This is a genomic window from Hyphomicrobium sp., assembly GCF_035572195.1.
Lineage (GTDB): Bacteria > Pseudomonadota > Alphaproteobacteria > Rhizobiales > Hyphomicrobiaceae > Hyphomicrobium_B.
Window position 1 is genome coordinate 1 of record NZ_DATNBA010000133.1, and the last position, 80,932, is coordinate 80,932.

The following is an 80,932-nucleotide window of genomic DNA, read 5'->3' on the forward strand; positions in this document are numbered from 1 at the left end:
GGACGAGCGCGCCGCGAATCGTAACCCCAGGAATGACCTTGCGCGCCACGGCGCCTGCCGCGACCCGTGATGCGGTTTCGCGCGCCGAGGATCGCCCGCCACCGCGATAATCGCGGATGCCGTACTTGGCGTCGTAGGTGAAATCGGCGTGCCCAGGCCGATACTTGTCTTTGATGTCGCCGTAGTCCTTCGAACGCTGGTCGGTGTTCTGAATTTCGAGTGCGATCGGCGTGCCGGTCGTCACGCGCTTGCCCGAAGCGTCGGCAAAGACGCCGGAGAGGATCGTCACCGCGTCGGCTTCCTGGCGCTGGGTCGTGAAGCGGGATTGGCCCGGCTTCCGCTTGTCGAGGTAGCCTTGGATGTCCGCCTCATCGAGGGCGATGCCGGGCGGGCAACCGTCGACGATGGCGCCGATCGCTGGGCCGTGGCTTTCGCCCCAGGTTGTCACGCGGAAAAGATGGCCGAAGGTGTTGTGGGACATCGCCTGGCTGATCGTTTGAGAGGGCTGCCCGTCGAAATCGTATGGGTGGTGGTGCAACGAATGTGTTGCCGGGCTGCGTCACCATCCTTCTTAGGTGCGGCGGTAAAAGGCGGCAAGCCCGCTCGGCGGGCAAAGCGCGTGACAAGTCGCGGCGACGCAGATTTACTCGGCTGCAGTTTGCGTACGTCGATGGTTCCGTCAGACTTGCGGACAGATACGACGACAGCATCGTAACCGTATCCGTATTTGACCGGCAACTCGGCCGAGCACGCGATTGCTGCCTGAACGCAGCCCGCGTCGCATCGAAGGATCGCATGTACCGGACAAGGTCGGAATCGGTCCTCTTCCGCAAGGATTGAGGAGTGCTGTTTTCAAGGGCTGTGCAAAGGCTGACGGCAGAAAAGCCGTCGACCAGCCAAAAGACTGTTCCGCCGGGATTTGAGCGTCCGCGGTCGAATGGTCTTTCATTATGCACCCAATGGGTGACGAAGAGCCGGGGAGCCGCTTCCCCGGCTCTTTTGATTCTTTGGATTGCTGTCAACGGCTAAGGTTAAAACCGGGCCAGTCGATCAGAGCCACGACATCGTCGCGTCGCGAAGCTTCAAGACCTTGTCCTGGGGCACGTCCAGGAAGGGCACCAGTGCATCCTCGATGCCCAAAATCGCCCCGCGCGCCACCCGGCTGACGCCACCGTGGGTGACGGCTACGGTATCCCTCTCGAGCGTGGTGAGCCACGCCGAAACGCGCTGTTGTAAATCGCGATAGCTCTCGCCATGCGATGGGCGCCACCCGAAAGGATCGGACGCTTTTTGCGCAAGGCCCGCAGGGTCTGTCTGGGGCAGCTCGGCCGCGAGCCGGCCCTCCCAATGGCCATAGCTCAGCTCAACAATTTGCGGATCGGTGCGGAAGTGTTCTGCATCGAGTCCGAGCGCGGTACGGATCAGCCGCATCGTCTCGACGGCGCGCCCAAGCGGGCTCGACACGAAATCGAAATCGGCGAGAGCCGGCATCAGAGGCATCAACACGTCGCCGTGGCGCTGCGCCTGGGCACGGCCTGTTGCGTTGAGAGGAACATCGCGCTGGCCCTGGTAGCGGGCGTCCCGGTTCCAGTCTGTTTCGCCGTGACGGATAAGATACAGCGTGATCCCGGGCTTCAAAAGCGTCGGGCGCACAGGCTCGCTTTTCAACTGTCGTCGCTTTTCACAACCGAAATGTCGGGAGCATCTTCGTTCTTCATACCTTGGACGTGATAGCCGCTATCAACGTGATGGATCTCTCCGGTCACGCCGCGAGAAAGTTCGGACAGCAGATAAAGGCCCGCCCCGCCGACATCATCGATCGTCACGTTGCGGCGCAGCGCAGAGTTGTACTCGTTCCAACGCAGGATGTAGCGGAAGTCAGCGATGCCTGCCGCTGCGAGCGTCTTGATCGGGCCGGCCGAAATCGCGTTGACGCGAATGCCGTTTTTGCCGAGGTCGGCAGCGAGATAACGGACGCTCGCTTCCAATGCCGCCTTGGCGATGCCCATGACGTTGTAATGTGGCATGACCTTTTCGGCGCCGTAGTAGGTGAGGGTCAGAAGTGCGCCACCATCGGTCATCAGCTTTTCGGCGCGTTTGGCGAGCGCCGTAAACGAATAGCAGGAGATGAGCATGCTCTGCGTGAAGTTCTTTTCCGTCGTATCGACGTAACGGCCGTCGAGCTCGTTCTTGTCGGAAAATGCGATTGCGTGGACGACGAAGTCGAGGCGCCCCCATGTCTTGGCGAGTGTGTCGAACACGGCATCCATCGACGCCGCATCGGTCACATCGCAGGGGAGAACGACCGTTGTGCCGAGTTCGGCGGCCAACGGCTCGACCCGCTTTTTCAGGGCGTCGCCCTGATAGGTAAGCGCAATCTCCGCGCCCTGTGCCGCGCACGCCTTGGCGATACCCCAGGCAATCGATCGATTGTTGGCGACTCCCATAATCAGCCCGCGTTTGCCGGCCATCAATGAACCGGTGATAACGGACGAGTTCGCCTCAGACCCGGGCATGGGCTCGAATTCCTTGCTTATTCCGATTTGTGATTTTTGATTAGTAAGTTGCCGCATCCTACACAAATGGGTTTGGCGGTCCAGATAGCCTCAGGATTCGGATGCGCGGCCCATTGCCCGGTGCTGATGCTTAAGGCCATCCGGGCAGAATACGATTCAGTAAGGTGAAGATCAGGGTAGCCAGCATCCCTACTGGGCCGGAACCTGCATTTCGGCGGCGGTCTCCAATTTCGGCCGTTCCGAGCCTGCGATCCGGCCGTCATCGATCGTGATGATGCGGTCGGCAAATTGCAACGTACGGTGATCATGGGTAACGGCGAGGACCGCGCGCCTGGTGTCCTGCGCAACCTTGGCCAAGAGTTCCATCACGGCCATGCCGTTTTTGGCATCGAGCGCCGCCGTCGGCTCGTCTGCCAGAATGACGGACGGCGAGCCTGCAAGAGCCCGCGCAATGGAGACGCGTTGCTTTTCGCCGCCCGACATCTTCGACGGCATGGCGTTGATGCGATGGCCGAGTCCCACTGCTTCGAGCGCGTCGGCGGCGTTATCGTAGGCGTCGGGTCCGCTCAAGTCTCTGAGGTCCAACGCCAGCATGACGTTCTCTACCGCCGTCAATGTCGGCACGAGGTTGTAGGACTGGAACACGAAGCCGACGTGTTGGCGCCGCAGGTTGGCCAATTGCTCCTTGCTCATGTTTTGCGTCCGAAACCCCGCGAGCGACAGCTTGCCTTCCGTCGGTGTCAGGATGCAACCGAGAATTGAGAGTAGGGTCGTCTTGCCGGAGCCCGACGGGCCCATCAGCAGGGTCAGCTCGCCGGTATGCAGTTGCAGGTCGATACCCTTCAGCACCTTGACCTCGTTCGGTGCCGTGCCGAGCACCTTCACGATGCCTTCGGCTTCTAGGATGACTTTGCTGTTCGTTGGCTCGGACATTGTGGTCTCCAGAATTCCGCTAGCGACTGAACACGACGGCCGGATCAATCCGAACCACTTTGATGATGGCGCTGATCGCCGCGAATATGCACATTCCGATGGTGACCGCGAATAACCCGCCTGCGAGCTGCGGCGTCATCAATATCGTAAGCTTGGTATCCTGCGCGGCTTGGATTGCGAGCGTCGATAAGGCCATGCCGAGCACGTAGCCGATGAGACCGGAAAGGACGGCCTGCATCAGAATGACTTTAACGATGTAGCCAGCGCCCGCCCCCAGGGCACGAAGGGTCGCGAACTCATTGATGTGATCCTTCGTGCTCGAATAGAGGGTCTGCGCGACAATCACGATGCCGACAATGAGGCCAAGAAGCGCGCCCGCAATGAGCGCCGCACCGGCGCCCGTCTGGAACAGCCAATAGTGTTGGCTGCGCTTGCGGAATTCGTCTTGCGTCAGGATGTCGGTATCCGGCAGGCGCCGCTCGAGTTCGGCTCGCACCGTCTCGAGATCGGCGTTCGGCATAAGCGTCACGCGCTGATAGGAAGCCTGGTTTTGCTCGGCGCCCGACAGCCTGCGCGCCTCCTCGATCGACGTGAACACGAAGGGAAGCGTCGTGAACGAGCGAATGCGTTTGGTAATCGCAGCGAGCCTGACCGAGACGCCGTTCATCTCGCCTTGATCGCCAATGTGCGACACGCCCAAATCCGCAAAATAGCTCTGGTCAATGGCGACGCTGTCGGGCGCCTCGAGCGCTTGGCGGCTGCCCTCGACGATGTTCCATGGAAGCGCCTTCGGGCTATCGCCCGCGGTGCCGATTAGGAGGACCGTGTTGGTTCCGCCCTCGGGCTTGCGCCAGCGTGCGAAGGAAACGACCATGTCCTCGGAGTCCTGCACGCCCGGAGCCGAAAGGGCCATGTACCGCTCACGGCCCGACAGGAACGACGGATCGTCGTAGCTCTTGGTTCCGAGCGGCACGATCCAGAGGTCGGCGGGCGCCGCATCGATGATGGCAGCGATTTTCTTTTCCGAGCCGAGATAGATTCCTGATTGAACCGCGACGAGGACAACCGAGAACACGATGCCGACGATCGTGACGAAGAAGCTCAGACGGTCATGGAAAAGGTTGCGGTAGGCGAGTTTCGCTACCATCGGGATGTTGCGCCTCGGCGACCTCGGCCGCTTCGTGTGCGCGATTTGAGATTTGACCCCGACCGGAGCTTTGACTGCGAGTTCCATGACCTTTCCCCCTCCTCGAGGCGTTGGCCGGCTTCACGGACGATAACTGTTCGGCGAAACGTTTCCCAGGGCAGACGCTGCAGTCTGCCTTGGGGTTAACCTGTTGACCTTACTGGCAGGGCACGTCGACCAGGCCGGCGATGGCAGCCGAGAACCGGCGGCATACGCGCTTGGCGGCAGGTACCGAGATCGTCTTCTGTTCGGCCTTTCCGCTCGTCTCGGTCTTCTCGACCGTGGCGACCTTCTCGACCTTGGGTGCTTCGAGCTTCGCCATCGCCGGCGTTGTCGTGGTGGCGGCTTTGTCAGTTTCCTTGTCGAGCACTGCAGTGGTCGTCGTGCTTGTGCTCGCTGTCGACTGCGTTCCGCTGACATCCGCAGCCGGCGTTTTCGCGATCTCGGTCGTCGTCTCGTCGTTCGTAATCAGTTTGTCCTCGAGCTTTGCTGTCTGCACTTCGGGCTTGCTGACCTTGTAAGCGACGGCAGCCTTCGGAGCGCGCTTGATCTTGCGAACTGGAGCAGCGGCGGCCTCGTACTGGCGGCGAGCTGCGTAGCGCGGCTTATGGCAATTGCGGCCGCTGCCGTAGCCTTCGCCTGAATAACTCTGGTTCGAGTGGGCAATGAACGAGCCGAGCGGGAAGCCAAATCCGACCCGGACGCCCCCGGCATTCGCGGCGCTCGTCAGCGTGGTGCCGGCCAGCAGTGCAGCGGCGAGTGCGAGAGTGGTTTTGGTCATTGGAGCCTCCTCGGGCTTTCTGTTGCGGTCTTGTTTCAATCTCGGCGCCGGTTCTCTCCGGCTATGACTGGACAATGCCGCAACCGTCGTTGGCCCGCTGTTCCGGCCGGAACACACGATTCATTTCAGCGGCGTTTAATTTTAATTATGTTTATCAGCATGTTATGGCGTGCATCACGCTGCTGAATTCCGGAACGGAAGGCGATCTGCAGCAGCATCGCTGGCAATATTTGCAATGAAATTTTCGACGAACGCATCGATCGCCTCGACGACGAGGTGGCGCTGCCGATCGACGGTCACGATGTGGTAGCAGTCATCGAGCACGGTCAGTTGGACAGGGCCTCTCAGGTTGTCGCGCAGATACGTCGCGTTGTTCATGGCCGCGTAGTCGTCGTCGATTGGATGCACGATCAGCGTCGGCTGGCGCACGTAGGGCACCAGCTTTTGCATCGCCTTCACCAAATGGCGGTGCTCGAAAGCGGCACCACCCGGCGTTACGGGATGTCCGGCCTGCGAGGCGCCCCTGGACATTCGAGCCCTCTGGATGAATTCGCGAATTCGTTCGTCCTTGATGCCGTGCGGATCACGATGCGGAAACCTGAACAGGTTCGCGACCCACTTGGTGCGGATGAGTTTGAAGACCCGCGCGTACCAAGGGATCATCCAACCGTTGAGCCAAAGCGTCGGCGCAAGCAACGCGGTGGCGTTTACCTTGGCCGGGTTCCTGGCGGCGAGCATCACGGCCAGCACTGCCCCTGCCGAAAGCCCGCCGGCAATGACGACGTCACAATCCTTCTTGATGTCGTCGAGAGCCAGGCTGGCACCGCGGTACCAGTCGGTCCATGTGGAGGCCCGAAGCGCGTCTTCGCTGCCGCAGTGTCCGGCCAACATCGGGCAATGAACGGTATAGCCCTTGCTTGCGAGCCCGGTCGCAACGAAGCGCATTTCGACTGGCGTTCCACATAGCCGGTGCAGCAGCAGAATGCCGACCTTGCCGCGCCTGATCTTGAAGCCCACATCCCTCGTCATGTCATTCTTCCAAACAAAGAAATTTATCGCCCGATCAGAGGCTTAAAAGGTGCTTCTGAGCTGGGATGCTGCTGCGATCTAGGCAGCGATTTTGAGGGGAAGCGGCTCGGCGGCCGGCGAGGCGGTGGCTGCATCGAGAGCCGTCAACAACCTCTGTGCGTTGAAGCCGAAGCGCGTATTGAGTGGCTGGCGCGAAGCTTCGCGGATCGCTGCCGCGATCAGCCTGAAGCCGCGTTCGAGGAGCAAACCCTTGAGGCGGCGTGACGCGAAGACGTCGAGCAGCGCCCGAAAACGTAGAGCCACTGCGAGCCGGGCTTCGTCGGAACCTTCGAAGCCCGTCCAAATCTCGTTCTCGAGATCGCGGATCTCCCGCTCGGTGAGGCCCTTCAGGAGGGCAAGACCCTGACCTTTTCCGATCAGCAGCCGCATCGGTATATCGAGTTCGGCGGCGTCGACCCTCGGCACATCGGCCAGGTTCAATATTACGGTCATGGCATCGCTCCGAAATTCAGATCAAAGACCGATGCCGCCGAACGCCGCCCATGGCGATCCGGCTAGAACGATGATGTCGCGAGCCTTGAGGCCGCCGAGTTCGAAATGAACTTCGTGGCCCTCGAGATCTTCGCGGCGATTGCGGATTGCCGTTTGCTCGAAACGGTAGGCGCGGCCGTCCTCGGCGTAGATCACGCCGACTCCGAGATCGCGGCGGAATTTTTTGATTTCTCCGTACATGGGTCTCTCCTGAAGCAGCGGGTTGAGGACGTTTCCGTGTTCGATCGCTGCATCATGCTCGGAGGTGCGCGGAGCCGCTGTTCCGATGGGCACAGGAGATTGTGTGAGGAATGGAAAGTGCGCTGCGATGCCGGTTGAGGTTCGCGCAACGCCTCTGAAACGGCAGCGGGGAGGAGCGTGGAACGGAGCCGCATGTCCGCATCCGCGCATCCTCCCCGCACCAGGACCGGTGGCGGCTCGGCTAAGGAGGAAGCTCGCCGCCACTGGCCCATTGGGGCTCCGCTGGAAATTGCGCCTCCCGCATCAGCCGAGGGCACGCTCCGAGCAGAGTATTGCTGTCCGCGTTACTTGAAAAAGGCGTCGGCCCTCATTCCAGGCAGCAACGGCGGATTGCCTTCGAGATCGACCGTCACCTCGAGAACCTCGACGTCGGTCGGACGGCGCGCGCCGCGCAGAGCGAAGTGCGGCGATGACAATGTCGGCGCGAGTTCCGCTACGGTACCGGTGAACTCCTGGCCCGGATAAGCATTGCTCTTGACGACCACTTTGCCGCCGACCTTGATTTTCGAAACGTCGATCTCGTCGACTTCGGCTTTGAGACGCACGACCGACATATCGCCGAGAACGACAAGGGCTTGCTCGGGCGAAGGGGCGATCATCTCGCCGGCCTTCGCAGGAAGCTGCAGCACGGTGCCGTCGACGGGAGCGCGAATGCGGGTTTTTTCGAGCAGCGCTTCGGCGACCGATATGTCCGAGCGAGCCGCCTGAAGCGCCGATTCCAACCGATTTGGCGCCGGGACGTTACGCTTGGCCGAGGCAGTCGCATAACGGCCGCGCTCTTTCTTAAGATCTTCCTGGGCTTTTGTGACGTTACGGCGGGCGTCTGCAACGCGTTCGGCGCTGCCGGTACCCTGGCGTTTCGCTTGTAGTTCGTACTCGAGCACGAAGCGGGAATTCGTCACCGCGCGCTCGGCCGAAAACACGTTGTCCTCCGCATCACGAAGATCGTCGCGTCCTTTGTCCAGCGACTGCGCATCACGCTCACGCTTGCGCGATGCGGCTTCGGCTTCAGCCGCTTGCAAACGGGCGCGCGCCTCTTCGTCATCGAGCCGGATCAGAAGTTCGCCTTCTTCGACCTTGTCGTTCAGTTTTACGGTGACTTCGGCAATGCGCCCGAGAAGTTGTGCGCCGACGCGAACGAGGCCGGACTTCGGCTCGACGCGACCGGGCGCGGCGGCGATCCAGTCGATTCTTGGCGCTGCCGTCTCGACTTTCAAAGTTTCTTCGTCAGTGGACTTTGCGCCCACGAGATCGCTGCGCGAAATAGCGATTGCGCCGAACGCCGCCGCCCCAACGACCAGCGCGAGGAGGAGAAGTTTCGTCAAAAATCCCCTCTTAGGACGGCGGTTGCCTTCATCAGTGCTCATGTCATAATCCTCCTTAAGAATTCAATCGCGAGCCGGCGCCTTTGCGCCTTCCCACAACACGAGCGACGCTAGCGATCCTAATCCTCATTGACTGTTTCCGGTGGAACAGCTCATCGGGCCGCTGAAAAAAAGTCCGTACGCGGAGACGGCATCAGGCAAAAAAGAAAAAAGGCCTCGGGAATTTCCCGAAGCCTCAGATTTCTCGATATTCGATGAAGGGCTGAACGGCGTTTTGCAAATTCCTATTGGCACATCTCGCGGAGTGTCCAACCGACGATCTTGCAGCTCTCGCGGCCGCTGCTATTGACCGTGCACCTGCGGTCCGGCAGGCGCTGATAATCACAGAAATAATTGCCGGAATGGCCGGAATAACCGTGCATCGGCTTGGCGAATTTATAGTCTTGAACGAAGACTTCTTTGCCCCCACGAGCTTCGGCAGGCGAGCCGTTGAAAAGCGCCGCACCGGCAATCGTCGAGAAAGCAATGGCGATTGCCAACGTGTTGCTGAGAGTTGTCATTTATGGGTCCTCCTTAGGTGGGCCGGCGGCCCGGGTTTATTTCGATGGAGGCAGATTTAGCGACAGCCGTGCTTGGCCGCTGTTCCCGTTGGAACAGGGGTGTCGGTGCGGAAGAAATTGAGGTGCTTCACGGACGTCATTTCAATATATGCCGCAGCGTGAGAACCTCACATCAGTCGCCGGCCGCGGTACTTAAAAGTGGCGCGCTCAATATCGATATAGACTATGCGAAATGCGGTGGGGTGGAAATGACAAAACTCTGGGCGACGGTGGCAGGTCTTATCGCGATGTGGACGGGAGCGCCTAGTGTTGGGCCATCAAAAGTCGTGACGGGTACGGCTTACGATTTCGCGTTCTCAGGGATAGACGGTAAGCCGCTGCAGCTGGCCGACTGGCGGGGCAAGGTTCTGCTCGTCGTTAACACGGCATCGTTCTGCGGCTACACCAAGCAGTACGCCGGACTGCAAGAACTGTGGACGCGCTACGAGAAGGCCGGGCTCGTTGTGATCGGCGTGCCATCAAACGATTTTGGTGGCCAGGAACCGAAATCCGAAGGCGAAATAAAATCGTTCTGTCAGGGTGCATTCGGCGTCACCTTTCCTCTGACGTCGAAGCAGGTGGTGATTGGATCAGAGGCGCACCCCTTCTACAAATGGGCCGCCGATGCGATAGGCCCCAAGGGCCTGCCGAACTGGAATTTCCATAAGTATTTGATTGGACGCGATGGGCGATTGCTGCGGTCGCTTTCGACGCGATTAGCGCCAGCGTCGGAGGAAGTTACCAGCTGGATCGAAAAGGCGCTCGCCGAACACGCCTCGCAAGGTGCGGCTCTTCAAAATTGAACCGCAATCGCTGTCGAGCGTTTGCTTTGGGTGCGAGCACGATTCTCCGCTCAACGGTGCCAAAGCTCTCCGCTTTGACTGTCGCCTGAATTCGGCTCCGCAGACCGTGGTTTCAATTGCGTCAGCCGCGCAATTGGCCGGCGGCAGAGCAACACATGACAGGCACATCAAACATGTTTCGAAATTTCGCACCGAACCGCCGTCAGGTCTTGCGGGGTACCGGTGGGGTCGTTCTGTCTTCATGTCTTTTTGAAGCAGCCGGCGAAGCTCATGCGTTCGCGGGCGTCAGCAACGACGAACTTGGGCCGCAGGTCCCGTTTTCGTTCGATGACGTCACAAGGCAGGCCGAGGAACTTGCCAAGAAACCGTACGAGGAGCCGACCGTGCCGTCGCCCGGCGTCTTGGCCGAGATCACCTATGACGAATATCAGCGCATCCGCTATCTCGCCGATAAAAGCCTTCGCCTTGACCGTGACGGGCACTACCCGGTGCAACTCTTCCACCTTGGCAAATATGCAACCCATCCCGTTCGCATTCATGTCGTCGAGGGCACGGCCGCCCGCGAAGTGATCTACAGTCCGAAGCTATTTGACATCCCGGAGGACAGTCCGGCGCGCAAACTTTCTGCCGGAACGGGCTTCGCCGGCTTTCGCGTCATGGCGGACGACCTCAAGACGGATTGGTTCGCCGCAATGGGCGCTTCCTACTTCCGCACGTCCGGACCGTTCAATCAGTATGGCCTCTCGGCGCGCGGCATCGCAATCGATACGGCGATGCCGAAGCCCGAAGAGTTTCCCCGGTTCACTCACTACTGGCTCGAAGGTCCGCACGAGGCCCAAGGGCCTCTGACGATCTACGGACTGCTTGAGGGACCAAGTGTTACCGGCGCATATCGGATGCGTACCGAGCGGTCGACCAACGCCAAGGGCATCGCTCGCATCGTCATGGACATCGAGGCGCGGCTCTTTGCGCGCCAAGATATTGATCGCATCGGTATCGCGCCATTCTCCAGCATGTTCTGGTACGGAGAGGCGAACCGAAAGCAGGCGACGGACTGGCATCCGGAAATTCACGACAGCGACGGTCTTGCCATTCTCACGGGTACGGGCGAGCGGATTTGGCGACCGCTCAACAATCCACCGCGCGTTATGACCAGCGTTTTCGTGGACCGCGACGTCAAGGGTTTCGGACTGCTACAGCGCGATCGCGAATTCGGCCACTACTTGGATGACGGCATCTTCTACGAACGACGCCCGTCGGTGTGGGTCGAGCCGCTCGATCCGTGGGGTGAAGGCGCGGTGCAGCTGGTAGAAATTCAGACGACCGATGAGACCTTTGACAACATCGTCGCTTACTGGGCGCCGAAAGACGACTTCAAATCCGGGCAGCGGCGGACTTGGCGATATCGGCTTTCATGGCTGGACGAAATTCCGTTCCCGGAGGGGATCGCACGCTCTATAGGAACATGGACGGGTCTCGGCGGCCGCCCCGGACAAGAACGCCCGGCGGACGTTCGCAAGTTCGTCATCGATTTTGAGGGGAAGGCTTTCGAGGGCCTCGGCCGCAACGACGGTGTCGAACTCATCGTCGACGCGTCTCACGGGATCGCGTCGGGCGTCTACAACCATCCGGTTGTCGATCAGAAACAACGCTGGCGGGCCATTTTCGACATCAAAGCCATTGGCGCCGGCCCGGTCGATCTCAGGGTGTTCCTTCGCAAGGACAAGCAGGCGCTGACGGAAACTTGGATTTACCAGTATTTCCCCAACGAGACGTGACAACAGGGCCTGGCACCTAGTGCGCCGCGCCCGTCTCAACCGGCAAACCGTTGTCCTGGCCCCACTCGGCCCAACTGCCATCGTAGACGGCAGCGTTCGTCTGGCCCAGCACTGCAAGCGCCAATGCGAGCATTGAGGCGGTGACGCCCGAGCCGCACGTCGTCACGACCGACTTCGACACGTCGATGCCGACGCTCTTGAACAACGCGCTGAGTTCAGCCGGCGATTTGAACGTGCCGTCGGGATTCAACAGCTGCTGCGACGGGACGTTCTTGGCACCCGGAATATGACCCGAGCGCAGGCCCGGCCGAGGTTCGGCCTCGCGCCCCTCGAAACGGCCGGCGGGACGCGCATCGACGATTTGCGTGCCGGACTTCTTCAGAAGCGCCTTCATTTCTTCGAGGTCGCGAATGATTTCGGTGTTCTGCAACGGCGTGTAATGCCGTTCCGAGCGCTGGGCGGGACGGCCGTCTTCCAGCGGCCGGCCCTCGGCCTTCCATTTCCTTAGACCGCCATTCAATACGGCCACGTCCTGGTGCCCCATGGCGCGGAACGTCCACCACACGCGCGCTGCTGAAAAGATGCCATTGGTGTCGTAGACGACGATTCGCGCACCGTCGCCAATGCCCATTTTCTTCATGCGCGACGCGAACTTAACCGTCGACGGCAGCATATGGGGAAGCGACGATTTCTCGTCCGAAAGATCGTCGATATCGAAGAACAGGGCGCCTGGAATGTGCTCGGCGAGATATTCCTTCTTTGCGTCGCGGCCTGCTGTCGGAAGATGCCAGCTGCCGTCGAGCACGATAAGGTCGGGAGAGGATAGATGGCTCGCGAGCCAGTCCGTTTCGACGATCCAGTTCTTAGCGGTCTTTGGCAAGAGGTTCCCCACGCTCGAAGTCATTGCGGAAATTACGGCTGACAGCACATAGGCAAAACTCCCCTGCGTCGCAAGTTGGCGAAAGTGCCTTCTGACAGCGCCGATGTCGTTCTGCTGGCTGGTCCTTGAACAAAGTTTATCGTGCTCGTTCCATACGATCTGCAAGCTCCCGCGATGTCGGTTCCGCCGCGCCGATGAGGCCGCTCAGATCCACCACCGCAGCACATCTTTCGTTATTCATACATAATCGCATCCGTTGACGAGTTTCGCTTGTCGCGAGAAACTGTACCATTAGTGTATTTCACGTCGTCTCCGTTTCGCCGGGGGCGGGCCCAAAAGTGATTTTATCATGTTTTTCAAAGCCATTGCTTTGCTGATCGCCGCCATCGTCGGCTACTACTTATTCGACACCGGCTCTGAACAAGGCGCCATTTTCCTTGCGCTGCCGGTTTCGGCAATCGCGGTCGTACTGCTGCTTGGGTGGTCAAGCTGACGGTTCCGCCCGCTTTGGCCGTTTGGGCGGCCTAGGGCCGTTCCCGCGCTTGCGATTTGCGCATTGTTTTCGGAACCGCTCCCGCGTATGAAAGCGGCTCCCCAGCCTTGTGTGCCGGACGCCTCCTGATAATAGCAGGACGACTAGCGCCATTCGGTGCAGGAGTGAACGATTGCGCCGGATTTTGCCGGCCGATCGTGTTGAAGGTTAAGCGGCGGAAGGCAAAGACGGACTTCGGACGCGGGCGTGGCGGAACTGGTAGACGCACTTGGTTTAGGTCCAAGCGGCGAAAGTCGTGGGGGTTCAAATCCCTCCGCCCGCACCAGTGCGCCTTTGGGGGCCGCCGGGATAGAAGATTTGTAGACAGACAGACGACTTCCCAGACTATTGGTCGATCGATGAGACCAACGGGTCTCCAATCAGGAAACGGACGATGCAGGTTACGGAAACGGCACGAGACGGATTGAAGCGCACCCTGCAAGTGGTCGTCGCGCAGGCTGAGTTGAGCGAGCGCTTCACAGAGCGTCTCGATGAACTCAAGGACCGGGTACAAATCAAAGGCTTCCGTCGCGGCAAGGTCCCGCTGACGCATCTGAAAAAGCTCTACGGCAAATCGTTGATGCAGGAAGTGATGGAGCAGACGCTCAACGATACGAGCGCCAAGGTCATCAAGGATCGCAACGAACGTCCCGCGCAGCAGCCGAAAGTCGAGCTCGTCGAGGCTAACGAGGAAACATTCGAACGCATCGTCAATGGCGAGGCGGACCTCGCCTATAACATGTCGTTTGAGGTTTTGCCGCCGATTCCCGTCGCCGACCTCAAGACATTGAAGCTCGAGCGGCTCGTCGCCGACGTCGATGATGCGGCGATCGACAAGGCGCTGTCGGATCTTGCGGAGCGGAACACGTCATTTGAACCCGAGGACGGCCGCGCCGCAGGCGAAGGCGATCTCGTGACCATGAACTTTGTCGGCCGCGTCGATGGAGAAACGTTCGAGGGCGGCTCGGGAGAGGGCGCCAGTCTCGTCATCGGCAAAAAGCAGTTCATACCGGGCTTCGAAGAAGGCGTAACGGGCCTGAAGGCAGGAGACAAAAAGGTCGTTACGGCGACCTTCCCGGACGACTATCCGATGAAGCAGCTGGCCGGCAAGACGGCCGATTTCGACGTCGAGGTAACGGCCGTCGCCAAACCGAAAAAGCCCGAAATCGACGAAGATTTTGCCAAGGGCCTCGGCGCGGAAACCCTCGAAAAGCTTCGCGGCTTCGTTTCCGAGCAGATCAAGCGCGAGTACGACCAGGCGTCGCGCGCCAAGCTGAAGCGCGAGATTCTGGACGCGCTCGACGCCGAACACAAATTTGAGTTGCCGGCATCCCTTGTCGATTTCGAATTCAACAATATATGGACGCAACTCGAGAACAATCTCAAAGCCACGAACAAAAGCTTCGCCGACGAAGGCAAAACCGAGGATGAAGCGCGTGCCGAATATCGCGGCATCGCCGAGCGGCGGGTCCGGCTCGGGCTCGTGATCGGCGAGATCGGTGAGAAGAACAAGTTGCAGGTTTCACAGGAAGAAATGCGCCGCGCCCTCGTCGAGCAGGCCCGCCGCTATCCCGGCCACGAGAAGCAGGTTTACGAGTACTACGAAAAGACGCCGGGAGCGCTCACCGAGCTTCGCGCCCCGATTTTCGAAGACAAGGTCATCGATCACGTGATTGCACAGGCAACTCCAACGGAAAAGAAAGTATCACGAGACGAACTCTTGAAAGCAGTGGAAGAAGCGACCGAGAGCTGAGCCGGCCGGGTTCTCAAGGCCATCCCGGCGGCGCAATCTCTGCGAGCTAGAATATGCGACTCTGACCGCCGGCCGAGACGGCCGTGCGGCTGAAACGAGGAAAGACGAAGCAATGCGCGATCCTGTCAACACCGTGACGAACACGTTCTGGCCTATGGTGGTCGAACAGACGACGCGCGGCGAGCGCGGATACGACCTGCCGTCGCGCCTGCTGAAAGAGCGCATCATCTTCGTCACCGGTCCGGTCGAGGACCACATGGCGGCATCGATCTGCATGCAGCTTCTGTTTCTCGAGTCCGAGAACCCGAAGAAAGAAATTTCGATGTACATCAATACGCCGGGCGGTGTCGTCACGGCGGGCATGGCGATCTACGACACCATGCAGTTCGTGAAGCCTGCGGTTGCGACGTTGTGCATCGGTCAGGCGGCGTCGATGGGGTCGTTGCTTCTTTGCGCTGGTGAGAAGGGCATGCGCTACGCGCTGCCGAACGCCCGCGTCATGGTGCATCAGCCCTCGGGCGGTTTCTCCGGTCAGGCTTCCGATATCGAACGCCACGCCGAGGACATCATCAAGATGAAGCGGCGGCTCAACGAAGCGTACGTCAAGCACACCGGCCAGACCTACGAGATGATCGAGAAGACGCTCGATCGCGACTACTTCCTCACGGCGGAGCAGGCGTGTGACTTCGGACTCATCGATAAGGTTCTGCAAAGCCGGGATGAAACCGAAGCGGGCGTGTTCGATATCAAGGCGGCGACTTGATAGGTGCAGCAGCAACGCAATTGTCGCACCGCGGCAGATTGCAACGCTGCGCCGCCGTCGATCAATAACGAGAACAAATGCCCAACACCCGCCGCCGCCGTTTGGTGAATTTTAAGCGTGAATTGCGGTGTTGCCTGCACGTCCGCCTGACTGTGGCAATACCGCCGCTTGCGAGGTGCGGCCGGGTGCGTTCCATTAATCCAATGTTGATCTGCTGAACGGTAGCGTGCTGATGTTCGTTCGGAGTTTTCTAGTCGCCGAACGTTGGCAGTGAACAGCGGGCCAAAGCAAGAACATCGAAGAAGCGATGGATCTTGCATTGAAGGTGAGAAGAAATGGCTCAAGAGAAGAACACTCTCTACTGCTCCTTTTGCGGCAAGAGCCAGCATGAGGTCCGCAAACTGATTGCCGGTCCGACCGTATTCATCTGCGATGAATGCGTCGAGCTCTGCATGGACATCATCCGCGAGGAGAACAAGAACACCCTCGTCAAATCGCGCGATGGCGTTCCGACACCACAGGAGATTTGTGGTGTTCTCGACAGCTATGTCATCGGCCAGTATCACGCCAAGCGCGTTCTGTCGGTCGCCGTTCACAATCACTACAAGCGGCTCAATCACGCATCGAAGAACAACGACGTCGAGCTGGCGAAGTCGAACATTCTGCTCGTCGGTCCGACCGGCTCGGGTAAAACGCTGCTGGCGCAAACGCTGGCGCGAATCCTCGACGTGCCGTTCACGATGGCTGATGCAACCACGCTGACCGAAGCCGGCTACGTCGGTGAAGATGTCGAGAACATCATTCTGAAACTTTTGCAGTCGGCCGATTACAACGTCGAGCGGGCTCAGCGCGGCATCGTCTATATCGACGAAGTCGACAAGATCAGCCGCAAATCAGACAATCCATCGATCACGCGCGATGTATCGGGCGAGGGCGTGCAGCAGGCGCTCTTGAAGATCATGGAAGGCACCGTCGCGTCCGTTCCGCCGCAAGGCGGTCGCAAGCACCCGCAGCAGGAATTCCTGCAGGTCGATACGACGAACATCCTGTTCATCTGCGGCGGCGCGTTTGCGGGTCTCGAAAAGATCATTTCACGGCGCGGCAAGGGTTCCTCGATCGGATTTTCCGCCAAGGTCACCGGGCCCGATGAGCGGCGCACAGGCGAAATCCTGCGCCACGTCGAGCCGGAGGATTTGTTGAAGTTCGGCCTCATCCCCGAATTCATCGGCCGCTTGCCGGTAATCGCGACGCTCGAAGATCTCGACGAAGGTGCGCTTGTTCAAATCCTGACCGAGCCGAAGAATGCCATCGTCAAACAGTACCAGCGCCTCTTCGAAATGGAGGACGTGAAGCTGGCCATCACGCTCGACGCGTTGAAGGCTATCTCGCGTAAGGCAATCGAGCGCAAGACCGGCGCCCGTGGTCTCAGATCCATCATGGAGGGCATCCTGCTCGACACGATGTATGATCTGCCGACCCTCAAGGGCGTAGAAGAAGTTGTGATCGGTCCCGAGGTCGTCGAAGGCTCGGCGAAGCCCCTCAGGATTTATTCCGATCGAGCTGAAGAAAAGGGCTCGGCGGGCTGATGCGGGAAGCGACTGCCGGCCCTTCCGGAGGGGCCGGTCCCGACACTTGCGAAGCGGGGCGATGGTCCCCATTTGTTCGAAGGGTGGCGTTAAGCGGCCGACCGGGGATTTATTCACAGTTCCGGAATTTGGCTCTTGAGTTCCCCCACGCTCGCGCTCACGAGCACGCCAACGTCGCCACAAAAGGGGCGGGAAGCGTGGCTCCTAAAGTGGAACGATGCGTGCAATGCGTTGGTAGGCTTTGAAAAGAGTTTCAGCGCTCGGCGATAGGTATTGAAATGAGCGAAGAGAAAAAGACCAAAGAAAAGGCCAGCGGCAAGGAGCTGTTCCCAGTCCTTCCGCTTCGGGACATCGTGGTCTTCCCTTACATGGTCGTGCCCCTGTTCGTCGGCCGCGAGAAATCGATCGCGGCACTCGAAGAGGTCATGCGCGCCGATAAGCAGATCCTGCTCGCGGCCCAGAAGAACGCCGGCGACGACGATCCGGCTCCGGATGCGATCTATGAGATCGGAACGCTCGCGTCCGTATTGCAGCTTCTGAAGCTGCCGGACGGAACCGTGAAGGTCCTGGTTGAAGGCAACGCGCGCGCCAGGATCACGCGCTACACCAGCAACACCAGCTATTTCGAAGCTGAGGTCGAACGTGTCGCCGAAGTGCCCGGCGCCAAGGACGAACTCGAAGCCCTCGCGCGTTCGGTCGTGACGCAATTTGAAAGCTACGTGAAGCTCAACAAGAAGGTCTCCCCCGAGGTCTTGAGCAACGTCGGCCAGATCGAGGACTACGCCAAACTCGCCGACACGATCGCGTCGCACCTCGCCGTGAAGATTTCCGACAAGCAGGACGTGCTGGAAACCGCCAGCATTTCCGAGCGGCTCGAGCGCGTCTATACGCTGATGGAAAGCGAAATCTCGGTCCTTCAGGTCGAGCGAAAGATCCGTTCGCGCGTCAAGCGCCAGATGGAGAAGACGCAGCGCGAGTACTATCTGAATGAGCAGATGAAGGCCATTCAGAAGGAACTTGGCGACTCCGACGAGCGCGACGACATCTCCGAGTTCGAGGAGAAAATCGAGAATACGAAGCTGTCGAAAGAGGCCAAGGACAAGGCGCTGGCGGAGCTGAAGAAGCTCAAGCAGATGTCGCCGATGTCGGCCGAAGCGACGGTCGTGCGCAACTATCTCGATTGGCTGCTCTCGATCCCATGGGGCATCAAGGGCAAGATCAAGAAGGACATCGCGGAAGCGCAAGCGATCCTCGATCAGGAGCACTATGGCCTCGACAAGGTCAAGGAGCGCATCCTCGAGTACCTCGCCGTACAGGCGCGTACGAATAAGCTGAAAGGGCCCATTCTGTGCCTCGTCGGTCCTCCCGGCGTCGGCAAGACTTCGCTTGGCAAATCGATTGCCAATGCGACGGGTCGCGAATTTGTGCGCATGTCGCTGGGCGGCGTCAGGGACGAAGCGGAAATCCGCGGTCATCGCCGTACCTACATTGGCTCGATGCCCGGCAAGGTCATCCAGTCGATGAAAAAGGCAAAGCGGACGAACCCGCTTTTCCTCTTGGACGAGATCGACAAGATGGGTCAGGACTTCCGCGGCGATCCGGCGGCGGCGCTGCTCGAAGTGCTGGACCCTGAGCAGAATGCGACGTTCAACGATCACTATCTTGAGGTCGATTACGACCTCTCGAACGTGATGTTCGTGACGACGGCGAATACGCTCAACATTCCGCCCGCCTTGATGGACCGCATGGAGATCATTCGCCTTGCGGGCTACACCGAGGATGAAAAGCTCGAAATCGCCAAACGCCACTTGATGCCGGAGCAGTATTCTGCGCACGGCCTCGATGCCGGCGAGTGGACGGTTGAAGACGGCGCACTGAAGGAAGTCATTCGCCGCTACACGCGAGAAGCGGGCGTCCGTTCGCTCGAGCGTGAAATCGCGAAGCTGGCGCGTAAGGCCGTGAAGGAGATTCTGACGTCGTCGAAGACGTCGATCGTCATCACCGCCGAGAACGTCCACGACTTCCTCGGAGTGCCGAAGTACCGCTACGGCGAAGCCGAACTTGAAGATCAGGTCGGCATCGTGACTGGGCTTGCGTGGACCGAGGTAGGTGGCGAACTGTTGACGGTTGAAGGCGTCATGATGCCGGGCAAGGGCAGGATGACCGTCACCGGCAACCTGCGCGACGTGATGAAGGAGTCGATCCAGGCTGCAAACGCCTACGTGCGTTCGCACTCGATTGACTTCGGCATCCACCCTAGCCTGTTCGAGAAGCGCGACATCCACGTACACGTACCTGAAGGCGCCACGCCGAAGGATGGACCTTCTGCCGGCGTTGCGATGACGACGGCCATCATCTCGGTCCTGACCGGCATCCCGGTCCGCAAGGACGTGGCGATGACGGGCGAGATCACGCTGCGCGGTCGCGTGTTGCCGATCGGTGGCCTCAAGGAAAAGCTCCTTGCGGCGCTGCGCGGTGGCATCAAGACGGTCATCATCCCAGAGGAGAACGCCAAGGACTTGGCGGAAATTCCGACGGAAGTGCAGACGAAGATGGACATCATTCCGGTGGCGCGTGTCGAAGACGTGCTGAAGATCGCGTTGATCCGCATGCCGGAAGCCATCACGTATGATGAAGCTGCCGAAGCCGAAGCTCTCGAAGCTAAAGAAAGAGAGAAGGGCGGGTCGCGCATCACGGCGCATTAACGTTGCGCCGATCTGAAATCGGTCACCGATTGGTGAACGGAAATTGCCCCTGCGCATGCTCTGCGCAGGGGTTTTTTGTTGTGGCGATTGCGAGCATTTTGACGCGCATTTATGCGGAAATACGGGCGATTTGCGCTTGACGGACGATGCGTTTGAGCGCTTTTAGCCGGTCATGCGCGGCCGGTGTTTCCCCCGATGTGGCCGCCTCGGGCTTCGCGCCCTGAGCTGAAGCCCACTCTCCCAAATTAGAGGACCGATTCACATGAGCAAAAAAGATTTGATTGATGCCGTCGCCAGGGAGTGCGAACTCACGAAGGAAAAGGCGAGCGTTGCCGTCGACGCTGTGCTTGCGCATATTCGCGCAGCAATGAAGGACGGCCACGAAGTACGCATTCCGGATTTTGGAACATTCAAGGTCGCCGACCGCAAGGCGCGCGAGGGGCGTAACCCGGCAACCGGTATGACGATCCAGATCCCGGCGTCGCGCGTGCCGAAGTTCACCCCTGCGAAGGGCCTGAAGGACGCGCTGAACTGATTGTTCTGCTTTGATGTCTAGCCGGACGCGCGCAGCGACAAGCCGCGCGCGTCTTTGTTTTGACAGTCTGCGATTGAGCGACTAGCAGAAAGTTGCTTCGGGCGGTTAGCTCAGCGGTAGAGCGCCTCGTTTACACCGAGGATGTCGGGGGTTCGATCCCCTCACCGCCCACCATCTCTGATTGGCGCTGGCGACTCCCCTGCGGGGAGCCGGCCGCCAGTGCCGAAGAATCGCGGTGGCCGCTCCGCTCGGCGCGGATATCCGCATCGCGTACGGTACCTAGCCGTCTCACCGACCGTCATCGCTCCACACATCATTCCGAGGGAAATAAAGACCATGGCCGTCTCGATGTATGCTATCGCCGTACCGACGTTTCAGAAGCAACTGACCGCGCTCGACGCGATTCTCGACAAGGCGACGGAATACGCCGCCGCGAAAAAGATCGATATCTCGGTGCTGCTCGCGGCCCGGCTTTACCCGGATATGTTCAATCTCACCCGTCAGGTGCAGTTGGCGACGGACTTTGCTAAGGCCGCTCCGGCGCGACTTGCCGGAACTCCGGTTCCGAGCTTCCCGGACACCGAGACGACAATGCCCGAGATCAAACAGCGTATCGCCAAGACACTCGCACTTCTTGCGGATGTGAAGCCGGAACAGCTGAATGGATCGGAGACGAAACAGCTGACGGTAAATGTCGGAGGCAAGGAGGTGACGCTTACCGGGCAGGACTATCTGCTGCACGTGTCGTTCCCGAATTTTTATTTCCATTGCGCAACCGCTTACGACATCCTGCGGCACAACGGCCTTGAGATTGGCAAGCGCGACTTCGTTCGCGGGTAAAGCAGATAGGCTGGGCGTTCGCGCCTCAGCGGCCGATCTGCAGCTTGACGGACGGGCGGGCATCACGTATTCCGACGCCTGTGACAACGGGCGCTCCAAGTGGCGCCCGTCGCTTTCTGGATTGCGGGAGTAGCTCAGTTGGTTAGAGCGCCGCCCTGTCACGGCGGAGGCCGCGGGTTCAAGTCCCGTCTCTCGCGCCATTTTCCTCAGACAAAGTCAATCTGGCAGGAATTTGCTGCGTTCCCTCGCTTCCGGAAAGACGGCCGGCAGGGCTAGGGAAGCAAACGCGCGAACCGCGAAACCCTCACAAGGGTCCGCGACGCCACGCCGGCGGAGAAACAAGGAAAACGGTATACCGCTGCGCTGCGGCCGGCTCTCAGGCGGTCGTCGCAATGGAGCGTATGCTTGGGAAAGCCGAGGGCGAATTCATCCAGCTGGTGATGCTCGCGAAATCCAATTCCGTGCTCGCAAGGCGGCGCACGATCGTCTCGGCCACGATATAGCTCGGAAGCCAGCCCGGCATCGCGAACATCCGTTATCGCGTGGTCGTCTGCTTTCAATTGTTGAGAATATTCCGGCCACCTTTGGTGCCCGGCCCCACTGGTGAACGAGGTGATCGCCGGTGCGCTGACCTTGTGCGGCGATCGTTGGGCGCCGGTGTCGATGATTCGTTGGGGCATTGTTTCCCAACGGCGGAGGACAGTTCGTTTCCACTACGTGATGCTTGTCGGTCGGCCTCCTAGAGGCCGACCGTACGAGCCATCAGATATCGAGCGTGTTGTCACGCTCCCACTGCGTCAGATGCGAACAATACGCGTTCCACTCGGTCCTCTTCATCTTCAGATAGGCGTTGGAAAATTCTTCGCCGAGCATCTCCTTCAGCTCTGCATCGTTGTCGAAGTTCCGAAGGGCATCGAGCAGATTGAGCGGTAGTTTCGGCGCATCCGTCACCGTATGACCGTGCTGGTACATATCGATATCGAGCCGCTTGCCGGGGTCGGCCTTTTTATGGATGCCGCTGAGGCCAGCAGCAATGATCACGGCTTGCAGAAGGTATGGATTCGCCGCGCCGTCAGGCAGCCGAAGTTCAAAGCGACCCTTGCCCGGCACGCGTACCATGTGCGTGCGATTGTTGCCCGTCCAGGTGACGGAGTTTGGCGCCCACGTCGCGCCCGAGATTGTGCGCGGCGCATTGATCCGCTTGTAGGAGTTGACGGTGGGGTTGGTGATGGCCGAGAGCGACTCGGCGTGCCTCATGATGCCGCCGAGGAAATGGTAGCCCTGCTGCGACAGGCCCATCTCATCGCTGGGATCGTAGAACATATTTGTCTTGCCGGTCTTGTCCCAGACCGAGATGTGCGCGTGGCAACCGTTGCCGGTTAGCCCCATGAACGGCTTGGGCATAAACGTCGCGCGCAAGCCGTGCTTCTCAGCAATTGCCTTCGCCATGAATTTGAAAAACGCATGACGATCTGCGGTGATGAGGCTGTCGTCGAAGTTCCAGTTCATCTCCCACTGGCCGTTGGCGTCCTCGTGGTCGTTCTGGTAGGGGCCCCATCCGAGCTCCAGCATGCAGTCGCAAATTTCGGAGATGACGTCGAAGCGGCGCATCAGTGCCTGCTGATCGTAGCAGGACTTCGTTGCGGTATCCGCGTCGTCCGAGATCATGGTTCCGCATGGTTTCGTCAGGAAGAATTCGCACTCCACGCCGGTCTTGATATAGAGACCTTCTTTGGCCGCATCGGCCATGAGCTTCTTGAGTACGACGCGCGGCGCCTGGTCGACGTACTTATCTTCCATCATGCAGTCGGCCGCGACCCAGGCGACTTCTTTTCTCCACGGAAGCTGGATGAAGGACGAAGGATCCGGCATGCCGAATAGATCCGGATGGGCTGGTGTCAGGTCGAGCCACGTCGCAAAACCTGCGAAACCAGCGCCATCCTTCTGCATATCGGCGATGGCCACAGCCGGAACGAGCTTTGCACGCTGACTGCCGAAGAGGTCCGTGTAGGAAATCATAAAATACTTGATGCCGCGCTCTTTCGCCAGCGTAGCGAGATCCTGAGACATGGGCGTCTCCCCGGGGGTTTTGAGATTTTTCGCTTTTTCGGCTTCCTTAAAGATCGTTGCGAGGTCCTGAGTCATGAGCATTTCCCTAGTTTTTTTGGAGAATTCTTGACTTCTTATTCAAAAAAAATCGGCGATTAAAAACCGCCGTTTCCTGGAATCCATGTTGTTCCTGCCAACGGCACCCGTGCCATTGCCGCCGCTTCAAGTGTCAGGGCGACAAGATCTTCCGGCTCGAGATTGTGGACACTGTTATGTCCACACGCTCTTGCGATCGTCTGAACCTCGAGGTTCATGACTTTCAGGTAGTTTGCAAGGCGCCGACCGCCCTTGACCGCATCGAAGCGTGACATCAGTTCGGGATCCTGCGTCGTGATGCCTGCCGGATCTTTGCCCTCATGCCAGTCGTCGTAAGCGCCGGCCGTGGTGCCAAGTGCCTGGTACTCTTCCTCGTTGGCGGGATCGTTGTCGCCAAGTGCAACCAGAGCCGCGATGCCGATTGAAACTGCATCGGCGCCGAGTGCCAGTGCTTTTGCAACGTCTGCACCATTGCGGATGCCGCCCGATACAATGAGCTGCACCTTGCGATGCATGCCGAGATCCTGCAGCGCCTGCACAGCAGGTCTGATGCACGCCAGCGTCGGCAGACCGACGTTCTCGATGAACACTTCCTGCGTTGCGGCGGTGCCGCCCTGCATGCCATCGAGCACGACAACGTCCGCGCCAGCCTTAACCGCCAGTGCAGTGTCATAGTACGGGCGCGTGCCGCCGATTTTCAGGTAGATGGGCTTTTCCCAGTCGGTGATCTCGCGAAGCTCCTGGATCTTGATCTCGAGATCGTCAGGCCCCGTCCAGTCCGGATGCCGGCAAGCGGACCGCTGGTCGATGCCCTTGGGAAGATTACGCATCGCGGCGACGCGATCGGATATCTTCTGACCCAACAGCATACCGCCGCCGCCGGGCTTGGCGCCTTGACCGACGACGACTTCAATGGCGTCGGCTTTGCGCAGATCGTCAGGATTCATCCCGTAACGCGACGGCAGATATTGGTAGACGAGTGTCTTCGATTGCCCGCGCTCTTCAGGCGTCATGCCGCCGTCGCCGGTCGTCGTCGACGTTCCGGCGATCGAAGCGCCGCGGCCAAGTGCTTCCTTGGCATGGGCCGACAGAGCGCCGAAACTCATGCCCGCGATGGTGATCGGAATTTTGAGTTCGATGGGCTTCTTGGCGAACCGCGTTCCCAAGACGACATTGCTGGTGCACTTCTCGCGATACCCTTCCAGCGGATACCGCGATATCGACGCGCCAAGGAAAAGCAAATCGTCGAAGTGGGGCACCCGGCGCTTGGCGCCGGCGCCGCGGATGTCGTAGATGCCTGTCTGCGCGGCGCGCCGGATCTCCGACAGCGTGTAATCGTCAAACGTCGCAGACTTACGAGGCGTCGTCGGGGGGTTATGATATGACATCAGTAAGCATCCGCGTTGTCGATGTTGAAGTTGTAGAGTTTGCGCGCTGAGCCGTAGCGCTTGAACTCGCTCGATTTGACGTCGGTAATTCCGGCCCGCTTCAGCAGCTTCTTGATGGCGTCATGATGCTCGGGGCGCATTTCCTTCTCGATGCAATCGGCGCCGAGGCTTTTCACCTTTCCGCGCACGAACAACTTGGCTTCGTAGATGGAATCGCCGAGCGCATCGCCCGCGTCGCCGAGAACCACAAGGTGGCCGCTCTGCGCCATGAACGCCGACAAGTGGCCGATGTTGCCCTTGACGACGATGTCGATGCCCTTCATCGAAACACCGCAGCGCGACGCGGCGTTGCCTTCGATCAAAAGCATTCCGCCATGTCCCGTCGCGCCGGCGTATTGGCTGGCGTCTCCGGTTATCCGAACATTGCCCGACATCATATTTTCGGCGACGCCAGGTCCGGCCGATCCGTGCACGGTTATCGAGGCCTGCTTATTCATTCCTCCGCAGTAGTAGCCGACGCTACCCCGGATATTGATGTTGATCGGCGCGTCGACACCGGCAGCGACGGCGTGGAAGCCCATCGAATTGACGATCTCCCAGTCCGGCTCGTTCGTGCCCGCCGACTGGCGGTGTAGGTCTTGATTCAAATCGCGAAGGGGCGTCTTCGCTAGATCAATCTTGCGCATGGAGCGGTTTCCTAGATTTGTTTCAGCGTTCCCAGAAGTAGACGGTTGAAGGCTCCGGTTCCCAAACCTTGGCCTTGTCGATGTCAGGCAAATTCACCAGCGCGCGAAATTCCGAGCCGAATGCAACGTACTGATCGGTTTCCGCCATGACTGCCGGCTTGCAGGCGATCGGATCGCGCAGAACGCCGAAGCCGTTCTTTGTACCAACGACGAATGTGAAGAAGCCGTCGAGATCGTCGAGGCTTTTGGTCAGAGCTTCGCCGAGGTTCATTCCCTGCTTCATGCGCGATGTGAGATAGGCTGCGGCAACCTCGGTGTCGTTTTGGGTCTCGAAGGTCATCCCTTCGCGACGAAGTTCACGGCGCAAATTGTTGTGGTTGGAAAGCGAGCCGTTGTGCACGAGGCACTGGTCGTATCCGGTCGAGAACGGATGCGAGCCGAGCGTCGTCACCGCCGACTCCGTCGCCATACGCGTATGGCCGATGGCGTGCGTACCCTTCATACCCGAAAGATCGAAGCGCTTCGCCACATCGGTCGGAAGACCGACTTCCTTGTAGATCTCGATCGAAGCACCGGTAGCCATCACGCTCACCGAGGGGCGCAGCGCCCGGATTGCAGCCACGGCCTCGTCAGCTTTCTGCTCGGGAACCGTCAGCACGGCGTGCGTCGACTTCACCGACAAGCTGACGTTGCCGCCGATCGCTTTGGAGATCGAAGCTTCGATGTCCTTGAAGTCTGCGTCGGGATTGGGCGACTGCAATGTGATTTTCACTTTGCCGTCGGTGGGGGTTCCATAGACCGCGAACCCAGCCGAGTCCGGCCCCCGATCACACATCGTCGTCAGCATTTGATTGGTGAGAGCGCCGAGCCGCGGTTCTAACGCTTTGTCTTTTAAGAAAAGACCGACAATTCCACACATTTTGGCCTGCCCATCTGTTGCTTCCAGTTGCAGACAAACTATCGCAGGCGAAATTCACTGTCAATCATTGAGAAACAAATTTTCTTCCTGCTCAACAAAATTTTGCGCCGCAATAAGCCGTCTCGGATACGATTGCGAACGTGACGGAATGAAGACAATCGGTTCTTGCTCACGCGAGCAAGATTGCTGGGATGGCCGTCGGTGCGCGCCTAAATTCCGGACGAAGAGCGTAACCGGTCGATCGCAGAACACTGCGTAAATCAGAATTGGCACCGACTGGCGCGTCGTCGCAAAGCGCCCGGCGTTCAGCGGAACGGCGGGCGCTGTCGAAGTCGACGTCCTCGTATCTGCAATCCGCTACCTTCTTTGATAAACAATAATAGAGAGGTACGTCGCCGGAAGTTTGGTCAGCGTTTCAGGGCCGTGAAATTCGGCAGAGTCGAACAGCATGCAGTCACCCGGCTCCATGCGATAACTGTTCTCTCCGTGAAGATAGTTGACTTCGCCGGTAAGCATATAAATGAGTTCGAGACCTTCATGCCGAAACTGCGTGTAGGGCACGGCATCCTTGCTCAGGGTGATCAGGTAAGGCTCGAAGGCGATCGTTCCGCTGACAGACTGACCTAACTGTTGGTACTCATGCCCAACCTTCGTGCCCCTCCGTTTGATGATGGGCCCCTTGCCCTTCTTTACAAACGAGCATCCCCGACGGCCTTCGAAAGACGCGAGAAGCATTGTCAGCGGCAAATTCAGAGCTGCAGCCAGTTGATGCAAAACGGAAAGCGACGCCGAAATTTGCCCGTTCTCAATTTTTGACACCATCGCGGTTGAAATTTCGGCGGCTGCGCCGAGCTCGGAAACCGTCAGTCCGGCAGCCTTTCTGAAATCGCGCACCTGGGCGCCAATGGCATCCTCGAGGGTGCGCGCACCGGCCTCCGGAGCCCCCGATCCGGTTGCCAGAGATTTTTGCGACGGTTGAGTTTGAGGTTTAGCCTTCTGAACCATTCGTCGCCCATCCCGATTTTTGATTGCAACCAACGCCTTGCCCCACGCTAACGGCACCTCCCGCTTACCGCATTCGCTCAACAGCCTGAATGCAAAACTTTCAAGGCTGGGGGGCGGGGCATGAGACGTCCTTGGATAAAAAATATTTCTTGACAATGGCAGTCATCAACAGCCGGTTTGCCAACGGGCCGGCACTCCAAGTCGCCGGCGGCAAGCGGCTGCGCAAGTGACTATAACACATTGTTTATCGAGCTAAAGGTGCTTGATCAAATCGCCTTTCTTCCGCTCGCTTCTCATTCGATGGAGGATCGTCGGACACGTCAAAAACCCGGCTACTCAGCCGCAACATTTTTTCTTTAGAAGCAAATTTGTTGACTCTGACAAAATGTCGCGTATTTTCTGCGACGGTCGCGAACCTCAGTCAAGTCACTGAGCGAAGGGCTCGTATCCAATCTGATGGTGTCTGACCGCAGATGGAACAATGACCCGCCAGAAGGTCATTTCGGAACGGGGTAAAAAAACGAGGAGACGGAGGATGGCAATGCAGCAACGTCAGATTGATCCAAGAATAGCAGGCTTGTTTTCGGGCGACAGATTTTGGTCGTTGGCCGCACTCGGGCTGCTGTGGCTCCTATACGCATTCGTGTTTTATGAAGTCTATCCGTACACGTCGACCCCCGAGGTCACTTGGGCGCTGGCGATTGGCGGCGGACTGGTTCTTCTCTTCAATACGGCCTCCATTTTCGCCATGGTCGCGCATTTGAGTGAGGACCGGCATGAGATCTACGGCCTCGATTTGCACTATCTCGATCTTGCACAGAAGCAATCCAGCAAATAGCGGAGCGTCCCATGGCAGATTCACACTATGAGCCGCCGACGCAATCCGCGATCGGCCAATTCTTCGATAGTCTCTTCCTTTTGGCTTTGGTTCTAATTGCCCTCTTTGCGCCGCTCTACTTGGGTTTGGCCGGCGGCGGTAAGACGGAACTCGCCGTTGCAGACAAGACGACCTGGATAGGCCTGGGTCAGAATGCTGTGCAACAGGGTCAGTGGGAAAAGCTCGGGTTCACTCCCGAGACCGCCGCAAGCATGATCACATCGCGGTTTGATTACAGCTTCAGCGTCATTGAACTCGTCATCACAGCGCTCGTCGTTGTCGGCTACTTCGTACTCCTCTTTCGATTTTCGAAAACTGAGTACGCCGACGTCATATCTGAACGCTTCGGCAAGAAGTGAGGCACGGGAATGAACAATTTTCAAATGCTCGAATACGCCGCGTGGGGCATATCTGTGCTTCTCGGCCTCTACATGCTGATCGATTTGATCAAGACAAATCGTGCTTATTCGGAAGACGTTCTCACGTCTTCGAAAGAAGGTGAGATCGAGGAGGCGCTCGTCATCGATCCAGACCACCAGGGGGGACATCGATGAGCCAGACAACAGTCGTACACGGCGAGAAGATCTCGCTACTCCGCGTCCTTGGTCCCGCTCACATCTGGGCCCTCGGTGTCGGTATCGTTCTCGTCGGCGAATACATGGGTTGGAATTTCGCGGTCGGAAAGGGCGGTGCAATAGCGGCCCTTATTGCCTGCTGGTTCGCAGGTCTTCTCTACACGTGCGTCGCCATGATCGATTCCGAGGTCACGTCGACGGTCGCCGCGGCAGGCGGCCAATATGCCCAGGCCAAACACATCGTTGGCCCGGTCATGGCCTTCAATGTCGGTCTGTATCTTGTGTTTGCCTACACCATGCTCGAAGCGGCCAACGCCATCACGCTTGGCTACCTTGTGCAAACAGTGGGCAGCATGGCGGGCTTTGAGAATGTCCATGACAAGCCATTCATCGTGCTCACGATCATGTTCTTGGCATGGCTTAACTACCGGGGCGTCTACGCGACGTTGACGTTCAACCTCGTCCTCACGGCAATTGCATTTGTCGCCATCATAATTTTGTTCGCATGGGTGAGGCCATGGTCGACGGAAATGCTCAAGCACAGCGACCTTCTAAACGGACTGCCGTATGGCTTCATCGGCGTCATAGCCTCGCTGCACTTCGGTCTTTGGTACTACCTCGGCATAGAGGGTACGTGCCAAGCGGCCGAAGAAGTGCGGTCTCCCGCTAGGTCTCTGCCGCTCGGCACGATGTCAGGCATCATCACGCTGCTTCTGGCGGCCACAATGACTTGGTACGTTTGCACCGGGTTGATGCCGTGGGAATATCTCGGGCAGGCGATTACGCCATTGTTTGATGCCGCTCGACTGACTGACTCGAAGCTGTTGATGATCCTCCTGTTTGTCGGCACCATGTTCTCAACGATGGCGTCGGCCAACGGCTGCATCAACGATGCCTCCCGGGCATGGTTCTCGATGGGGCGCGACCGGTATCTCCCGACTTGGTTCGGTGCTGTTCATCCAAAAAACAGAACGCCGTTCCGGTCGATCGTGTTCCTTGTTCCTGTGGCGCTGATATTCGCGTACTTCGCACCACTCGATCAGGTCATCACGTTCTCGATCCTGTCGGGCCTGCTCGGCTACACGTACATGTCCTTCAATGTGATCATGTTCCGTAAGAAGTGGCCGCTTGATAGGATCAAACGCGGGTATATTCATCCGTTCCACCCGCTGCCGGCTCTCGTGCTGCTCCTTCTCTGCTCGGTCACGTACTTTGCCGTGTTCCTGGGCTACGGAACGCAGCTCGTCGCGATGATGTTGTTCTTTGCGGTCGCCTCAATATGGTTCCACTTCCATCGCTACCGCTTCGTTCGCCGTGGCGATCAGTTCTCGATGCAGTGGCCTCGCCCTGTGGGCTACTGAGTTCAAAATTCGAAGCGGCGGGACTCGCGTCCCGCCGCTTCGTTTTGTTACATTCTGTTTTTCGAAGCTAGCAGACTGAGACTCTGGCCAATCAACAATGAGCGGATAATTCCTTGCTATCGATCGCCTCGATTTTTGTAGGGGTGCTGGGCTTAGCCCTCATCGCGTTCATGGGCATGCGGGACCATGCCAAACTTCGAGAAAAGCGACGCGATCTCCTCGATCAAAGCGCCGGGTTGCTCGAACGGAGCAGCATCAATCATTGCGGCGATGGATTTCCCAACCTCGAGGGCCGTCACCTGGGCCGCTACGTTCGTGCCGAACTCATTCCGGACACGATGACGATCAAGCGGTTGCCGCAACTCTGGCTCTCCTTAAGCCGGATCGAGCCCCGGCCTGACAATTCCGAATTTGCCGTCCTTGTGCGGCCATCAGGAACGGAATTCTATTCACTGACGACGGGCTACGAACATCGGTTGGAGCCACCGGCGGGACTACCTGCTGAAATCCTGGTACGGGGTAACAGCCCGTCTGCGCAGCGACATCTCGATCGCGTCGGCCCGATCATCGGAAAAATTCTCGCCGATCCCAAAGTAAAGGAAGTCGGTGTCACGAAAAAAGGCCTGCGCCTCGTTTGGCAAGCCAGCGAAGGTCGCCGCGGCGAGCACTTGATTTTGCGCCAGTGCGTATTCGACGATGCGCGCGTGACTCGTTCGGACTTTGCGAGACTTCTCGCCTATCTCGATGAGTTGAGCCTCGCCCTCACCGGCTCGGCTGAGGCTCCTGCCGCATGAGCAACTCCAATGACCGGCCGCCGATCAATCCCTACGTCGTTCTCGTGTTGGCAATTTTGTTTCCGGGCGCTGGCCATGTTGCGGTAGGGCAGCCGCAGAGAGGCTTGGGCTTCGCATTCTTCACCCTGCTTCTTGCTCTTGTGACCTGGTATACGACCACGCCCGAGCGCTCGTTCATCGGGCGCGCTGCCGGCGGCCTGTTCGTCTGGGCATTGTCGATCCCCGATGCCTACAAGCTCGCCAGAATCCAGTACACCGCCTGGATGAGGCGCCATCCGTCCAATCGATGATGGACGCGTTCCCGAACGCGGACGGCTGCCGCGTCATTCGCCGATCGTCAATCCGCTGATACCCGTCCCGGCCATCACCTTCCTCACGGCATCTGCGAGATCGCGCGGGATGTTTCCAAGCTCCCTGTAGCGCGCCACCATCGTCAGTTTGCGATTGATCTGGGGACCCGGCAGCCGCGCAATTTGAAGGCCTTTGCTTGAAACCTGGGATTCGGCAAAGCAAACAGGTGTCGTAATCGCAAAACCAAGCCCGGCCGCGACCATCGCCGCGACTGCGTAAGGACTATCAAACTCGAACGAATTCGGAATATCGACGCCGAGCCGCCGTAAATGGCGTTCGATTTCCAGTCCTGTCTGCGACCGGCCGCTGAAGCGAATGAGCGGAACGGCATTGGCCAGTTTTTTGAGCTCCGAAACGCTGCGAACGGCGCCGTTCCGGCTGCTCATGAGCAGCACGTAGGGCTCCCTGAAGAGTTCCCATCTTTCAAGTCCCGGCAATTCTTCCAAATCGTCGACGCCGAGAAACAGATCGAGCCGGCGCGTTAGAAGCTCGCTCGCATGCGTGGCGGTCAGGCCGGAGAGGATCGAAACCTCATCGGCGCGCGAGGCAAGATACTGGGAGAGCGGCACGGTGAGGGCGCGGCTGAGAGAATCCACCAGTCCCACTCGGATCAACGGAACCTTGCCGTGCTTGGTCTCACGCAAGAGTGGCGCGATTTGTCGAGCATCGGCAATGAGCGCGCTTGCCCGCTGACGCATCAGTCCCCCAGCCAATGTCAGGGCCAGGGGGCGGACGGTCCGATCAAAAAGGCTGGTGCCGGTTTTCCGCTCTAGCTCGGCGATGGCAAGCGAGACCGCTGGTTGGGTCAGCCCCAGCTCGCGCGCCGCCGCCGCCATGGCTCCGGCCTCGCAAACCGCCAGGAAGATTTCTAGCGATCGCAGATCAAACGGCAGATTGTGGGATTTGTCGCTCATCGCCATAGTATAAGTAAGACTTATATATACTACAATCCGCCGGTCTCTAAATTCTAGGTCACAAGCTGCCGCCAAGGAGCGAATTGGATGCCGACCAATCGTTACTCTATCTTTTCAGTGCTCCGCGAGACCCTGCGCGGCCACACCGGCTGGGGTCCGGCTTGGCGGGATGCCCAACCGAAATCGGACTACGACATCGTAATCATCGGCGGCGGCGGACACGGCCTAGCGACTGCTTATTACCTTGCCAAGAATTTTGGACTGTCGCGAATTGCGGTCGTCGAGAAGGGCTGGATCGGTGGCGGCAACGTTGGCCGCAACACGACGATCGTCCGGTCGAACTACATGCTGCCCGGCAATATCCCATTCTACGAGCAGGCTTTGAAGCTCTGGGAAGGCCTCGAGCAAGACATCAATTACAACGCCATGGTCAGCCAGCGTGGCGTGCTCAATCTTTACCACTCCGACGGCCAGCGCGATGTTTTCGCCCGGCGAGGCAACGCGATGCGCATACACGGCGTTGACGCCGAACTTCTCGACGAACAAGCCGTCCGCAAGATGGTGCCGTTTCTGAACTTCGACAATGCACGCTTCCCGGTTCGCGGCGGACTGCTGCAAAGGCGGGGCGGTACGGTTCGTCATGATGCCGTGGCGTGGGGCTACGCGCGCGCTGCAGACCAGCACGGCGTTGATATCATTCAGAACTGCGAAGTGAAGGGTTTCAGGCGAGAAGGCGGCCGCGTAACCGGTATCGAGACATCCCGAGGGTTTATCGGCGCCAAGAAGATCGGAATGGCGGTCGCCGGAAACTCTTCGCGCGTCGCCGCCATGGCCGGCCTGAGATTGCCGATCGAAAGTCATGTCTTGCAGGCTTTCGTCACGGAATCGATCAAGCCGTTCATCGATGGCGTCGTGACCTTCGGCGCCGGGCATTTCTACATCAGCCAGTCCGACAAGGGCGGTTTGGTGTTTGGCGGCGATCTCGACGGCTACAACAGCTACGCGCAACGCGGCAACCTTCCGGTCGTCGAGGACGTCTGCGAAGGTGGCATGGCGCTGATGCCCCGAATTGGCCGCGTGCGTCTTCTGCGCGGATGGGGCGGCCTGATGGATATGTCGATGGACGGCAGTCCGATCATCGACCGCACGCCGATCGACGGTCTCTATTTCAATGGCGGCTGGTGCTACGGCGGCTTCAAAGCCACCCCGGCCTCCGGGTTGTGCTTTGCGCATCTGATCGCGCGTGATGAACCTCATCCCGTCGCCGTCCCATATCGCCTCGACAGGTTCGCAACCGGACACGCCATCGACGAAAAGGGCGTGGGACCGCATCCCAACCTCCACTGAACAGACTTCGACGAAAGGGCTTCGGACGATGCGAATCAACTGTCCGTGCTGCGGCGAACGCGGCCTCGATGAATTCGTTTATCACGGTGATGCCTCGGTCACGCGGCCGGACGCTCTTGCTCCCGACGCGATGAACGACTTTGTCAAATATGTTTACGAGCGGACAAACACACCGGGCCTGCACCGTGAGCTTTGGTTTCACGCGGCAGGGTGCCACGCCTGGCTCGTCGTCACTCGGGGCATCGCAACCCACGCGATCACATCGGTTGAACTCGCACGCGAGGTTGCCCGCAAACGCGATCTCGTAACAGAGGAGAACGCATGATGGCGTCGCAACAATATCGTTTGCCGTCGGGTGGTCTCGTCGACAGAAGCCGCACGATCTGGTTCGAGTTTGACGGCCAGAATTTTACCGGCCACCCCGGCGATACACTTGCCTCGGCGTTGCTCGCCAACGGCATCAGGCTGACCGGCCGCTCGTTCAAGTACCATCGGCCGCGCGGAATTTTGAGCGCAGGCTCGGAAGAGCCGAACGCATTGGTTGAGTTGCGCACTGGCGCGCGCCGGGAAGCCAACACCAAGTCGACGATGGTCGAGCTCTACGATGGCCTCGAAGCCTCGAGCCAGAACCGTTGGCCGTCGTTGAATTTCGACGTGATGGCGATCAACTCGCTGCTCTCACCCGTCTTTGTCGCGGGCTTCTACTACAAGACGTTTATGTGGCCGGCGGCTTTCTGGGAGAAACTTTACGAGCCCGCCATCCGCCGGGCCGCGGGTCTCGGCCGCGCATCCGATGCGGCCGATCCCGACACCTACGAGAAGGCGAATGCATTCTGTGACGTGTTGGTCATCGGCGGTGGCCCTGCCGGACTGGCGGCGGCCTTAAGCGCAGCCAAGTCTGGCGCCCGCGTGATTTTGGCCGACGAGAATTTCGCACTCGGCGGCCGCGCCATCGACGACAACGCCCCGATCAACGACAAGGCGCCGGCCGAATGGGTGGCTGCTGTCGAAGCCGAACTCGCCGCAATGAAAGACGTGCGCATCCTGCGCCGCACGACCGTTTTCGGTACCTACGACGGCGGCACCTATGGCGCCGTTGAGCGTGTTAGCGATCATCTTGCAACAGCGCCGTCAGGCCAGCCGCGCCAACGGCTCTGGCGCATCGTCGCCAAGCACGCGGTACTCGCTTCTGGCGCTACGGAGCGGCCGATTGTTTTCGGCGGCAATGATCGTCCGGGCGTCATGCTGGCGGGTGCGGTTCGTACCTACCTCAATCGGTATGGCGTCCTACCGGGGCAGAAAGCCGTGGTCTTCGCCAACAATGACTACGCGGCGACGACGGTCACGGAACTCGATCGCGCCGGCGTTGAAGTCGTTGCGCTGGTCGATTCTCGCCCGCAACCGTCCGAGCTGATCAGCGGAATTGCGAGCGCCGCCGAAACGCGGTTGATTTCGGGCGGCGTCGTTACGGACGCCATCGGCAAAAAACATGTAACCGGCGCCGTCATTCGTACGCGCAGCGGCGAAGAGGTGAAATTGGACTGCGATCTGATCGCGGTTTCTGGAGGCTGGAACCCAAATATCCAGCTGACGACGCATCTGGGCGGCAAGCCCGTTTGGAATGACGAACTTTCGACTTTCACGCCGGGCGTGCTCCCGGCAGGTATGTCCGTAGCTGGATCTGCCGGGGGCACATTCGGGCTGAGAAGCGCTCTTGAGTTAGGCTCGGCAGCCGGCTCCACCGCGGCCACGGCGGCTGGATTCAAGGCCGCTGCAACTTCTGTTCCGCGCGCCAAGGACGAAGGCGTCAGCATTTCGCCGCTCTGGCGCGTGCCCGCGACGCGCGGCAAGGCTTTCGTCGATCAGCAGAACGACGTCACGGCGTCCGACATCGAACTGTCGGAGCGTGAGGGCTTCCGCTCCGTCGAACACTTGAAGCGTTACACGACCCTTGGCATGGCGACCGACCAGGGCAAGACCGCCAACGTCAACGCTCTCGCGATCATGGCTGAGCTGACAAAGAAGTCGATTCCGGAAACCGGAATGACGATGGCCAGGCCGCCCTATACACCGGTTGCGCTTGGCGCCTTCGCGGGACATCACCGGGGCAAGGAATTCAAGGCGACGCGTCTGCCGCCGTCTTATGCCTGGACGAAAGAGCAGGGCGGAAACGTCGTCGAAACGGGCTTGTGGCTTCGCCCAAGCTATTTCCCGCGGCCTAGTGATGCCGATTGGCTCGCATCGGTGACGCGCGAGGTCAACACTGTGCGAAGCGCAGTCGGCATTTGCGACGTCTCGACGCTCGGAAAGATCGATGTGCAAGGGGCCGATGCCGGAGCGTTCCTTGATAAGGTCTACATGAACGGCATGAAGACGCTGGCGGTCGGCAAGGCCCGTTACGGCGGCATGCTGCGCGAGGACGGCATCTTCATGGACGACGGCACCGTCGCCCGATTTGATGAGAACCATTACTTCGTCACCACCACGACGGCGAACGCGGTGAAGGTGTTCCAGCACATGCAGTATTGCCACCAGTGGCTGTGGCCGGAACTCGACGTGCACATGATTTCGGCGACCGAGCAGTGGGCGCAATATGCCGTCGCGGGTCCGAAATCGCGCGATCTGCTGCGCAAGATCGTTGATCCCGAGTTCGATATTTCCGACGCCGGCTTCCCCTACATGAAGGTTGGGAAGATCAAGGTTTGCGGCGGCGTCAAGGCGCGTCTCTATCGGATCTCTTTCTCCGGCGAGCGCGCTTACGAGATCGGCGTTCCCGCGCGATACGGTGACTCGATGATCCGCCGGCTTATGGAAGCGGGTCAGGAATTCGGCGCATGTGCTTATGGAAGCGAAGCGCTGGGCATCATGCGCATCGAAAAGGGCCACGTCAGCGGCCCTGAGCTGAACGGCACGACGACACCGAGAGATCTGGGACTCGGCGGCATGGTCTCCACGAAGAAGGACTTCATTGGTCGCGTACTGGGAACTCGCCCAGGACTTCTCGACCCCAATCGACCATCGCTTACCGGCTTCCGCCCTGTCGATCGATCGGAACGTCTCAGATCAGGCGCTCATTTCGTCGCGCGCGACGTCGAAGTAAAGCCGAGCACCGACGACGGGCATATGACGTCCGTCGCTTACTCCCCAACGTTGGGGCACTGGGTCGGCCTTGGCTTGCTGAAGCGTGCACCGGAGCGCCTGGGCGAAATTCTTCGCGCTTATGATCCCTTGCGTGGCGAGGACACGCTTGTCGAAGTCATCTCTCCTTGCTTCGTTGATCCAGAAGGAACGAAAGTCCGTGGTTAGCCAAACACTGGCGGCACGCTCCGCCTTCACAAACTGGAAGCCGGTAAAGACGTCCGAGCTGGCCATTGATGTGCGCGAGACTCTGACGTTGGCGAGCTTCGCAGCCTTCAAAGGCAAGAAGGATCAACTGAAAGCGGCGATCCGCGAGCGGTATGGCGTCGATCTTCCCGACACCCCTCAGCGCGTTGAAGGCAAGGACATTGCGTTCGTTTGGGCCGGCCCGGATCAGTGGATGGCGATCGCCGAGCGCGGACAGAGCCGCGATATCGAAGTCGAGCTCAAGCCGTTGCTCGATGGTTTGAGTTCGGTCGTCGACCAATCTGATGCGCGCGCCGTCGTTAGAATATCCGGTCCGCGTTCCAGGGATGTGCTGGCCAAGGGCGTGCCGATAGATTTGCATCCGCGCGCTTTCAAAGGCAACGGGGTTGCGATCACGCATGCCAATCACGTCGGCATCATCCTTTGGCAGATCGACGATGCCCCGACCTATGAGATCGCAATGTTTCGCGGCTTTGCCGACAGCTTCGCGCACTGGCTGCTTGAGTCGGCGGAAGAGTTCACACATCAACGGTGACCGCTTCTCTGGGTCGCGAAGCCTGTCCAACCCAGATCAAGAAAACTTCGAAAGAAATCTCGTCATGACAACGCAACCCGTCACCAAGCTTCCCCCTACCGGTGAGCAGCCGATAACAACCGACCTCGAAGGATGGAAAGTCGTTTCCGGCAAGCCGACAATGAAGACGTGGATATTGAACACCTCATCGGACGGCCGAATGATATCTGGCGTCTGGGAAGCAACCCCTGGCACCTACCACGCCACATACGACAAGTATGAATTTGTCCACCTCATTGCCGGCAAGATTACGATTACACCCGATGGTGGCCAGCCCGTTCACGTGGCAGCCGGCGATGCATTCGCAGTGGAAGCCGGCTTCAAAGGTCAGTGGGTCATTGAAGAAAAAGTCCGGAAACACTTTGCAATACGCGTGGCCTGAGATTTCTCAGGTCCCGGCCTCGACGTCCCGCATCCTCAACCGATAACGCGGGATTCCTTCACATAACCAGCATTGGAACAGCTAGCGATGACGGCAGAAAATCAGTTGCAACGACCGGGTCGAATTGGCATTCGCGTCGGAGAGGCTCTTGTCGCCGGCGGACCGCCGGGAACCGCCGCAGAACCCGAAGTCGCAATTGGCGAGATGGACGGGCCGTTCGGTACGGCGTTCGCGAACTTGCTCGGTGATCAGACGGTAGGTCACAGCCGCGTATTGGCGCTGCTCAATACCGACGTCATGGTCCGGCCGCCGACACTCTGCGTCAGCAAAGTGACGGTCACGGACGAAAGATACACCAACATTCTGATGGGTACCGTGCAGTATGCTACGGCTATGGGCGTGCTGGATGCCGTGCGCTCCGGCGACATTCCCAGGGACAAGGCCGACGAATTGGGAATCATCGTTTCGGTCTGGCTGAACCCTTCCGTGGCAACCATCAAGGATCTCGATCACAAGATCCTGTTCGACATTCATCGCAAGGCGACGACGCTGGCCATTCATAAAGCGATGGCCTTCCAGCCGTCGATCGATTGGCTGCTGGAAAACCAGGATAAGGTCATCCACAAATACTTCGAGAAGGGTCTCAAGGGAGAAATTTGAGACGCGCGCAATCGCTCGGCGTTTGTCGGGTGATTGGGTCAACGCGTCGATGAACGAAAGAACTTCGCATGTAATCTCCGGCTCAACGATTGGGCCGGAGATGATTTTAAGCCGCGAAATGCCTGGGTTTTCCGGCAGCTAGGGGCGGTTTTGCAAGCCTGCTGCTACGGCGCGAAAATGCCTCATTAATTTCTTGCCGACATCCTTGTCCAAGCCGACGCGGTCAATGGCGATGGACATGCAATTCAACCAATCGTCGTGGGCCTTCCGGTCGATCTCTATATGCACGTGCATTTCCCGTACGTTCGTGTGGCCGTGTTTTTCGGCATACAATTTCGGACCACCGAGAAAGTCGGACAAGAAAGCGAATTGCTCGATCCTCGAATGGGCAACACCCATTCCTCTGAGATGCAGCATTTTGAGATCCGTGCCCTCGGGCTCGAACTCGATGACGTCATAAAAAGTCTCGACTAGGTTTCGAAGACCAGTTTCACCTCCAACAAGTGCATAGAGCGACGTATTCCCAGACATTTCTCATTTTCCTCCTGGCGCATGATTGGGCTTGCGGCGGTCGCGGCTGACAAGGTCAGTGCGAAACGCGCACGCCCGGGGCACGTGATCGCGGCTGGAGATGACCACGATCGGCACGCTTCGGCCCGGATGGGTCGAGCCTTCCGTCTCGCAATCGACGCGAACACTTCCCAAATGCGACGGTAGTGCCGTGTTGCTCCATTCGCCCGCGATAAAACTGTCGAAGTCGTGGCCGTTCTCGATGCCGCCCGCCATAGCAACGAGTTCGTCTACCGTCCGCCCCGCGGCGGCTTTGTAGACGCCGGGCGAGATGACGCGGCCGGCGATCGAATACAACATCGGAGCGCCGTCGACGTCGCCATCCTGGCCGCAAAAACTGTCGATCCCCATGGACAGAATTTCAGGGATCCAACGCAACAATTCGGGCCGAACGAGAAGGACCGAGGCAGGCGTTAGCGACGCCGCTTCACATCTTTGCGTTTCGCCCGCCCTTCTTTGTAGCGAGCTGCGGCACAAACTTTGGAGGAGGTGAACGTCATCGCTGTGGGTGTCCGGTGAAAATTCCGAAAAGGTGAAGCTGACATGGCGATCGAAACCGTAGGCGCTGAGTACCGTCAATTCTCGTTCGAGGCTGCACCGCAATGACGAGTACCGGTTGTTGCAATGAACAAGGATCTCCGGCGCACCAATGATCAAAGCCGTTATCAGCAGGCCCTCGAGCACCGAATGTGTATGGCGCTCGATAAGGTAAGTTTGGCTCATGACGCCCGGCGGCGCGTCGTCAACGAGCAGCAGAAGCTTGGCGACATCCCCCGTGTCGCGGAGCTCCCGCATCCGAATACCGATCGAAAGCTTCTCGCCTTCAAACGAGGCCAACGGCAATGCAGACAGCGCAGAAACGATGCTCTCGATGGAACGTCGCTTGGCGAGGCAACTCTTGAGAACGCCGTATCCGCCCGCATTCGTGTACGAGGAAAAGGTTTCTTGGCTCGAATCGGCGGCCTGTCCATCGCTATCGGCGTTCACCGTTCCGCCGTCGATGGCACCCGATATGACATCGTCGCCGATCGCCGCGACAGGCGCCATCCAGCAGCGGGCCATGCACGTTTCGCGAATGACGCGATGTCCCGATCTTGCTGAAGTGATCTCATCACAAAATGCTTCGGCGCCGGCGAGAGCGCAGGGAAGCCCGACACACACCCTGATCGGAGCAGGATTTCGTTTGTCGGCGACGTTGTCCCGATCATCCATTGAGCCGCTTTTTACGGCCGCGCAGGGTTCTTCATCGTCGGCATCGATTAATGCGGATATTTCATAGCCCGGTATGTAACCGCGCCAGCTCTGAATACTGCGCAACCATTCCGGTAGATTGTGGCACGACCTAAAGTTCAAACGCTGAGAAGCAGAAGGCACACCTTCATCATTCATCACTAGCGAAAGGTCGGGTATGCTCACCACGTCTGCTCCACTTCCATTCCTTCCTCTCGTGAATACCTTTCATCGCCGTTCGACAATTGCGAGCAAGGTCACTCAAGAGAAAAGAGGCTGGGAGCATTGCCCCCAGCCAGTTCACACACGCGGAAGATCACGTGCGCTCGGAAAGTGGATGCGTCTTTAGTCGCATCGGATCGTAAAACGGCATCTGGACTACAGTCGCTTTGAGGTCGCCGCCGTCATGAATGATGAGTTCGGTGCCGAGACGCGTCAAATCCGGATGAACCTGCGCCATCGCCAACGACTTCATCAGATGCCGGCTGAAGGTCGTGCTGGTAACGACCCCTACTTCTTTGCCGCCCGAAGTTATCTTCGACAGCGGAGTGACGGCGTCCGGATGGGCGACCTCGAGGCCGACAATGACCGACCGCTCTTTGCCCTTCTTATTGATTAACGCTTGCTTGCCGATGAAATCCGGTTTGGAAAGATCGACCGTCCAGTCGGCACGAACTTCCCAGGGCGTCGTATCTCCGTGCGTCATGTCAAACGGGAAGAACAGGAGGCCGCCTTCGACACGGACGATGTCGAGGCAGGACCACGATACGGGCATCACGCCCTTGTCCTTTCCGGCGGCAAGAATGGAATCCCAGATGTGGTGCGCATCCGTGGCCGAGCAAAACACTTCGTAGCCACGCTCAGCCGAGTATCCACCGCGGGCGATCGATACCGGCTTTCCAAAAAGAGTTGTCTTTTCATGATGGAAATAGCCAAGAGAAGCCAGGTTCATAGGCGTGTGAGGCGCCAGCGTCTCCAGTGCCAAAGGTCCCTGCAGTGAAAGAATGTGAACGTTGTTATCGCGCTCGATCTCGACCTTGAAGCGCGATTTCGCGGCGTTGGCTGCTTCTTCGAAAATGCCGCCGCCATGCGACACGCGGTATTGGTTCGGACCGTCGACGTAGACCAGCACATCATCGATCAGCGCGCCGTCGGCGTTGACGATATTGCTGATGTGAGAGTCGCCTGGCTTGGCCTTGGAAACATCGGTCGTGAGAAGATGATTCAGGAAAGCCTGGGCATCAGGCCCGCTGACCTTCACGATTTTCAGTCCCGATACGTCGATCAGGCCGGCACGATATCGAACCGCTGCCGTTTCCTCATAAGGGCACGTCGAATAGTTCTGAGGCACGGGCATGTCATTCCATGAGGATGACAGATCCGATCCCAATTTCCGATGGCGATCATTTAGCACCGATTGGCGTGAGGTAGACATGAGCGTTTCCTTTTTCTCGTTTGCGACGCGCTCTATCGAAAGGCGAGCGCGCCGTTGTGTTATTATTTGTGCAGGAAGCCCGAAGGTGTGGGCTTGCCGTCATCGTATTTCTCGAGCCATTGCAGGGTCACGTCTCGGTACCGGGTGATCCCTTTGTAGTCGATGAGCTCTGGCGGGATCGACTTGAGCACTCGCGGGAGACGGCGAGCCCAGTCCGGCTGCGTAACGAGTTCACGCATTTTTATAAGATAGGCGCGGATTGAAAAAAGCACCGCGTTGGATCGCGGGAGCCGCCACAACGCCTGCAGCTCGACACGCAAATGCACTTTATCGCCGACGTTTTCCTCGGTGACGGAGGAACGGTCGATACCCCATTTGTCGTAATTTTCGGGGCTCGTATCCAGCCGCGGATTGATCGTCATCGTCCAGTTCAGGCGGCGCACCGGTTTTCCTTGCTGAAGATTGAGCAGATACTTCAGCGCGCGCTCGAAAACGCCGGCCTGATGCGCCAGCGGCACGGGGCCATGCCATTCCATGAAATTCATGCCGACATCGAAATCGAGCGACCAATCCGCCTGCGAAGTCGCGATACCGGCATCCATCCAGAGATTGTTCTCTCTCTGATCCAGAATGGTGAAGTCGCCCTGGCACTGCCGCGTAATGTATTCCATAGGCTCGTACGGCAACGTCGACACCTCGCCGAACGTGAAGCTCTGTTCGATACCGAGAGGACGATTGATCCAATGCCACTGATTGCCATCCTGCTGCAGCGTGAAATGCTGAGGATAGTCTCGCGCCAGCGACGTCATGATCAGTTCGAGGACGTCCCACTGCGCCGTCATCATATGAGGCAGCGCTTGAACGCGACGCGGATCTGCCTTTAGGACCAGAGCCCGATCGCGCATGTCCGAGACATAGTGCTCATCTATGTCGAACGGAAATTCGTAGACCGAGCCTTTCTGTCCCGCCGTATGCGGTTCGATATTGACCGAATACATGTACTTGTCTTCCCAGAACGGGAAGGGAAACCGCTCCACTGCCGAAGGGCTGTTGGCGTACGTAAAGTCGTCGCGAAATGTTTCGTCTTTGAAGAATGTATTCATGAAGGCACTCCTTCCGTTCAATTGAGATTGAGGATCAAAGATCCAAGGTGAGGCATCCGCCATCCATGCGCGATACGCATGTTGCGATCCTGTCTCCCTCCTTCTTCTCTTCATCCGTGAGATAGTGATCGTTGTGATGCACGGCGCCGCCCTCGGTGTTCGTGATGCGCGTAATGCACTGTCCACAGGCGCCCCCGCGACAGAGGTAGGGCGCATCGACACCAGCCTGCTCGAGAGCTTCGAGAATGCTCTGATGTTCGCCGACGTGTATCTCTTTCCCGGATGTTGCGAGCTTGACGACAAACGGGTTTCCCGGCGTCGGCACGCTGAAGTGCTCGGAATGGACGTTTTCATCCGGCCAGCCTTCCAGCTTCGCCGTCTCCAATGCCCAATCGATCATTCGTTGCGGACCACACACGTAGACGTGCGTTCCGAGCCTTTGATTTTGTAGAATTGCGTTGAGCGCGATCCGCTCGCCCCGATCCGACCGGTAGAGACGGACCCCAGGCAATCCTTCTGCTTCCAGTGCTTTGAAATATGCCCCGTCTTCAGGCGACCTCACCGCATAGTGCAATTCAAAGTGCGACTTGTCGTTCCTGAATTGCGCCAGCATGGCCATGAATGGCGTGATGCCGATGCCGCCCGCTATCAAGATGTGTTTGCGCGCGGTGTGGGCGATCGGAAAAAGATTAAGCGGATCGCTTATCTCCAGCACCTCTCCCACTTCGACATTTTCATGCATATGGACGGAACCGCCGCGCGATTCCGCAACCCGAAGCACGCTTATAGAGTAGCGCCTGGGGTCCAAAGGCGAACTCATAAGCGAATAAGGGTTGCGGTAAACAGCGTCGCCTTTGCGCATCGTAACGATCACATGAGCTCCGGCCGAGAAGCAGGGCAAAGCCGCGTCGTCGATTGGCGCAAAATGAAATCGTTTGATCTGACTGGCGACGCGCTCGATGCTTTCAACACGCACGAGGCGCTGATTCCTCATGGTCATTGGAATTCTGCCTTCGTTTCTGGAATTTCTCCTGGAGCTTCTGCGTCGATGCGAACCCCCTGGAATGCTGCATACCGGCGCGAATAATGGTCCCGGACGATAAGAGTTAACCCGCAGTGGGCGCATTTCACCGGATTGGTCGTGACGTCTTCGGTCAGTCCCTTGCAGTGGACGCATTGCACGCGCCGCTTCAACGATCCTCTGTGCTCGGTGAAGACCGAATTGTGCGCGATCCCATGCTCGAGCGCCGTTCGAATGACGGAACCGATCAGCGGTTCGCTGCCGGTCGCATAAAGTCTCGTGCTCATCAGCGCCGTGTTCAGCGCGGCGTTGAGGCGCGAAGTGGCGGTCTCGATCGTCGGAAACGACCAGATATTGGCAAATCCCAACGGATTGAGAACGTCCTGCGGGTCTTTGCCGTTGCCGCCCGTCCTGCAGAGCAAAATGGTGGTTCGCGCCGGAAAGCCCTCGTCGGCGAGCTTCATCATATCGAGGACGGCTTCACAGCCGGCGGCGTCGGTCACGACGATATTCTGTTTTGCAAACAGGTCCGGTCGCAGTCCTCGATAGACCGGTCTGCTTTTGATTCCCGCTACAAGCATAGCTCAGTGCTTCTCCGCTCTTGGCAATGTGAAAGGCCGCCCTTCCGCATTTGCGGTCATGGAGGCAAATTCACTTAAAGTTGGGTCAGGGCGAATAGGGAGGCTTCTTCCGCCCTGACCGTTTCACCGCAACAATCCGCTCAGAATGGCCTTACTGAGAACGAAGGACTGCTGCGATGAACGCTTCACGTCACAGCTTCGGCTTCATGCCGGAAGCGCGAAAAACCAGTTCGCAACGAGAACCACGACAATACCGGCAGCAAGTGTGAGATAGGGAAGGATGCCGGCCTTGCGCTGTTGCAGATCGTTAGCCGTCAGGTTCAAATCCTCAAGCATGTGGGCGGGAAACTTGCCCTTGTCCTGGACGTAGTGCCGGAACAGAAACACCGGGATGATGAGGGACGCAGCGATCGCGCCGGCCCACAACGCCATCGGGTTCCAGACCTTGGCTCCAGCACCCATGAAGGCGGCGTTGACGAACGCAAACATGGTGCCCAAGACCAACAGAATGGTAGGCGCTCGCCACGGTCTCTGGATGTGCCCATTGTCGATACGATGGATCCAGCCGGAGTTCAGGTTGAGGAAGTTGAAGATGATGTAGCAGCAGTTGGAAACCGCCAGAATGAAGAAGAAGCTGGTAGCGTCCGCGGCTGCGATCGCGAGAAGGCCCAGGTTGAATACCAGGTCCGTCCACATTGCTCTCGTCGGAGCGCCGTGCTCGTTCGCATGATCAAGATACCGAGGCAGCCAGCCGTCGACGGAACCCTGATAAAGCGTGCGAGACGATCCGGCCATCGCCGTCATGATCGACAGCATCAATGCCAGGATCATCAACATCACCATGATGTTGACCACAAAGCCCGAACCGCCGACCATCGTAGCCATCGCATTTGCGACGCCGGAGCCATCGACGATAGGCGTTGCCAGCATGCCGTTGAGGCCGAGGACGCCTTGGAACGTGAATGGCACCAAGGTGTAAAGCAACACGCACAAAAGGCCCGAGAAGAAGATGGCTTTGAACGTGTCGGTCTTCGGATTCTTGAACTCGCTTGTGTAGCAAATGGCGGTTTCGAAAGCGTAGGTCGACCACGCCGCGATAAACATTCCGCCGAGAACCAGCGTCCAGCCGCCGACGTTCCACTCTCCCATCTCAGGAGCGTATGCGGCCTTCAGCGGAACCAACGGCGAATAGTTATCCCAATTGATCTGTCCAGTGAGGATGGGAACCACACCGACGATCAACATCGGTATGATGACCAGCAGTCCGATATATTTCTGTACGCTGGCCGTGCCGAGGATGCCGCGATGCTGGATGGCGAACGTGATCAGCATGAGCACCGCGCCGATAAAGAACACCCAATTCAGAGAGAAGGTGACCGGGCCGAGCGAATGCGTGAATAGAGTCCAATTGCGGAACGCCGGAGTCAGAGCTGCAACTCCGTCCTGAGCCAACAACGCGCTGACGCCTTCCGTTGCCGTATGGCCGGCGTTCGCCGCAAGCCATTCAGCAATGCGCGGACTATCGAGCGGGATCGCACTCGCATGAGCTTGCACCCACGCCAATACATCCGGAGAGTCGGCCGCAGGAATCGGGCCGAGTGCATTTAAGATGTAAGCAGCGGCAATCGAACACCCGAGAGACAAGACCGGGGACCAGGCCAGCCAGTTGCACCACACCGATAGTGGCGCAATCAATTTGGAGTAACGCACCCAAGCAGCCGCGCCATAGATTGAAGCGCCGCCCGATTTATTTGGAAAGAGGCCTGCTATCTCGGCATAGGTGAAAGATTGGATGAAGCCCATGACCATGGACACCGCCCAAACAAGAAAGGCTACCTTTCCCGTCGTACCGGCAATGCCGCCGATTGAAAACAAAACGAGGGCCGGCACACCGCTGGCCACCCAAAAAGCACCCTTCCAGTCAATTGATCGCACTAATTCGCCGGACGATGATCGTCCCGACAATATTTGTGTTTCGACCGCCATTTCGTTCCTCCGCGGATTTTATTTTTCTTATTCCCCAACCGTTCGCCTAAATTCAAAAAGCCTTTTGAAGTGAGCGCGCGGGATACAAAGGTCTGCGATTTGCTATCGACCAAAATCAACCAAACTACACAATATCCAACCATATGCAGCTTGTGCGGACAGTATTCCGACATTGCGATTTCAACGCAAGCGAAAAAATCATTCTCTGCAGGAAAATATTTATCTCGACCTTGTCCGATTGCAGCGCACAAACGCTCGCTAAATCGGCGCAAAACGGCTTGCGACAATTGAATCCATGAGTAATTTTGGACGGCGCAAATTTTTGGTGGATTTTGGTTGATTATTGTCGTTGATCGCGCTAGCTTGTTTTTATTGCAATGCAAACTTGCGGCGGCCAGATCTTGCGATGAGGCCGTCAAGTTTCCCGAGAAAGTTTCGCACCGTTATGCGGGCGTTATTTCGAGCAGCTGGGGATCGCTATTAACGCAGAGCGCTCAAACGATTGGTTGTCCTGCACATTGGCGGCATTTGCAGCCGAGCGTGAAAGGGAATTGGCGCGATCGGTTGGACTTTGGCGCCAATCCGCCGATTTCGTTTTGTCTTTCGCAGATAGCGATCCGAGGCGCGCCGCCGCCTATAGCAATGCAGGATTCGGTTGTTTGCTCGCAGGAGAACACCGCGAGGCCGAAAACTTTTTGCAAAATGCGGCCGCCCACTGGCGTCTTGCCGAGAGACGCGTCGAGGTCGCCGAAGTCCCGCTTGCCGGAGCCGGAACGGCCTTTCATTTGTCGTTGGCGTCGCGACATGGGGAAACACTCACGCGCATTCGGCGCGATAAGTACATCGGCATATGCAGGGGTGCCGCCGCCATTACGAACGCCGTGGCTCGACGTTTAGTACAGAGCCATAACATTTCGGAATTAAATGGCGCTGACGTTCAAGAGGATATCACTGCACTGGAATCTGCTTTTGGTATCGACTGCGCCGAAGCACTGCTGCTGAAGCACGAGTCCTCCGAAAGCAACGCCACGCTGCCCTCGGACGAGCTGCGTTTCCTGCACGATCGCTGGCCCGCGGTAGCTCGCCAGACGCGGTCCGAGATGCGTCCCTTTGTTGATGCCGCCTATCTGACAGCGGGTTTGCATCGGACCGATTAGTAGAAGTGGGAGCACGTCGCGCAAGCCGGCTAGCTTCCTGAATATATTGCTACTCACTGAGAACGAGACACCTGAATGAATAACTTGATCACCCCTGTAGCTCCTTGGAATAGCGACAACGCAAATCAGCCGTTCGTCAAAGAAAAGGTCAAGGCTGCCGCTCACCAGATATTCATGCAAATTGCAACGGGCCGGTACTCGTTTGGGGCGCGCCTCGATGCAGAACGAAATCTGGCGGACGAGTTAGGCATCACGCGTACAACGATCCGGCAGGCTTTCGATTTTCTCGAGCACTATGATGTCGTGAAGCGGCGGCCGAACAGCGGGACCTTCGTGGTCTACCGTAGTCCTCGGCCCGGCTCGGAAGCTTCCGCAGGCGAGAATTCCGCCGATGTGTCGTCAGCCGATGCTCTGGACGTCAAGGCGATCGTGGAAACGGCGTCGCCATTTGAGATGAGCGTCGTGTGCTCGCTCATCGAGCCCGAAATGGCCAGACTCGCTACGCTCTACATGTCCGTCCGCGATCTCGTAAATTTGCGGAAGCTGCTGGAAGAAATCGATGTGATCGTCACCGATGCCGAACAGTTCGCCCATCTCGAAAAGCGGTTTTTGATGCAAGTCGCCGAAGGCACGCACAATCGGCTGCTGATCACCATGTATCGGATCATCTGCGAGGTTCGCAAACAGCCGCATTGGTGCGCCACGCGAATCCAGACGCTCTCGCCCGTACGCATTCGCGAAAGCCAAAAGAAATTGCGGTCGATTTACGAAGCTCTCGAAAGCCGGGATATTGAAGCGGCCGTCGAGTTCATGAAGCTTCTCGTCGCGAGCAATCAGGAAGATCTGATGTACCCGCTTTAGGCGAGGAGCATCACCCGTCAGCGCCTTTCGACGAGCTTGGTTTGGCGCTGATCCCACATCAAATGCATTTCGCGCATATGCTTCAAGAGTAGGTCGCTGTGGGCCGCCCACCAGTCGAGGATTGATCCGAATTCAACGATCCGCGCCCGGCCATTCTGAATTGTGACGACCGGCCAGTAGCCGACCAAGGCGTTGTCGATTCCAAAAAGCTCGCGGCCCCACCAGGCTGCTTCTCCAAATACATGTTTTCCCGTGCCGCCGACTTTCATCATCGCCAAGACCGTTGACGGTTCAAACGTGCGCGCCCGCTCGACCGCGGTCTTCCAGAGTTCCAGTGTCGAAACATACTCCCAGGACACCGCACTCCAGGCGCCGGGATATCGCGAGCAGAATTCTTCGTAGAATGCGTTGGGATTCTCGAAATTGATCTGCGGCTCGTTCAGTCTCGGGTCATCGAAGTCGGGAAATTGGAATACGAACCCCTCCATGAAATCCATGCTCGTTTTGTCGATCAAGTCCACATAGTTGTCGCAAGTACAGGACAACAAACGTCCTTTGAAACCCAACCGGTAAGCCTCGATTGTGAGCGCATGGACGAACGGCTCGTAGGCCGTGTCCCAGCACAAAATGTCGGGCTGATGCGCCATCAGATCTCGAACGATGCCGGAGAACTCCGTGGTCTCGATGGGAAACAGCCGCTCCGCGACGACTTCAATTCCGGCAGCTTCGAAGGCCGCCCGGTATGTTGCTATGGAGGGGAGGCCGTGGGCGTCGTCTTGGGTGCACATCGCCACGGTTCTGAGCGTCGGCTCGTCACGCTTCAGCCAATCAACTCCCGTTACGTTGTAAATTGGATGGACCTCGGACGGCGCGATCAACGTCCGCGCGTCCGGCGACAGATCGCTGGGTAGTAGTGTCGTAACGAGCGTCTTCTGTTGATTGACGAAATCGCGCACTTGTTCCGAAAAATCGTTGCCGCCGACCATGACCAACAACTTGGCGCCGTCCTCGAGGATCAGCTTTCGGGCGCCTTCCAACGCTTTTCCCGGCTTGAATTCGGTATCGAACGGAATGATGTCGATCAGGAACTGCCGGTCACGAACTTGTATGCCGCCTTGGGCATTGACCCTCTCTTTCCAGATCAAGCACCCGTGATACCCGGGCTCGGCCCAAGACTTCAGTTTTCCGGAGAGCGGAGCCAGGAAGCCGACCGTAACATCTTTCTTTGTCTCGATTCTCAATCGTGGCAGTGCCAGCGAAAGCGCCGACCCTAGCGAACTGCTTGACCGTAGAGCCATTAGAAGAGTTGATCCCCCGCGTTTCGTTTACGCAAGTCTTCGTCGCGTGCTGCAGCGCGGATGCTCGGTCTATCCCACCTTGCGACAACCTCTTGTTTGAACATGGTTTACCGCATTGAAGTACTGGCGTCCCAAAGTTGGTGAGTTTGCGTGATGCCCAAAACAATTTCTCCGCCCATCGGACAAGATACGCCGAAGACGCTTTTGCCTGAACCGTTGACGCCAGATGACATTGCCGAAATGCTGACGGAAGCCGCGGAAGTTGACGCGTTTTTTCAAACGGGAATTCCGGGTCGATCGCGCGCCTATCTCCAAGGTAGCATCACCGGCAAACCTTGCCGATAACTCCACTCACGGATCTGACCGTCCGGCTTGGCCGCCGGAAGAGAGCCCTCGCTTGCAAATTTTGCGGCGGCAGAGCGACTTTCGATAAGCAAACCCATGCCGGTAGAACCGAACGGTTCAACGTCGCGAGACGCTACGTTATTAACGCTACATCGCGGCACTTTTAACTTTATCTGCAAAACCCGCGCCTGGCACGAAACCATTGTGTAGACTCGCCGGTAGTTCCGTTGATGACCGCGGTGTTCGCACCCCCTCATCATAGGTTCCAAAGAGTACCTGTCTTCACAAACCCGCTTTTGCGGACTCTCCGGTACTTGTGAGGGGCCTAGAAATACCTGGTATGCCTGGGAGCCCCGGTCCTCTAGCATATTTGAGGCCGGGGCTTTCCGCTCGACTAAGCCGGATGTTGAGACGAACCATAATGAGATCGAGGCTTGAAATGAGCCATTGTGCAAGCATGCTCACGATCCTCGTGGCTGGGTTAGCTCTGACGGCGTTCACACCGCTGGCTGACGCGACGTCACTGTACCACGCGCACCGAGGTCATATCACCGGCCACTCCAGCTATCACTCGAGCTATAACGTCCGCCTAAAAAGAGGCTATTCAAGACGGGGGCCGCCGTACGGACCAGGGTTTGGCTTTGCCACCTACGCCGGAGATCCATTCGCCTATGACGACTATTATGACGGTCACCGATGCTATTACCTGCATCGCCGCGACGTTTGCCTCGGCTTGAACAGGCCGCTCGATCCTTTTGAATAATGCGCGTCTCTCGGGCGAACCCTCTTTTTAAGCTCGCCCATGCGGTCCACCCCGGCAGGCTTTAAGCCTGCGTGCTGGAACTAAAGCAGCCAATAAAGCGTCAATGCTTGAGCGGGCCGGCGCTATACCGGTACACCGCTTTGGCCCTCGATCAAGGCGCCGTGAAGGGAGTTCCAGTCATGCCGGAAAATCCCGACTTTCAAAGCTTTGGGAGATCTCTGGGAAGTCCGCTGCGGAATTGGCTCAATAACAGCGAAAAATGGACGTCGTTCTTGATCGCACTCGCCGTCCGCCATAGCCGGAAGCGGAGAGCGCCGGACGTGCCGAAAAGCGGAACCGTGTTAAGCCCGGCTAAAGCGGACGCGGCACCTAACTATCTGGGGCGATGCTCCGAGCAAGCGCTGGACGCCTATACCGTCGAGGATGCAATCTTCTGGCATTGCGAGATTATTGGTGAACTCGCCGTGCAAATTCACGAAACACAATCGAAGCTATGGCCGGCGTCGGCAAAGGCGACCGTCATCGAGGCGCTGCGGGAACGACAGCAGGATCATGGCCGGGCCGTAGCGCGGTTGTACGGCATCGTGCGTCGCAACGAACAGCTGATTTGGCAACCCGGCGGGGTCGATTAAACGGGTCGCCGATCCTGCTACGAGCACGCCCGAAAAAAAACGCGGTTACGAGAACCGCGTTACGATCCGGGTCGGCGCCGTTGAGGTGATCCCTGCAATTTCCGGTGGACCCCATAGGCGTGGCCGGCGAGGCCAATGCCCCAGCCGATAAGCGGCCAATAAAACCATAAATGTTCAGGAGTTAGCGTGAGATTGATCACGATCAGAAGAATGTTGACCGCGGCGTACGCCATTGCGTGGATTTGAAAGCCGCGATCTTCAAAAATTTGACGCATCACTGAAAATTCCTTGGACAGCTAAGTGCCGGGCACAACGCCAACGCGGAGATACCACTCCATACCGTCTTCATCTACGGCGGCTTTGCGAACGCCCCATGCCTGGGGCGATCGCGTCTATGCCCGCCGTGGTTCTCACCTGCCTCGCCACAACCATAGCGTCAACGCGGCACCAATGATGGCGATGAGATAGAGCAGAGCTGATGGCAGCAGGCCCAGGATGATGCCGACATGGTAACCCATGAACGAGCCCGCGATGCCGATAAGGCTGTAGGTAATATCGCCAACGCCGGTGGCATCGGCCACTTGGCGACCCAGCCAGCCCCGGCCGTAACGGTTGAAGATCAGTCCGACAACGATACCGATCACGACGAGAATGATAAACGTCGACAACGCGCTTTCTGGCATAGCGTCCTCCAGCCTAGGTGTGTCCCGCTCAGCGGTATTCTACCCGACTCGCGACCGCAAAAGTCAGAATATTCGACCGGGGACTGACGATTGCCCACCCAAATCGAGCACCTTGGGGCGGGCGCGAAACCAAACGGCGATAAGCCTCCCGGGCGCCTGACCGGCGACGGGCTTGGGAACTCTTTGGCCCCGCCGTGCATCTTCTACTGTGACGAATTCCCGACGAGATATGGGACGGGATCAGCAAGGCGACGATGTCGAACTGCGCGAGTGGACCGACTCCATAGCGTCGGTTATCGCCTTTGAAGGCACTGGCAGGGCCGACGACATCCTCGTGGAAGTGGTCAACGCTGCCCGGCGCGGCGGCGCTTATATCCCATTCGCCTCCAATACCGCCTACCGCAATACCATCTCCGTCGAGGACGCGCCGAAGCATCCCGGCGATCGCGAGATCGAGCATCGCATCGTCGCGGCCATCCGCTGGAACGCGGCGGCTATCGTTCTGAAGGCCAATAAGGACTCATCCGAACTTGGCGGACACATTGCGAGCTATCAGTCCGCAGCCACGCTCTATGAGACGGGCTTCATGCATTTCTGGCATGCGCCGTCGGCGCATCATGGCGGCGACCTGATCATGATCCAGGGCCACTCGTCACCCGGCATCTACGCGCGCGCCTTCCTCGAAGGCCGATTGACCGAATCCCAGATGCTGCATTTCAGACAGGAGGTGGGCGGCCGCGGATTGTCCTCTTACCCGCATCCCTGGCTGATGCCGGACTTCTGGCAGTTCCCGACCGTCTCGATGGGGCTCGGTCCGCTAATGGCGATCTATCAGGCGCGCTTCCTAAAGTATCTTCACAATCGCGGGCTGGCAGATACCGAAGATCGCCACGTATGGGTGTTCTGCGGCGACGGCGAGATGGACGAGCCTGAAAGCCTTGGCGCGATCTCGCTCGCCGGACGCGAACGGCTCGACAATCTGATCTTCGTCATTAACTGCAATCTGCAGCGCCTCGACGGCCCGGTGCGTGGCAACGGAAAAATCATTCAGGAACTCGAACGCAACTTCCGCGGCGCTGGTTGGAACGTCATCAAGGTCGTTTGGGGCTACCAGTGGGACGAACTCTTCGCGCGCGATACGACCGGCAAGCTGGCGCAGTTGATGGAAGAATGCGTTGACGGCGAATACCAGGATTTCAAGTCGAAAGACGGCGCCTACATTCGTGAGAAATTCTTCGGCCGCTATCCCGAGACGGCTGCGCTCGTCGCCGACTGGTCGGACGAAAAGATCTGGCGGTTGACGCGCGGCGGCCATGACCCGTCGAAGGTCTATGCCGCCTACGCCGCCGCCGTCCGCCACAAAGATCAGCCGACGTGCATCCTCGCCAAGACAGTGAAGGGCTACGGCATGGGGCCGGCCGGCGAAGCGACGATGCTGGCACATCAATCGAAGAAAATGGACATCGAGGCTCTTAAGCATTTCCGCGACAAGTTTCGTGTTCCTATCGCCGATGCTGATCTCATCGACCTGCCGCTGATACGCTTTGCGCCGGATTCGCCTGAAGCAAACTATCTCCGCAAGACGCGCGAAGCCCTCGGCGGTTCATTGCCGGTTCGGCGGCGAAAAGCTGAGCCGCTCGAAGTTCCGCCGCTGTCAAGTTTTGAAACGCAATTGAAGGGCACGGAGGGCCGGGAAATCTCGACGACGATGGCGTTCGTCCGGATTTTGACGACCCTGATGCGCGACCCGACGGTCGGCAAACGCATCGTTCCGATCGTGCCTGACGAAGCGCGCACATTCGGCATGGAGGGCATGTTCCGGCAGTTCGGGATCTTCAGCTTAACGGGCCAGCTTTACCGGCCGCAGGATGCCGATCAGCTGATGTTTTATAAAGAAGACAAGACCGGCCAGATGCTGCAGGAAGGCATCAACGAAGCCGGCGCGATGGCGTCGTGGATGGCGGCGGCGACGAGTTACTCGACGTCGAATGTCGAAATGGTGCCATTCTACATCTTCTATTCGATGTTCGGCTTTCAGCGCGTCGGCGACCTTGCATGGGCGGCCGGCGACATGCGGGCGAGGGGCTTTCTTCTCGGCGGTACGTCCGGCCGCACGACGCTTAACGGCGAAGGGCTGCAACACGAAGATGGCCACAGCCACGTCCTTTCGGCGACCATTCCTAATTGCGTCTCCTACGATCCGACCTTTGCCTATGAAGTCGCGGTCCTGATCCAGCACGGCCTGAAGCGCATGCTGATCGACCAGGAAGACGTATTTTTCTATCTGACGCTTTTGAATGAAAGCTACGAACACCCGCCGATGCCGCCCGGCGTCGAGGACGGTATCGTGCGCGGCATGTATCTCTTCCGCGAAGCACCCAAAGCCGCGGGCCGCCATAAGGTTCAGCTTCTGGGCTCCGGCGCGATCCTGAGAGAAGTCATCGCCGCGGCCGAGCTGCTTGCGAACGATTGGGATGTGTCGGCCGAAATCTGGAGTGTCACCAGTTTCACGGAACTTGCCCGCGAGGCGCGCGACGTCGAACGCTGGAACATGCTGCACCCTACCGAAACACCGCGCGCGCCTTACGTTACGGAACGGCTTTCCGAATTTGGAGAGGGCCCCGTTATCGCGTCGACCGACTACATGAAGCTCTTCGCCGAACAGATCCGTTCGTACGTGCCCGGCCGCTACCGCGTCTTGGGAACGGACGGCTTTGGCCGTTCGGATTACCGAAAAGCTTTGCGATCGTTCTTCGAGGTCGATCGCCACTTCGTCACGGTTGCGGCGTTGAAAACTCTCGCCGACGAAAACAGAATTCCGTCCGTCAAGGTCGCCGAAGCGATCCGCAAATACGGCATCGACCCCGAAAAGCAAAATCCCGCGCACAGCTAATCAGGCAGCTCATCAGGCAGGGACCGGCCATGTCCGTCGTCGACGTCAAGGTGCCGAATATCGGCGACTTCAAAGATGTTCCGGTCATCGAAGTTCTCGTCGGTCCGGGCGATCAGGTCAAAGCCGACGACCCGCTCATCACGCTCGAGAGCGACAAGGCGGCAATGGAAGTTCCTGCGCCGTTTCCGGGAAGAGTATCGGCGGTCCTGATTGCAATCGGCGATAAGGTGAGCGAAGGCAGCGCCATCTTGAAGCTCGATGTTGATGGGACTCAGGAGCCTGAAAAGCAGTCGCGTAAAGTGGAAGAGCAGCGTCAACCGGAGGGCCTCGCGGAGCCTGCACCGGCCGCGCCTTCCGGCACCAGAGCCGAGGCGCCATCTTCCAGTGAACCGAGCCCGCCTGCACCCATTGAGTTCGATGGCGTCCACGCCAGCCCATCGGTACGCAGGACGGCCCGCGAGCTTGATGTCGATCTGACCAAAGTCACCGGCACCGGCGAGAAAGGCCGGATCACCAAGGACGATGTCAAGCGTTACATCGCCAAAAGTGCGCGCGGCGAGGCCGGTGTTACGACTGGCATCCCGGAAATCCCGGCGCAGGATTTTTCGAAATTCGGAACAATCGAGTCAAAACCGCTATCTCGATTGAGGAAGCTTGCCGGCCCGCATTTGCATCGCGCCTGGCTGAATATTCCGCATGTCACGAATTCGGACGAGGCGGACATCACTGATCTCGATGGATATCGCCGGAAACTGGACGAGGATGCGAGGGCGAAAGGCTATCGAGTCACGCTCGTATCGTTTCTGCTGAAGGCCAGCGTCATGGCGCTGAAGGAGCACCCCGACCTCAACGCCTCGTTGGCACCGGCAAAGGACGCGCTGATACTGAAGAAATATTACAATTTCGGCGTCGCCGTGGATACGCCAGACGGTCTCGTCGTGCCGGTGATCAAGGACGTCGATCGCAAAGGCATCCTTGAGCTTAGCCAGGAGCTTAGCTCCGTATCGGCACGAATGCGCGAAGGCCGCATTACGCCAGAGGATATCCAGGGCGGAACGTTTTCGATCTCAAGTCTCGGCGGCATCGGCGGCACGAATTTCACGCCAATCATCAATGCGCCGGAGGTGGCAATTCTCGGTGCTATGCGGGCCAGCATCAAGCCAGTGTGGGACGGCGCGACGTTCAAGCCGCGGTTGATATTGCCGCTTTGTGTTTCCTACGATCACCGCGCGGTCGATGGTGTCCTTGCCGCGCGCTTCCTTCGAACGCTGGCTGATGCGCTCGGCGATATCCGCCAGCTCGTCCTGTAGGTAACGGCGATGACAGCACAAAACGCTTTTTCGCCGATCGCAGGAACCGCGGAATTTACCGCTGATGGAGAGACTGTTCTTGCGTGCCAACTGCTGGTTCTAGGCGCAGGCCCAGGCGGCTACTCTGCGGCCTTCCGCGCCAGCGATCTCGGTATCGCGACGGTTCTCGTCGATCAAAGGCCGACGCTTGGCGGCGTGTGCCTGAACGTCGGATGCATCCCTTCCAAGGCCTTGCTTCACACGATGGCCGTTGTCGACGCCGCCAACGCTCTATCGGCCCAAGGCATTGCGTTTGGCGCGCCGCAGATCGACGCGACGAAACTCGCGGCCCATAAGGACGCCGTTGTCAAAAAGCTGACGGACGGTCTCGCTGCGATGGCCAAAGCACGCAAGGTGCGGGTCATTCAAGGAACCGGACGCTTTCGCGATCCGCATCATCTCGAGGTGGCAGCCGCCGATGGCGATGCCCCCAAAATCGTCCGCTTCGAGTCCGCCATCATCGCCGCCGGTTCCGAAGCTGCAACCTTGCCCTTTGTTCCGAGCGATCCGCGCATCGTCGATTCGACCGGCGCCCTCGAGTTGCGGGCCGTCCCGAAGAAAATGCTGGTTCTTGGTGGCGGCATCATCGGGCTTGAAATGGCGACCGTCTATTCCGTCTTGGGCGCGCGGGTTGACGTCGTCGAGATGCTCGACGGCCTGATGCCGGGCGCCGATCGCGATCTCGTCGCCGTCTGGCAAAAAATGAATGCGTCGCGTTTCGATAGGATCATGCTGAAGACGAAGGCGGTCGCAATTGATGCGAAATTGGATGGCATCCATGTAGAATTCGCAGGCGAAGCGGCGCCCGAGCAGCCGCAGCGCTACGATCTGATTTTGGTGGCCGTCGGCAGGCAGCCGAACGGCAAGCGAATCGCCGCAGAAAAGGCTGGCGTCGATATTAGCGACAAGGGCTTCATCGCCGTAGACCGGCAGATGCGCACGAACGCCCACCACATCTACGCGATCGGCGACATCGTCGGCGAGCCGATGCTCGCACACAAGGCCGTGCATCAAGGACACGTGGCCGCCGAGAACGCCGCCGGAGGAAAAAGCTTTTTCGATGCGCGCCAAATTCCGTCCGTTGCCTACACCGATCCGGAAATCGCCTGGACGGGTCTGACGGAGCAGGACGCCAAGGCCCGCAATGTCGCTTTCAAGAAAGCCGTCTTCCCGTGGGTGGCGTCGGGGCGCGCACTGGCCAACGGCCGTGCGGAAGGATTGACCAAACTTCTTTTCGATCCCGAAACGCACCGGCTGCTGGGCGGAGCCATCGTAGGGACGCATGCGGGCGATTTGATCGCCGAAATCTGCTTGGGGCTGGAACTTGGAGCAGACGCCACCGACATCGGTAGGACGATCCTGCCTCATCCGACGCTATCGGAAACGATTGGTATGTCCGCTGAAGCCTTCGAGGGGGTATGTACGGATTTGCTGCCAGCTTCGCGATAATTTGCCGGAGTGGTGCAGGATCGTCGCACAGGGAGAGTGCGCCGCTGCTACAAATTCAGCCAATTTTATGGGCTAACCCTCTTTGACTCGGCCGCTGTGACACGGAGTTGCGCTGCACAACGGTGTGGGCTAACACCGTGCCCGTATGCTGCGTATATAATGTGTCAGCGGGTCCGCTGCCGTCCGGACGAGATGCGATGAACGACCTTCTCACTACGCAATACCTGCCGATCGCGATTTTCATCGGCGTCGCGCTGTTCATCGGCGCAGCCCTGATGGTCGCGCCGTTCCTCGTCGCCGTCAGAAATCCCGATCCCGAAAAGGTTTCGGCCTACGAATGCGGCTTCAACGCCTTTGACGATGCGCGCATGAAGTTCGACGTACGCTACTATCTCGTGTCGATCCTGTTCATCATTTTCGACCTCGAGATCGCGTTTCTCTTTCCCTGGGCGGTTGCGTTCAAGGAAGTCGGCCTCTTTGGTTTCTGGTCGATGATGGCCTTCCTGGGCGTGCTCACCATCGGCTTTATCTACGAATGGAAGAAGGGCGCCCTTGAATGGGAGTGATCCGCGCTGATGAAGGATTTGGCGGTCTGGTGTTCGACCGGGCGCGCGAAGGTATGCCAGGTGGAGCTTTGCCCGCGGAGCGTAGCGCCGACGATCCATTCTTAACCGGCGTCTCCAACGAGCTTGCCGACAAGGGTTTTCTTGTCACCACGACGGACGATCTGATCAACTGGGCACGGACCGGGTCCCTCATGTGGATGACGTTCGGCCTGGCGTGCTGCGCGGTCGAAATGATGCAGGCTTCGATGCCGCGCTACGATCTAGAGAGATTCGGGTTCGCGCCGCGCGCCTCGCCCCGCCAATCTGACGTGATGATCGTCGCCGGCACGCTGACCAACAAGATGGCCCCGGCCTTGCGGAAGGTCTATGACCAGATGCCTGAGCCCCGCTACGTCATTTCGATGGGGAGCTGCGCCAACGGCGGCGGCTACTATCATTATTCCTACGCCGTCGTACGCGGATGCGACCGTATCGTGCCGGTCGATGTCTACGTGCCGGGTTGCCCGCCGACCGCAGAGGCGCTGGTTTATGGCGTGCTGCTGTTGCAGCGGAAAATCCGCAGGACGGGTACGATCGAGCGTTAGGCGAGGGTAAGCGGTCTCGAAACATCGGATACGACAACATGCCGGCTGCGCTGAACGATCTTGCTGCACACATTTCAGATCGCCTCGGGTCGAGCGTCACATCGACGTCGTGTGCGTATGATCAGCTGACACTGACGGTTGCGCGCGACAGTATCGTCGAAGTGCTGACCCTGCTGCGCGACGATCCCGGCTGCAAATTCGAAGTGCTGATCGATATCTGCGGCGTCGACTATCCCGAACGCAAAGAGCGCTTCGACGTCGTCTACCACCTCCTGTCGCCGCGCCTCAATCAGCGGGTGCGAGTCAAAATCACGACTGACGAGGCGACTCCCGTTGCGAGCGTCAACAACGTGTTTCCGGCGGCGAACTGGTATGAGCGCGAGGCCTACGACCTCTACGGAATCCGCTTCACCGGACACCCCGACCTTCGCCGCATCCTGACCGATTACGGCTTTCAGGGCTATCCGATGCGAAAGGACTTTCCGCTGACCGGCTACGTCGAGGTGCGATATGACGACGAGAAGAAACGCGTCGTCTACGAGCCGGTCAAGCTGACCCAGGAATTTCGCGAATTTGATTTCGAAAGCCCGTGGGAAGGTCCGAACTACGTGCTTCCGGGGGACGAGAAAGCTGGTCGCGCGTAATGCCAGCCGCGCGGCGCTGCTGATCGACGATCTTTTCGTGCGCGACCTGTCGAAAGCTAAAATTGAATCTTAAATCCGGGGCAGGAATGGAATTCGAAGCCGGGCTGGTGGTCTCGTTCGTGCTGATGATCGCCGCATTCGTGGTCGATTGGCCGCGAGCGCTCGCGGGTTTGGCATTCGGCGCAATCAGCCGTTACTTGCCCTATGGGACGATCGTCGTTCCGACGGGCGTGATCGTCCTGGCGGCGGCAGGAGAATTCATTTACCCGGAGATCGGGCGCACCGCGCACCCAAGCCTCTACTCGTTCGCGATTGGGCTCTTTTCGGTCGCCGCGACGGCTTCAAATATCTATATAACGATACGCAACTTTAAGGACAGGCTGTGAGGGCCTCGCCGGTGAAACCTACGCTCCGTGCAGGTGCCAGCACGCAGTTTTCGTTTCGCGTTCCCGCGACGAAGACGGTGCCGCATCTCTTTCCCGAGGCGCGCGAGTTCCAGCTGATGCCGACCGTCTTCGCGACCGGCTTCATGGTGGGACTGATGGAATGGACGTGCCTCAATCTCGTGGCGCCGCATCTCGACGAGGGCGAGGGATCTCTCGGCGTCCACATCAACGTGTCGCATATTGCCGCGACCGTTCCGGGCCAGACCGTGACGGTCGATGCCGAATGTACCAAGGTCGAAGGCCGCCGGCTCTACTTCCATGTTAAAGCGCACGATGGCATAGACCTCATCGGCGAAGGCGAGCATCAGCGCATGGTCGTCGAGTGGGACAAGTACGAACAGCGCGTCAATGAAAAGGCCAAGAAGGCGCGGCTCGCTCCAATCACACGCGGAACAGTTTAAATGGCCGAAACCGAAATTCGTAATTTCAACATCAACTTTGGGCCGCAGCATCCGGCGGCGCATGGCGTGTTGCGTCTCGTGCTCGAGCTCGATGGCGAAGTTGTCGAGCGCGTCGATCCGCATATTGGCCTGTTGCATCGCGGCACCGAAAAGCTGATCGAGCACAAGACCTATCTGCAGGCGATCGGGTATTTCGACCGGCTCGACTACGTCGCGCCGATGAACCAGGAACACGCGTTCTGCCTGGCGGCTGAAAAGCTGTTGGAACTCGACGTTCCGCGCCGTGCCCAGCTCATCCGCGTGCTCTATTCGGAAATCGGACGCATCCTGTCGCATCTTTTGAACGTTACGACGCAGGCGATGGACGTCGGTGCTCTGACCCCGCCGCTTTGGGGCTTTGAAGAGCGCGAGAAGCTGATGGTATTTTACGAGCGCGCGTCGGGCTCGCGAATGCACGCGAAATATTTCCGCATGGGCGGCGTGCACCAGGATTTGCCGCCGAAGCTCATCGACGACATTTACGCGTGGTGCGATCCGTTTCTGAAGGTCGTCGAGGACATTGACATCCTTCTGACGGAGAACCGCATTTTTAAGCAGCGCAATGTCGACATCGGCGTCGTGTCGCTCGATGACGCGTTCGCGCTGGGCTTTTCCGGCGTGATGGTGCGCGGCTCCGGTGCGGCATGGGATCTGCGCAAGGCGCAGCCCTATGAGTGCTATGCCGATCTCGACTTCGACATTCCGATCGGTAAGAACGGCGATTGCTATGATCGCTACCTGATCCGCATGCAGGAAATGCGCGAATCCACGAAGATCATGAAGCAGTGCTGCGAACGATTGAGATCCGCCGAGGGTCAGGGCCCGCATGTCACGGAAAACAAGAAGATCGTTCCGCCGAAGCGGGCCGAGATGAAGCGCTCGATGGAAGCGCTGATCCACCACTTCAAGCTCTATACCGAAGGCTTCCACGTTCCGGCAGGAGAGGTCTACGCCGCAGTCGAAGCACCGAAGGGGGAATTCGGCGTCTATCTCGTCGCTGATGGGTCAAACAAGCCCTATCGCTGCAAAATCCGCGCGCCCGGATTTCCACACCTCGCCGCAATGGACTTCATCAATCGCGGCCACATGCTGGCCGACGTCTCGGCCATTCTTGGCTCCCTCGACATCGTTTTTGGCGAAATCGACCGGTAGGGGCGCCGCGCGGGAGGCCAAAGCTATCTTCAACCGTGTCTAGCGCCCGCCACGAAGTCCTGGCAGAAGTGTGCCCTGGTCCTCCGGTTCGCTGGCTTTGGAGAGGCAACGCATGGTGCCCGGTGCTGCCCCGATGGTCGACAATTTGTTCCTGCTGGCCGTTGCGGCGCTCGGCTGGGGCCTGAGCCTCGCCACGTACCGCCTGTTTGCGCGGTCGAAAGGCTGGCCGATGGGTGCGCTTCAGACCGACTTGCCCTTCGTCCCGGTTCTGATCGGACTTGCCGGCCTCTTCTCCGGATTGCTTTTTGCGACGGCACGGGGCGCCGGCGATGGCGGCTGGATGATTATCGCGCTGGGTCTCGTCTTCGCCGCTGTCTGGACAGGGTTTCTGCGCGTCGGCTCGCAACTCGCACTGTTCCTGGCCCCCATCGCGACGTTCCTGTTGCTGCTCGGGTGGCTTGCGGGCCCCCTTGGTTTCTCCGAACGCCAGTGGGCGACCGAGCGCGCGTCGGAAGCGCCGCAGCGTCGCGGGATTATGAACCCCGAACCAACTCTCCCGTCGACTGGTGCTACGGCTGGAACCACACCATGAGTGCAATGTGAGCCGAGTGCACGAAGGTCGCGCTTTTCGTCGCACGTGACCATTGATTTCCGCCGTGGCTTGCGGCTTTCTCCGGATCACTAAAACCTTGCTCAGCTGTCATGTTCCACGTACTGGACCGTGTTGATGCCGGAGGGTTAATGTCCTGCCGCAGAGTCGATGTGGGCGTAACGGACTGACGTGGCCGCGTTATGATTCGCTGCGACACGACTGACGTTCGAGGAGCCATAGATGGCCGTTCGCCGATTGCATCCCGATCAGCCTCCGCAGTTCGCTTTCACGGCGGAAAATCTTGCGTGGGCGCATGCGACGATTGCCAAGTATCCGCCCGGCAAAGAAGCGTCCGCCGTTCTTCCGCTGATGTGGCGCGCTCAAGAGCAGTGCGGCGGCTGGCTTCCCGAGCCCGCAATCCGTGCCGTCTGCGATCTGCTCGACATGGCCTATATTCGCGGCATCGAAATCGCGACGTTCTATACGATGTTTCAACTTGCGCCGGTCGGCAGCAAGGCCCACGTGCAGGTGTGTGGCACCACGCCGTGCATGTTGCGTGGTTCGCGCGATCTGGTCGCTGTCTGCAAACGGCGCATCGGGGAGCATCAGCACGTTCCGAGCGCCGACGGCACGCTCTCTTGGGAAGAGGTCGAGTGCATCGGCGTCTGCGCCAATGCGCCGGTCGTTCAGATCGGCAGCGACACGTTTGAGGATTTGACGCCGAAACAGCTCGAGGTCGTGCTGAACGGCTTCGTATCGGGCAAGCCGCCGAAGCCAGGGTCTCAGATCGGGCGCAAGGCATCGTGCCCCGAGACAGGTCCGACGACATTGACTGACGAAACGCTCTATGACGGATCGACGATCGGCGCCTGGAAAAAGCGCTTCGAAGAAACGTCGGGAGGCGGCGACGGTGCCGCCGAAACGACGCCGCCCTCGGCGCTGGCATCTCCGGCGCACAAAGCTGCCGTCGCCGAAGGCGTATCGCCGTCGTCGCCTGGTCAAGCCGCCAAGCCGCAGCCTCATCCCGCGGCTCTTACAGCAATGGCCAACGCCGGCCTCATCAAAGACCTCGAGGCAAGAGGCACGGGCAAGCCGCTCTCGGCCGGCGAACTCGACAAGATCAAAGCCGACATGCGCCGCGGCAAGGTCGTGACTGCGCCCGGCACGCATCGTCAGCCCGAGCTGTTGAAACAGCCGCGCGGCGGCAAGGCCGACGATCTGTCGTTGATCTGGGGCGTCGCCGATAAGTTGGCCGAAAAGCTCAATACCATGGGCATCTGGCACTTCGAGCAGATCGCGAAGTGGACGCCCGAGGAGATCGCGTGGTTCGAAAGCCAAAACGATGGCTTCAAGGGCCGCGTCGCCCGCGACAAATGGATCGAGCAGGCACAGAAGCTGGCCTCGGGCTGGCGTCCGGACAGCAAAGCCGGTGAAAGGCCGAAGGGTTAGGGCGCATGCTGCACGATCGCGATCGCATCTTCCGTAATATCTACGGATTCCATGACGTGAGCCTCAAGGGCGCGCGGCAGCGCGGCGCATGGGATGGCACGAAGTTTTTCATCGACAAGGGCCACGACTACATCATCGACGAGGTCAAGAAATCGGGATTGCGGGGCCGTGGCGGCGCCGGGTTTCCGACGGGTCTCAAGTGGTCGTTCATGCCGAAGGCCGATTCTCGGCCGAGCTATGTCGTCATCAATGCCGATGAATCGGAGCCCGGTTCCTGCAAGGATCGAGAAATTCTACGCCACGATCCGCATCTGCTCATCGAAGGAGCGCTGCTCGCGTCCTTCGCGATGCGGGCGCATACAAGCTATGTCTACGTGCGCGGCGAATACATCCGCGAGCGCCAGGCGCTGCAACGCGCCATCGACGAAGCGTATGATGCAAAGCTCATCGGCAAGGACAACATCCACGGCTGGGATTTTGATCTCGTCGTGCATCACGGCGCCGGCGCCTACATCTGCGGCGAAGAAACCGCGATGCTCGAAAGCCTTGAAGGCAAGAAGGGCCAGCCGCGTCTGAAGCCGCCGTTTCCGGCGAACGTCGGTCTCTACGGTGCACCGACGACGGTCAATAACGTCGAAAGCATTGCGGTGGCCGGTGATATTCTGCGCCGCGGCTCGAGCTGGTTCGCGGCTCTCGGTCTTCCGAACAACACCGGCACGAAGCTGTTTCAGATTTCCGGCCACGTCGAGCGTCCGTGCGTCGTCGAAGAGGAAATGGGTATTCCTCTGAAAGACCTGATCGACAAGCACTGCGGCGGTATTCGCGGCGGCTGGGACAACCTGCTCGCCGTCATTCCCGGCGGCTCGTCTGTTCGTTGCATCACGGCGGAACAGGCGATGGACGTCACGATGGATTTCGACGCGCTGGGCAAGCTCGGTTCGGGCCTCGGCACCGCAGCCGTTATAGTCATGGATAAATCGACCGACATCATCGGCGCGATCCGCCGCATCGCCTATTTCTACAAGCACGAGAGCTGCGGCCAGTGCACGCCGTGCCGTGAAGGCACCGGCTGGATGTGGCGCGTGCTCGAACGGATGGAACGTGGCGAGGCCGAAAAACGCGAGATCGATTTGTTGCTCGACGTGACGAAACAGGTCGAAGGTCACACGATCTGCGCTCTCGGCGACGCGGCGGCGTGGCCGGTGCAGGGCTTGATCAAGAACTTCCGTCCGGTCATCGAAGCGCGCATCGATCAGTATCAAGCAAAGCACACGCGCGAGGCGGCAGAGTAGACATGCCAAAGCAACTCATCGTCGACGGCAAGACCATAGAGGTCGAGGATGGCACGACCCTGATGCATGCTTGCGAGATGGCGGGCGCGGTCATTCCGCGTTTCTGCTATCACGAGCGCCTGTCGATCGCCGGCAACTGCCGCATGTGCCTCGTCGAGGTCCAGGGATCGCCGAAGCCGATTGCGAGCTGCGCGATGCTCGTCAACGATCTGCCACCGAACAGGGACGGCAGCCCGAAAATCGTCAACACCACGACGCCGCTCGTCAAAAAAGCGCGCGAAGGGGTGATGGAGTTTCTGCTCATCAATCACCCGCTCGATTGCCCTATTTGCGATCAGGGCGGTGAGTGCGATCTGCAGGATCAGGCCATTGCCTTCGGCATGGGAGGCTCGCGCTACCGCGAGAACAAGCGCGCCGTCGAAGAAAAGTACATCGGTCCGCTGATCAAGACGATCATGACACGCTGCATCCATTGCACGCGCTGCGTTCGCTACATGACGGAAGTCGCAGGCGTCGAAGAGCTTGGCCTCATCGGGCGCGGCGAAGATGCCGAGATCACGACCTATCTTGATCGCGGCATTTTCTCGGAAATGAGCGCCAACGTCGTCGATCTCTGTCCCGTCGGGGCGTTGACGCATCGGCCGTGGGCCTTTGCCGCGCGCCCTTGGGAAATGGACTCGACTGAAACCATTGACGTCATGGACGCGCTCGGCTCTGCCATCCGCGTCGATACCCGCGGCAGCGCCGTCATGCGCATCCTGCCACGCAACAACGATGCGGTGAACGAGGAATGGATTTCCGACAAGACGCGCCACGTTGCTGACGGCCTCAAGATCCAAAGGCTCGATCAGCCGTACGTGCGCAACGGCGGCCGGCTGGAGCCGGCAAGCTGGGATCAGGCGCTGACCCTTGTCGCCGGGAGGCTCAAAGCCGCCAAGCCCGAAAAGATCGGTGCCATTGCAGGCGATCTTGCTGGTGCCGAGGAAATGTTCGCGGTCAAGGATTTGCTCGGCCGCTTCGGCGCCACATCGTTCGACTGCCGGCAGGCCGGTGAAAAGCTCGATCCGAAGCTCGGGCGCGCCGGCTATCTTTTCAATTCATCGATCGAAGGCATCGAGCAGGCCGACGCGATTTTGATCGTCGGCTCCAATCCTAAACTTGAAGCGCCGGTTCTCAATGCTCGCATCCGCAAGCGTTGGCGCGCTGCAGACATAAAAATCGCCCTCATCGGCGCCAAGGTCGATCTTGCCTACCCCTACGAATATTTGGGTGCCGGGCCGGATACCCTTGAACAGATCGCAAACGGCAAGCACGCGTTCGCGAATGTATTGAAGGGCGTTGCCCATCCGATGGTGATCGTGGGACAAGGCGCACACGCGCGCTCCGACGGTCTCGCCATACTGTCGCTCGCCGCGCGTCTTCTGCTCGCGGCTTCTGCGGGCAAGGAAGCGTCGTGGAACGGCTTCAACATTCTCCACACCGCGGCCGCACGGGTCGCAGGACTTGATCTCGGGTTCGTGCCGGGTAAGGGCGGCAAGGACGTCGCCGGCATTCTGGGCTCCGGCATGGATTTCGTGTATCTGCTCGGCGCCGACGAGTGCGATCTCTCGCGGCTCGGTTCTGCTTTCGTCGTCTATCAGGGAAGTAACGGCGACCGGGGCGCGGAGCGCGCCGACGTCGTCTTTCCGGCTGCCGCCTATACGGAAAAGAGCGCCACGTACGTCAACACTGAAGGGCGCGCGCAGCAGACGGTGAGGGCCGTCTATCCGCCCGGCAGCGCCAAGGAAGACTGGAAAATCCTCAGAGAATTGTCGCAGCGCGCCGGCAATACATTACCCTATGATACAATTACCGAGCTTCGAGCGGCGATGTATCGCTCCGCCCCGCAACTCGCCGCCCTCAATACCGTCGAGGCGCGCGCGGCGTCCGGATTGGAGACGCTCGCCAAACTGTCGGGCCGGCCGGGACCGGAACCTTTTGCGTCGGTCATCGCCGACTTCTATCTGACGAACCCGATCGCTCGCGCCTCCGCTGTAATGGCCGGTATGAGCGCGCTCAGAAGCTCACACGAACAGAAACTCAGCGCAGCGGAATAGAGGCAAATGGTCGAGACGCTGCAAATCTTCATGTCCACATACGGCTGGAACCTGCTGGCGCTCGTCGGCTGGTCGCTGCTCGTGATTGTCGGCCTGCTCATCGTCGTCGCCTATCTTCTGCTGATGGACCGCAAAGTCTGGGCGGCGGTGCAACTCCGCCGTGGGCCGAACGTCGTCGGACCCTTTGGCCTGTTGCAGTCGTTCGCCGATCTTTTGAAGTTCGTGTTCAAGGAACCGCTGATCCCTGCGGGCTCCGACAAGGTTGTGTTCCTGCTGGCGCCGCTGGCGACGGCAACGTGCGCTCTGGCCGCGTGGGCGGTGATTCCGATCAATGAAAACAGCTGGGGTAGGTGGGTCGTTTCCGACATGAACGTCGGAATCCTTTACCTGCTCGCGATTTCCTCGCTCGCCGTCTACGGCATCATCATGGGAGGTTGGGCCTCCAACTCGAAGTACCCGTTCATGGGCAGCCTCAGGTCGGCGGCGCAGATGGTGTCGTATGAGGTTTCAATCGGCTTCGTCATCATTAGTGTGCTGCTTTGCGTCGGGTCGCTCAACATCACCGATATCGTGAATGCGCAGAAATCGGGCATCGGTACGCGGCTAGGGCTGACGAACTCGTTGCTCGACTGGCATTGGCTGGCGCTCTTTCCGATGTTCATCGTGTTCTTTATTTCGGCGCTGGCCGAAACCAATCGCACGCCCTTCGACCTTATCGAAGCCGAATCGGAACTCGTTGCCGGTTTCATGGTCGAGTACTCGTCGACCCCGTATCTTCTCTATATGCTCGGTGAGTACGTCTCGATCACTACGATGTGCGCGCTGACGACGATCCTGTTTCTCGGCGGCTGGCTGCCGCCGCTCGATGTCTGGCCGCTGAATGCGATCCCGGGCGTCGTCTGGTTCCTGCTCAAAGTCGTTTTCGTTTTCTTGATGTTCGCGATGGCTAAGGCCGTATTACCGCGATATCGCTACGACCAGTTGATGCGACTTGGGTGGAAAGTTTTCCTGCCGCTGTCGCTTGCAATGGTGGTGCTGACGGCCGCCGTTCTTCAATTCGGAGGTTTCGTATAAATGAGCCTCGCAACTGCCGGTAAATCTCTACTTCTGACGGAAATCGTGGCGGCATTTCTCCTGTCGTTCCGCTATTTCTTTTCGCCGAAGAAAACACTGAATTATCCCTATGAAAAAGGTCCGCTGTCGCCCCGGTTCCGTGGTGAGCATGCGCTACGCCGCTACCCGAACGGCGAAGAGCGCTGCATCGCCTGCAAGCTCTGCGAAGCCATATGTCCGGCGCTGGCAATCACCATCGAGGCCGGGCCCCGTCGTAACGACGGCACGCGGCGCACGACGCGCTACGACATCGACATGACCAAATGCATTTACTGCGGGCTCTGCCAGGAGGCATGCCCGGTGGATGCCATCGTTGAAGGACCGAATTTCGAATTCGCGACCGAAACGCGGGAAGAGCTGTTTTACGACAAGGATCGGTTGCTCGCCAACGGCGACCGGTGGGAGCGCGAGATCGCCAAGAATATTGAGCTCGACGCGAAATATCGATAATTCGCACTCCGCGCGAAGGACGGGGCGGGGGATAGCAAGAAAGAACGAAGGACAATGGCGTCGGCGGGTTTCTTTTATCTTTTTGCGGTGCTCGCAGTCGCTGCGGGCGCGATGGTCGTGCTCGCGAAAAATCCCGTGCATGCCGTGCTGTTTCTGATCCTGGCGTTCTTCAATTCGGCCGGCCTCTTTGTTCTGCTCGGCGCCGAGTTCCTGGCAATGGTGCTCGTCGTCGTCTACGTCGGCGCCGTATCTGTCCTCTTCCTGTTTGTCGTGATGATGCTCGACGTTGATTTCGCGGCGCTGAAAGCCGGTTTCATCAAGAATGCCAAGGTCGGAGCACTGGTCGGTGGCATCGTGCTTGCGGAACTCGTTCTATTGTTCACGTACCGCGGGCTGACGGTCGCGCCGATGTCGAACGCCGCTTCTCCGATGCCCGCCGCCGGGTCCGCAGTGACCAACACCGAGGCTCTCGGACTGATCCTCTATACGAAGTACATCTACTTCTTCCAGGGCGCTGGTATGATCCTGCTCGTCGCGATGATCGGCGCGATCGTGCTGACCCTCAAGCATCGCGAAAACGTCAAACGGCAGTCTGTTGCGGAACAAGTTGCGCGCACTCCGAAGACGACGCTTGAGGTGATCAAGGTCCCGAGTGGCGGCTCGGTCATCCCCGTGGCCGCCAAGCGGTCAAAACGGACGGAGGCAGCGGAATGACCATCGGACTCGGGCACTATCTGACGGTGGCCGCGTGCCTCTTCACGCTCGGCATCTTCGGTATTTTCATCAATCGCAAGAACGTCATCGTCATTTTGATGTCGATCGAGCTGATTTTGCTGGCCGTCAATATCAACCTCGTCGCGTTTTCGCATTTCAACAACGACCTCGTCGGGCAGGTATTCGCGCTCTTCATTCTGACGGTTGCGGCAGCCGAGGCGGCAATCGGGCTTGCGATCATCGTCGTCTACTATCGCAATCGCGGATCGATCGCGGTCGAAGACATCAACATGATGAAGGGCTGATCGGGGCATGATCTACGCCGCCATTGTTCTCCTGCCGCTTGCGGGTGCGCTGATCGCGGGCCTGTTCGGCCGCATCATCGGCGACCGGCCGAGCGAAGTCATCACGACATCGTTGCTGATGGCTGCGGCCGTGCTGTCGTGGATCGTTTTCGTGCAAATCGCCTTCGGGCACGAGACGCAGAATGTCACTCTGATGCGCTGGATCACGTCGGGCGAGCTCGACGCATCGTGGTCGCTCAAGATCGATACACTGACGGCCGTCATGCTGGTCGTCGTGACGACGGTCTCGGCACTCGTCCATCTCTATTCCATCGGCTACATGCACGATGACGATAGCCGGCCGCGCTTTTTCGCCTATCTCTCACTCTTCACTTTCGCGATGCTGACGCTGGTGACGAGCGACAATCTCCTGCAGATGTTCTTCGGCTGGGAGGGCGTCGGGCTCGCCTCCTATCTGCTCATCGGCTTTTGGTACAAAAGACCCGCGGCCAACGCGGCGGCGATCAAGGCGTTCGTCGTCAATCGCGTCGGCGACTTCGGTTTCGCGCTCGGCATCTTCGGGCTGTTCTTCGTATTCCGCACCGTCAATTTCGATGCGATATTCGCGGCCGCGCCCGGCGTCGCCGGCAAGACGTTCATGTTTGCCGGCCATGACGTCGACATCCTGACGACGCTGTCGCTGCTCCTTTTCATGGGCGCGATGGGCAAGTCGGCGCAGTTTCTGCTGCACACATGGCTGCCGGATGCAATGGAAGGCCCTACGCCGGTTTCGGCGCTGATCCACGCTGCCACGATGGTGACGGCGGGTGTGTTCATGGTGGCGCGCCTGTCGCCGATCTTTGAACTAGCGCCGGACGCCTTGGCGTTCGTGACGCTGATCGGGGCGGTTACGGCATTCTTCGCCGCGACCGTCGCGCTCGTGCAGAACGACATCAAACGCGTCATCGCCTATTCGACATGTTCGCAGCTTGGCTACATGTTCGTCGCCTGCGGTATCGGAGCGTACGGCGCGGGAATATTCCACCTCTTCACGCATGCCTTCTTCAAGGCCCTGCTGTTCCTCGGTTCCGGCTCCGTCATCCATGCGATGCATCACGAGCAGGACATGCGGCTCATGGGCGGCCTGCGGAACAAGATACCGTTGACGTTCGCGGCAATGCTGATCGGCACGCTGTCGATTACTGGCGTCGGAATTCCGCATCTCACCGGTTTTTCCGGCTTTTATTCGAAGGACGCGATCATCGAAGCCGCCTACGCCGCCGGTACGCTGAATAATTATGCGTTCTGGCTACTTGTCGTCGGCGCCTTGATGACGGCGTTCTACTCCTGGCGCCTGATCTTCATGACCTTCTGTGGGGAAACGCACGCCGATCACAAAACCTACGAGCACGCGCACGAAAGCCCACCGACGATGCTGGTGCCGCTGGCCGTTCTGGCGTTGGGCGCGACCATCGCCGGACTGGTTTTCTCAGGCTACTTCATCGGCCATGACGAAAGCGCATTCTGGGGTGCCTCGCTATTTCGCGGCGAACACAACCACGTTCTGCACGCGATGCATGACGTGCCCGAATGGGTCAGCTACTCCTCGTTCGTTGCGATGCTGATCGGCTTTGCGATCGCCTGGCTCTACTATATCCGGGCCCCGTGGCTGCCGGCCGCCACAGCACGGGCGTTCAAGCCGCTGTACCTGTTCCTGCTGAACAAGTGGTACTTCGACGAACTTTACGACCTGATCTTCGTGCGCCCTGCATTTGCGATAGGGCGCTTTTTATGGAAGGGCGGCGATGGCGCCGTGATTGACGGAGCCATCGACGGAACGGCGGCGACCGTCGGACGCATTACCGGGCGCGTCGTCAAACTTCAGACCGGTTACGTCTACAACTACGCCTTCGCGATGCTGATCGGCGTTGCGGCGCTGCTGACCTGGCTCACCTACAACGGAATTTTCGGCGGGGTGATCCGATGAGCAACATCCTGTCGGTCACGACGTTTCTGCCTCTCGTCGGCGCACTGCTGATTGCGACGCTCAATGCTGAAGCCGTCCGCAACGCACGCTGGATCGCGCTGTGGACGACACTGATCACGTTTTTCGTGTCGCTGCTCATCTGGTGGAATTTCGATACGACGACCGCCGGTTTTCAGTTCGTCGAAGAATATGACTGGCTCGGGCCTCTGAAATACAAGATGGGCGTCGACGGCATCTCGATGCTGTTCGTCATCCTGACGACGTTCCTGATGCCTCTTTGCATCCTGGCGAGCTGGGAGGCGATCCAGGACCGCGTCAAGGAATACATGATCGCCTTTCTCGTGCTCGAAACGCTGATGCTTGGCGTCTTCTGTGCGCTCGACCTGGCGCTTTTCTATCTGTTCTTCGAGGGCGGCCTCATCCCGATGTTCCTTATCATCGGCGTCTGGGGCGGAAAAAGGCGCGTCTACGCCAGCTTCAAGTTCTTCCTCTATACGCTGCTCGGCTCCGTGCTGATGCTGCTCGCGATGATGGCGATGTACTGGCACGCCGGCACGACCGACATCCCGACGCTGCTGACGACCAAGTTCCCGGTCGAAATGCAATGGTGGCTGTGGATCGCGTTCTTCGCATCCTTCGCGGTCAAGATGCCGATGTGGCCGGTGCATACATGGCTTCCCGATGCGCACGTCGAAGCGCCGACCGCGGGGTCGGTCATCCTTGCCGGCATTCTGCTGAAGATGGGCGGCTACGGGTTCTTGCGTTTTTCGCTGCCGATGTTCCCGAATGCCTCGGCCGACTTTACCCCGTTCATATTCAGCCTGTCGATCATCGCGATCATCTACACGTCGCTGGTTGCGCTCGTGCAGGATGACATGAAGAAGCTGATCGCTTATTCGTCCGTCGCGCACATGGGCTTCGTGACGATCGGAATTTTCGCGGCATCCCAGCAGGGCGTCGACGGGGCGATCTTCCAGATGCTGTCGCATGGGCTGGTTTCGTCGGCGCTGTTCCTGTGCGTCGGCGTCATTTACGATCGCATGCACACGCGCGAAATCGCGGCCTACGGCGGTTTGGCCGACCGAATGCCGAAGTATGCCGCGGCTTTCATGGTTTTCACGATGGCCAACGTCGGGCTGCCGGGAACGAGCGGCTTCATCGGCGAATTTCTGACGCTGCTCGCCGCGTTCAAGGCCAATACCTGGGTCGCGATTCTGGCGACGACGGGCATCATTTTATCGGCCGCCTATGCGCTTTATCTCTATCGCCGCATCATCTTCGGCGCGCTTCAGAAGACAAATCTTCGCGGAATTCTCGATCTCTCGCCACGCGAAATTGCCATTATGGCGCCGCTCGTTCTGCTGACGATCTTCTACGGGTTCTATCCTGCGCCCGTACTCGACGTCACGGCGGCGTCTGTGAAAAACCTCGTGCAGACTTATCAGGCTGCGCAGCAAACGTCGGCCGCGTCGCTGGCGCCATGAGGATTTGATTGATGGATAGCGCGGTTGTGCACGTCGTATTGCCGGAACTGATCCTTGCGGTCGGCGCGATGGCGTTGTTGATGATCGGTGTCTTCACGCCGGGAGCGGAGAAGGCGGGCCGGGCCGTCTCGTGGCTGGCAATCGGCGTTCTCGTCGCCGCGACGGTAGCGGTCTTCGCGGGCACGGGAACGGCGAGCGTATTCGAGGGTGCTTTCGTCTCCGACGGCCTGACGCGGTTCCTCAAAATCCTCATTCTCGTCGCCGCGGCGCTGACGCTGCTGATGACATTCGACGATTTCGGCCGCGCCCGCCTACTGCTGTTCGAATATCCCGTGCTGATGCTGCTCGCGGCCCTCGGCATGCTGATGATGGTCTCCGCAAACGACCTCATCGCTCTCTACCTCGGCCTTGAGCTGCAAAATCTGGCTCTCTATGTCATCGCGGCCTTCAAACGCGATGACATCAAGTCGAGCGAAGCGGGCCTCAAATATTTTGTTCTGAGCGCGCTGTCGTCCGGCTTGCTGCTCTACGGCGCGTCGCTTCTCTATGGCGTTACCGGATCGACCGCCTATGCGGCGATCGCCGCCGCGGCCAAGGCACCCGATATGGCTGCGAATATAGGGCTGACGGTCGGCCTCGTGTTCGTGCTCGTCGGCATCGCCTTCAAGATTGCGGCCGTGCCGTTCCATATGTGGACGCCGGATGTCTACCAGGGCGCCCCGACGCCGGTGACGGCGTTCTTCTCGAGCGCAGCGAAAGTCGCTGCGATGGCGATGCTGCTGCGCTTTACGCAATCGGCTCTGCCGGGCGCCGCCTCGCAATGGCAGCAAATCATCATCTTCATCTCGATCGCGTCGATGGTGCTCGGAGCCTTCGCTGCGATCGGGCAGAGGAACATCAAGCGGCTGCTCGCCTATTCGTCGATCGGCCATATCGGCTTCGTGCTGATCGGGCTTGCCGCGAATAACGCCGAGGGAACGGCCGGCGTTCTGATATATCTCGCGATCTATGTCCCGATGACGCTCGGCGCCTTCGCCTGCGTTCTGTCGATGCGCCGCAAGGGCGGCAACGTCGAAGATATTTCAGAGCTTTCCGGCCTCGCCAAAACCAATCTGCCGTTCGCGTTCATCCTGGGGCTGTTGATGTTTTCGCTGGCGGGAATTCCGCCTCTCGCCGGGTTCTGGGCGAAGTGGTACGTCTTCCTGCCGGCGATCAAGGCGGGGCTCTATCCGCTCTCCGTTATCGGCGTCGTCACGAGCGTCATCGGCGCCTTCTACTATCTGAGGATCGTCAAGATCATGTTCTTCGACGAGGCGGCAGAAGCCTTCGAGCCGAACGAGGACAAGGCATTTGCCGTGATGGCGCTCTCGGCGGCGTTCGTGCTTGCATTCGTGCTGCCTTTCATCGGTGGCGCGCTGGTCGATGCCGCCACTGCCGCTGCCGCCGTACTGGCGCCCGGCGTAGCGTTGTAGCCTGGTGATGAAAGAGCCGGCTCGGATACTTCATCTCCACGAGACCGGTTCAACGAACGCCGATGCGATGCGTCTCGCTCTCAAAGGCGAGGATCTGCCACTGTGGGTTATCGCAGGCCGGCAGACCGCGGGCCGCGGCCGCGCCGGGCGGACATGGACCTCGCCTCCGGGTAACCTCTACGCCAGCTTGGCATTTTGCTGTTCGGCACCCATCGAAAAGGCCGGCCAACTGTCGTTAATAGCGGGAATTTCGCTGATCGACGCCATTCGGTCGAATACGGAGCTTGCGCCCGATACCGGACTCCGGCTCAAATGGCCAAATGACGTTTTGATCGGCCTTTCCAAGGCGGGGGGAATTTTGGTCGAGAGCACGATGGCGCGCGGAAGCCCTGGCTTTCTGGCGATAGTGGGTTTTGGGTTGAATATTGCGGCCGCGCCGGATGATCTCGGGCGCGCCGCGACAGCTGTTGCGCGGCACGGCAAGGCGCCGGAGCCTCTCGCGATGCTCCATTCGCTCGCCGAGCAGGTTTCGCTTTGGCTCGACCGCTGGAATGCGGGATCGGATTTCGGCGCCATTCGCCGCGCCTGGATCGATCGCGCCGGCCCGCTCGGGGAACCGATCACGATCAATACGGTGCAGGGGCCGGTTTCGGGTACCTATCAGGGGCTCTCCGAGACAGGAGCGCTGCGCGCCGAAGTCAACGGTAACATGCGCGAATTCAGCCACGGCGACGTGGCGCTGGGCGAGGCCCCGACGCACGACGGGGCTGCATGAGCGAGCGCGCTAGGCCACCCCGCAGGGTGGGAAACAGTAAATCCGACGAACTCGTATTCATGGCGCTCGGCGGTCTCGGCGAGATCGGCATGAACGTCTATCTCTACGGTTACGGTCCGGCGAACGCCCGGTCCTGGCTGATGGTCGACTTGGGCGTTACGTTCCCGAACGATTCCGAACCCGGTGCCGATGTCGTACTGCCGGATCTCCGGTTCATCATCGCCGACCGGAAGAATCTCGTCGGCTTGGTTTTGACGCACGCGCACGAAGACCACATCGGCGCGGTGATCGACTTGTGGCCGTCGCTCGAATGTCCGATTTTCGCGACGCCGTTCACCGCCGGCATGGTGAAGACAAAGCTCGGCGAGTACGGCCGGACGCAATCGCTGCCGATCAGGGAAGTGCCGCTCGGCGGACGCTTCCAAGTGGCCCCGTTCGACGTCGAGTTCGTCAGCTTGACCCATTCTATTCCGGAGCCAAGCGGGCTCGCGATCCGCACGCCCGCAGGTCTCGTCTTCCATACCGGCGATTGGAAGCTCGATTCGGCACCAGTCGTCGGCCGCCCGCCCGACGAGGCACGCCTCAAAGCGCTGGGCGACGAAGGCGTGCTCGCGATGGTCGGCGATTCGACGAACGCGATGCGCGAAGGGCGCTCTCCGTCCGAGGCCGATGTCGGAAAATCGCTGACCAAAATCATCGCCGGCGCGCCGCGCTGCGTGGCCGTGACGGGCTTTGCCTCGAATGTCGCGCGCCTTGCATCGATCGCTGAGGCGACCCGCGCCGCCGGCCGTACGCTCGTCGTCGCCGGACGTGCGCTACATCGCATCATCGAAGTGGCGACCGAAACCGGATACCTGCCGAAGAACTTTACGTATCTCGACCAGCAGCGGTTTTCCGACCTACCGCGCGACAAGGTCGTGGTCATGTGCACCGGCAGCCAAGGCGAGGTTCGCGCGGCCGTCGCCCGCATTGCCGCCGACGAACATCCCGACATTTCGCTCGACAAAGGCGATCTCGTAATCTTCTCATCGCGTACGATCCCTGGCAACGAGAAGCCCGTCGCCCGCGTCCAGAATGGGCTCGCCCGGCTAGGTGTCGATCTCATCACGGACGCCGAAGCGCTGGTGCATGTCACGGGGCATCCGCGGCGTGACGAGCTCAAGGACATGTATGCGTGGCTGAGGCCGAAGATTGCCGTTCCGATGCACGGCGAGGCACGCCACTTGAAGGAACACGCAAAACTGGCGCGCAGCTGCGGCGTCGACGAAACCTTCACGATCATCGACGGAGAAATTCTGAAGCTCTGGCCCGGTCCCGCAGCCATCATCGACGAAGCGCCCGTCGGCCGGCTCTATCGCGATGGCAACCTCATCGTCCCGGATGCCGAAGGTCCGGTCAAAGCCCGCCGCAAGCTGTCGTTTGCGGGCATCGCAGTCGTTTCGCTGGCTTTGTCGCGGCGCGGAGAGATCCTGGGAGAGCCGGGTGTGGCCCTCGAAGGCATCCCAGCCGCAGACCGCGACGGCGAGTCAATGTACGACATCGTGCTCGATGCGATCGACGGCACACTTCGATCGATACCGGGGAAGCGGCGCGGCGATCTTGCAATGGTGCAGGAAGCCGTCCAGCGGACGGTGCGATCCGCCATCAACGAGGCCTGGGGCAAGAAGCCCGTTGTCAAAGTGCTGCTCTCCGTGGTCGAAACTAGGGGCTGAGGCCTGCGGGCAATTTCGCGAACGGTTTGGAATCGTTCTGATTGACGGAGTGGAGTATGATCGGCCGCCTGAACCACGTGGCGATCGCGGTAAAAGACCTCGAAAAGGCGTCAGCCGTCTATAAAAACGCGCTCGGCGCCAAGGTTGGTCCGGCGCTCACCCAGCCCGAACACGGCGTAACGGTGGTTTTCATCGAGCTGCCGAACACGAAAATCGAGCTGCTCGAGCCGCTGGGGCCCGCCTCGCCAATCGCCAAATTTCTTGAGAAGTCACCTGATGGCGGTATCCATCATGTGTGCTATGAAGTCGACGACATCATCGCTGCGCGCGACCAGTTGAAGGCCCAGGGCGCGCGCGTGCTCGGCGACGGCAATCCGAAGATCGGCGCACACGGCAAGCCCGTGCTGTTCCTGCATCCGAAGGATTTCTGCGGCACCCTCGTCGAGCTGGAACAGGTTTGAAATCGAGCCGCCACCTGGCTCACGAAATTGAAGGGTAGCGCGATGCGAACGTCCGTTGCGATCGCTACATTCTTTTGCCTGTGGTTCATCACGCTGTTCGCAGTCCTGCCGTTCTTCGCGCACACTCAGGACGAAGCGGGCGAAGTGGTTCCCGGCACGCCGGAAAGCGCCCCGCATAAGATCAATCTGCTCAAGGTGTTTTTTGTGAACACCATTGTCGCGGTCGTCAGCTTCGCTGGCGTTTATACCGTGATCGCCAATATCTGATCGCCGCATTTCGTAGCGGCTGTCGCCGTCGGTGGCGATCTCACCGCGGCCGTGTTGCCTGCCATTGCCAGCCCCCGCGTTACCGGCTATTCCGCGCTGTCTTCATCGCGTCGCGGCATGCCGCGATTCCGCACTCAATAATCCGAGCCATGCCATGCGCCTCACCCGCTACTTCCTGCCGGTTCTTCGCGACACGCCCAAAGAGGCGGAGATCGTTTCACATCAGCTGATGCTTCGCGCCGGCATGATCAAGCAGACGGCTGCCGGCATTTATTCGTGGTTGCCGCTCGGGCTCAGGGTGCTTTCGAAGATAGAGAACATCGTGCGTGAGGAGCAAAACCGCGCCGGCGCCATCGAGCTGCTGATGCCGACGATCCAATCGGCCGACTTATGGCGCGAGAGCGGTCGCTACGAAGCCTACGGCAAGGAAATGCTGCGCATCGTCGACCGGCACGAGCGCGACATGCTGTTCGGACCGACGGCGGAAGAAGTCATCACCGCGATCGTTCGCGACAGCATCAAGAGCTATAAGGATCTGCCGAAAAATCTCTACAACATTCAGTGGAAATTTCGCGACGAGATCCGCCCGCGTTTCGGCGTCATGCGTGGCCGCGAGTTCCTGATGAAGGATGCTTATTCTTTCGACATGACGGCGGAGGACGCGCGCAAGGCTTACCAGCGTATGTTCGTCTGTTATCTCCGCACGTTTGCGCGCTTGGGCCTGAAATCGATTCCGATGAAGGCCGATACCGGACCGATCGGCGGCGACCTCAGCCACGAATTCATCATCCTGGCGGAGACCGGCGAAAGCCAGGTTTTCTGTCATAAAGACCTGATCGAAGGAGCCGTTCCCGGAGCGGATACGGATTTCGACGGCGATCTGACGCCGATTATCTCGGCCTGGACGTCGAAATATGCGGCGACCGAAGAAATGCACGATGCCGCACGCTTCGAAGCGGAGGTACCGGTGGATAGCCGGGTTTCGGCGCGTGGTATCGAAGTTGGCCACATTTTCTACTTCGGCACCAAGTACTCCGAGGCGATGGGTGCACGGGTACAAGGGCCAGATGGGGCGATGATCACGCTGCAGATGGGATCATATGGCGTGGGCGTGTCGCGGCTGGTCGGCGCCATCATCGAGGCGAGCCACGATGCGAACGGCATCATCTGGCCGGTTCCGGCGGCACCGTTCGAGGTGGCCCTCATCAATTTGAAGGTGGGCGACAAGGATACCGATGGCGTTAGCGCCGATTTTTACGGCAAGCTTCAGGCGGCCGGGATCGACGTGATCTACGACGACACCGACGAGCGCGCCGGCGGGAAATTCGCAACGATGGATTTGATCGGCGTACCTTATCAGGTCATCGTTGGTCCGAAAGGCGTGAAGGCGGGCGAGGCCGAACTGAAGAATCGCAAGACGGGAGCACGCGAGACGTTGTCGTTCGACACGGCGCTGGCGAAAGTCGTCGGCGCCGTCAAGTCGGAACGCGTTCTGGTGTGACGGGGCGCGGCCGTCGCGTGAAGCGGCGCGTTCGCAGGGACAGGCGGGAGACTTGGGAAATGACGGAAGCCGTCCGGGATACGAAACCGTTCTCGCCATTCGAGTGGATGATCGCCGGGCGGTATTTGCGGGCCCGGCGCAAGGAAGGCTTCATCTCCGTCATCGCAGGCTTTTCCTTTCTCGGCATCATGCTCGGCGTTGCGACGCTGATTATCGTCATGGCCGTGATGAACGGCTTCCGCCACGACTTGTTTGCGAAAATCATGGGCCTCAATGGCCACGTGATCGTGCAGAAAATCGCCGAGCCTTTCGATGATTATGCAGCGATGGCGGATAGGATCGCCAAGGTTCCGGGCGTTGAAACCGCCATGCCGGTCATCGAGGGACAGGTCATGGTTTCGTCGAGCACGCAGGCGCTCGGTGGACTCGTGCGCGGCGTCCGCGAAGGCGATCTGAAATCATTGAAGCTCGTCTCGGGCAATGTGCGCGCCGGCACGCTCGATGGCTTTGACGCGCAGACGGGCATTGCCATGGGCGTCGGGCTCGCAAACTCGCTGCACGTCGGGCTTGGCGATATGGTGACGCTGATAACACCGCGCGGCGCACCGACGCCGTTTGGTACGGCGCCGCGTTCGAAGGCCTATCAGATCACGTCGATTTTCGAGCTCGGCATGTCCGAATATGATCGCATGATGATGTTCATGCCGCTCGCGGAGGCGCAGAAATACTTCGCGAAAGGGAAAGAGGTTGACGTGATCGAGGTCGTCGTCAACCAGCCGGAAAATGTCGGCCAGTACCGCGACGTCATCAAGAATGCCGGCGGCCCGACCATTTCGGTTTCCGACTGGCGGCAGCGCAACGAAACGTTTTTCAACGTGCTCTCGGTTGAGCGCAACGTCATGTTCATTATTCTGTCTCTGATCGTTCTCGTCGCTGCTCTCAACATTATTTCCGGCTTGATGATGCTCGTCAAAGACAAGGGACGCGATATTGCTATCCTGCGTACGATGGGCGCGACGAAGGGCGCGGTGATGCGGATATTTTTAATCACTGGCGCATCGATCGGCATCGTCGGCACGCTGGCCGGCTTGGTGATCGGCGTCGTGTTTTGCTGGAATATCGACGCAATCAAGAACGCGGTTTCTTGGATTTCCGGCACGACCGTGTTCGACCCAAGCGTCTATTATCTGACGAAGCTTCCCGCCGAGATCAATCCTCATGAGACGGGCGGCATCGTCTTGATGGCACTGGCGCTGTCGGTCCTCGCAACGATCTATCCGTCATGGAAGGCGTCTCGGCTCGATCCTGTCGAAGCGCTGCGTTACGAGTGATGCAAATGGAACAGACCGTCGCCGGCAGAACGCTTGCTCCGATTTTGCAGCTCCAGGGCGTGACGCGATCCTTCCGTCAGGGTCCGCGCGAGATCGTCGTTCTTC

The 80,932-nt window shown here is 59.1% G+C and carries 80 protein-coding genes and 3 tRNA genes; 54 read left to right on the plus strand and 29 right to left on the minus strand.

The window, feature by feature from the left end; translation table 11 throughout:
• The 11 genes from VN623_RS11120 to VN623_RS11170 all read right to left on the minus strand — a co-directional run.
• Nucleotides 1-481: chorismate synthase (locus VN623_RS11120; RefSeq protein ID WP_325571051.1), on the minus strand; the 481-nt coding region annotated here is incomplete at its 3' end.
• A gap of 569 nt (nt 482-1,050) precedes the next feature.
• On the minus strand, nt 1,051-1,668 hold the full coding sequence (locus VN623_RS11125; protein ID WP_325571053.1) for a histidine phosphatase family protein: 618 nt from the start codon (nt 1,666-1,668) through the stop codon (nt 1,051-1,053).
• Nucleotides 1,665-2,516, minus strand: coding sequence for an enoyl-ACP reductase FabI (fabI, locus tag VN623_RS11130; protein WP_325571055.1), 852 nt, complete (start codon nt 2,514-2,516; stop codon nt 1,665-1,667). The genes VN623_RS11125 and fabI overlap by 4 nt, the downstream gene beginning before the upstream one ends.
• A gap of 189 nt (nt 2,517-2,705) precedes the next feature.
• The gene (locus tag VN623_RS11135; protein ID WP_325571057.1) at nt 2,706-3,449 is read right to left on the minus strand and encodes an ABC transporter ATP-binding protein; all 744 of its coding nucleotides are present in this window, start codon (nt 3,447-3,449) and stop codon (nt 2,706-2,708) included.
• A gap of 19 nt (nt 3,450-3,468) precedes the next feature.
• Entirely contained in the window at nt 3,469-4,683 is a 1,215-nt protein-coding gene (locus VN623_RS11140) for an ABC transporter permease (RefSeq protein ID WP_325571059.1), read from the minus strand.
• A gap of 109 nt (nt 4,684-4,792) precedes the next feature.
• A complete protein-coding gene (locus tag VN623_RS11145; RefSeq protein WP_325571061.1) occupies nt 4,793-5,416 on the minus strand; it encodes a hypothetical protein in 624 nt (207 codons plus the stop codon).
• Between the two features lie 174 nt (nt 5,417-5,590).
• Nucleotides 5,591-6,445, minus strand: a complete 855-nt coding sequence (locus VN623_RS11150; RefSeq protein WP_325571063.1) for an alpha/beta hydrolase — start codon at nt 6,443-6,445, stop codon at nt 5,591-5,593.
• A gap of 78 nt (nt 6,446-6,523) precedes the next feature.
• Nucleotides 6,524-6,937, minus strand: coding sequence for a hypothetical protein (locus VN623_RS11155; RefSeq protein WP_325571064.1), 414 nt, complete (start codon nt 6,935-6,937; stop codon nt 6,524-6,526).
• A 21-nt stretch (nt 6,938-6,958) separates the two neighbouring features.
• The gene (locus VN623_RS11160; protein ID WP_325571065.1) at nt 6,959-7,177 is read right to left on the minus strand and encodes a hypothetical protein; all 219 of its coding nucleotides are present in this window, start codon (nt 7,175-7,177) and stop codon (nt 6,959-6,961) included.
• Between the two features lie 344 nt (nt 7,178-7,521).
• A complete protein-coding gene (locus tag VN623_RS11165; RefSeq protein ID WP_325571066.1) occupies nt 7,522-8,604 on the minus strand; it encodes an HlyD family secretion protein in 1,083 nt (360 codons plus the stop codon).
• Nucleotides 8,605-8,846: 242 nt separating this feature from the next.
• Complete coding sequence (locus VN623_RS11170; protein ID WP_325571067.1) at nt 8,847-9,122, minus strand: hypothetical protein; 276 nt, start codon at nt 9,120-9,122, stop codon at nt 8,847-8,849.
• A 248-nt stretch (nt 9,123-9,370) separates the two neighbouring features.
• On the opposite strand from VN623_RS11170, the gene VN623_RS11175 reads away from it, so the two are divergent.
• Both VN623_RS11175 and VN623_RS11180 read left to right on the plus strand, forming a co-directional pair.
• Nucleotides 9,371-9,964 carry a glutathione peroxidase gene (locus VN623_RS11175; protein WP_325571068.1) on the plus strand — a complete coding sequence of 198 codons (594 nt, stop codon included), beginning with the start codon at nt 9,371-9,373 and terminating at the stop codon, nt 9,962-9,964.
• A gap of 155 nt (nt 9,965-10,119) precedes the next feature.
• Nucleotides 10,120-11,742, plus strand: a complete 1,623-nt coding sequence (locus tag VN623_RS11180) for a glucan biosynthesis protein (protein WP_325571069.1) — start codon at nt 10,120-10,122, stop codon at nt 11,740-11,742.
• Between the two features lie 16 nt (nt 11,743-11,758).
• On the opposite strand, the gene sseA is transcribed toward VN623_RS11180, so the two are convergent.
• Nucleotides 11,759-12,622, minus strand: a complete 864-nt coding sequence (gene sseA, locus VN623_RS11185) for a 3-mercaptopyruvate sulfurtransferase (RefSeq protein WP_325571070.1) — start codon at nt 12,620-12,622, stop codon at nt 11,759-11,761.
• Between the two features lie 349 nt (nt 12,623-12,971).
• Between sseA and VN623_RS11190 the strand changes: the two genes are divergently transcribed.
• The 10 genes from VN623_RS11190 to VN623_RS11235 all read left to right on the plus strand — a co-directional run bounded on the left by VN623_RS11190 (nt 12,972) and on the right by VN623_RS11235 (nt 21,536).
• Complete coding sequence (locus VN623_RS11190) at nt 12,972-13,115, plus strand: hypothetical protein (protein WP_325571071.1); 144 nt, start codon at nt 12,972-12,974, stop codon at nt 13,113-13,115.
• Nucleotides 13,116-13,355: 240 nt separating this feature from the next.
• A tRNA-Leu gene (locus tag VN623_RS11195) sits at nt 13,356-13,440 on the plus strand.
• A gap of 108 nt (nt 13,441-13,548) precedes the next feature.
• Nucleotides 13,549-14,907: a trigger factor gene (gene tig / locus VN623_RS11200; RefSeq protein ID WP_325571072.1), complete on the plus strand. Its 1,359-nt coding sequence runs from the start codon at nt 13,549-13,551 to the stop codon at nt 14,905-14,907.
• 112 nt (nt 14,908-15,019) lie between these two features.
• Entirely contained in the window at nt 15,020-15,670 is a 651-nt protein-coding gene (locus tag VN623_RS11205; protein WP_325571073.1) for an ATP-dependent Clp protease proteolytic subunit, read from the plus strand.
• A 335-nt stretch (nt 15,671-16,005) separates the two neighbouring features.
• Nucleotides 16,006-17,256 carry an ATP-dependent Clp protease ATP-binding subunit ClpX gene (gene clpX / locus VN623_RS11210; protein WP_325571074.1) on the plus strand — a complete coding sequence of 417 codons (1,251 nt, stop codon included), beginning with the start codon at nt 16,006-16,008 and terminating at the stop codon, nt 17,254-17,256.
• A 278-nt stretch (nt 17,257-17,534) separates the two neighbouring features.
• Entirely contained in the window at nt 17,535-19,961 is a 2,427-nt protein-coding gene (lon, locus tag VN623_RS11215) for an endopeptidase La (RefSeq protein ID WP_325571075.1), read from the plus strand.
• Nucleotides 19,962-20,223: 262 nt separating this feature from the next.
• Nucleotides 20,224-20,496, plus strand: coding sequence for an HU family DNA-binding protein (locus VN623_RS11220; protein WP_325571076.1), 273 nt, complete (start codon nt 20,224-20,226; stop codon nt 20,494-20,496).
• Nucleotides 20,497-20,595: 99 nt separating this feature from the next.
• Nucleotides 20,596-20,670 (plus strand) — tRNA-Val (locus VN623_RS11225).
• A 162-nt stretch (nt 20,671-20,832) separates the two neighbouring features.
• Nucleotides 20,833-21,336: a DUF1993 domain-containing protein gene (locus VN623_RS11230; protein WP_325571077.1), complete on the plus strand. Its 504-nt coding sequence runs from the start codon at nt 20,833-20,835 to the stop codon at nt 21,334-21,336.
• Between the two features lie 123 nt (nt 21,337-21,459).
• Nucleotides 21,460-21,536: transfer RNA gene (locus tag VN623_RS11235), tRNA-Asp, on the plus strand.
• Nucleotides 21,537-21,712: 176 nt separating this feature from the next.
• On the opposite strand, the gene VN623_RS11240 is transcribed toward VN623_RS11235, so the two are convergent.
• The 6 genes from VN623_RS11240 to VN623_RS11265 all read right to left on the minus strand — a co-directional run bounded on the left by VN623_RS11240 (nt 21,713) and on the right by VN623_RS11265 (nt 27,479).
• Nucleotides 21,713-21,859, minus strand: a complete 147-nt coding sequence (locus VN623_RS11240; protein WP_325571078.1) for a hypothetical protein — start codon at nt 21,857-21,859, stop codon at nt 21,713-21,715.
• A gap of 239 nt (nt 21,860-22,098) precedes the next feature.
• Nucleotides 22,099-23,406, minus strand: a complete 1,308-nt coding sequence (gene glnT / locus VN623_RS11245) for a type III glutamate--ammonia ligase (protein WP_325571131.1) — start codon at nt 23,404-23,406, stop codon at nt 22,099-22,101.
• A gap of 134 nt (nt 23,407-23,540) precedes the next feature.
• Entirely contained in the window at nt 23,541-24,869 is a 1,329-nt protein-coding gene (locus tag VN623_RS11250; RefSeq protein WP_325571079.1) for an FMN-binding glutamate synthase family protein, read from the minus strand.
• Entirely contained in the window at nt 24,869-25,555 is a 687-nt protein-coding gene (locus VN623_RS11255; protein WP_325571080.1) for a GXGXG domain-containing protein, read from the minus strand. Before VN623_RS11255 ends, VN623_RS11250 begins: the two co-directional genes overlap by 1 nt.
• 22 nt (nt 25,556-25,577) lie before the next feature.
• Complete coding sequence (locus VN623_RS11260) at nt 25,578-26,474, minus strand: glutamine amidotransferase family protein (RefSeq protein ID WP_325571081.1); 897 nt, start codon at nt 26,472-26,474, stop codon at nt 25,578-25,580.
• A gap of 357 nt (nt 26,475-26,831) precedes the next feature.
• On the minus strand, nt 26,832-27,479 hold the full coding sequence (locus VN623_RS11265; protein WP_325571132.1) for an XRE family transcriptional regulator: 648 nt from the start codon (nt 27,477-27,479) through the stop codon (nt 26,832-26,834).
• A gap of 535 nt (nt 27,480-28,014) precedes the next feature.
• Here VN623_RS11265 and VN623_RS11270 point away from each other — a divergent pair.
• The 6 genes from VN623_RS11270 to VN623_RS11295 all read left to right on the plus strand — a co-directional run bounded on the left by VN623_RS11270 (nt 28,015) and on the right by VN623_RS11295 (nt 31,376).
• On the plus strand, nt 28,015-28,317 hold the full coding sequence (locus tag VN623_RS11270; RefSeq protein ID WP_325571082.1) for a hypothetical protein: 303 nt from the start codon (nt 28,015-28,017) through the stop codon (nt 28,315-28,317).
• An 11-nt stretch (nt 28,318-28,328) separates the two neighbouring features.
• Entirely contained in the window at nt 28,329-28,715 is a 387-nt protein-coding gene (locus VN623_RS11275; protein ID WP_325571083.1) for a hypothetical protein, read from the plus strand.
• Between the two features lie 9 nt (nt 28,716-28,724).
• Nucleotides 28,725-28,910 carry a hypothetical protein gene (locus tag VN623_RS11280; protein WP_325571084.1) on the plus strand — a complete coding sequence of 62 codons (186 nt, stop codon included), beginning with the start codon at nt 28,725-28,727 and terminating at the stop codon, nt 28,908-28,910.
• A complete protein-coding gene (locus VN623_RS11285) occupies nt 28,907-30,292 on the plus strand; it encodes an APC family permease (RefSeq protein WP_325571085.1) in 1,386 nt (461 codons plus the stop codon). Before VN623_RS11280 ends, VN623_RS11285 begins: the two co-directional genes overlap by 4 nt.
• Before the next feature lie 113 nt (nt 30,293-30,405).
• Nucleotides 30,406-31,086 carry a hypothetical protein gene (locus VN623_RS11290; RefSeq protein WP_325571086.1) on the plus strand — a complete coding sequence of 227 codons (681 nt, stop codon included), beginning with the start codon at nt 30,406-30,408 and terminating at the stop codon, nt 31,084-31,086.
• Nucleotides 31,083-31,376, plus strand: a complete 294-nt coding sequence (locus tag VN623_RS11295; RefSeq protein WP_325571087.1) for a hypothetical protein — start codon at nt 31,083-31,085, stop codon at nt 31,374-31,376. Before VN623_RS11290 ends, VN623_RS11295 begins: the two co-directional genes overlap by 4 nt.
• A gap of 33 nt (nt 31,377-31,409) precedes the next feature.
• Here VN623_RS11295 and VN623_RS11300 read toward each other — a convergent pair whose 3' ends face one another.
• Nucleotides 31,410-32,351, minus strand: a complete 942-nt coding sequence (locus VN623_RS11300; RefSeq protein WP_325571133.1) for a LysR family transcriptional regulator — start codon at nt 32,349-32,351, stop codon at nt 31,410-31,412.
• Between the two features lie 87 nt (nt 32,352-32,438).
• Here VN623_RS11300 and VN623_RS11305 point away from each other — a divergent pair, with 87 nt between their 5' ends.
• The 6 genes from VN623_RS11305 to VN623_RS11330 all read left to right on the plus strand — a co-directional run bounded on the left by VN623_RS11305 (nt 32,439) and on the right by VN623_RS11330 (nt 38,659).
• The gene (locus VN623_RS11305; RefSeq protein ID WP_325571088.1) at nt 32,439-33,698 is read left to right on the plus strand and encodes a sarcosine oxidase subunit beta family protein; all 1,260 of its coding nucleotides are present in this window, start codon (nt 32,439-32,441) and stop codon (nt 33,696-33,698) included.
• A gap of 28 nt (nt 33,699-33,726) precedes the next feature.
• A complete protein-coding gene (locus VN623_RS11310; RefSeq protein ID WP_325571089.1) occupies nt 33,727-34,023 on the plus strand; it encodes a sarcosine oxidase subunit delta in 297 nt (98 codons plus the stop codon).
• Nucleotides 34,020-37,004: a sarcosine oxidase subunit alpha family protein gene (locus tag VN623_RS11315; protein ID WP_325571090.1), complete on the plus strand. Its 2,985-nt coding sequence runs from the start codon at nt 34,020-34,022 to the stop codon at nt 37,002-37,004. The genes VN623_RS11310 and VN623_RS11315 overlap by 4 nt, the downstream gene beginning before the upstream one ends.
• The gene (locus VN623_RS11320; RefSeq protein ID WP_325571091.1) at nt 36,997-37,578 is read left to right on the plus strand and encodes a sarcosine oxidase subunit gamma; all 582 of its coding nucleotides are present in this window, start codon (nt 36,997-36,999) and stop codon (nt 37,576-37,578) included. The genes VN623_RS11315 and VN623_RS11320 overlap by 8 nt, the downstream gene beginning before the upstream one ends.
• Nucleotides 37,579-37,642: 64 nt before the next feature.
• Nucleotides 37,643-37,999, plus strand: coding sequence for a cupin domain-containing protein (locus tag VN623_RS11325; RefSeq protein WP_325571092.1), 357 nt, complete (start codon nt 37,643-37,645; stop codon nt 37,997-37,999).
• A gap of 87 nt (nt 38,000-38,086) precedes the next feature.
• Nucleotides 38,087-38,659, plus strand: coding sequence for a formaldehyde-activating enzyme (locus tag VN623_RS11330; RefSeq protein ID WP_325571093.1), 573 nt, complete (start codon nt 38,087-38,089; stop codon nt 38,657-38,659).
• Nucleotides 38,660-38,797: 138 nt separating this feature from the next.
• On the opposite strand, the gene VN623_RS11335 is transcribed toward VN623_RS11330, so the two are convergent.
• The 7 genes from VN623_RS11335 to VN623_RS11365 all read right to left on the minus strand — a co-directional run bounded on the left by VN623_RS11335 (nt 38,798) and on the right by VN623_RS11365 (nt 46,525).
• Nucleotides 38,798-39,190 (minus strand): group II truncated hemoglobin, encoded by a 393-nt coding sequence (locus VN623_RS11335; RefSeq protein ID WP_325571094.1) that lies wholly within the window; start codon nt 39,188-39,190, stop codon nt 38,798-38,800.
• A 3-nt stretch (nt 39,191-39,193) separates the two neighbouring features.
• Nucleotides 39,194-40,441, minus strand: coding sequence for a hypothetical protein (locus VN623_RS11340; protein ID WP_325571095.1), 1,248 nt, complete (start codon nt 40,439-40,441; stop codon nt 39,194-39,196).
• Between the two features lie 334 nt (nt 40,442-40,775).
• Entirely contained in the window at nt 40,776-41,894 is a 1,119-nt protein-coding gene (locus VN623_RS11345; protein ID WP_325571096.1) for an aminomethyltransferase family protein, read from the minus strand.
• A gap of 62 nt (nt 41,895-41,956) precedes the next feature.
• Nucleotides 41,957-42,997: a DUF3445 domain-containing protein gene (locus VN623_RS11350; RefSeq protein WP_325571097.1), complete on the minus strand. Its 1,041-nt coding sequence runs from the start codon at nt 42,995-42,997 to the stop codon at nt 41,957-41,959.
• 34 nt (nt 42,998-43,031) lie between these two features.
• On the minus strand, nt 43,032-43,997 hold the full coding sequence (locus VN623_RS11355; protein ID WP_325571098.1) for a PDR/VanB family oxidoreductase: 966 nt from the start codon (nt 43,995-43,997) through the stop codon (nt 43,032-43,034).
• The gene (locus tag VN623_RS11360; protein WP_325571099.1) at nt 43,994-44,599 is read right to left on the minus strand and encodes a dimethylamine monooxygenase subunit DmmA family protein; all 606 of its coding nucleotides are present in this window, start codon (nt 44,597-44,599) and stop codon (nt 43,994-43,996) included. The genes VN623_RS11355 and VN623_RS11360 overlap by 4 nt, the downstream gene beginning before the upstream one ends.
• Nucleotides 44,600-44,803: 204 nt before the next feature.
• Nucleotides 44,804-46,525 (minus strand): APC family permease, encoded by a 1,722-nt coding sequence (locus tag VN623_RS11365; RefSeq protein WP_325571134.1) that lies wholly within the window; start codon nt 46,523-46,525, stop codon nt 44,804-44,806.
• Between the two features lie 656 nt (nt 46,526-47,181).
• On the opposite strand from VN623_RS11365, the gene VN623_RS11370 reads away from it, so the two are divergent.
• Complete coding sequence (locus VN623_RS11370; protein ID WP_325571100.1) at nt 47,182-47,742, plus strand: hypothetical protein; 561 nt, start codon at nt 47,182-47,184, stop codon at nt 47,740-47,742.
• Between the two features lie 75 nt (nt 47,743-47,817).
• Entirely contained in the window at nt 47,818-48,603 is a 786-nt protein-coding gene (locus VN623_RS11375) for a FadR/GntR family transcriptional regulator (RefSeq protein WP_325571101.1), read from the plus strand.
• 17 nt (nt 48,604-48,620) lie between these two features.
• Here the strand turns inward: VN623_RS11375 and VN623_RS11380 are convergent, their stop codons facing one another.
• Nucleotides 48,621-49,844, minus strand: coding sequence for an ABC transporter substrate-binding protein (locus VN623_RS11380; protein ID WP_325571102.1), 1,224 nt, complete (start codon nt 49,842-49,844; stop codon nt 48,621-48,623).
• An 841-nt stretch (nt 49,845-50,685) separates the two neighbouring features.
• Between VN623_RS11380 and VN623_RS11385 the strand changes: the two genes are divergently transcribed.
• Together VN623_RS11385 and VN623_RS11390 are read left to right on the plus strand one after the other, a co-directional pair.
• Nucleotides 50,686-51,009: a hypothetical protein gene (locus VN623_RS11385; protein ID WP_325571103.1), complete on the plus strand. Its 324-nt coding sequence runs from the start codon at nt 50,686-50,688 to the stop codon at nt 51,007-51,009.
• Between the two features lie 320 nt (nt 51,010-51,329).
• A complete protein-coding gene (locus VN623_RS11390; RefSeq protein WP_325571104.1) occupies nt 51,330-51,641 on the plus strand; it encodes a hypothetical protein in 312 nt (103 codons plus the stop codon).
• A 59-nt stretch (nt 51,642-51,700) separates the two neighbouring features.
• On the opposite strand, the gene VN623_RS13660 is transcribed toward VN623_RS11390, so the two are convergent.
• Together VN623_RS13660 and VN623_RS11395 are read right to left on the minus strand one after the other, a co-directional pair.
• Nucleotides 51,701-51,916, minus strand: coding sequence for a 2TM domain-containing protein (locus tag VN623_RS13660; protein ID WP_414653208.1), 216 nt, complete (start codon nt 51,914-51,916; stop codon nt 51,701-51,703).
• Between the two features lie 135 nt (nt 51,917-52,051).
• On the minus strand, nt 52,052-52,324 hold the full coding sequence (locus VN623_RS11395; protein ID WP_325571105.1) for a transglycosylase: 273 nt from the start codon (nt 52,322-52,324) through the stop codon (nt 52,052-52,054).
• 229 nt (nt 52,325-52,553) lie between these two features.
• On the opposite strand from VN623_RS11395, the gene aceE reads away from it, so the two are divergent.
• From aceE to VN623_RS11525, 26 genes are all read left to right on the plus strand, one after another.
• A complete protein-coding gene (aceE, locus tag VN623_RS11400; protein ID WP_325571106.1) occupies nt 52,554-55,217 on the plus strand; it encodes a pyruvate dehydrogenase (acetyl-transferring), homodimeric type in 2,664 nt (887 codons plus the stop codon).
• Between the two features lie 29 nt (nt 55,218-55,246).
• Nucleotides 55,247-56,527 carry a 2-oxo acid dehydrogenase subunit E2 gene (locus VN623_RS11405; RefSeq protein ID WP_325571107.1) on the plus strand — a complete coding sequence of 427 codons (1,281 nt, stop codon included), beginning with the start codon at nt 55,247-55,249 and terminating at the stop codon, nt 56,525-56,527.
• Nucleotides 56,528-56,536: 9 nt separating this feature from the next.
• Nucleotides 56,537-58,015: a dihydrolipoyl dehydrogenase gene (gene lpdA, locus VN623_RS11410; RefSeq protein WP_325571108.1), complete on the plus strand. Its 1,479-nt coding sequence runs from the start codon at nt 56,537-56,539 to the stop codon at nt 58,013-58,015.
• A gap of 197 nt (nt 58,016-58,212) precedes the next feature.
• Nucleotides 58,213-58,581, plus strand: coding sequence for an NADH-quinone oxidoreductase subunit A (locus VN623_RS11415; RefSeq protein WP_325571109.1), 369 nt, complete (start codon nt 58,213-58,215; stop codon nt 58,579-58,581).
• A gap of 53 nt (nt 58,582-58,634) precedes the next feature.
• Nucleotides 58,635-59,165: an NADH-quinone oxidoreductase subunit B family protein gene (locus VN623_RS11420; protein ID WP_325571135.1), complete on the plus strand. Its 531-nt coding sequence runs from the start codon at nt 58,635-58,637 to the stop codon at nt 59,163-59,165.
• A 38-nt stretch (nt 59,166-59,203) separates the two neighbouring features.
• Nucleotides 59,204-59,809: an NADH-quinone oxidoreductase subunit C gene (locus tag VN623_RS11425; RefSeq protein ID WP_325571110.1), complete on the plus strand. Its 606-nt coding sequence runs from the start codon at nt 59,204-59,206 to the stop codon at nt 59,807-59,809.
• A gap of 86 nt (nt 59,810-59,895) precedes the next feature.
• The gene (locus VN623_RS11430) at nt 59,896-60,195 is read left to right on the plus strand and encodes a hypothetical protein (RefSeq protein WP_325571111.1); all 300 of its coding nucleotides are present in this window, start codon (nt 59,896-59,898) and stop codon (nt 60,193-60,195) included.
• A gap of 11 nt (nt 60,196-60,206) precedes the next feature.
• Nucleotides 60,207-60,656, plus strand: coding sequence for a thioesterase family protein (locus VN623_RS11435; RefSeq protein ID WP_325571112.1), 450 nt, complete (start codon nt 60,207-60,209; stop codon nt 60,654-60,656).
• Nucleotides 60,657-61,847 carry an NADH-quinone oxidoreductase subunit D gene (locus VN623_RS11440; protein WP_325571113.1) on the plus strand — a complete coding sequence of 397 codons (1,191 nt, stop codon included), beginning with the start codon at nt 60,657-60,659 and terminating at the stop codon, nt 61,845-61,847. It abuts the gene before it with no gap.
• 112 nt (nt 61,848-61,959) lie between these two features.
• Entirely contained in the window at nt 61,960-62,439 is a 480-nt protein-coding gene (locus VN623_RS11445; RefSeq protein WP_325571114.1) for a hypothetical protein, read from the plus strand.
• Between the two features lie 240 nt (nt 62,440-62,679).
• Entirely contained in the window at nt 62,680-63,888 is a 1,209-nt protein-coding gene (gene nuoE, locus VN623_RS11450) for an NADH-quinone oxidoreductase subunit NuoE (RefSeq protein ID WP_325571115.1), read from the plus strand.
• Nucleotides 63,889-63,893: 5 nt separating this feature from the next.
• Nucleotides 63,894-65,180: an NADH-quinone oxidoreductase subunit NuoF gene (nuoF, locus tag VN623_RS11455; protein ID WP_325571116.1), complete on the plus strand. Its 1,287-nt coding sequence runs from the start codon at nt 63,894-63,896 to the stop codon at nt 65,178-65,180.
• Between the two features lie 2 nt (nt 65,181-65,182).
• Nucleotides 65,183-67,276 (plus strand): NADH-quinone oxidoreductase subunit NuoG, encoded by a 2,094-nt coding sequence (gene nuoG / locus VN623_RS11460; RefSeq protein ID WP_325571117.1) that lies wholly within the window; start codon nt 65,183-65,185, stop codon nt 67,274-67,276.
• 18 nt (nt 67,277-67,294) lie between these two features.
• Nucleotides 67,295-68,350, plus strand: a complete 1,056-nt coding sequence (gene nuoH, locus VN623_RS11465) for an NADH-quinone oxidoreductase subunit NuoH (protein WP_414653210.1) — start codon at nt 67,295-67,297, stop codon at nt 68,348-68,350.
• Nucleotides 68,351-68,839 carry an NADH-quinone oxidoreductase subunit NuoI gene (gene nuoI / locus VN623_RS11470; protein WP_325571119.1) on the plus strand — a complete coding sequence of 163 codons (489 nt, stop codon included), beginning with the start codon at nt 68,351-68,353 and terminating at the stop codon, nt 68,837-68,839. It abuts the gene before it with no gap.
• Nucleotides 68,840-68,893: 54 nt separating this feature from the next.
• Nucleotides 68,894-69,553: an NADH-quinone oxidoreductase subunit J gene (locus VN623_RS11475; protein WP_325571120.1), complete on the plus strand. Its 660-nt coding sequence runs from the start codon at nt 68,894-68,896 to the stop codon at nt 69,551-69,553.
• On the plus strand, nt 69,550-69,858 hold the full coding sequence (gene nuoK, locus VN623_RS11480) for an NADH-quinone oxidoreductase subunit NuoK (RefSeq protein WP_325571121.1): 309 nt from the start codon (nt 69,550-69,552) through the stop codon (nt 69,856-69,858). Before VN623_RS11475 ends, nuoK begins: the two co-directional genes overlap by 4 nt.
• A gap of 7 nt (nt 69,859-69,865) precedes the next feature.
• The gene (nuoL, locus tag VN623_RS11485) at nt 69,866-71,824 is read left to right on the plus strand and encodes an NADH-quinone oxidoreductase subunit L (protein ID WP_325571122.1); all 1,959 of its coding nucleotides are present in this window, start codon (nt 69,866-69,868) and stop codon (nt 71,822-71,824) included.
• Nucleotides 71,821-73,308 (plus strand): NADH-quinone oxidoreductase subunit M, encoded by a 1,488-nt coding sequence (locus VN623_RS11490; RefSeq protein WP_325571123.1) that lies wholly within the window; start codon nt 71,821-71,823, stop codon nt 73,306-73,308. Before nuoL ends, VN623_RS11490 begins: the two co-directional genes overlap by 4 nt.
• 11 nt (nt 73,309-73,319) lie before the next feature.
• Entirely contained in the window at nt 73,320-74,780 is a 1,461-nt protein-coding gene (gene nuoN, locus VN623_RS11495) for an NADH-quinone oxidoreductase subunit NuoN (protein ID WP_325571124.1), read from the plus strand.
• Between the two features lie 7 nt (nt 74,781-74,787).
• Nucleotides 74,788-75,555, plus strand: coding sequence for a biotin--[acetyl-CoA-carboxylase] ligase (locus VN623_RS11500; RefSeq protein ID WP_325571125.1), 768 nt, complete (start codon nt 74,788-74,790; stop codon nt 75,553-75,555).
• Nucleotides 75,552-77,267 (plus strand): ribonuclease J, encoded by a 1,716-nt coding sequence (locus VN623_RS11505; protein WP_325571126.1) that lies wholly within the window; start codon nt 75,552-75,554, stop codon nt 77,265-77,267. Before VN623_RS11500 ends, VN623_RS11505 begins: the two co-directional genes overlap by 4 nt.
• 56 nt (nt 77,268-77,323) lie before the next feature.
• Complete coding sequence (gene mce, locus VN623_RS11510; protein WP_325571127.1) at nt 77,324-77,728, plus strand: methylmalonyl-CoA epimerase; 405 nt, start codon at nt 77,324-77,326, stop codon at nt 77,726-77,728.
• 42 nt (nt 77,729-77,770) lie between these two features.
• Entirely contained in the window at nt 77,771-77,995 is a 225-nt protein-coding gene (locus VN623_RS11515; RefSeq protein WP_325571128.1) for a DUF1467 family protein, read from the plus strand.
• 154 nt (nt 77,996-78,149) lie between these two features.
• Nucleotides 78,150-79,496 (plus strand): proline--tRNA ligase, encoded by a 1,347-nt coding sequence (gene proS, locus VN623_RS11520; protein ID WP_325571129.1) that lies wholly within the window; start codon nt 78,150-78,152, stop codon nt 79,494-79,496.
• A gap of 59 nt (nt 79,497-79,555) precedes the next feature.
• Nucleotides 79,556-80,827 carry a lipoprotein-releasing ABC transporter permease subunit gene (locus VN623_RS11525; protein ID WP_325571130.1) on the plus strand — a complete coding sequence of 424 codons (1,272 nt, stop codon included), beginning with the start codon at nt 79,556-79,558 and terminating at the stop codon, nt 80,825-80,827.
• The last annotated feature ends 105 nt before the right edge of the window (nt 80,828-80,932 follow it).

Bases quoted from the DNA above. Each gene is read 5' to 3' on its own strand.
- VN623_RS11425 (WP_325571110.1), top strand. From the start codon at position 59,204: ATGCCGGCTGCGCTGAACGATCTTGCTGCACACATTTCAGATCGCCTC.
- VN623_RS11335 (WP_325571094.1), bottom strand. From the start codon at position 39,190: ATGTCTGGGAATACGTCGCTCTATGCACTTGTTGGAGGTGAAACTGGT.
- nuoG (WP_325571117.1), top strand. From the start codon at position 65,183: ATGCCAAAGCAACTCATCGTCGACGGCAAGACCATAGAGGTCGAGGAT.
- VN623_RS11515 (WP_325571128.1), top strand. From the start codon at position 77,771: ATGCGAACGTCCGTTGCGATCGCTACATTCTTTTGCCTGTGGTTCATC.
- VN623_RS11440 (WP_325571113.1), top strand. From the start codon at position 60,657: ATGGCCGAAACCGAAATTCGTAATTTCAACATCAACTTTGGGCCGCAG.
- VN623_RS11415 (WP_325571109.1), top strand. From the start codon at position 58,213: ATGAACGACCTTCTCACTACGCAATACCTGCCGATCGCGATTTTCATC.
- VN623_RS11150 (WP_325571063.1), bottom strand. From the start codon at position 6,445: ATGACGAGGGATGTGGGCTTCAAGATCAGGCGCGGCAAGGTCGGCATT.
- VN623_RS11375 (WP_325571101.1), top strand. From the start codon at position 47,818: ATGAATAACTTGATCACCCCTGTAGCTCCTTGGAATAGCGACAACGCA.
- VN623_RS11305 (WP_325571088.1), top strand. From the start codon at position 32,439: ATGCCGACCAATCGTTACTCTATCTTTTCAGTGCTCCGCGAGACCCTG.
- VN623_RS11445 (WP_325571114.1), top strand. From the start codon at position 61,960: ATGGTGCCCGGTGCTGCCCCGATGGTCGACAATTTGTTCCTGCTGGCC.
- VN623_RS11255 (WP_325571080.1), bottom strand. From the start codon at position 25,555: ATGCGCAAGATTGATCTAGCGAAGACGCCCCTTCGCGATTTGAATCAA.
- VN623_RS11190 (WP_325571071.1), top strand. From the start codon at position 12,972: ATGTTTTTCAAAGCCATTGCTTTGCTGATCGCCGCCATCGTCGGCTAC.
- VN623_RS11230 (WP_325571077.1), top strand. From the start codon at position 20,833: ATGGCCGTCTCGATGTATGCTATCGCCGTACCGACGTTTCAGAAGCAA.
- VN623_RS11140 (WP_325571059.1), bottom strand. From the start codon at position 4,683: ATGGAACTCGCAGTCAAAGCTCCGGTCGGGGTCAAATCTCAAATCGCG.
- VN623_RS11350 (WP_325571097.1), bottom strand. From the start codon at position 42,997: ATGAATACATTCTTCAAAGACGAAACATTTCGCGACGACTTTACGTAC.
- VN623_RS11500 (WP_325571125.1), top strand. From the start codon at position 74,788: ATGAAAGAGCCGGCTCGGATACTTCATCTCCACGAGACCGGTTCAACG.
- VN623_RS11280 (WP_325571084.1), top strand. From the start codon at position 28,725: ATGAACAATTTTCAAATGCTCGAATACGCCGCGTGGGGCATATCTGTG.
- lpdA (WP_325571108.1), top strand. From the start codon at position 56,537: ATGACAGCACAAAACGCTTTTTCGCCGATCGCAGGAACCGCGGAATTT.
- VN623_RS11260 (WP_325571081.1), bottom strand. From the start codon at position 26,474: ATGTGTGGAATTGTCGGTCTTTTCTTAAAAGACAAAGCGTTAGAACCG.
- VN623_RS11345 (WP_325571096.1), bottom strand. From the start codon at position 41,894: ATGTCTACCTCACGCCAATCGGTGCTAAATGATCGCCATCGGAAATTG.
- nuoI (WP_325571119.1), top strand. From the start codon at position 68,351: ATGAGCCTCGCAACTGCCGGTAAATCTCTACTTCTGACGGAAATCGTG.
- VN623_RS11170 (WP_325571067.1), bottom strand. From the start codon at position 9,122: ATGACAACTCTCAGCAACACGTTGGCAATCGCCATTGCTTTCTCGACG.
- VN623_RS11505 (WP_325571126.1), top strand. From the start codon at position 75,552: ATGAGCGAGCGCGCTAGGCCACCCCGCAGGGTGGGAAACAGTAAATCC.
- VN623_RS11395 (WP_325571105.1), bottom strand. From the start codon at position 52,324: ATGCCAGAAAGCGCGTTGTCGACGTTTATCATTCTCGTCGTGATCGGT.
- nuoK (WP_325571121.1), top strand. From the start codon at position 69,550: ATGACCATCGGACTCGGGCACTATCTGACGGTGGCCGCGTGCCTCTTC.
- VN623_RS11240 (WP_325571078.1), bottom strand. From the start codon at position 21,859: ATGCCGGGCTGGCTTCCGAGCTATATCGTGGCCGAGACGATCGTGCGC.
- VN623_RS11175 (WP_325571068.1), top strand. From the start codon at position 9,371: ATGACAAAACTCTGGGCGACGGTGGCAGGTCTTATCGCGATGTGGACG.
- VN623_RS11265 (WP_325571132.1), bottom strand. From the start codon at position 27,479: ATGGTTCAGAAGGCTAAACCTCAAACTCAACCGTCGCAAAAATCTCTG.
- VN623_RS11490 (WP_325571123.1), top strand. From the start codon at position 71,821: ATGAGCAACATCCTGTCGGTCACGACGTTTCTGCCTCTCGTCGGCGCA.
- VN623_RS11315 (WP_325571090.1), top strand. From the start codon at position 34,020: ATGATGGCGTCGCAACAATATCGTTTGCCGTCGGGTGGTCTCGTCGAC.
- VN623_RS11275 (WP_325571083.1), top strand. From the start codon at position 28,329: ATGGCAGATTCACACTATGAGCCGCCGACGCAATCCGCGATCGGCCAA.
- VN623_RS11430 (WP_325571111.1), top strand. From the start codon at position 59,896: ATGGAATTCGAAGCCGGGCTGGTGGTCTCGTTCGTGCTGATGATCGCC.
- VN623_RS11220 (WP_325571076.1), top strand. From the start codon at position 20,224: ATGAGCAAAAAAGATTTGATTGATGCCGTCGCCAGGGAGTGCGAACTC.
- VN623_RS11325 (WP_325571092.1), top strand. From the start codon at position 37,643: ATGACAACGCAACCCGTCACCAAGCTTCCCCCTACCGGTGAGCAGCCG.
- VN623_RS13660 (WP_414653208.1), bottom strand. From the start codon at position 51,916: ATGCGTCAAATTTTTGAAGATCGCGGCTTTCAAATCCACGCAATGGCG.
- VN623_RS11310 (WP_325571089.1), top strand. From the start codon at position 33,727: ATGCGAATCAACTGTCCGTGCTGCGGCGAACGCGGCCTCGATGAATTC.
- VN623_RS11285 (WP_325571085.1), top strand. From the start codon at position 28,907: ATGAGCCAGACAACAGTCGTACACGGCGAGAAGATCTCGCTACTCCGC.
- VN623_RS11300 (WP_325571133.1), bottom strand. From the start codon at position 32,351: ATGAGCGACAAATCCCACAATCTGCCGTTTGATCTGCGATCGCTAGAA.
- VN623_RS11145 (WP_325571061.1), bottom strand. From the start codon at position 5,416: ATGACCAAAACCACTCTCGCACTCGCCGCTGCACTGCTGGCCGGCACC.
- VN623_RS11295 (WP_325571087.1), top strand. From the start codon at position 31,083: ATGAGCAACTCCAATGACCGGCCGCCGATCAATCCCTACGTCGTTCTC.
- aceE (WP_325571106.1), top strand. From the start codon at position 52,554: ATGGGACGGGATCAGCAAGGCGACGATGTCGAACTGCGCGAGTGGACC.
- VN623_RS11340 (WP_325571095.1), bottom strand. From the start codon at position 40,441: ATGGATGATCGGGACAACGTCGCCGACAAACGAAATCCTGCTCCGATC.
- VN623_RS11355 (WP_325571098.1), bottom strand. From the start codon at position 43,997: ATGACCATGAGGAATCAGCGCCTCGTGCGTGTTGAAAGCATCGAGCGC.
- proS (WP_325571129.1), top strand. From the start codon at position 78,150: ATGCGCCTCACCCGCTACTTCCTGCCGGTTCTTCGCGACACGCCCAAA.
- fabI (WP_325571055.1), bottom strand. From the start codon at position 2,516: ATGCCCGGGTCTGAGGCGAACTCGTCCGTTATCACCGGTTCATTGATG.
- mce (WP_325571127.1), top strand. From the start codon at position 77,324: ATGATCGGCCGCCTGAACCACGTGGCGATCGCGGTAAAAGACCTCGAA.
- lon (WP_325571075.1), top strand. From the start codon at position 17,535: ATGAGCGAAGAGAAAAAGACCAAAGAAAAGGCCAGCGGCAAGGAGCTG.
- VN623_RS11160 (WP_325571065.1), bottom strand. From the start codon at position 7,177: ATGTACGGAGAAATCAAAAAATTCCGCCGCGATCTCGGAGTCGGCGTG.
- VN623_RS11165 (WP_325571066.1), bottom strand. From the start codon at position 8,604: ATGAGCACTGATGAAGGCAACCGCCGTCCTAAGAGGGGATTTTTGACG.
- VN623_RS11525 (WP_325571130.1), top strand. From the start codon at position 79,556: ATGACGGAAGCCGTCCGGGATACGAAACCGTTCTCGCCATTCGAGTGG.
- nuoN (WP_325571124.1), top strand. From the start codon at position 73,320: ATGGATAGCGCGGTTGTGCACGTCGTATTGCCGGAACTGATCCTTGCG.
- VN623_RS11475 (WP_325571120.1), top strand. From the start codon at position 68,894: ATGGCGTCGGCGGGTTTCTTTTATCTTTTTGCGGTGCTCGCAGTCGCT.
- VN623_RS11180 (WP_325571069.1), top strand. From the start codon at position 10,120: ATGACAGGCACATCAAACATGTTTCGAAATTTCGCACCGAACCGCCGT.
- nuoF (WP_325571116.1), top strand. From the start codon at position 63,894: ATGCTGCACGATCGCGATCGCATCTTCCGTAATATCTACGGATTCCAT.
- VN623_RS11135 (WP_325571057.1), bottom strand. From the start codon at position 3,449: ATGTCCGAGCCAACGAACAGCAAAGTCATCCTAGAAGCCGAAGGCATC.
- VN623_RS11330 (WP_325571093.1), top strand. From the start codon at position 38,087: ATGACGGCAGAAAATCAGTTGCAACGACCGGGTCGAATTGGCATTCGC.
- VN623_RS11250 (WP_325571079.1), bottom strand. From the start codon at position 24,869: ATGTCATATCATAACCCCCCGACGACGCCTCGTAAGTCTGCGACGTTT.
- VN623_RS11205 (WP_325571073.1), top strand. From the start codon at position 15,020: ATGCGCGATCCTGTCAACACCGTGACGAACACGTTCTGGCCTATGGTG.
- VN623_RS11155 (WP_325571064.1), bottom strand. From the start codon at position 6,937: ATGACCGTAATATTGAACCTGGCCGATGTGCCGAGGGTCGACGCCGCC.
- tig (WP_325571072.1), top strand. From the start codon at position 13,549: ATGCAGGTTACGGAAACGGCACGAGACGGATTGAAGCGCACCCTGCAA.
- nuoL (WP_325571122.1), top strand. From the start codon at position 69,866: ATGATCTACGCCGCCATTGTTCTCCTGCCGCTTGCGGGTGCGCTGATC.
- glnT (WP_325571131.1), bottom strand. From the start codon at position 23,406: ATGTCTCAGGATCTCGCTACGCTGGCGAAAGAGCGCGGCATCAAGTAT.
- VN623_RS11270 (WP_325571082.1), top strand. From the start codon at position 28,015: ATGGCAATGCAGCAACGTCAGATTGATCCAAGAATAGCAGGCTTGTTT.
- VN623_RS11385 (WP_325571103.1), top strand. From the start codon at position 50,686: ATGAGCCATTGTGCAAGCATGCTCACGATCCTCGTGGCTGGGTTAGCT.
- VN623_RS11405 (WP_325571107.1), top strand. From the start codon at position 55,247: ATGTCCGTCGTCGACGTCAAGGTGCCGAATATCGGCGACTTCAAAGAT.
- nuoE (WP_325571115.1), top strand. From the start codon at position 62,680: ATGGCCGTTCGCCGATTGCATCCCGATCAGCCTCCGCAGTTCGCTTTC.
- VN623_RS11420 (WP_325571135.1), top strand. From the start codon at position 58,635: ATGCCAGGTGGAGCTTTGCCCGCGGAGCGTAGCGCCGACGATCCATTC.
- clpX (WP_325571074.1), top strand. From the start codon at position 16,006: ATGGCTCAAGAGAAGAACACTCTCTACTGCTCCTTTTGCGGCAAGAGC.
- VN623_RS11360 (WP_325571099.1), bottom strand. From the start codon at position 44,599: ATGCTTGTAGCGGGAATCAAAAGCAGACCGGTCTATCGAGGACTGCGA.